The following is a 115,343-nucleotide window of genomic DNA, read 5'->3' on the forward strand; positions in this document are numbered from 1 at the left end:
GGTGGGCGCTTCTGTATCGAGCTGCACCCAAACAGCGGCAATGAGCTACTGCCTCACGGGCTGGAACAGGTGGAACTGCTGGTCAGCGCCAACCCAGGCCAACCCCTCAAAGGCCTGGCAAAGGTCGCCTCGGGGGGCGAATTGTCACGCATCAGCCTGGCCATCCAAGTCATCACCGCACAGACATCGCGCATCCCAACCCTGGTATTCGACGAGGTTGATGTCGGCATTGGCGGCCCAACCGCAGAAATAGTCGGCCAATTGCTACGCCGCCTGGGGGATCGTGGCCAGGTGCTGACGGTCACCCACCTTCCGCAGGTTGCCGCACAAGGACATCACCACTTGTTTGTGCATAAAGTTCGCGCCACCGATGCCACCCGCACCGCCGTCGCCAAACTGAGCAAGCAAGAGCGCGTGGAAGAAGTAGCGCGCATGCTGGGCGGTATCGACCTGACCAAGGAATCCCTTGCCCACGCGAAAAAAATGGTCATCACCGCTAAAATCTGACGCCAGCAACCGCCATAACGCATAAAGGCGACCCTTGGGTCGCCTTTATGCGTTATGCGCCAGAGTAGCGCTTACTTTTTCTTGCGCACGTACAACACGAGGTTGTGATCCACCATCTCAAAGCCATGCTCGGCAACGATCTCTTTCTGGCGCTTTTCGATCTCAACGTCGAAAAATTCGATCACTTCGCCGGAGTCCACATTGACCATATGATCGTGGTGACCGCCATCTGCCAGTTCAAAAACTGCATGACCGCCGTCGAAGTTGTGGCGCACCACCAAACCTGCAGCTTCGAATTGAGTCAGAACACGGTAAACCGTAGCCAGACCGACATCTTCACCCGCTTCCATCAATGCCTTGTAGACATCCTCGGCACTCATGTGACGCTGCTCGGTAGAGTCGAGCATCTGTAGAATTTTAACTCGAGGCAAGGTCACCTTGAGGCCGACTTTTCGTAATTCGCTATTTTCAACCATGGTCAGCTTTCTCGCCGATGCTGCTTCGCAGCTTCTCTTAATACGGGTATGATCGGGGTTTACGTTGTCCAGCCAAGATAGTGGAAGTCGCCCACCGATGCAAAACACCAAGCTCTTGCTAACCAGCCTCACCTTCGTGGGTCTGCTCGCACTCGCCGGTTGTTCCTTCCCCGGGGTTTACAAAATCGACATCCAGCAGGGCAATGTCGTCACGCAGGACATGATAGACCAATTACGCCCGGGAATGACCCGCCGGCAAGTGCGGTTTATCATGGGCAACCCGCTGTTGTCCGATACGTTCCATCCTAATCGCTGGGATTACCTGTACAGCCTGCAGCCTGGTGGCGGCCCACGCCAGCAGGAACGCATGAGCATCTTCTTTAATGATAGCGACCAATTGGCCGGCCTGTCGGGCGATTTCATGCCGGGCGTCAGTAAAGACCAAGCCATCCTGGGCGCAGAAGGCGACACTCACGTTGCCCCTCCTGTCGAAAGCAAGCCAGAACCGACCAAACCCGAGACGCCGCCCAAGCCTGGCTCACTGCTAGAGCAGATCCAGCGCGACGTCGACAAGGTCGAAGTAGTTCCTGTCCCGAGCCAGCAGCCGCTGGAAACGCAGTAACTCACGACCCCATAAAAAACCCGGCATGCCCGGGTTTTTTATTGTTCAGGATTTATCACCCCGCGCCTGCGCAGCCTTGGCTGCTCGTAATCGCCGCACCTCTTTTGGATCAGCCAGCAGAGGCCGATACAACTCGATTCGATCCCCCTGCTCTACCAAGCGAGTTTGAGCATCTGCGATCACCTTGCCAAACACGCCGACCTCACAAGCCTCCATGTCCCATTCAGGAAACTGCTCGGCAATCCCGCTCAGTCGAACCGCCTCACGGATAGATGTACCGGAAGGCACGGCAACCTGAAGCAACAATTGCCGCGCGGGCGTTGCGAACACCACCTCGATATTGATCAACGACTCAGCCATGCAGTTGCTTTGCCCGCTGACAGAACGCATCGACCAACGTATTGGCAGCCTGATTGAACAACGGCCCCAGCGTCGCTCGCACCAAGGGCCCAGCGTAGTCAAATGATAAGTCCAGGCTGATCTTGCAAGCCTTCTCGCCCAGCGACTTGAAAATCCACAGGCCATGGAGTTGATTGAAAGGCCCCTCCTCCAGATTCATCTCGATCGACTGGCCAGGCACAAGGGTGTTGCGCGTCACGAACTGCTGGCTGACACCTCCCTTGGCGACCTTGAGACTGGCACGCATGTTTTCCTCGCTGGCCTCAAGGACGGTCGCCGTCGCGCACCAGGGGAGAAACTCCGGGTAGCGCGCGACATCATTGACCAGGTCGTACAACGCCTTGGCGGGATAGGGCAGCAGGGCCGAACGTTGAATATGCGTTGTCATGCAGGCGTCATTTCCAAAGCTGGGCGGCAAACGTGACATGAATGCCGATGGGCGCCGATGGCGCATCGAAAAAGTGGGCGCATTGTCCGGTATTCATTCAACACGCTCAAGCATGCTGCAACACCGTAGCCGACAGAGCATCGACTGCCTATAATGCGGCCCCTATGGCCAAACAAAAGAAACACCCTACAGGGACCATCGCGCAAAATAAAAAAGCGCGACACGATTACTTCATCGAACACAAATTCGAGGCCGGTCTGGTCCTGGCCGGTTGGGAAGTAAAAAGTCTGCGTGCTGGCAAGGCGCATTTGATCGACAGCTACGTGGTGCTCAAGGATGGTGAGGCTTGGCTGATGGGCAGCCATATCACGCCACTGACAGCCGCCAGCACGCATGTCATCGCCGACCCGACACGCACCCGTAAACTGCTGCTCAACCACCGCGAGCTGGACCGACTCCATGCCGCTGTACAGCAAAAAGGCTACACCTGTGTCGCCTTGTCGATTTACTGGAGCCAGCACTTGATCAAGTGCGAAATTGCTCTGGGCAAAGGCAAGAAGGAATACGACAAGCGCCATACCGAGCGCGAGCGTGATTCCGATCGCGAATTGCAGCGTGCCGTGCGCAGTAAAGGCAAGGACGAGTAACACTCGCAGGTTTGTGCCGCTGCAGCCTCCCCGGCTGCAGCTTGCACGCCTGTTCCTATAACCCTTTGCGTCGCTCGGCCCGAGCCACTCGCTGCGCCTGCTGGCGCACCTCTTCCAGTACCTCCTGCACATACAGGATGTGCCGGCTCGATACTGCCCGCGCCTCCTCTGCACGCCCTTCGATAATCGCCAGGTATAACTCACGATGCTGGGCAATCAGCATGTCGCGGGTTTCCGCACGCTGCTTATACATGCCGCCGATGTTGGTCACGACATTGCGCTTGAGCAGGTCGAACAAGCCACGAATCGTGTGCAGCAGCACCGCATTGTGGCTCGCTTCGGCAATGGCCAGATGAAAGCTGGCATCGGCCTCCCCTTCTGCGGCTCGACCGGCTTCGTCGGCGCGCGAGTAACAATCTTGCAGCGCATTGAACGCGACCGTAAGACGCTCTCTATCCAGCTCCGTGGCGCGCTTTGCAGCGTAATACGCGCAAGAGGCCTCCAAAGTATGACGAAACTCGAGCAAGTCCCGCTGCGCCTCAGGGTTGTTCTCCAACAGCACCAGCAACGGATCGCTGAACGTGGAGCCCAATGACTCGACCACATAATTCCCACCACCCTGGCGGCTGACCAGTATTCCCTTGGCCACCAATTTCTGAATCGCCTCACGCAGGGACGGTCGCGAGACACCGAATTGCTCGGACAACGCGCGCTCAGCCGGTAAGCGTTCGCCGGCCTTCAGTGTTCCTTCAAGAATCATCCCCTCAAGCCGTTCGACGATATCGTCGGACAAACGGCGCTGGCGGACCTGATCGAAAACCATCACTCACTCTCCACATGCCCCGCGGCAATGGGGGCCCCCTATTCTCGCCTATTGCGCCCGCGCCGACACTCATCAGATTTGGCTTTTGCCTACAACTCAGGCGGACGAGCACTACGACCTGCGACGAAAGTTGTAGTGCTTGAAATTGACACAAACCCCACAAGGCTTTTAACCTAGCGCCACGGCATTGTAAATTGGTATTACCAATTATCCAATGCCGGCCTATCCAACAACAATTAGGGGCCACCCCATATGCAAGCCTGGCAACAACTCTATAGTCCGCTTGGTAGTCTTGGCCTGTCCGCCCTGGCGGCAGTCATCCCCATCGTGTTCTTCTTCCTGGCCCTGGCGGTGTTTCGCCTCAAAGGCCATGTCGCAGGAAGCATCACCTTGGCACTGTCGATCCTGGTGGCGATTTTTGCCTTCGGGATGCCCGCCGACATGGCCTTGGCCGCAGCTGGCTACGGATTTGCCTATGGTCTCTGGCCCATCGCCTGGATCATTGTCGCGGCGGTGTTTCTCTACAAATTGACGGTCAAGAGTGGTCAGTTCGAAGTGATCCGAAGCTCCGTACTGTCCATTACCGACGATCAACGCCTACAGGTGTTACTGATCGGCTTTTGCTTTGGTGCCTTCCTGGAAGGTGCTGCCGGTTTCGGTGCCCCTGTGGCGATTACTGCCGCGCTCCTGGTGGGCCTGGGCTTCAATCCACTGTACGCAGCCGGCCTGTGTCTGATTGCCAACACCGCTCCGGTGGCGTTCGGCGCGCTGGGCATCCCGATTATCGTGGCAGGCCAAGTGACCGGTATCGACGCCTTCAAGATCGGCGCAATGACCGGCCGCCAACTGCCTTTGCTGTCGATGTTCGTACCGTTCTGGCTGGTGTTCATGATGGACGGCCTGCGCGGCGTCAAGGAAACCTGGCCTGCCGCGCTGATAGCCGGTTTTAGTTTTGCCGTGACCCAGTACTTCACCTCCAACTTCATCGGCCCAGAACTGCCAGACATCACGTCGGCGCTGGCCAGCCTCATTTGCCTGACGCTGTTCCTGAAGGTCTGGCAACCCAAGCGCAACGTTGAAATGGTTGGCGCCAGCGTCGGCGCAGCAGCCGTGAAAAGTACCGGCGGTTTCGGCGCGCAACGCACCACCCAGGCTTCGCCCTACAGCCTGGGTGAGATTTTCAAAGCCTGGTCCCCGTTCCTGATTCTGACCGTGCTGGTGACCATTTGGACCTTGAAACCCTTCAAGGCCCTGTTTGCCTCGGGCGGCGCGATGTACAGCTGGGTGTTCAACTTCGCCATCCCGCACCTGGATCAGCTGGTGATCAAGACCGCTCCCATCGTTGTATCGCCAACGGCCATCCCGGCGGTATTCAAGCTGGACCCGATCTCCGCCACCGGCACCGCCATTTTCTTTTCCGCAGTCATCTCGATGCTGGTGCTGAAGATCAACTTCAAAACTGGTCTGACCACTTTTAAAGAAACGTTCTATGAGCTGCGCTGGCCGATTCTGTCGATTGGCATGGTGTTGGCGTTCGCGTTTGTCACCAACTACTCGGGCATGTCCTCGACCATGGCCCTGGTGCTCGCAGGAACGGGGGCGGCCTTCCCGTTCTTCTCGCCGTTTCTCGGCTGGCTGGGCGTATTTCTCACTGGCTCCGATACCTCCTCCAACGCACTGTTCAGCTCGCTACAGGCCACCACCGCCCACCAGATCGGCGTCAACGACACCTTGCTGGTGGCGGCCAATACCAGCGGTGGCGTGACCGGCAAGATGATCTCGCCACAATCCATTGCCGTGGCCTGCGCGGCAACCGGCCTGGTCGGCAAAGAGTCGGATCTGTTCCGCTTCACCCTCAAGCACAGCCTGTTCTTTGCAACTATCGTCGGTTTGATCACCTTGATTCAGGCCTATTGGCTGACCGGCATGCTGGTGCACTGATCAATTTGAACACCCCGTAAACCTTGCGGCCGACCCTCGGCCGCCCGTTGATCCACGCCCCGGCCTGCAAGGCTGCTGAAAGCTTCACCGACTATCTTCAGCAGCCTCGTCGGACGAATAACCGGGCCCACCCGGAGAAATGCCTGATGAGCGAGCTCTTTTACAACGCAGTGCCTAACGCCACACGCGTGGCGCCTCCCGTGCGCGAACCCCGTCAATATCCTCGTCAGAAACCGACCAGGGTGTATCTGTTCGGCACCTGCGTGGTTGACCTGTTTTATCCACAAGCGGGCATGGATGCGATCCACCTGCTCGAACGTGAAGGGATTCGTGTCGAGTACCCACAAGGGCAAAGCTGCTGCGGGCAACCGGCCTACACCAGCGGTTACACGGATCAGGCCCGGGAAGTGGCCAGGGCCCAGTTGGCATTGTTTGCCGAAGATTACCCGGTGGTCGTGCCGTCCGGCTCTTGTGCCGGCATGCTGCGCGAGCACTATGCCGATTTGTTCAAGGACGAGCCGGCCACGCTGAAAAAAGTCCAGGCACTGGCCGAGCGCACCTTTGAACTGGCGGAGTTTTTACTGAATGTGTGCCAGGTGCAGTTCAAGGACAGCGGCGAGCCGGTCAAGGTGGCGCTGCATACCTCCTGTTCAGCACGGCGGGAAATGAATACCCATCTGCACGGCCGTGCGCTGTTGGCGCAGCTGGGCAATGTTGAGCGGGTCGAACACAACCATGAGAGCGAATGCTGTGGCTTTGGTGGGACCTTCAGCGTCCGAATGCCGGATATTTCCGGCGCGATGGTCGCCGACAAGACCCGTGCACTGAAGGAGTCCGGTGCCCATCAAGTGATCAGCGCCGACTGCGGCTGCCTGATGAATATCAATGGCGCCTTTGAAAAACAGCAACAAGCGTTACGCGGCACGCACCTGGCAAGTTTTCTCTGGCAACGTACCGGGGGTGGACAATGAGCGCTCAAACGCTGATTCCCACGGTCCAGGTCGAAGAAGATTTCCGCACTCGAGCCCGTCACGCGCTGAGCGATGCGCAACTGCGAAACAATTTTCGCAGTGCCATGGACTCTCTGATGGCCAAGCGTGCCAATGCCTTCAGCGATGCGGGCGAACGCGAAGAACTACGCGCACTGGGTAACGCCATACGCGCACGTGCTTTATCCAAGCTGCCCGACCTGCTCGAGCAACTGGAACAGAACCTGACGCGCAACGGTGTGAATGTGCACTGGGCGCAAACGGTGGACGAGGCCAATGGCATCGTTCTTTCGATCATCCGTGCTCACGAGGCGCGGCAAGTGATCAAAGGCAAATCGATGGTCAGCGAAGAGATGGAAATGAACCATGTCCTCGAGGCCCAGGGCATTGAATGCCTGGAGTCGGACATGGGCGAGTTCATCGTCCAGCTGGACAACGAAAAGCCCTCTCACATTATTATGCCGGCGATCCACAAGAATGCCGGCCAGGTCGCATCCTTGTTCCACGACAAACTGGGCGTGGAGTACACCAAGGATGTCGACCAACTCATTCAGATCGGGCGCAAGGTTTTGCGCCAGAAGTTCTTTGAAGCGGACATCGGCGTATCCGGTGTCAACTTCGCCGTGGCTGAAACCGGCACCCTGCTGCTGGTGGAAAACGAAGGCAACGGGCGAATGTCCACCACCGTGCCGCCGGTGCACATTGCTGTTACCGGCATCGAAAAGGTGGTCGAGAACCTGCGCGACACCGTGCCGCTGTTGTCGTTGCTGACCCGCTCGGCGCTGGGCATTCCGATCACCACTTACGTCAACATGATCTCCGGCCCGCGCAAGGCCCACGAGCTCGACGGCCCGGATGAAGTACACCTGGTGCTGCTCGACAATGGCCGCAGCCAGGCCTTTGCCGACAGCGAACTTCGCCAGACGCTCAATTGCATCCGCTGTGGCGCCTGCATGAACCACTGCCCGGTCTACACCCGCGTCGGAGGGCATACCTATGGCGAGGTCTACCCCGGCCCGATCGGCAAGATCATCACCCCCCATATGGTCGGCCTGGCCAAGGTTCCCGATCATCCCAGCGCCTCGTCGTTGTGCGGCGCCTGCGGCGAGGTCTGCCCGGTCAAAATCCCGATCCCGGCCCTGTTGCGACGCTTGCGCGAAGAGAACGTCAAGGCACCCGACAGCCCTCATCAGGTCATGCGCGGCCAAGGCAGCAAGTACTCGCCCAAGGAGCGCTTGATCTGGAACGCGTGGGCTTTGCTCAATCGCTCCCCCCTGCTTTACCGCGCCTTTGGCTTCTTCGCCACGCGCCTGCGCAACCTGACCCCAAGCAAGATCGGCCCCTGGACGCAAAACCACAGCGCGCCAAAGCCAGCCGCCCGCTCGTTGCATGAAATGGCCCGCGAACATTTGGCCCAGCAGGAGGCTCGTCGATGAGCAGCAAACAGAACATTCTCGCCAAGCTGCGCAAGAGCCTGGAAGGCACCACCCCAATAGCCGACAACTTCGACGAAGCCTTGGTAACGACCCCGTGGAGCTACGCCCCCGAGCAGCGCATCGGGCAACTGCGCAAGTTGATGGAAGCGGTGCATACCGAAATCCACATGACGTGCGGCCAAGACTGGCCTGCCCTGCTGGCGAAGCTGGTGAGCGATCGCCAGCTACCTGACCTGTTGATTGCGCCCAGCACTGAACATGGCCAGCGGGTTACTGAATACTGGCAGCAACACCCTGGCCTGCCAGCGCTTAAAGCCTATGACCGGCCGGTGGAGGAATGGAAAACCGAGCTGTTCAATGACACCTCTGCCAGCCTGACCAGCACCCTGGGTGCGATCGCTGCCACCGGTAGCCTGATCGTCTGGCCAACCCGAGAAGAACCCCGCCTGATGAGCCTGGTACCGCCGGTGCATTTCGCCCTGCTCAAGGCCAGCCAGATTCACGACAACCTTTATCAAGTCCAGCAACGCCAGCAATGGGCAGCCGGCATGCCCACCAATGCGCTGCTGATTTCAGGCCCGTCAAAAACGGCAGACATCGAACAAGTACTGGCCTACGGCGCTCACGGTCCCAAGGACCTCGTGGTGTTGATCCTGGAGGACCAATGAGCCTGCCTGCTGCTTTTTTGACTGAAGTACAACGGCTGATTCCTGGAGAGCGCCGCTTCGACGACCCCACCTCGACCCTGGCCTTCGGCACCGATGCCAGCTTCTACCGGCTCATCCCCAAGCTTGTGGTGCGCGTCGAGTCAGAGGATGAAGTGGTCGGGCTGCTCAGGCTGGCCCACCAGCAGCGGGTGCCGGTAACCTTCCGCGCGGCCGGCACCAGCCTGTCGGGCCAGGCCATCAGCGATTCAGTGCTGATCGTTTTGGGCGACCACTGGAACGGCCGGGAAATCCGCGGCCAGGGTACTCAGATCCGATTGCAACCGGGCGTGATCGGCGCTCAGGCCAATGCGTGGCTCGCCCCTTTTGGTCGCAAGATCGGACCAGACCCCGCCTCGATCAACGCCTGTAAAATCGGCGGAATAGTCGCCAACAATGCCAGCGGGATGTGCTGCGGGACCGCGCAGAATACCTATCACACGCTGGCCGGCATGCGCCTGGTGCTGGCCGATAGTACATGCCTGGACACAGAAGAGGCGGCCAGTGTGGCCGCCTTCCGAGACAGCCATGGGATGCTGCTTGAGGAACTGACCAGGCTGGGGCAAGCGACCCGTGCCAACACTGAATTGGCCAGCAAGATCCGGCACAAGTACCGACTGAAAAACACCACCGGGCTTTCACTCAACGCGCTGGTCGACTTCGACGACCCGATCCAGATGCTCATCCATCTGCTGGTCGGCTCGGAGGGCACGCTTGGCTTTATCAGTGCGGTCACCTACGACACGGTCGTTGATCATCCCCACAAGGCCTCGGCCCTGATTGTGTTTCCCGATGTGCAGACCTGCTGCAACGCGGTCACCGCCCTGAAAAGCCAGCCGGTGTCCGCCGTCGAACTGCTGGACCGTCGTAGCCTGCGCTCGGTTCAAGATAAACCTGGCATGCCAGCATTTGTTCAGCAGCTATCCGATGGCGCCTGCGCTCTGCTGATCGAGTCTCGTGCGGCTTCGCAGTCGCTACTGCACGAGCAACTGACGCACATCATGGATTCACTGACCCGCTTCCCCGTGGAGAAGCAGGTCGACTTCACCGAAGACCCGCGCGAAAACGCACGCCTCTGGGCCATTCGCAAAGACACCTTCCCCGCCGTCGGCGCAGTGCGCAAGACGGGCACCACGGTTATCATCGAAGATGTCACCTTCCCGGTCGAACAACTGGCCGCGGGCGTCAATCGGCTGATTGCGCTGTTCGACAAGCACCACTACGACGAAGCGATCCTGTTCGGCCATGCGCTGGAAGGCAACCTGCACTTCGTCTTCACCCAGGGCTTCAACAACCCCGAAGAAGTCAGCCGCTACCAAGCCTTCATGGACGACGTAGCGCAACTGGTGGCCGTAGAGTTCGGCGGCTCGCTCAAGGCCGAACACGGCACCGGCCGCAACATGGCACCTTTTGTAGAACTGGAATGGGGTGCTGACGCCTATCAACTGATGTGGCAGTTGAAACGCCTGCTCGACCCCACCGGCATCCTCAACCCGGATGTGGTGTTGAGTGATGACCCGCAGATCCATCTCAAGCACCTCAAACCCCTGCCTGCAGCCGACGACATCGTCGACAAATGTATCGAGTGCGGCTTTTGCGAGCCGGTCTGCCCCTCCAAGGGCCTGACTCTGAGCCCGCGCCAGCGCATCGTGATGTGGCGCGATATCCAGGCCAGAAAACGTCGCGGTGAAGACACCGCGGCGCTGGAGCAGGACTTCCAGTACCAGGGCATCGATACCTGCGCAGCCACCGGGCTGTGCGCTCAACGCTGCCCGGTGGGTATCAACACGGGTGAATTGGTGAAGAAACTGCGCGCACGCAGCGCCGACCATACCCGAACCGCCGACTGGCTAGCCGAGCATTTCAGCGGCGCCCTCACCGGTGCGCGCCTGACACTGCGAGCGGCCAACGGTGTGCGCAAGCTGCTGGGTGCTCCGCGCCTGGCCAGGATTTCTGCTTCGTTGAGCAAGGTGTCGAACGGGCGCCTCCCGCAATGGACGCCGGCCATGCCACAACCGGAGCACCCGATCCGCTTCAGCCCACAGGTAACGGATGCGCGACCCCGCGTGGTGTATCTGGCGGCTTGCGTATCGCGGGTCATGGGCCCGTCTGCGAGTGATAGTGAGCAAACCTCCCTGCTGGATAAAACCCGCGGCCTGCTGGAAAAGGCTGGTTATCAAGTGGTGTTCCCGGACCATCAGCACAACCTCTGCTGCGGGCAGCCCTTTGCCTCCAAGGGCTATGCCGAACAAGCCGAGCTCAAACGCCAGGAGCTGATCGCCGCCCTCCTGCACGCCAGCCGTGGTGGCCTCGACCCGATCTACTGCGACACCAGCCCTTGCACCTTGCGACTGGTTCAAGACCTTGGCGACACCCGCCTGGACCTTTACGACCCGGTGCGATTCATCAGGACCCATTTGATGGACAAGCTGGTATTCACCCCGCAAGAAGCGCCGATTGCGGTTCACGTCACCTGCAGTACCCAACACCTTGGTGAAAGCCAGGCACTGATCGATCTGGCCCGTCGTTGCAGCAAAGAGGTGGTCGTACCCGAGGGCATTCATTGTTGCGGCTTTGCCGGCGACAAGGGCTTCACGACGCCAGAGCTCAATGCTCATTCGCTACGCACGCTCAAGAGCGCCGTGCAGTATTGCGATGAAGGGATCTCCACCAGCCGCACCTGCGAGATTGGTTTGTCGAATCATGGCGGCATCGACTATCACGGGCTGGTGTACCTCGTTGATCGGGTGACCCGGCCTCGGGCGCTGTAACGGCGGCATGGCAAATTACTGTTAGGCGTAGAACCCTTGTCATCCAGCGCAGTCCATCAAGATAAGTCCCAACACCTTGGGACCAACTTGCCCCGCCGAGTGTGTTTACGACGACGGGGTTACTTTCTGCAAAGGAGAGTCACATGATGCGTACCGCGATTTCTGGCTTGTTCATGGCTTGTGTGTTGTTGGCTTCCCCAGTGTTTGCCGCAGAGGACAACTGCGATGCCAAACTGCAAACCCTCAACGATGGTATTTCGCAGAACCCGCGAGTCGGCGCAGCAAAAACCGCAGAGCTCAAAGCACATCAAATGGAAGCCCAATCAGCCAAGGCCAAGGGCGACACCAGCACCTGCGTGATCGAGGCCGAAAAAGGCATTCGGATACTGCTCGACCATCAGAAAAGCAGGGGCTGATGCGCGCTTCAGATTGATGACCTGTAGCCGCTGCCGATAGGCTGCGATGCGGCCCGCCAGGGGCGCCAGATTTCTATATCCTGCGCCCGCTTCGCGGTCGATCGCAGCCTAACGGCAGCGGCTACAGCATTTTCAATCTGAAAAAAATCGAACCCTCACCTTGGCCGCGCAGTCCACCCTACAGGCCCTGGATAAACCAGGCCGGTGTCCAACCTTGGCAATGCCATGTCTACTTCCAGGAGTTATCCTATGAAGCGTCTGACGTTGACCGGTGTGTTCGCTGCCGCCGTATTGCTGGCGTCCCCGACCTTTGCCGCCGAGGATCTGTGTGCGGCCAACCTGACCAAAATCGATAACCAGATGGCCACGGCGGGCGCCAGCGCCAATGCCGATCCGATGTACAAAACGGTTGAGGAGGATAAAGCCAAGGCGATGTCCGCCCAGGCTTCCGGCGACACCAAGACGTGCATCGCCCTGACCACCAAAATCCTTGATGACATTGAAAAATCCACCAAGGGCGATGGCAACGGCGCAGGGCAGTAGCCCGATTCGACTTCGATTGCGAATCGGCATATACTCGACACCTGACCGCCAAAACGGTCAGGCTAGAGCAGAAAATGGGGCCGATTTGGATTCGACGCCGGTAACGAAACTCTAGGTGCATGCCGAGTTGGTAACAGAACTCGTAAATCCACTGTTGCAACTTTCTATAGTTGCCAATGACGAAACCTTCGAGGGTTACGCTCTCGCTGCGTAAGCAGCCGAGCCCGCCCTTCTGGTAGCTTCGGCTCCAGCAATCACTAGGGGATGCCTGTAAACCCGAAGTGATTGTCATACAGAACAGGATCGCCGTGCAGTACGTTGTGGACGAATCGGCTAAAACTTACACAACTCGCCCAAAGCACCCTGCCCCTCGGGCCGCTGCGGGTTAACTTAATAGAGAAGGCTACGCATGTAGTACCGACAGCGGAGTACTGGCGGACGGGGGTTCAAATCCCCCCGGCTCCACCAAATCCTCAAAAAAAGACGTCCACGGACGTCTTTTTTTGTGTCTGGAATTCGGTGAAATAGTGCGTTGGACGAAGCACACATCCAGCGCGCCTCCACGCTGATGGATGACTACCTCGCCGAGATTCAGCGCCTGACCGAACAGGAGCCGGTCAATAGCCGCCAGCTGAGCTATGCCGACTCACAAGCGCTCAAGGATTTGTTTGCCGGCGGCCACTTCGCCACGGCCAAAGCCCATGGCGATCGCTGGCGAGCGTTCGTGCGCTTGAGTCGATCAGAGGACGGCCCCGGTTACAACGATGCGCGCCAGATCAATAGACAGACGCTACAAGACTATGCCGCGTATCTGCGTCATCAGATCCAGCAAGGTGAACTCTGCATCGCCACCGCGCAGAACCGCCTGAGCAGCGTCAACCGCACCCTCGCTGCGCTGCGCGGTGATCAGGACGTGAGGATCGCCAGTCCGAGTCAGGCGTTAGGACAGAAGCGCTCGAGCGTACGCACCCGCGCGCCGGATGGCCAAGACCACCAACAGGTGCGGCGAGTACTCGAGGCGCTGGGCGAACAGCAACACGTGCGGGTGGCCGCGATTGTCCTGTTGGCCCGCGCAACCGGTATGCGCCTGCGCGAAGCAATCCTGGCTGACCTGCCACGCTTGCACCGCGAAGCCGAACACTTCGGCCGCATCAACATCCAGGACGGTACCAAAGGCGGCCGCTCAGGGGCATCAGCGCAGCGATGGGTCGTGGCAAATGAAGCGGTGAAGGCGGCGCTACAATTGGCTCGTCATGCGTCGCCGCCCTGCAGCCGCAACTTGCTGGCACGAGACGAAAGATACGTCGCGTTCCTGCAACAGACCGTGCTCCCCGCCCGCGAAACGCTGCATGAACAAGGACTGAAGGGTTTCCATGAACTGCGAGCGGCCTACGCCTGCGAACGTTACGAGCAGCTCACGGGCCACGCCGCACCGGTCAATGGTGGTTACTGCTATCGCATTGACCGTGAACTGGATCGACAGGCGCGGCAACAAATCAGCGTTGAACTCGGCATAACCGGATCGATGTGGTGTCGGCCTACATTGGAGGTCGAGCGTGACCAAGCCCTTCGATATGGCGCTGTTTCTGAGCGGCGTACTGACCGGCTCGAAGGCCACGCAACAACGCCACCTACGGCAAGCCCGAATCATGCAAGCGGCCATTCAACAGCGATGGCAGCGCGATAATCCCTGGACCTGGCAGTTCAAGCATGTGCACTGGTTTCTCACTCAGCACCTGAAAGGCCACTCCGACGCCACCCGGTATTACTATCGACTCACTGCTCTGAAAGTCTGGAAGCGATTAGGGCACGACCGGAAGTTGCTGATGGGTCGCTCGACTAGTCGTGGGTAGACAAGCAATCACTGCGTCCCAAACTTGGGACGCAGTTCAAGTCGCAGCGCTGCTGGTCTCAGAGAAGCTAACCAGTATTTCGACTTAGTTCTCCAGCGCACGAACTCGATTTTTTCGTTGCTGTTCCACTGATTGATCAGACTTCTGCAAGGTGAAGTCGAAGTCGATTTCGGCAAAACGACCGGACACACCATGGGCCGCCGCACGCTGCTGATCGTCGCTGAAGGTGATCTTGGCGATCAGTTCGTCACGGGTGGCATAGGCGAAATCGTCGTGCAGGTATTGATCGCCATCGAGATTGATCTGAGTGGTCAGGTGACGATGAGCCGGTGCTGAAATGAAGAAGTGCACGTGCGCCGGACGCTGGCCATGACGACCCAGTTGATCGAGCAGTTGCTGGGTCGGACCGTCCGGCGGGCAGCCATAACCCGACGGCACGATGCTGCGGAAACGGTAACGGCCTTCGGCATCGGTAATGATGCGGCGGCGCAGGTTGAATTCCGACTGAGTGGTATCGAAGTACGAGTAAGTGCCGCCGGTATTGGCGTGCCAGACATCCACCACGGCGCCGGCCAGCGGTTCACCTGCTGTATTGAACACACGGCCCTGCATGAACAGCGCCACGCCCGGATCGACGCCATCATCGAGACGCGCTTCAAAGTTCGACAGTGGCGCACCCGCAACGTACAGCGGCCCTTCGATGGTCCGCGGCGTGCCGCCGGACTTGCCAGCTTGCTCGTCTTCGGCGTCCATCAGCAGGTCGAGGTAATGCTCCAGACCGAGCCCGGCCACCACTAGACCCGCCTCCTGGCGCGCGCCCAACACGTTGAGGTAATTTACGGCCTTCCAGAATTCTTCCGGGGTCACGGCCAGGTCTTCGATGATGCTCATCGAATCACGAAGGATCCGGTGGATCAGCGTCTTGACCCGTGGGTTACCGGCGTTATTGGAGAGTCCGCAGGCCTCTTCAAGAAACTTCTGGACACTAACAGTGTGGGCAATCTTGACGTTCATGATTAATCCTCATTTTGTTTTTATTAGCGCATTGATAGAGAACACTTGGCGATCATCCTCGTGAAGGGAGGATGGGTGACGTCACAGAGCCTTAACATTACCTAATGGGTATCGGGCCCCGCGCCGTCGAACGTCTTTAAAAACCTAAGAACTGATCAAAAAGGGATCGTCAGCTTCACCCGGTACGCATTACCTTCTGCGCGGTTGCGAACCTGAGTCTCTTGCTCCCACTTGGCTGTTAAAAACCAGCCCTTATCGCTCGTGTATTTCACAGTAGGGCCGATCGCTATCGCCCTCCCTTTATTGTCTTCGACACGATCACCGTCTTGCCGGTCGTCTGTGGTCTGGTAGAGTATGTAACCGCCCACACCGACCACCCAGCCATTACCCAAACCCCAACCTACTGCGTAATCTGCGTGCAGTTCCTGGCCGGAACGGTAGTCGGTAGCGTTATTGCGCAGGTTGAAGTCATACATGGTTTTCACATCGACGTTGAGCCCGTTCGGGTCGATGTAGGACACCGCCACCACCGGTTCAACCACCCAGTAATTGCGCCCGATATTGGCCAGATCACCGCGATCGTATTCACCTGATGGCGCAATAAAATCCAGGGCGACAATGCTGTGCAGCTTTTCGCTGTGATGAAAGCCGAGCGCCGGCCCGAAGATAATGTCCCCCAATCCCTGTTTACTCTGCGACTGGCCGTTGAGCTCAACCTTGAGGTCCACCAGCGGCACGATGGCGTGGAAGGCTAGGTTTCCACCCAGCACCTGCTGCTCGGTGACCCAGATCAATCGTGGGGCTATGGCGTTTGCCCGAACCCTGAAGTCCACCGGCACTTTCTCGCCATGGTTGCCGCGCAGGGAATCGGCCTCGTAATGACTTACAAAGAACTGCGAATACAAGCCCGGTGGTGGCATAGCGCCGGACATGTAGTTTTCCGCCCCCATCGGGTAAGACGATCCACCGCCTTCGGTGGCATGAACACCGGCACTGGCAGCCGCCAGCAGGCTCAATCCGGCACGGCACAGATGACTTGCACGCATGGCTCGCGATACAGCTTTCATAAGGTGATGACCTTTTATTGTTTTTATAATCAGCCGACACCCTGCTGACCATCGGGAGGTCAGCAGCGTCTGGCGCTGTGTTGCGGTTGAACTCAGATGCGTTTGAACAGCGCCGACCGTGTGGTCTCAGTGGCGCCATCGGCGGCGCTATAGAAACGCTCCATGAAGATGTCGCGTTCGAACAGCCGCCCTTGCATCAGGCAAGTAATCGCCGAATCGATCATCACTGGCGGGCCACACAAGTAGGCTTTGCGGCTGCTGAAGCGACCGTCGAAATGCTGCTTCGCGGCGTCATGCACGTAGCCTTTGAAGCCAGTCCACTCGGTGTCCTCTACCGCTTGGCTGAGCGCGGGCACGTAGGTGAAGTTGACGTGGTCCCGCGCCAACGCCTCGAACAACTCGTGGTTGTAGAGTTCGGCCAGGTTGCGCGCGCCCTGGAACAACACGATCTGACGCGTATCGCCCACCTCCAGCAGGTCGAGAATCATCGATTGCGGGCTCGATAGCCCCGAGCCTCCAGCAATAAAAATCAGGTCGCCGCTTTGCGAAGTGCGCACGAAAAACTGCCCGTACGGCCCGGACAAATCCACTGCGTCACCGACCTTCAAGTCATCGTGAATCTTGCCAGTGGCCAGGCCGCCATCAACACGCCGCACGTGCAGTTCAACTTCATCGGCGCGACTCGGTGGATTGGCCAGCGAGAATGCCCGCGTGCCTTCAACCCCAGGCAGTTGCAGGTTAATGTATTGACCGGCCTGGAACGCCATTGGCCGATCAAGCTTGAGGTGTACGCCCTTGATGGTCGGCGACAGGTCCACCAGCGCGCTGACCACGGCGCGGTAGTCCTCGACGGGATGCCCGAGGAAATCTGGGTCTGCATCGATATCCGCCTCGATCACCATGTCGCTCTGCGGGATCGCACAGCACGCCAATACCTTGCCTTCATCGCGTTCCATATCCATCAAGGCAAAAGACGATGCCGCACCCAGGTCAGCTTCGCCTTCCAGCACCTGGACTTTACAGGTGGCGCAGGTGCCATGCCCGCAGGCAAATGGCAGCCAGACACCCTGGCGCAACGCTGCCTGGAGAATGGTCTGCCCCTCTTCCACTTCGATCTGCTCGCCAGTGGGTTCGATGGTTACTTGGTAGCTCATCGCCGTGTCCTCAGTTGAAGCTGCCGGCAATGCCGTTCAAGCCAGGTGTATTGAGGTGCAACAGGCTTTTGTGGTCGATGCCGTTGTCAATTAGGCTCAACCCGTTGTCCGGGGTGAACGGGAGATCGTTCAGGCGCCACAGCGCCTGGCTGAAATCGACCCGCTCAGCATCCGGGTGCGGGGAAATCGAGGGCTTGACTACCAGCTCGATAAAGTCGGCGAAGGGCATCGCCGGTGGCAGCGGAAAGGTAAACGGGGCGCAGAACATCAGGTGTTTTTCCCAGCACAGGTACACCAGTTGCAGTCCATGGAAATTTTCCTGGCGATCCAGGGGTTGGGCCTCATAGGCACCGATGGAAGTCACGGGCATGATCTTGTCCTTCTTGTAATGTGGTTTTTGAAGCGGACCCGCAGGCCCACTTCGTCGCACGCCTCAGGCGTCAACCGGTCTTGAGCAGGTCCGGGTCAACGGGCGTCGCGGGCGCACTGTTACGATCGTTTGGGTGCCAGTCTTGCCAGCGTCGGTGCTCGGTGGAGCCCAGGTATTCGAAGTTGTCCTGACCGGGGTTAATGTTGTAGTAATCGCGCACCACCGACTCGACATCACCACCACCACAATTGCCCTGCAAAATCTGGTGCACGGGGAGCCAGGCTTGGATGTACTTGGTAGGCTCGTATTCGAAAATGTCGCAGCAGCCCTGGGAGCAAAAGTGATAACGCTCGCCTTCGTGCTCGGCACTGCGATGGCTGAGGGTGGTTTGGTCATCTGGCTCGCCGAACGACAGCGGGATCTGGCAGATTTGGCACAGCATCGGCAGGGTCGGGTTGTAGAAACGCTCACCCTTCTCTTGCAGCGCACGCCAGTGTTCAAAGCGTGGGCGATAGATCTTGTCGAAGGTGTCCGGGTACTTTTCCGAGAGCCAGTCGAGTTCTTCGTCGGTCGGCATCCAGGTGTGGAAGTTGGTAGCCTGACTGTATTGGTAGAAGATCGACCAGGCCTGGTGGCTGACGTGATCCTTGGCGATATTGGCCTCTTCGACATGCTTGGGCGGACGGATCCCGTAGCGCTCCAGGTCCTTGAACAGCGCACCACCTGCCTCTTCGAAATACACACCCCAGGCCTCGGACCAAGACATGACTTTGTTGGGCAGCATGTAGTCCATCATCATGCCGACCAGCGTCAGCAGGCGGTAACCGCGCCAGAACCACTTGTCGATCCAGCGCTGGATAATTGGCACGTTGTCCTCATGTTGCTCCAGCAGAAACTTGATCACCTCAAGGCCCAGGGTCATGTGCCGGGCTTCGTCGGACTGCGCGGAAAAACCGAAGGTGACCGTGGCCATGTCGCCGTTGAACGCCGCACCGGACATAAACGGAACAAACAGCAAGTTGGTCAGCACGTACTCGAACGAAAACGAGATCGCCGTGAGGAACTCGAACGGACCCGCTGTGCGTGCATCTTCGAAGAACGATTTTGGCACCGATAGGAACCACACGCGGTCGTGCATGTGGGCAAAATCATGCAGGCCGTTGAAGTGCTTGTTGTAGTGACTCATCGCGTGAATTTGGGTCTGCACGTGGCGCAGTTCGTCGATGGCCTGCATCTGGCACGCGATGCGCGCACCGGCGCCGCTGAATTGCCGACCGACCCGGGCGAAGCCTTGATAGGCCTGGTATTCCAGTGGCGTGACGCCCGACAGGAACAGCTTCAATGCGTTGACGTAACGGGCATCCGACAGCGTGGTATGGCCATTGTTTTGCGAGAACGCATCGAAGATTGCGTAGAGCTTTTTCTCTTTTTCGGCCTGGTACTTCCAGTAGGTGTCCATGGTCAGGCGGAACGGATCTTCCCACTTGTCCCAATCGGTAATCTTGATCCCTTCAAATCGCTCATGCGGGTAGATGTCCTCGTGGGTCTGGTAGCTCGGCTCCCAGTCCAAGTCACGGGTCATGCAGCGATATTTTTCTTTGGCATTAAGGCGTTTTTTCACGGCCATGATGGCGCTCCCGAATTCTTGTTATGGATCAAACGCGGCTGGCGGTTGGTGATCAGCTGTTCCAGTACAGGGAGAAGCTGTCGTCCTCTTCCATAACGTTGCCGCCCAAGGTGATCACGTACATCAGCATTTCCTGGATATCCCACGAGCTGCCGGTCAATTGCTCGACGGTTTCGCGACGAATATCCAGTCGGCCCTTGGCCTCGATGCGGATCATCGACGGTTGATGCTGGATCTCGGCATGTGGGTTGTCCTGGACAATCGCGTCGACAATCGAGCGGGCGTAGTCGGTGTCTTGTAAGTTCATGTAAACGAGGGAAGTCATTCGCTGGCTCCTGTCAGGCCGATTTTCTTTAGGCGTGCGCTGAACTCGGCGCAGACGGCATCCAGAGCGGACGCGTCGAGACTCATCGCAGCTAGGGGCTGAAGTGCCTCGACGGAACGGGCACTCCAATGATCGATCCAGCCTTGCACCAGCGACTTGTTGGCGGGGCTTTCGTTGATCACGGTTTTGAGCAGCGCATCGACCCAGCGCTGGCTTTCGGCGAACCACAGGCGCATGAACTCGGTCAGCATGCCGACCTGGCCGGCACCGTTGGCCGACAATTGCTCGTCGAGTTTGTGGAACAGCAGCGGGTACAACAGGCCATCGCTGACCAGGTTTTGCGCCACGGTCAGTTCGAACCAGTCACGAACCACCAGTGTGTCTTCGACATAGCGACGCAGGCCCTGCCACGCCGGGTCGTTTAGCCACTGTTGTTTGGCCTGGGCCAGCAACTGGACATCTCCGTCATCAAGCATCAAACCGATACGTGACAGGTACTGCGCTATACCTAACCGGTCCATGGCCTGGAACATGTGCATTTGCGTGACGCTGGTGCCGAAGCCGTCGGCGGCAATGTTGCTGTTATTCATGTTGGCACCCATCTCGGCGTGCCGCAGCGGCAACAACAGCTTGCTGATCAGTTGGACGTTCCGGGTGGACAGGCTGGCGAGCATGTCGCGTTTTTCGCAGAACGCGTAATCGTGCTCGGCGTTTTCCTGCATCTTGGCCCGAGCCTGAACGTAGGCGCCGTAGTAGTACTGGCGCGGGTCAGTGACCGCGTACCAGTCGGCCATCACCACCGCGGTGCGGGTGGCGTCATTGAGCAATTTGTCTGGCTGCCACAGCGGCCGGTAATGGAAATTGGTCGCGGATTCTAGATCGAAACTCGCTTCCTGGTAGCGGCTGGCGACTTTGTCGCCAAACCGGCGACGCGTGTGGCTGAAAGTGTTGCGGATTGTCTCGACGGTGGTCGTCTTGATCTCGACGCTCATGGAGTGGACTCCTGTAGTTATTGTTGGGGGCTTATTCGGTGTCGCGGGTTTCGCCGTAGCGCCACTTCCGCGCATCGGCGTCGAGGGCATCGGACATCTGTACGTCCATGTGCTGCACGTGGTTGTTTTCGCAGAATTGCTGAAACGCCTGACGCGGCAGCACCAGCTCGACGAACAGGTCGGGATAGCCAATGGCGAAGTCGAATTCGACAAAGACATCGCCTGGCTGGCTGCGTACACGGACGTAGCGCGGCATTTGATCGAAGGCGTTGCCAGGTTGGCTCATGCTCGAGTACTCCTTTGTTGTTATGCAGAGGTACAGAGCAACAACAGTGCCAGCGCTGTATGCGCAATTGAATAAACATAATAAAAACAATTAGTTAAATAGTTTTTTACAACTCTATGCGAACGACCAATGCGGTACCTGGGCGAGATAAAACTCGACGAGTTGATCATTTGATCAACCTCAATCCGACTTGCTTGAGCAAATGGTCAATCAGAAATGAACAGGCCGGCGCCCGTTGTGGCGCCGCCCCGTAGCGACCGCAGTGAATCGCTGAATATCAATTTGACTTTCAGGAGCATTTCGGGGCGTCTATATAGACTTTCAGCGAAACCAAGTCGTCGCTAGAGTTCTGACACGGTGCCTCGATTACGCCCCAGCCTAGGCGTAAGGCCCAGGGTCATCCCCACAAACAAAAAGATATAGGGTGTGTTTGCATGACCATGAAATACCGAGCCGCTGAGCATTCCGCACTGCTCAAGGATCTGACCGATCGAATTCATTTCCTCGGCAGCGAAGGTAAGATCTGGCTTGATGAGCAACGCATGATGCTGATGCAGGTTTCGGCGATGGCATCATTTCGTCGGGAGCTGCTCGAGATGATTGGCGAAGAACGTGCAAAGGGCTTTTTCCTTCGCCTGGGCTACCAGTCCGGGCTGAAAGACGCGGAACTGGCGAGAAAACTACGACCCAACGGCAGTGATATGGATATGTTCCTGATAGGACCTCAGTTGCACTCGCTCAAGGGCATGGTCAACGTTCGTCCATTGAAGATGGACATTGATATCGAGGCTGGAATCTTTTACGCCGACATCGAATGGATTGACTCTTTTGAAGTAGAAAACCACCAGAGTGAACAACTGCATTCTGATCAGCCTATTTGCTGGATGCTGCTCGGCTACGCGATCAGCTATTCGTCGTTCTTCATTGGCCGACAGATCATTTACAAGGAAGTCAGTTGCCGCGGATGCGGAGACAAAATGTGTCGAATCATCGGCAAGCCCGCTGAGGAGTGGGAGGATGCCGATACGTTCATGCGCTATTTCCAAAGTGATTCAATCATCGACGAACTGCATACCCTGCAACTCCAAGTCGAGAATATGAACCAACGTCTCCAGCTAGGTGCAGGTCAGTTTTACGGCATCGGTCGTTCGGCGATATATCGCAAAACCTGTGAACTGATTGACAAGGTTGCCCCGGGTAAAGCATCTGTGTTGCTACTTGGTGAAACCGGTGTTGGCAAGGAAGTCATCGCTCGAAGTTTGCATCTGCGAAGCGAGCGCGCCGGAGGTTCTTTCATTGCCCTTAACTGCGCAGCCATTACGCCAGACCTGATTGAAGCTGAGCTGTTTGGAGTCGAAAAAGGCGCCTACACCGGTGCTCAACAATCTCGCATGGGTCGCTTCGAACGGGCGCATGGCGGCACGCTGTTTCTCGATGAAATCATCGAGCTGACGCCACGAGCTCAAGCCAGTTTGCTGCGCGTTTTGCAGGAAGGGGAACTTGAGCGAGTGGGTGATAGCCAGACCCGCAGTGTCGATGTACGCGTCATCGGTGCTACTCACGAAGACCTCGGCCAGGCAGTGAAAGAAGGACGTTTTCGCGCCGACCTTTACTACCGATTGAATGTCTATCCAGTCCGAATTCCCGCGCTGCGTGATCGTCGCGAAGACATCCCGCTGTTGATTGAGCATTTCCTTGAAAAGCTGCATTTAAGCTACCAGAAAAAAACCCTCGGCCTTTCGGATCGTGCCAGCGAGGCCTGCTTGCGCTACGACTGGCCTGGCAATATTCGCGAACTGGAAAACCTTATGGAACGCGGAGTAATTATTACCGATAGCAACCAAAGCATTTCGGTAGAGGCTCTGTTCCCACACCTGTCCGCCGAAGCTCATAGCATTGGTCTGTCGAGCGAAGGTAATTTGATCAGTCAGAAGTTAGAGCCAACACATGAGTGGGTGGATCGGTTGCTCGATTTAGGAGTTAGCCTGGATACGATGGAAGAACAACTCTTGCAAGGTGCTATGGAACGCTCTCGGCAAAATGTCTCAGAAGCCGCGCGTCTGCTAGGAATGACTCGCCCAGCACTTGCCTACAGGCTGAAGAAATTGCCAGATGCCCCAGGGTCACGCTAACGATTGCAAATGAAAAATGAAGGGCAAAGCGCGTGTAAAGTCGCGCCCGCTTCACACCAGAACAACGGGACCAGGCCCATCCCTCAATCCATCAACTTCGGGATCCGCGCACCCGTGCGATGCTGGGAAAATTGCATCGACGAGTCGATGAATTGCGTCGCATCTTTGTGACTAGTATTCGTGAAGGACATATCAGACATAGTAGATGTGGTCAGCCGAATTGCTCTATGCACATACTCACGCACCGCGTTGTCGATGCAGCCCAATCGACCGGGCGCGTTCCATGGCCGGAGAAAGCCTGCGTGCCTATGACCGCCACCTCAGCCTGCATCTGATGCTGCAGCCCTACCTGGCCAACCAGATTTTCAAAGACCCGGTGATCAATGGCCAAGGCATCCTGGGCCGTTGCCTGATCAGTTGGCCCGAGCGCCTGGCCGGCCAACGGCTCTACAAGGTGATCGACCTGACCCGAGATGCCAAAGTCCAGCACTACCAACAGCGGATCACCGCCCTGCTGCAAAAGCCCTGGTCGCTTCACAAGGATGGCTCACTCAATCCCGCCACGCTGGAGCTGACTCCCCGCGCCCGTCGGGCCTGGATCGATATTCACGACACCATCGAGTGCCAGTCTGGCGAGTTCGGCGAGCTAGCCGGCGTCCAGCCTGTCGCGAGCAAGGCCGCGGCGAATGTACTGCGTATCGCGGGCGGGCTGGCCATGGTTGAAGAAGCCAGTGCGTTGGACGAAGCACACATCCAGCGCGCCTCCACGCTGATGGATTACTACCTGGCCGAGATTCAGCGCCTGACCGAACAGGCGCCGGTCAATAGTCGACGCGAGGAAGAGGATCGGCTGCTGCGCTGGCTGGTGCAGAAAGGCTGGACCCACTTCACCGTCCGCGACGTCAATCGCAACGGTCCTCGTTTTGCCCGCAAGAGCGCTGACCATACGGCCTCTTTATTCGTCGGGCTGATCACTCATCGATGGCTGAGCTGTCACAACGGAAAAACTTTCGAGGCCCGCCATGTTTCGCCTCAATGACGCGGTGCGCCGCTACCAGGCGCAACATCCATCGCAACCTGAATCACGGCGTGTCGCCGCTTCTGTTGCCACTGTCGCCACACCACCCCTGGAGCTTACCAATCTCGCCCTGCTGATCAAGCAACTGCGTGAGGAAGGGGCACTGCTGCTGCACCACGAGGTCTCCTCAAGTAATTGGGAACCCCAGTAAGTTTAGATTTATCGGGGTTCCTGTGCTGGGCTGACCATCTCATTAGGGTCGGTGTTACTGCATGAGCGGAAAAATCTATAGGTTTGGCTTTAGTTTCTGAAGAGCTCGTAGCGCGCCTAAGAAGCTATCGGTTCATACAGCGCTCGTAGGCGGCCAGAACGGTGCGCTCCGACTGTACCAGATAGGCTTCGAGCATCTGGGTTGCCCCCTCTGGTCGCCCCTCTTCTATACAGCGCAGGATTGAAACGTTCATGTCGACGTAAGGCATATGCAGGAATTCGGGATCATCGAGTAGGCCGAAGGCCAACCGAAGCTCGGCAGATATCTGCCCATAGAACTCCACCAATCTCGGGCTGTCGGCTAGCTCGACGATAGCCTTGTGAAACATCATGTTAGCGGTGCCGACTGCCATCCAATCCTTGGCTTCACGCGCTCGCATGCCTACCTCCACCGCTTCACGCATATGCAGTGTTCCCGGGTGCAGCGGGTAACCCTGAGCAATGGCCTTGCATTCGATAAAGCGGCGTACACGATAGATGTCAATGATCGACGCCATATCAGGCTCCGCCACGGTCACCCCTCGATTGGGCTCATGCTTGAGCAACCCCTCACGGGTCAGGACCCTGAACGCTTCTCTCAAGGTGTTGCGTGAAATCTGCAGGCTTTCGGCCAGGGCCGCTTCGGACAGCCGCTGGCCCGGAACCAATTCACCTTCGACCAGCATTCTGCGGACCTTCTGGGTAATGGATTCTCCCAGCGAGCGAGGAAGTGAAGGTGAAAGGTCGTTCATGTTCGATCCAGAGTCAGAGAAAGTCATTTTGATGTCCCATCAGAGCTCAGCGCATGGCAGAAAGCAAGGGTGCCGTGTGCATCATAAAGTAACACGCAGGAGTGATAAGGTTACAAAGCAGCTCACATTGTCGATCAACAACCTGCGCATTGTTCAACAATCAAACGGCCATATATCAACACATCCGGCCCGATGATTGAGTCTTGGCACGCTCATTGCTCAATCAAACCATCTCCCACCGTAGGAATGATGCCGTGACACAGACAGCCGTGACACAGACCGCGCAAAATTTTACAAAGGCGCGACGCTCTTCCCTTATCGCCGCAATTTTCATGATGGCGACTTCTGCCATCGGCCCTGGATTCATCACCCAGACCGCCACGTTCACGGCCAAGATGGGTGCGGCATTTGCGTTCGGTATCCTGGCGTCGATTCTGATCGACTTCGTGGTTCAACTTAACGTCTGGCGTATCGTCTCCCTGACCCGAATGCGTGCCGCAGATCTGGCCAACAAAGCGATTCCAGGCAGTGGTTATCTGCTAGCGGTGCTGGTGATCTTCGGCGGGCTGGTGTTCAACGTCGGCAACATCGCCGGTGCCGGGCTGGGTCTGAACGCGCTGTTGGGGCTTGATTCAAAATGGGGCGGTAGTCTAAGCGCCCTGCTGGCCATCGGCATCTTCCTCTCCCACCGTGCCGGATTGGCCGTCGACCGGCTGATCGTCGTGCTGGGTTTGGTGATGATTGGCCTGACGCTGTTCGTGGCCTTTGCCTCTAACCCGCCACTGGGTGAAGCCCTCTACCAGACCGTACTTCCGGACCAGATCAACTTCGCCACCATTACCACCATTGTCGGAGGCACGGTCGGCGGTTACATCACATATGCGGGGGCTCACAAACTGCTGGATCGCGGTACTACCGGGGTAGAAAATCTCCAGGCAGTGACCAAAGCAGCCCTGAGCGGCATCATGGTCACCGGTCTCATGCGCTACATCCTGTTTCTCGCCATCCTCGGTGTTGTTGCCAGCGGCGTAGTCATCGACACCTCGGGTCAGGGTGCCAATCCGGCCGCACAAGCCTTCCAGGCAGCGGCCGGGCAGATCGGCCTGCGCGTCTTCGGTCTCATCCTCTGGGCCGCCAGTATCACCAGCGTGATCGGCGCCGCTTACACTTCCATTTCCTTTATCACCGTGTTCAAACCGAACATCACTGAGCAGGGTCGCAACCGCGCTACCACAGTGTTCATCGCCCTATCGCTGCTGATCTTTATCCTGATGGGTACTGCTCCTGCCGCACTGCTGCTCTTCGCGGGCGGTTTCAACGGCCTGATACTGCCAATCGGCCTGAGCCTCTTTATCTACGTCGGCTGGCGCCGGCCCGACCTCATGGACGGTTACCATTACCCACGCTGGCTGCTGGTGCTGGGCGCCCTGACCTGCCTGCTGACCTGGTACATGGCAATCAACTCCGTTGGGCCGATCTTTGCCTTCCTCAACGTCACCTGAGCCCGATAACGAACAAGGAGTCACGTTAATGCCAACGATAGATATCAACAGCGACCTGGGCGAAAGCTTTGGCGCCTGGAGCATGGGCGACGATGCCGCGATGCTCGATGTCGTGACCAGCGCCAATGTCGCCTGCGGTTTTCACGCCGGCGACCCGGCTGGCATCCTACTGACACTGAAAGCTGCAGCGGCAAAAAACGTCACCATTGGTGCCCATGTCGCTTACCCGGACAAAGTGGGCTTTGGCCGACGGAACATGGACGTGGCCAGCGATGAGCTGACTGCCGACGTGATCTACCAGATCGGCGCGCTGCAGGGCCTGGCCAAGGCCGCCGGCACCTCCGTGCGCTATGTGAAGCCCCATGGCGCCTTGTACAACACCATTGCTCACGATCGCCGTCAGGCGCTGGCCGTGATCGAAGCCATCCGCGCAATCGACTCCAACCTCATATTGGTTGCCTTGGCAGGCTCAAGCCTGATTGAACTGGCCCGTAACGAGGGTTTGCAGTGTATCGCCGAAGCGTTCGCTGACCGTGCCTATACGCCGCAGGGCACCCTCGTCTCTCGCCGCGAACCAGGCGCCGTGCTGCACGATCCCAAGCTCGTCGCCCAACGGATGCTGCGCCTCGTTGAAGACGGCACCATCGAAGCGATCGATGGCAGCCTGACCAAAATCCAGGCCGACTCGATCTGTGTCCATGGCGACAGCCCGGCAGCGGTGGAAATGGCCCGCGAGCTGCGCCGCGTGCTGGAACAGGCCGACATGTCCTTGCAACCCTTTGCCGGAGGTTGTCCATGAACGCCCTTGATCGCGCTCGTCAGGCGGCCATCGCCGCTGGCCGTGAAGCACGCTCCGCCTACCGTGGCGGTCTGGTCACCCCCACCGCCGGTATCGCACCGGGCATGACTCAAGCGAACCTGATTGCCTTGCCGCGTGACTGGGCCTATGACTTCCTGCTGTATGCCCAACGCAACCCAAAAGCTTGTCCGATCCTTGACGTCACTGATGCCGGAAGCCCAAGCACCCTACTGGCTGAAGGAGCTGATCTGCGAACTGATCTGCCCCTGTACCGCATCTGGCGTGACGGGAAGCTGGTGGAGGAAGTCAGCGACGCCACGAAAGCCTGGGCCGAACACGACGACATGGTGACCTTTCTGATCGGCTGCAGTTTTACCTTTGAAACGGCCCTGCAAGAGGCCGGCATTGAAGTGCGGCATATCGCCGATGGCTGCAACGTACCGATGTACCTGACCAACCGTGCCTGCCGTCCGGCCGGTCGTCTGAAGGGTGACATGGTGGTTTCCATGCGACCGATCCCCGCCGATCGCGTGGCCGAGGCCTCCGGTATCTCCGGGCGCTACCCCTCGGTCCATGGCGCCCCGGTGCACATCGGCGAGCCTGCTTTGCTTGGCATCCAGGACTTGGCTCGACCCGATTTCGGCGACGCCGTACGCATCGAGCCGGGAGAGATCCCGGTGTTCTGGGCTTGCGGAGTAACGCCTCAGGCGGCGGTCATGGCCTCGGGCGTACCCTTCGCAATCACCCATTCGCCCGGCCATATGTTCATCACCGATGTGCCTGACAGCACGTACCACGTCTAGGAGTCTCCTGTGCGTTTTTTACCGGTCAACCTGGACGCCCTGCTCGTCGAATTGAACGACCTGGACGAGACCCTGGCATTGTTCGACGCCCTGACGGCGGAGCCTATTGCGGGCGTGGAAGAAATCATTCCTGCCACACGAACCCTTCTGATCCAATTCCGCCCCAGCGCCATTGCGCAGCAGGCGCTCGTCAATCGTATCGCTGGCCAGGACCTGAGCCAGCGCCGCGCGATCGAGCATCGCCGGGTGGAAATTCCCGTTCATTACAATGGTGAAGACCTCGACGAGGTCGCCACGCTGCTGGGGATCAGCCGCGCAGAGGTGGTCCAACGCCACACCGCCCATGACTACAGCGTGGCCTTCTGCGGATTCGCTCCGGGCTTCGCCTACCTAACCGGCGGTGCGGGTTTCCAGGTGCCTCGCCGACAAACTCCCCGCACCCGCATACCCGCAGGTGCGGTTGCCTTGGCGGGGGAATTCAGTGGTGTTTATCCGCAAGCCAGCCCCGGTGGGTGGCAGATCATCGGTGTCACGCCTTTGCAGATGTGGGACCTGAACCGCGCTGAATCGGCCCTGCTGCGTCCCGGCTATAAAGTGCGTTTTACGGATGCCGGCCCGCTCCCGGCGGGCGGCCTGCCCGCCCCCACGGTGCCTGCAAGTGCCACCGCGCCCAGCGGTGCCTATCTGGAAATCATCACTCCCGGCTTGCACTGCGTTTTGCAGGATATGGGCCGTCCCGGCCAGACCGGCCAAGGCGTATCCCGCTCCGGCGCGCTGGACCTCGGCGCCCTGCGGGCGGCCAACCGCGCGGTCGGCAATCCTTCGGACATGGCATGTGTGGAAGCGGTACTCGGCGGCCTGAGCTTCGTCTGTCATGGCCGTGCGGTGATAGCAGTCACCGGCGCGCAAACCCCGGTCACCATCACCAACGCCAGTGGCCTGCAATGGCCTGCCGGCAACTACCAGCCCATCGAGCTGGAGGCCGGTGACAAGGTCAGCCTGGGTTCACCTTTGGCAGGGTTGCGCAGCTACTTGTCGATTCGCGGCGGCTTTGAGGTCGCTCCAGTGCTCGGCAGTCTGTCGACAGATACCCTCGCCCAGGTCGGCCCCCCTGCACTCGCGGCCGGGGACCAACTGGGTTTTACGGCGCTTACGACAGGCACCAGCGTATCGCTCAACGAAGCACCCGCCTTTGATCTACCCACTACGGCCAACATCGTGACCCTCGACGTGGTCATGGGGCCGCGCACTGACTGGTTTACCGAAGACGCCATCCAGCGTCTGAGCAGCCAGCTCTGGCGCGTCACCTCACAGTCCAATCGCGTCGGTATTCGTCTGGCCGGTGAAACGCCGCTGGAGCGCAGCAACCACCAAGAGTTGCCCAGCGAAGGCACTTGCGTCGGCGCCATTCAGGTTCCGGCCAGCGGCCAACCGGTTCTGTTTCTCGCCGATCACCCGTTGACCGGTGGCTATCCGGTGATCGCCGCAGTCGCCAGCTACCACCTCGATCTGGCTGGCCAGATACCTATCAATGCGCAGATTCGCTTCAACCCATTGGACGGCTTCAAAGAGATTCAACCCATTGCGCAAGCCTCTGCCTCAACTGCCGATGTGAAAAAACTTCCATGAAAAAATTACTGATTGCCAACCGTGGTGAAATTGCCGTCCGCATCGCCCGCGCCTGCCGCGACTATGGCGTGCAGTCTGTCGCGGTCTATGCCGACGCGGACATCGACGCCCTGCACGTGCGCCAAGCCGACGAAGCCTACTCACTGAATGGCCAGCGCCCGGCCGAGACCTACCTGGATATCGGCAAACTTATCGCCGTCGCCAAACGCAGCGGCGCCGATGCCGTGCACCCCGGCTATGGTTTTCTGGCTGAAAGGGCCGACTTCGCCCGGGCGGTGATCGAGGCCGGGCTGATCTGGGTCGGTCCCAACCCAGAGACCATCGACGTGCTCGGCGACAAGGTCGAGGCGCGAAAAATTGCCCAACTGGTCGGTGCGCCTCTGGTGGCCGGTACGCCTGGCCCGGTCGAAAGCGCCGCCGAAGTACTGACGTTTGCCGAACAGCACGGCCTGCCAATTGCCATCAAAGCTGCCTTTGGCGGCGGCGGACGCGGCATGAAAGTCGCCTGGCGTCTGGATGAAGTGGCTGAATTGTTCGCCTCCGCCGTACGCGAAGCGCAAGCGGCCTTTGGTCGTGGCGAATGCTACGTCGAACAGTTCCTCGACCGTCCTAGGCACATCGAAGCGCAGATCCTCGCCGACAAACACGGCAAGGTCGTCGTCGTCGGCACGCGTGACTGCTCCTTGCAGCGACGCAATCAGAAGCTGGTGGAGGAAGCGCCTGCACCCTTTATCAGCGACGAACAGCGCCAGCGTATTCATCAGTCTGCTCAGGATATTTGCGCCAAAGCCGGCTACGTCGGTGCCGGCACTGTGGAGTTCCTGCTCAGCCAGGATGGCACCCTGTCGTTCCTCGAGGTCAATACCCGCTTGCAGGTCGAGCACCCGGTGACCGAAGAGACCGCTGGGGTTGATCTGGTGATCGAACAACTGCGGATCGCCGACGGTTTCCCGTTGTCCTTCAGTGAGACGCCGACCCCGCGTGGCCACAGCTTCGAATTTCGCATCAACGCGGAAGACCCGGGCAAGGGCTTCCTGCCCACCCCCGGTCAGATCACCGATTTCCTGCCACCGTCTGGCCCGGGTGTGCGGCTGGACAGCGGCGTGATAAGCGGCTCGCGAGTTCCCAGCACCTTCGATTCGATGATGGCCAAACTGATCGTCACCGGCGCCACCCGCGAACAGGCTATCGTCCGCGCCCGGCGCGCCTTGGCTGAATTCAACATTGAGGGCATCGCCTCGGTACTGCCGTTCCACCGGGCCGTGATGGACCATGACGACTTCACCGGTGTCGATAAATTCGCCGTACACACGCGCTGGATCGAGACCGAATTCGCCGAACAGATTACTCTCGCCCCACGTGCGGCTGTATCGGCCGACCCTGGCATCCTGCGCACATTTGTCGAGATCAACGGCAAACGCCACGAACTGGGCCTTCCGGCTGCGCTGCTGCGAGGCGCCAGCCTGAATACAGCGGGCACCGCCAGCGAAAGCACGACCCCATCCAAGGCCACTGATCCGCAGGCGGTACTGACGCCCGTGGCGGGGAATCTGCATACCTGGGTCGTCGAAGACGGCGAGTCGGTGAGTGCCGGGCAAGTGATCGCGGTTGTAGAAGCCATGAAAATGGAAACCTCGGTCCTTGCACCTTGTGAAGGTCAGGTGCAGATCGCCAAACAGGCAGGCGACTATTTTGAAGCCGGCTCCGTGATTGGCCGCATCAAGACCCTTAATTGATTTAAACGCTTTTCTTTTTGCAGGTATTACGCGCAACGGGTTAACAACCCGGTTGCCGCGTGTTGCCCGCAGAAAATTGTAGATATAATTTTTCATGAAAAACAACAATAAAGCCTTATCATTAAATCTGCCGTTTATCTGGAGCATCAAGAGCATGTCGATCAACAAGGCTTTTGCTATTGCGGGTACCTGCGCGCTGGTTTTTCCATTAACAGCCTCTGCCGACTTTATTGCCGACAGCAAGGCCAGTGTGGAACTGCGCAACTTCTACTTCAATCGTGACTTTCGTAACGGCCCGCCCACGGCACAACGTGACGCTGCAGCAGAGTGGGCGCAAGGTGCGATATTGCGCGTCGAGTCGGGTTATACCGCGGGCACTATTGGCTTCGGCCTCGACGCCATCGGCATGCTCGGCATCAAGCTTGACGGCGGTGATGGGACCGGTGGCACTGGCCTGTTGCCGGCTGACCTCAGCTCGAAGAACGGCCGCGGTTCGCAAAACGAGTACTCCAAGCTGGGCCTGACGGCCAAGGCGAAGGTCTCTGCAACGGAACTAAAGGTCGGCTCACTGGCTTTCCGTACGCCCGTGGTGTCGAGCAATGACACGCGCCTATTGCCTTCCACCTTCGAAGGTGCACTGCTGACCTCAAAAGATATCGACAAATTGGCCCTGCAAGGGGGCAAACTGCAGCAAATAAAGTTTAACAGTTCTTCAAACTATCAGGACTTCACCGGTAACCGCATCGGCGGCGTCAGTGATGACTTCCGTTTTGCCGGTGGCACCTACAGTTTTAATAAAGCCCTAAGCACAAGCCTGTTTTACGGCAATCTGGAAAATATCTATCGCCAGTACTTTGGCGGTGTGATCTATGAAGTTCCCCTCGCCGCGCAACAGTCACTGAAGTTCGACCTGCGCTATTCGAAAAGTACCGATGACGGTAATTTCCGCCCTCTCGATAACCGGGCAGCGAACGGACAAGTCGCCTACACCCTGGGCTCCAGCGTATTCACCACCGCCTATCAGCGAATGAGCGGTGATGACCCGTTCCCGTACATCGCCAATAGCGACCCTTACCTGGTAAATTTCGTGCAGATCAACGACTTTGCCAACACTGAGGAGCGCTCATGGCAGGTGCGCTATGACTACAACTTCGCCGCGCTGGGTATTCCCGGGCTGACCTTCATGACTCGTTACGTCAACGGCGACAATGCGCAGGTAGCGGGCAGTAATTCGGGGAAAGAGTGGGAGCGCAATACCGATATCGGTTACATGGTCCAAAGCGGTTCGCTGAAGAATCTTGGGGTCAAAGTCCGAAATGCCACGGTCCGATCAAACTTCGGCAATGACCTGGATGAAACACGACTGATCCTAAGTTACACATTGGCATTATGGTAAAGCCGACGCGCTTCAACAACTTTCAAACATAGAGTTTGCTCATCCATGATCATAAGCCGAATAAAAGAATCGCCTTCGCTTACTACCGTTCATGGTTACGAAGCGCGCTGGTCAGATCGAATGCAAACGGGTGGTCACGTGGAGTGCAGTATTCCCTCTATATAAATCTTATAAATCAAAACCTTACTGAACGGATTCAAATTACCCCGGCCCACCACTTCATCATCTAAAGACGACCACGAACGTCTTTTTTGTGCCTGAAATCCAGTTAAATCAAGGGTTTAAGCGCTACTTGGCTCCGCGGAGGTTTTTTGAGTTCCAGCCACATTGGTATTCCCGGCTACCCAGCGCTAATCTTGGGAATACCAAAAGGTGACATGGAGTACTTCTCATGTGCGCTCAAACCGCCCGCCTCTCGGACCGTCAGCTCAAGGCTGTCAAACCCAAAGACAAGGACTACGTCCTCACCGATGGTGACGGGCTTCAGCTCCGCGTCAGGCAACCAACCCTTCTCGAACGATTTCAAAAAAGGTCGTCAAAATCCGCCGCGAGCTCTGCGCCCGGAGGCACACCAAGGTCTCGGTGAAGCACCGCTGACAGTCGCTGATCGGCAATCCGCGAAGCCGGGAATCAGAGCCCAACTCGGCCGCCGAGACCACACCGACGCCCATTCCGATTGCCACGGCTTCGCACGCTGCCTCACGCCCCTCCACTTCGATCACCTTGCGGATACGCAGGCCTGCCGCTGCCATCTCCTCTTCGAGGGATAGCCGCGTGACCGAGCCTTGTTCGCGCAAGATCAGCGGTGTGTTGTCCAGGTCAGCCAAGCAAATGGAGGTTCGTTGCGCCCAGGGATGGTCATGGGCGACGAAGGCGAGCATGGGATCACTGCGCAGGTGCAGCGACAGCAGACGATCGTCTTCGATGTGCCGCCCCAGCAGGGCAATGTCTGCCTGGTGCCCGAACAACCGCTGCAGGACCTCATCGGTATTGGCCGTTTCAATCTTCACGTCGACACCGGGGTAACGGCTGCAGAAGCGGGCGACATAGGGCAGTACGTGCACCGGCGCATCCACGGCGAGGTTCAGGGTCCCGGTCGACAGGGTGCGATAGTCCATCAGCATGTCGTGGGCATCGGCGCTGATATCGAACAGCCGTTGGGTCAGGCCGAACAATCGCTCGCCCACTTCAGTCAGGCGCACCAGACGCTTGTCGCGATAGAACACCATCACGCCGTAGTAATCCTCGAGCTTACGCACCTGGTCGGACACCGCTGGCTGGGACAGGCAGAGCTGCTCGGCTGCCCGGGTGAAGCTGCCATTCATGGCCACGGCGTGGAATGCCTTGAGTTGCGTATGGGAAATCGCCATTGGAGACCTTTCTATAGGTTCAACTTATTCATTCATACGATAAATCGATTTTATTTATGAAAGATGAACTGCAAGCATGGTTTTCGCAAGTCCTCTGACTGCTGTCTGAACAGCGACGCCGCTGGCATTGACCTGGAGTGCTCTATGGAAATTGAACGTTTCGCCGCGATAAAACGCCGTTCGGACATGGTCCGGTACGACAACCACCTCTACATCGGTGGCCAGGTTGCCACCGACCTCAGTGGCGATATCGAGGCGCAGACCCATGAAGTGCTCGCGGGTATCGAGCAGCTTTTGCTCAGTGTCGGCAGCGACCGCACGCGGGTGCTGTCGGTGCGCATTTTGCTCGCCCATCCCGAAGACTATGAAGGACTGAACAGGGTCTGGGATGAATTTTTTCCCGCAGGCCTTGCCCCCACGCGTGCGTGCACCCTCGCGCAGTTGATCGACCCCGGTTGGCGCGTGGAAATGATCGTGGTCGCCGCGTGCGCCTGATTGCGTCCTGACTCTTGCCTCGAACCGATCAACGGAGATGACCCCCATGCGACCCTACTGGCTCGACCAAGCCCTGAAAAACCAACCCGCCACGCCTTGTCCGCCGCTGCAGCAGGACACCCGCGCCGATGTCTGCATCGTCGGTGGCGGTTACACAGGCTTGTGGACCGCGATCATGATCAAGGAACAGAACCCCGAACTGGACGTGGTCATCGTCGAAGCCGACATCTGCGGCGCCGGTGCCAGCGGGCGCAACGGCGGCTGCGCACTGTCCTGGTCGGCCAAGTACTTCACCCTGGAGCGCTTATTCGGCGTCGAAGAGGCGGTACGCCTGGTCAAGGAATCGGAGCAGAGCATTTACGCCATCGGCAACTTTTGCGAAAAGTACGCGGTGGATGCCGATTACCGTCTCGACGGCACGCTCTACACGGCGACTAACCGCGCCCAAGTGGGTTCGACCGACGGGGTGATCGCGGCGCTGGAGCGCAATGGCATCAACTCTTTCTCCAAATACGCGGTCGCTGACGTGCAGCGTATGGCGGGTTCGACCCAGCACATTGAAGGCTGGTTTTCGCCAGCGGCTGCCAGTGTGCAGCCGGGGAAGCTGGTCCGCGGTCTGCGTCGGGTCGCGCTGGAACTTGGCGTGCGAATCTACGAAGGCTCGCCGATGACCAGCCTGGAACAAGGGCTGCCGGCCACCGTCAAGACGCCGCGCGGGCAAGTCGTCGCCAATCGCGTGGTGCTGGCGATCAACGCCTGGATGGCGCGGGCTTTTCCAGAGTTCGAGCGTTCAGTGGCCATCGTCTCCAGCGACATGATCATTACTGAGCCGCGACCTGATCTGCTCGAGCGCATCGGCCTGACCAGCGGGGTCACCGTACTCGACTCGCGGATCTTCGTGCACTACTACCACAACACCCCGGACGGCCGGATCATGCTCGGCAAAGGTGGCAACACCTTCGCCTACGGCGGACGCATGCTGCCGGTATTCGACCAGCCTTCACCCTACGCAGGGTTGTTGCGTAACACCCTGAATGAGTTTTTTCCGGACTTTGCCGATGTCGACATCGCCGCCACGTGGAATGGCCCGTCCGATCGCTCGGTCACCGGGCTGCCGTTCTTCGGCCGTATGGGCGCAAGGGGCAATATCTTCTATGGCTTCGGCTATTCCGGCAGCGGCGTCGGTCCCTGTCATATGGGGGGACAGATCCTCTCATCGTTGGTCTTGGGCCTGGACAACCCCTGGACACGCTCGCCGCTGCTGCAAGGCCCGCTCGGCCATTTCCCACCGGAGCCTATTCGCTACCTGGGTTCACTGATGGTGCGCAACGCCGTTCGCCGCAAGGAGCAAGCGGAGGACCACAACCGACGGCCAAGTCGACTGGATGTACGACTGGCAAAATTCGCCGCGGCTGCTGGCAAGGCGGACAAGGGATAACTGTAACGACTTGCATTTGAAAACGCCCCGACCTGCAATCAAGGCGCTTTTCGACCAGGATTAACTGCGACTGTCCGGTCCTGCAAACCAGCATTAATTGCGAATTAACCTGCTCTGATCCGCGCCGACCTGCATTCCATTGTTGCCAACCAGCATTAGGGCTTTATTCATGTGCCCTACTTGCCCGCATAAGCAACCCGCGTAGACCCTGGGCAACCTTCGATGGCACTGGAAACGCTGGTGAAAGGTTTGCGGATCAATACCCAACAGGATCTGGTGGCAAGCGCAGGCCAAGTCAGTTGAGGCAACGCTGTTGCTGATCCAAACAAAAGAGCGTCTAACAGCGCTTATAGCGCCGAGAAGGCGTAGCTGATAATCAGACGGTTCTCGTCGAACTCCAGGCTGCTGTAATCGCGACGCAATGTGCTGTTGCGCCATTTCAGCGACAGGTTTTTCAGGCTGCCACTCTGGATCACATAGGCCAACTCACTTTCCCTGCCCCACTCCTTGCCATCGCTCACAGTCGCGGTGTGCACGTCTTCACCGCTGATGTAACGATTCATCAGGGTCAGGCCAGGAATGCCGACACCGGCGAAGTTGAAGTCGTGACGCAACTGCCAGGACCGCTCCTTGGCGTTGTCGTAACTTGAGTTGTAGCTGTCGTTGGCCAGGGTGCCGCCGCTGGTGCCATTGACGCGCATCCATGCATTGTCGCCGCTGACTTTCTGCAAGCCCAAGTAAAAGGTGCTGCTGGCGTACTTGGCCGAGAGCATGGCGGAGGCGGTTTTGTTGTCCAGCTCCCCTGCCCGTTCGCTGCCGCTCTCCTTACCGATGAAGTAGCCAAGATTTGCGCCCAGCACCCAGCTACCCACCGCTTGGCTGTGCACCAGGTTGATGAATCGCTGGTTGTAGATGTCCTTGAGCTCGGCATTCCACAGGCCAATCATGGTTTGCTTGCCGTTGAAACTGTACTCGCCACCGGCAAAGTTGAAGCGGTCGGATGTAACGCCGCCGACACCGGTCATCGACATGTCGTCCATGCTCGCGTCGTTGCGCGGGCTGTTACCCCGGAACTGCCCGCCATACAGTGTCAAGCCGTCGATTTCCTGGGAGGTAACCTGGCCTCCCCGGAAGGTTTGCGGCAGGGAGCGCCCGTCATCGGAACGCAGGATCGGCAGTACCGGCATCCATTCGCCGACCTTCAGTTCAGTTTTTGACAGCCGAGCCTTCAACGCCACGCCCAGTCGCCCGAAATCATCAGCTGGACGGCCATCGTCATGCACTGGCAGCAACTGGGTGTTGGTGGTACCGCGACCACCATCGAGCTTGAGCGCATACAGCCCCAGCACGTCCACACCTAAACCCACGGTGCCCTGGGTGAAGCCGGACTTGGCGTCGAGGATAAAACTCTGGGTCCACTCCTCGGCCTTGCTCTGCGGATAAGCAGGATTGGTGAAGTTGCGGTTGATGTAAAAGTTGCGCGCCGTCAGGTTCGCCTTGGCCTCTTCGAGAAGACCCTCGGCGAAGGCCGGAAAGGCAGACGCGGCCAGCGCCAACCCGATGGCATGGGTGCTGACGACAGGTGCAAGCATGCGGATGGTTTTATTGCTGCAGTTCATTATTTTTATTCTCATGGTTAAAAAGCGCACAAAACCCTCCCTTCTGAGTTGGCAGACGAGGTGAGTAAAGGGCGGGGGCAAGCTGATAGTCAGTCGGTTAGAAGATACTGTGGTAGAGGGCTTCTACATCCTGCTCGGTCATGTCCTTGGGGTTGCTTCGATCAGACGACGAAGGTTCCCCTAAAGACTGCAACTATTTGATCACGATGGGGTTGACCGGAGCCCCGGTGCCGCCGACCACCTTCAGCGGTGCAGCGGTGTAAAGGAAGGTCCACTGATTGTCGACGGCGCAATCCGCCGCCAGCGGATCCAACTGTGCGATCTCGGTCAAGGTGACACCCAGGTTACGCATCAGCGCGTTGTGCAGCGGTAACGCCACACCCGAGACGGGATCCACAGTCACTTCATTGGCGATGGTGTCGGTGACCAGGTTGGGAATTTCCATTTCATGAAACCAATTGACCAGCTCAGGGCTATAGGTCAGGCCTGGCTCGATAAAGTCCTTATAAAACTCTTCGGGTTCGCGGTAGTAGAAAGAGCCGATCCAGCCGGTTCTGATGATCAGGATGTCGCGCTTCTGAATCGTCACTCCTTGAGCTTCGGCGGCCTTCATCAAGTCCACATGATTAAACGTCTCGCCAGGGTCAAGAACGTCCTTGCCGCGATACCGCGCGATGTCGATCAGAATGCCTCGCCCCACCACGCCTCGCTCCCCGATCGGTGCGACACTGGCCTTGGCCAATGAACCGATAGTGGTGTCTGCATCATAGCCATTCCAGATTTGATCGTCATACCAGACGTGACCCAAAGCATCGTATTGAGTCGATCCCTGAAGATGGAAAAACATCACATCATCAGCGAACTCATAAGAGCCAGGAAAGTGCGGGCCTTTGCCACAGTTGTAATGGCCTCGGTCCATGATGTTCATGCGCTTGGGCTGCGAACGCCCAGGCCAGATCGGATCGCCCTTGGGGTCGGCCATTCGCACCTGCAAGGTGAAGGTCTTGCCTTGTTTGACCTCGGCGATGCCTTTGAGCACTTCCACGCCAGTCAGATAGTTAAGAGCGCCTACCTCGTCGTCAGGGCCCCACTTGCCCCAGTTTTTAGGAGAGTCTTTAAGCAGCTCGTGAACATGAGGCACGGTTTTATCGTTCATTTTATCGATTTCACTTTGGGTATTTATAAGTCAGCGCGGCTGCCGCTTGTTGGAGCCGAGTCACCAAGCGCAGGACTTCGCATTTATCAGGCGCGAGCCGATGTGGTCAGCCTGTGCCAAACCATTAACGAGGCGCTCGTAGCTCAAGGGCGGGTGCATATTTCTGGCGTAGGCAGCCGATAAGGTCGCTTCAACCATCGTGTTGATTTGCGTCGTAGTGAACGGCACGTTTTGGCCCAGTTCAGCGAAGGTAATGGGCAGTTTCACGTCATGCAGCAAACGGGCAACCTTCTCGATCTCGTCAACAGGACGTTCCTCCACTGCCATCTGCACCAGCGTGCCGAAGGCAACCAACTCACCGTGAAGCATCGAGGCCATGGCTGGGATGGCGGTCAAGCCGCGTACCAGCGCATGGGACAACGACAACCCGCCGCTTTCAAAACCTACGCCACTGATCAACACGGTGCCCTCGACTACCCGTTCGACATCGTCATTGACCTCGTTACGACACACTGCCTGATAAGCCGAGACGCCGTATTCCATCAGCGTGTCAAACACCATATTGGTCAGCATCAACGCGGTATGCAGCGCCGGTGTTCCGAAGGAGTTATTGCCGCCTGAGCCATGGCATTGGTGGGCTTCGAATTTTTTACTGATAGCGTCACCGATGCCCGCGGCGAAGAACCGTGCTGGAGCCTGCGCGATGACATGGGTATCAACAATGACCGCTGAGGGGTTCATCTTCAGGTACTCCACCCCCACCACTTTGTGATCGTCATCGTAGAGCACGATCAGCCGACTGGTCGGCGCGTCACTCGAGGCAATGGTCGGACAGACGATGATGGGGACGTTGAGATTGACCGCCAGCCCCTTGGCCGTATCAATCGTCTTACCTCCGCCCAGCGCGATGATGGTGTCAGGCGAATGGGGCAAGGCTTGCTCAGATAACCGGGCAATGGCTGCGCGCGTGCATTCACCCGGAAATTCAATGTGCAAAGGCTCGAAACCATGCTCCAGCAAAGCATTGCCAACCTCCGGCCACAAATGCCTGGCGACGAACTCATCGCACAACACCAACGGACGAGACCGCCCCATGTCGGTCAGTACTCTGCCCAACTGTTTCAAAGCTCCAGGGCCTTGCTCGTACCGTCCTGGGAAACCCATCGCTTTGACCATGGCTGATGCCCTCCAAAAAAAGTGATTACTTTTCAGATCGGGTCATCAACTTCTGTTGATCGACCCGATCAAACTCATTCTTTTTGACCTTCGGTCGTTACCGCATCAACCAGCCGCCGGACACATCGACGACTTGGCCAGTAATAAAATCGCTTTCGTTCGATGTGAGGAAGCACGCCGCCCTGGCCACTTCAAGCGGCGTTCCCAGTCGCCGTAGTGGTGTCTCGTCGACAACCGCCTGGTTGGCCTGCGCCGAAACGGTTTTGAGCAACGGGGTTTCAATCCGCCCTGGCGCCAGTGCATTTGCCGTGATCCCAAACGGCCCCAACTCACCGGCCAAATGCCGGGTAAAACCAATGATGGCCGCCTTGGTGGCGCTGTAGTGAGCCGCCACGATTGGCAAAAATGCACTGCCCGCCACTGAAGACATGTTGACGATGCGGCCAAAGCCGCGCTCCACCATCCCAGGGGTCAAAACCCGGACCAGGTTGAATGAACCATTGAGGTTGATGTTGACAACCCGCTGCCATTCCTCGGGGTTCATTGTCCAGATCGGCGCAGGAGCGCCATCGTGCTTCGGCGAGATACCTGCGTTATTGATCAAGGTGTCTATAGGGCCCAGCTCCTGGCTCAACTGGTCACAGGCGTCAGCGCAATCTTGATAATCAGCCACATCGGCTTTGGCCCAACCGACCATAAACCCCGCATCTCGCAGGAGTTCAGCCTGCTGCCGAACCTTTACTGCATCGGCATCGACCAGGGCGACCGCCGCACCTTCCTGGCAATACAGCTGCGCAATGGCAGCGCCAATGCCACCACCGGCTCCAGTGACCAAAACGACGCGCCCGGAGTGTCTGGAATTTGTCATAGCCTGTTCTCATCTTTTGTTGCGGATTTAATAAGTGCGCAGCTACAGAAACCACGCCATCAGAGGCCCAGGTAGGCGCGCTTGACATGCGGGTTATCGAGAAGCTCCTGCCCCGTGCCGCTGAGCACCACTTCGCCGTTCTCGAGCACGTAGCCTCGATGGGCGATTCGCAGGGTATGGACGATGTTCTGCTCGACGATCAGTACGGTCGTGCCCAATTCCAGGATCTTGTTGATGATTTCGAAAACCTGTGAGACCAGCAGGGGGGATAAGCCCAGGGATGGCTCGTCGAACATCAACAGCTTGGGTTCGGCCATCAGGCCACGGGCGATGGCGACCATTTGCTGCTCGCCGCCCGAGAGCGTTCCGGCGTTCTGATCCAGGCGCTCGCGAACCTTGGGAAAGAGATCCAGAACATCGTCGAGACGCTTTTTGTAACCCGCGCGAGCGCTGCGTTTGTAGGCGCCCATCAACAGGTTGTCGCGCACGCTGATGAACGGAAACAACTGACGTCCTTCCGGTATAAGCGTCAGGCCGGCGTCGACAATCTGATCCGGACGATTGCCGTCGATGCGCTCTCCCTCAAACTCGATCGTGCCGTGGGAGGGGCTGACGATGCCGCACAAGCTGCGCAAGGTCGTGGTTTTACCCGCACCATTGGCACCGACGATGGTCACCACTTCACCGGCATTGACCTCGAAGGACACCCCACGAAGGATTTCAGTACCGCCATACCCGCTATGGACGTTGTTGAGTTTAAGCATGGCTGTACTCCTTACCGAGATAAGCTTCGATGACCTGGGGATCGTTGATCACATCGTTGGGTGCGCCCTGCATGAGAAGCGTGCCCGAGCTGATCACGATGATGCGGTCCGACAAGCTCATGGTGGCTTGCATCAGGTGCTCGATCATCAAAACGCTGACGCCTGAATCGCGAACTCTGCGGATAACCGCTATCGCCTTGACCACATCCGTTGGATTGAGTCCGGCCATCACTTCGTCCAGCAACAGGATCCTCGGACGGGTTGCCAAGGCACGGGCCATTTCAAGCCGCTTCATACCGCCAACGGTGAGGTTGCGTGCCCGAGTGTCCAGCAAATTGGTGAGTTCGGTCAGTTCAGCGACTTGCTCTGCAACCGCTCTCGCCTCCCTAGCATCAGCCGTGTGCATGAAGGCGCCGAGCATGATGTTCTCGCAGACACTCAGATCGGCGAATGGCTGGACAATCTGAAAGGTGCGTCCAATACCCGCTTTAGCGAACTCGGCCGGACTGCTCGGGGTCACCCATTCGCCATTGGGCAGGCGAACTTTGACCTGCCCTTTGGAAGGCAGCAGAAAACCGGAAAGCTGGTTGAATACGGTGGTTTTACCGGCGCCATTCGGGCCGATTACACCGACGATTTCGCCTTCGGCCAAGCTCAGCGACACATCGTTGGTCGCATGCAGCCCCCCAAAGAACTTGTGCAGGTTTTCAGCCACCAGAATGGGTTCGCCGCTCGTTTGCGATTGCCGCTCAGGCGCCGGGGATTTAACTGTCTTGACCGCAGTAGCGAGGGGCCGACGACCACCGGGCAATGCGTCGATCCAGCCGAACACGCGCGCACCAAATCGCCCCACCACACCCTGCGGAATCGTCAGCACCACCACGACCAGCACAATGCCGTAGACCAGGCCGTGAACACCGCTGCCCATGTCGCCAAGCCAGCCACGCGCGAGTTCCGCCAATGGCAACACCAACAACGTTCCGATCAATGGCCCCGAGACAGTGCCCAGGCCGCCGATGAGCGCGAACATGGCGATCTGAATCGACATCTCCAGCGAGAACATTGAGCCGGGCTCGATGAAGGTCAGGTACATCGCATGGAAACTCCCCACCAGGCTGGTGAGGAATGCCGATAAAACGACCGCGATCAGTTTGACTTTGACCGAGTTCACACCGACCGCATGCGCCGCGTCTTCACGCTCGCGAACTGCAATCAGGTAATAACCCAAACGTGAGTTCTTGATCTTCCAGGACACTGCCAAGGTGATGATCAGAAAACCAAAGGCAATCAGCAGATAAGGCCAGCGCGGGCGAAACAACATCCATTCGACGCCCAGCTTAAGCGGTACGCCCAAGCCTGCCGCACCACCGGTCACGTCATGTTGATTGATGGCCATCAGCCGTACGACTTCCAGTACCGCAATCGTCGCCAGGGCAAAAAACGGTCCGCGCAACCTGAAGCAAGGCCAGCTGATCAACACCGCCACCATGGATGACAGGATGGCGCCAACGAACATCCCGATCCATGGACTGATGCCCAGATTGATCATCAGCAGTGTGGTGGTATAAGCCCCCACACCGTAAAACACCGCATGGCCGAGGGAGAGTTGGCCGGCAAAGCCGCCGACAATATTCCAGGCGCTCGCGAGCGCTGCATAACTGCAAATCAAGATGAACAGGTGGTAAACGAAAGGAGAACCCGCCGTGAGCGGAATGACCAACAGCGATGCCAGGACCAACACGCTGACATAGACACGCGGATGCATAATATTCATGACCATTTTCCTTATTCTGACCCGCGACCGGCGCCAAACAGGCCTGTCGGACGGAACACCAGGATGCCCAGGAAGATCGAGAAATAAACGACCTCTTTCAGGTCTGGAGCGATGTAGTAACCCGCGAGGCTGTCCACAATTCCGATCAGCATCGAACCGACCAAGGCCCCTGAAAGACTTCCCAGACCGCCGAGCACGACAATTACAAACGCGGTCAAAACAAAGAACGTCCCTACGGTAGGGAAAACCGGGTACTGAGGCGCGATAAGGCCGGATGCGACACCGAGGCAGGCACAGCCCAAGCCAAACGCAAAGATGTAGATCTTCTTCACGTTGACGCCCATCAACTGCGCCGCGTTGCGATGTTGCGCGGTGGCCCGAACGGCCCGGCCCAGGAAGGTGTTTTGCAAAAACCAGTGCAACCCCGCGACCAGCACCAGCGACATCGCGAAAGTGATCAACTGCCCACTGCTTACGCGAAATGCGCCCATGCTGACAGTACTGGTGCCAAAGCTAATGTTCTGCACGGTCATGACGTCGGCACCGAAGATCAACAGCGCGCCATTCATCAAGGCGATCGAGACGCCTACCGTCGCAAAAATCTGGATGTGCCCTTCGGCGCTGAGCAATGGCTGGATGATGAACCGCTGCATCGCCGCGCCCGCGGCGAACAAAATGATCGTCGCGGGAATAATTGCCACGTAGGGATGAATCCCGAAGTGCGCATTAAGCAGATACACCGCATACAGACCGATCATCAAGAACTCGCCATGGGCGAAGTTGACCACCCTGACAATGCCAAAAATAAGGGTCAGGCCGATGCTGATAATGGCCAACGTGCCACCGAGCAATAAGCCGTTCAAAAGCAGCTGGATGAAAATTTCCAAGGTACGCCCTCCTTTTGAGCGAACGAATCCGTGAAGCTCACCTATCGAGCTTCAACCGGACTTTAGGCTTCAGGGGTGATCGGGAAAACGGGCTTGAGTCACGGCGGCGGCTTCGGGATAAACGGTTTTCAGCACCCCGTCTTGCCACTGCATGATCGCCGTACTGGCGCGCTGGTTTTGACCGTTCTCGGCGAATTTGACTCCCATACCGGCGGCCGTACCACCGACAGGAATATCTACGCTCGCAACCGAAGCCCGAATCGCATCAGCCTCCAGCGAATCGCTTTTTTCCATGGCATCAAGAAAGACTTTCGCACCGACATAGTTAATCAGGCTGTGACCTGAGCGCGGTTCGCTACCGAAACGCTCTTTGTAGGCTTTTGCGAAAGCGTTGATGCCTGGAGCGCCCTTTTCACTGGTTTGAAACTGAGGAAAATCCACGTCCAGAACACTTTCCATGTTTTGAGCGCCGACGACCTTTACGGTGTCCTGCATGGAATACCCACCACCGGCACCGATTACGGCTTTAGGTTTAAAACCGGCTTCGCGGATCTGACGGAAAAACAGTGTCGTATCATTCTGATAACTGGTCTGCAGTACCACGTCCGCTTGTGCACCTTTCAAGCGAAGAATCAGTGACGAGAGGTCCACGGCCTTGGCCGAATAAGGAAGCACCTCGACCACGTTCAGCCCTTGTTCCTGTGCCAGCTGCTTCTGGAACCCGGCGATGGTCGTACCGTACAACGCATCCTCATGGATGATGGCGATCTTGAGTTGCTTGGGGTCGACCTTTAACGAGGGCCCTACGATTTGCGTAATCGCGGTGATAGTCCCTTCAGCGAAATTCCTGGCGGTTGGATTGCTGCGCATGACGTACTTGAGGTCACGCTCAGTGATGTTGTCGGAGACCGCACCGAGCTCGAAATACGGCACACCGGCCATTTCCGTGACTTGCGTGGCAGCAAATGACAGCGCTGAGGAATAGCTGCCGAACACGGCGGTGACATTTTCAACAGACGTCAGTTTTCGGGCGGCACCTACAGCCTGGCCGGCATCAACCGCATCGGCTTTGAGCAGTTTGATCTGCTCACCTTTCAATCCTCCGGCAGCATTACGTTCTGCAACCGCTATTTCTAGGCCGCGATAGCTCTCATCGCCTAGCAGCGCCAGAGAGCCGCTGAGGGGATATAGGGCACCGATTTTGATATCCGCATATGCGGCAATTGAGGTAGACACGGATAGTATGACGCAGGCGGTTTTGACCCAGCTTTTTGTATTCATTGTTATCTCTCTGGTTGGGTGCCAGCGTACTGGGACACCAGTTGAACCGCTTCATTCGCATCGACGTTCATGCTCGTAATCACGCAGCTTGCTATGGAGGGTCCAAATTTATATTTATTATCGATCAGGAAAATTAGGAAGCGCTTCACATTCATGGTTAAAGTTGGCACGACTGAAACGATTCATCTTTTCTCTAACCAGCAGTTGCAAAACAATCGGTGCTTTACAACTGCAGATTACGACTCCACTGGATTAGATGGATATAGCTGGAAAATCACACCAGCTATGATCATTCGGCACAGGTCTATTGCATACCAGCGATCGGAGGCAGCGTGGAGTGCAGAACCCGACAATGTGTTCTTCACAAATCGTTAGGTTTCACAGCAAGCTCCTTCGAAAAGCGGCTGGCATTGGTGAATAACCTTTGGCATTGGCGCGCAATCCTGCCTGCTGCTCTTCAGTGAGGGGGCGAACGACTTTGGCGGGAGACCCTGCACCAATGAGCCATCAGGAATCACCATATTTTCCGTCACGAGCGCAAGCAGTTCGTATCGATTCGAGCGCCATTTAGTACGACTGCCTGAATGCCTATTAAGCTGCCGTCGCCGATGTGACAACCATGGGAGCATGGCTTGATGGCCTATGGTGACGTCCTTGCCCACCGTCAACGGGAATCTTGGATCGGAATGCAGAACGGCTCCGTCCTGTACATTGGTCCCTAGCCCAATCTAGATCTGCTCATTGTCGCCAGCGGTTTTGACGATCGACTTCGCGGCCGTTTCGGTGCCTGCTCTCACGACTGTTTATGTGCCTTCAACGGAAATTGGTATCAACAGTGCAAACAACATTGTCGCGATGATTGAAGGTCGCCCAATCGCCTGCTGTGAGCGGTACAAAATGACCTGGTCGTACGGCAAAGCACGGCGCCAGTTAAGGCTTAAGAGCGACGATTGCTACTCTGCTGGTAGTCGCTGCCTATGACTGGAGGTCAAAGCTGGTGTGAATAGGTAGCTATTTTCATCGCTGAGTCACTGCCATAACCTTTCAATCAGCCGAAATCAAGCGCACTCAACTCGCTGTGGTTTTGTGAAAAAAAACTGAGAGGCCTAAAAATGAATACCCCTGTCAAGCCTGATGAGCTAGCGATTCCGTACCAGTTGCCCCAAGTACCGTTCATGACTCCGGACATGGTTCACCCGGGTGTAATGACCCAATGGCTGGAAGATGATGAGCTGTGGGTTCCGGTAACCAAAACCGTTTCGTTCAAGCCTCTTCTGCTCAATACCAGTGGCGGGTACTACATTAATCTTCTACGTGTGCGGCAGGCCGGTGTGCTATCTCGTCACCGCCACAGCGGCGGCGTGCATGCGATCGTGCTCAAAGGTCGCTGGTATTACCTGGAGCATGATTGGGTTGCCGAAGAGGGCTCCTTTGCTTACGAGCCTCCAGGTGAAACGCACACCCTTTTCGTACCCGAAGACGTTGAAGAAATGATCACCTGGTTCCACGTACAAGGTGGTTATACCTACGTCGATCCTCAAGGGATTGCGGTAGGCTACGAAGACGTTTTCACCAAGCTTGAAACCGCCCGCGCTCATTACAAAACGCTGGGTTTGCCCGACGACTATATCGAGCAGTTCATTCGCTAACTTAACCCGTATATAAAAACGCGCTTCGGCGCGTTTTTTTATGGTCGTTCAGGGAACATGAGTCTGAATAATTTACGCTAGGATAGGGAATGGATAATTACTCACAGCTACTCGCGTTTATCTGGTCTACCGAGTGTGGAAGCTTCTCGGCTGCTGCTCGGGTCCATAAAATCACCCCGTCGGCAGTCAGCAAGTTGATCACGCGGCTGGAAAACAGGCTGCAGGTCCGGCTTTTTCAGAGGGGGTCACGCGTTCTCACCCTGACCGAGGAGGGGGCCGCTTACCTACGTAGTGCTAAGGCAGTCGTTGAAGCCATGAACGAGGCTGACTCCTTGGCTGAAGGTTTACCCTCCAGGGTCAGTGGAACGCTTCGAATTCATACCATGACCTCTTTTGCCAAGCACCAAATTGTGCCTTGGCTTCCTGAGTTCTTGGATTTGTATCCATCCCTGGATGTTGAAATTCAGTTGGGGGCGCAGTTTGTCGACCATTTTGAACAGGGGCTTGATATCGCTATTCACAGCGGAGTGCTGCCCAGTTCTTCACGTATTGCCAAGCGAGTTGGGGAGTGTGAGTGGCTGATTTGTGCCTCGCCCGATTACCTGGCTGAGCATGGTGTCCCCGCTACTCCGGCTGACCTTTTGAACCACCGGTGCTTCAATTTCAGCTTTGTGAGCCCGTGGAATAAGTGGACTTTTGTTCAGGACGGAGAGGGTGTTTCTGTACCCGTGACGCCCAGTGCGTCGTTCACTCAAGGGGACCTACTACGAGACATGGCGTTGTCGGGTGCGGGTGTCGTCAAGCTGGCCGATTTCCATATTGGGTTGGATGTAAAAGCAGGAGCACTGGTGCCACTGCTGGAGGAGTTCAAGTCGGGGATCATTGAGCCGGTTTATCTGTTGTATTCAGATAGAAAACACCTGAGCCCCCGCATTCGGGTATTTATTGAGTTCTTTCAGGAAAAATGGCGGCAGAATCCTTGGAAGGTTAGTTGAGCAAGTATTGGGTTGCCCAGATCACAACGACGGCGGCGGCACCGCGTGATTGGATTATCGCTTAATCTCTTTCTGTAGTTTTTCACCTGGGATGTGAATCGCCTCATCGCGTCGGCTTGAAGCTAGATCCTCGTAGAGATGTGAAGGACTCAAACATGGCATTAAGTCTGCGTCGGAAACCTGTGATCCCTCTTCTCACTTGCAGATAATGCTGGTTGGCGACGATGGAATGCAGGTCGGTGAGAATCAATTCAGGTTCATTCGCAGCTAACGCTGGTTTGCCGGGCCGGACAGTCGCAGTTAATTCTGGTCGAAAACGGCGCTGATTGCAGGTCGGAACGTTTCGTTTGCAGGTCGTTACAGATAACACCTCGATCACTCAGCGAAACTTCTACGCTTGCCCACAAAAAAACCGCCTGGCTATTCGCCGGGCGGTTTTTTTTTCAACACTGTCAGGTCAGTCGCTCGGAGTCTGCGGCCAACCGGCAGACAGATCGGGGCTGATTTACAGCGGCGATGAAACCTAACTCATAAGCTCAGCTTGTATTTGTAATGTGATAAATCGATTTCAGTTATTTCTGCGCAAATGTTTTTATCAATCCATGCATCACTCCTCACAAAAACAACACCGCCGGAGAAGATCATGACCACCGCTGAATTCCCGACCACCCAACCGCTGGCAACCCCTGCCTTGGGCGAGCCCTACCTGTTGACCCCAGGCCCACTGACCACCTCCAAAGCCACCAAGGAAGCCATGTTGCGCGATTGGGGCTCATGGGACGGTGCCTTCAACCAAGTCACTGCTGAAGTTCGCCAGAAATTGCTCAGCATGGCCGGCATACAGAACGACAGCTTCGTCTGCGTGCCATTGCAAGGTAGCGGCAGCTACTCAGTAGAGGCCGCTTTGGCTACCGCTATCCCACGTGACGGTAAAGCCCTGGTGCTAATGAACGGCGCCTACGGTCAGCGCGCCACCAAGACCTTGGAATACCTCGGTCGTGCCTTCATTACCTTGGACAAAGGCGATTACCTGCCTCCGCAGCCGGAGGAAGTGGATGCCCTGCTCAAGGCTAACCCGGACATCACCAATGTCTTCGTCGTCCATTGCGAAACCAGCTCCGGCATCCTCAACCCGCTGCGTGAAATCGCCGATGTCGTGAAGGCCCACGGCAAGAGCCTGATTATCGATGCCATGAGCTCCTTCGGCGCCGTGCCTTTGACGGTGAATGAAATAGCCTTTGACGTGGTGGTGTCCTCCGCTAACAAATGCATTGAGGGCATCCCGGGTTTCGGTTTCGTGATCATCCGCCGCTCCGTAATAGAAGCCGCCAAGGGTCGCGCCAACTCGCTGTCCCTCGATCTCTTCGAACAGTGGGCCTACATGGAGCGCACCGGTCAATGGCGCTTCACGCCGCCGACCCACAGTGTGGTGGCCTTCCACAAGGCGTTGGAACAGCACAGTGCCGAAGGCGGCGTGCATGGCCGGTTGGCGCGCTACACCCGCAACCGCGACGTGCTAGTTGCCGGCATGCGCGAACTGGGCTTCAAGACATTGCTGGAAGACCGTTGGCTGTCGCCGATCATCACCACGTTCTTCAGCCCTGAACATCCCAATTTTGATTTCACGCGCTTCTACGAAGAACTCAAGGCCCGTCAATTCATCATCTACCCGGGCAAGCTGACCGTTGCCGAGAGTTTCCGCATCGGCTGCATCGGCCAAATCGACGAATACATCGTCCACCAATTGCTGCGCGCCATCGCCGACAGCCTTCTGGCGATGAACGTCGACATGCTCAAGTCCGCAGCCTGATCGACCCCTTCAAGGTCTCTGCCGGTTCGAGCACAGGTGCAATGGGTAGCGCCTTTGGGCAGAGATTTTTTTTTAAACCAAGGATTCGGTGACGTATCGCTCGGCAGCGCCGGGCAGGAGTCAGCGACCGCAGTCATTTCTAACTTGAAGCCTGATGCCATTCTCACGGCCATCTGATCGATGTCGTGCGCCTGGACAGACTTGTGCACCGAAAACAAAAACAAAAACCGACATCATTTGCGCTGTCTGGCACCTCACACGGGATCAGAACACCATGAACAAGAACACCACGAGTCCTCTCGCAACCGGCTGGAAATCCCTCCAGCGTTGGCGCGTGCAAATTTTCCTCATCACTTGGGTGGCATACGCCGGCTTCTACTTCACCCGCAAAGCGTTCTCTGTCGCCAAACTGGGTATTGGCGAAGACCCGAACTTCATGCTCGAAAAGGCCATGATGGCCAACCTCGACGCCCTTTACCTGACGGCCTATGCCGTGGGCCAATTTCTGTGGGGCAACTTCTCTGACCGGTTCGGACCAAGGGTCGTGGTACTCAGTGGCCTCGTCATCTCGGCCCTGGCGGCGCTGCTCATGGGGACCTACGCCACCTTGCCGATTTTCGTCTCCTGCATGCTGGTACAGGGGCTTGCTCAGTCCACCGGCTGGTCAGGTCTATGCAAGAACGTCGGCAGTTTCTTCAGTACCGGAGTGCGTGGCCGTGTACTGGGTTACTGGAGCACCAGTTATGCCTTTGGCGGTCTGGTAGCCACGCCGTTTGCCGGTTGGTGGGCCTATAACGCGTACCACGACTGGCGCATGGCGTTCATCAGCAGCGCTGTCGTGGTGCTGGTGGTGGCGGTGTTGTTCTTTTTCCTGCAACGCAACCAACCGGAGGACGTGGGACTGCCTCCTGTCGAAATCGAGGTCGAACCCGTCAGCAACGTCGTAGTTCCGCGCGAAAGTATGTGGGCCGGCTTGCGCACCGTGATGAAAAATCGAACCGTACTGGTGCTTGGCCTTGCCTATTTCATGCTCAAGCCCGCGCGTTACGCCATCCTCCTATGGGGCCCAGTGATCATCTACGAACGGATGCCCGAGATAGGCAAGGTCGCATCCGCCATCGTCCCTACTTCTTTTGAACTGGCAGGTCTGTTAGGTCCAATCCTCATCGGTATCGCCTCGGACAAGTACTTTGGCGCTCGTCGTATACCGGCCTGCGTCCTTAGCCTAGTGGTCCTCACTGCCTGCCTGGGGTTGTTCGTTCCTGCCATGCAGAGCGGCAGTCTTTATATGGTGGTCGGCCTGTTATTCATGATGGGCCTGACGCTCTACGGGCCGGATTCAATGATCAGCGGCTCGGCTGCAGTCGACTTCGGCAGCAAGGATGGCGCTGCCTCCGCCGCAGGCTTCGTCAATGGCTGCGGTTCAGTAGGTGCGGTCCTCGGCGGCTTGCTACCAGGTTACTTCGACACCATCACCGTGTTCCTGGTCTTCACTGGCTCGGCACTCCTGGCCAGCTTGATGCTGGTGCCATTTTGGAACAGCCGACCGAAAACGCTGGAAAACCCGCAATGGGTATCGACCCCGGTACAACCAGTCCTTGCCGGCACTACCCCCTGAACTCGAATTCCCAACTTACCCATCACTGGAGCAATCACCATGCACTACAAACAACCTTCTCAACTGCAAGCCGTGGTTCTGGACTGGGCAGGCACCGTCGTTGACTTCGGTTCTTTCGCACCCACTCAAATTTTCGTCGAAGCGTTCGCCGAGTTTGGCGTTGCGGTTTCCCTGGCAGAAGCCCGCGGGCCGATGGGCATGGGCAAGTGGGATCACATCCGCACGCTGTGCAACGAGCCACAGATCGCCGCACGTTACCAGGCAGCCTTCGGCCGCCTGCCGACTGATGATGATGTCACTGCCCTCTATGAGCGCTTCATGCCATTGCAGATCGAAAAAATCGCCCTGCACTCGGCGCTGATTCCCGGCGCCCTCGATACGATCGATGCCTTGCGCGACAAGGGTCTGAAAATAGGTTCGTGCTCGGGCTATCCGGCGGTGGTGATGGAGAAAGTCGTCGAGCTGGCGCGCAAAAACGGCTACGTCGCCGACCACGTTGTAGCGACCGACGAAGTCCCCAATGGGCGCCCGCACCCGGCTCAGGCTCTGGCCAACGTGATTGCCTTGGGCATCAGCGACGTCGCCGCTTGCGTCAAGGTCGACGACACCTGGCCAGGCATCCTTGAAGGCCGCAGCGCGGGTATGTGGACGGTCGCATTGACCTGCTCCGGCAACGCACTGGGCCTGACCTACGCAGCATTCAAGGACCTGCCTTCGGATAAGTTGGCCGAAGAACGCGCCCGCATTACCAAGATGTTCGAAGCCTCACGCCCGCACTACCTGATCGACACCATCGTCGATTTGCCGGCCGTCATCGAAGACATCAATGCCCGTCTGGCACGTGGCGAAACCCCTCAGGGCTCCTGACCCTGTACGGCTTGTGAAACTGACAGTGGCCGTCCCACGGGCGGCCACGACCAAAAACAACAAGAGAACACCCTCATGAACTACGCCCACCCAGGCACTCCCGGTGCCATCGTTTCGTTCAAGTCCCGTTATGGCAACTACATCGGCGGTGAGTTCGTCGCGCCGGTCAAAGGTCAGTACTTCACGACGACTTCGCCCGTGAATGGCCAACCGATTGCCGAGTTCCCCCGCTCTACGGCCGAAGACATCGACAAGGCCCTGGACGCTGCCCATGCGGCGGCCGATGCCTGGGGCAAAACCTCGGTGCAGGACCGATCTTTGGCGCTGCTGAAAATCGCCGACCGCATCGAGCAAAACCTCGAACTGCTGGCCGTTACCGAAACCTGGGACAACGGCAAAGCCGTGCGCGAAACGCTGAACGCTGACATCCCACTGGCCGTGGACCACTTCCGCTACTACGCCGGTTGCATCCGCGCCCAGGAAGGCAGCTCGGCCGAAATCAACGAACACACAGCGGCCTATCACTTCCATGAGCCGCTGGGCGTGGTCGGGCAAATCATCCCGTGGAACTTCCCGATCCTGATGGCCGCCTGGAAACTCGCCCCGGCCCTGGCCGCCGGTAACTGCGTCGTGCTCAAGCCGGCCGAGCAAACCCCGCTGGGCATTACCGTACTGATCGAGCTGATTGGCGACCTGCTGCCACCCGGCGTGCTGAACATCGTGCAAGGTTTTGGCAAAGAAGCCGGCGAAGCCCTGGCGACCAGCAAGCGCATCGCCAAGATCGCCTTCACCGGCTCGACCCCGGTCGGCTCGCATATCATGAAATGCGCGGCGGAAAGTATCATTCCTTCTACCGTGGAGCTGGGCGGCAAGTCGCCGAACATCTTCTTTGAAGACATCATGCAGGCCGAACCGTCCTTCATCGAGAAAGCCGCTGAAGGTTTGGTACTGGCGTTCTTCAACCAGGGTGAAGTCTGCACCTGCCCTTCCCGGGCCCTGGTGCAAGAATCGATCTACGATGAATTCATGCAGGTAGTGATGAAGAAAGTCCTGCAGATCAAGCGTGGCGACCCGCTGGACACCGACACCATGGTCGGCGCCCAGGCGTCCGAACAGCAATTCGACAAAATTCTTTCGTACCTGGCCATCGCCAAGGGCGAAGGCGCCGAGCTGCTGACCGGCGGCAAGATGGAAAAACTCGAGGGCAACCTGGCGACCGGGTATTACATCCAGCCGACCTTGCTCAAGGGCACCAACAAGATGCGCGTGTTCCAGGAAGAAATCTTTGGCCCGGTGGTGAGCATCACCACCTTCAAGGACGAAGCCGAAGCCCTGGCCATCGCCAACGACACCGAGTTCGGCCTCGGCGCTGGCCTCTGGACCCGCGACATCAACCGCGCCTACCGCATGGGCCGCGCCATCAAGGCCGGCCGTGTGTGGACCAACTGCTACCACCTGTACCCGGCGCACGCCGCGTTCGGTGGTTACAAGAAGTCCGGCGTCGGCCGTGAAACCCACAAGATGATGCTCGACCACTATCAGCAGACCAAAAACCTGCTGGTGAGCTACGACATCAATCCGCTGGGTTTCTTCTAAGAGGCAGTCACGGCTGCGCGCGACGTCGCCGGGACTGCAAGATCCACTTCCTCAGTAACAGACCGAGTCAGGCATCCCGCCAGCAAGCCTTGCTGGCGGGATGCCTCGGACTCAGGTCGACGAATTGATTGCTAACGTCCCTGCGGCGGGCATCGGCCCCTTGGCCCATGGGGTGAGTCGAACAACGCCGAATGTTCAGGCTACAGAACAGATCACAAAAACAACTATTCCACCGAGGTAAGAAAGATGAGTGCAGCTTCCCTGTATCCCGTTCGTCCCGAGGTTCTGGCCAGTACGCTGACCGACGAAGCGACCTACAAGGCCCTGTACCAGCAGTCGGTCGTCAACCCGGACGGCTTCTGGCGCGAGCAAGCCAAGCGCCTCGACTGGATCAAGCCTTTTACCACGGTGAAGCAGGCGTCCTTCGACGATCAGCATGTCGATATCAAATGGTTCGCCGACGGCACCCTGAACGTTTCCTACAACTGCCTCGATCGTCATCTGGCCGAGCGTGGTGATCAAATCGCGATCATCTGGGAAGGCGATGACCCTTGCGAAAGCCGCCACATCACCTACCGCGAACTGCACGAGCAGGTCTGCAAGTTCGCCAACGCCCTGCGCGGTCAGGACGTACACCGCGGCGACGTGGTGACGATCTATATGCCGATGATCCCCGAAGCCGTGGTCGCCATGCTGGCGTGCACCCGGATCGGTGCGATTCACTCGGTGGTGTTCGGTGGTTTCTCCCCGGAAGCCCTGGCGGGCCGGATTATCGACTGCAAATCCAAAGTGCTGATCACCGCTGACGAAGGCCTGCGTGCCGGCAAAAAGATCCCGCTCAAGAGCAATGTCGATGACGCGCTGACCAACCCGGAAACCAGCAGCATCCAGAAAGTCATCGTGTGCCAGCGCACCGGTGGCGACATCAAGTGGAACCCGCATCGCGACATCTGGTTCGAGGACCTGATGAAAGTGGCCGGCACTGTTTGCGCGCCGAAAGAGATGGGCGCCGAAGAAGCGCTGTTCATCCTTTACACCTCCGGTTCCACCGGCAAGCCGAAGGGCGTGCAACACTCCACCGGCGGATATCTGCTGTACGCAGCGATGACTCACGAGCGCGTGTTCGACTACCGTCCGGGCGAAATCTACTGGTGCACCGCCGACGTCGGCTGGGTCACCGGTCACAGTTACATCGTCTATGGCCCGCTGGCCAATGGCGCGACCACGCTGCTGTTCGAAGGCGTGCCGAACTATCCGGACATCACCCGGGTGGCGAAGATCGTCGACAAGCACCAGGTCAACATCCTCTACACCGCGCCGACCGCTATTCGCGCGATGATGGCGGCGGGCACTGCCGCCGTTGAAGGCGCCGATGGCAGCAGCCTGCGTCTGCTGGGTTCGGTCGGTGAGCCGATCAACCCGCAAGCCTGGGACTGGTACTACAAGAACCTCGGCCAATCCCGTTGCCCGATCGTCGATACCTGGTGGCAGACCGAAACCGGCGGCAACATGATGAGCCCGCTGCCGGGCGCTCACGCCCTGAAGCCGGGTTCTGCCGCACGTCCGTTCTTCGGTGTGGTGCCGGCCCTGGTGGATAACCTGGGCAACATCATCGAAGGCGAGGCTGAAGGCAACCTGGTGATTCTCGATTCGTGGCCAGGCCAGGCGCGTACGCTGTATGGCGATCACGACCGCTTCGTCGACACCTACTTCACGACCTTCCGCGGCATGTACTTCACCGGTGACGGTGCGCGTCGTGACGAGGACGGTTACTACTGGATCACCGGTCGCGTGGACGACGTGCTCAACGTTTCCGGGCATCGCATGGGCACCGCCGAGATCGAAAGCGCGATGGTCGCTCACCCGAAAGTCGCCGAAGCGGCGGTGGTCGGTGTGCCGCACGACATCAAGGGTCAGGGCATTTATGTCTACGTCACCCTAATCGACGGCGAAGAGCCGAACGAGCAACTGCGCCTGGCATTGAAAAACTGGGTGCGCAAGGAGATCGGCCCGATTGCTTCGCCGGATGCTATCCAGTGGGCACCGGGCCTGCCGAAAACCCGCTCGGGCAAAATCATGCGGCGGATTCTGCGCAAGATTGCGACCGCTGAGTACGATGGGTTGGGGGATATCTCCACCCTGGCCGATCCGAGCGTAGTGCTGAAACTGATCGACACGCACCGGAGCATGAGTGCTGCCTAATAGATCAGGCCTCAACTAAGAGCCGCCCGGCACGATGGGGAGGGAACTATCCAGTTTATGGTTTGAATGCTGGATATCATCCGGTCGGCGCTAAGTCCTGCTGCAGAGTTGCATTATCAAATGAAGGTGACAGCATGAAAGAAAGGATCTTGTACGCTCTATCTCAGTCAGCGCTTGAAGGTAATGAAGTCACTCAGCTACAGGTATTTTCGCAGCAGGCTCAGGAGGCAATCACCTCGAGCGCTGAGTTTTTTAGAGGCGCCTTTCTAAATGTTCCCGTTGTTTTTTTAAGCAGAGGCGAATCTTCCGCTGAAGATTTCGTTTTGATTTACAAAGATTGACTTCCCACCCGCCTGTCCCCAATCGTCTGTACGTTCGCCGTGGTGTATACCCGCGGCTCTTTCAAGGTGGCACTGCGATTGAGCGAGCGCCCGCGTAGCAGGAAGTACGACAACGCCGGAATCAGGATCAACGCACCGAGCATGTTCCACAGGAACATGAAGGTCAGCAGGATGCCCATGTCAGCCTGGAACTTGATCGGCGACCAGGCCCAGCCGACCACGCCCACTGCCAGGGTGACGCCGACCAAACCGACCACGCGGCCGGTGAACGCCACCGCCCGACGATAGGATTCCGTCAACGACAGGCCCTGACGCTGGTATTGCAGCTGCACGCTGAGCAGGTATAGCGCGTAATCCACGCCAATCCCCACCCCCAGCGCGATCACCGGCAAGGTGGCAACTTTCACGCCGATGCCCATGTAGACCATCAATGCTTCACAGAGGATTGAGGTCAGCACCAGTGGCAATAGCGCCACCAGTGTTGCCCGCCAGCTGCGGAAGGTGATCAGGCAGAACAGGGTCACGGCCAGGTAGACGAAAATCAGCATGGTGCGGTTGGCTTCGCGCACCACGATGTTGGTCGCGGCTTCGATCCCGGCGCTGCCGGCGGCCAGCAGAAACTGGCGATCTTCGCTGCTGTTTTCGCGGGCGTATTTTTCCGCAATCGCGACCACGCCATCCAACGTCTCGGCCTTGTGGTCCTTGAGGAAAGCGATCACCGGCATCAGCGAACAGTCATTGTTGAACAGCTCCGGGGCATTCACCGATGCCTGCTGCGCGCCGTAGTTCAGCACGTTCTGGTTGCGCTGAATGCTGTTCATCTTCGGGTTACCCTCGAAGGAACCCGCGGTAATCTGGCGCACAGCGTTGACCAGCGAGGTGGTCGCCTGCACCCCCGTGATCCCGGCGAAATCGGTTATTTACCTCCTGGAAGATTCTGCTCGCGCAGCGGGGATCGAAGACTTTGGCCAGCGTATGGGCGAAACCCGCCAATTGGAAAACCTCGGCCCCCTGGCGATTGCCCTGCGTGAGGACCAGACGCTGCGTAAAGCCTGGCAATCGCTGATACGTCGTCTCGGGATAACTAACGGATCAATGGTGCACCGCGCGCCAGCCAACCTGGCGATGCACCAGCGCTTGTTTGGTTCATCGGTTCGGTTCAACCATGAATTCGACGGCATTGTGTTCGCCGCCGCCGATTTAGATGCAGCGATCCAATCGTATGACCCACTCATTGCGCGTCATGCGCGAAAATTCCTGGATGAAAAACTGGCTCAATCTGACGTTACGATGCCCGATAAAGTCAGGAAATTGGTCTTCGCAACATTGCCCACAGGCGAATGCGTAGCCGAAAAACTGGCGCATCAGCTTGGAGTGGACCGCAAGACCATGTACCGCCATCTCGCCCATCACAATCAGAGCTACTCCTCCATTGTCGATGCGGTTCGGGTTGATCTGGTGAACCGATATGTCGAGAACCGCGAGCGACCGCTTTCAGAAATAGCGATTCTTTTGGGCTTCTCTTCCTTGAGTGCCTTTTCGAGATGGTTCTCGGGTCGCTTTGGTTGCAGTGTGTCAACATGGCGTCGCGAGAAACAACGGTCATAGTCCCGATCAGCTTGCCTCCCGAAATTATTTCCTCAAGCCCCCAGTGACTGAGCGGATCATTAATATAGAGCAGCTGAAAATAATAATGAGTGGAACCCCAAAACGTGAAAATCCAGCCTCTTCCGCCGCTCAACAGCCTGCATGCGTTTGAGTCTGCGGCTCGCCATTTGAGTTTCACCCTTGCTGCCAAAGAACTGAACGTGACCCAAGGAGCGATCAGCCGTCAGGTTCGCCTGCTTGAAGACTACCTGGGCAAGGCACTGTTCATCCGCACCACCCGCACCATGACCCTCACCCCCACCGGCACGCAGTATTACGAAACGGTGCGTGAATGCATGCTGCACCTGGCCCGCTCGACCGGGGAGATACGCCAGTGGCAAGGCAACCAGCAAGTCACCGTGGCCACCAGTACAGCCATGGCGTCCCTCTGGTTGTTGCCCAAAGTGTCGGATTTTCAAAACGCCCATGAGGACATCGATCTGCGGATCATTGCCCATGATCATGTGAAGGACTATTCCAGGCTCGATAGCGATCTGGCGCTGTACTACTGCAACCCCCCGCCCAAGGACATGACCGTCACCCCGCTGTTCTCGGAAGAGATTTTCCTGGTGTGCAGCCCGGGCTATCTGGCCAGGCATCCGCAGTTGAGCAGCCTCGAAGGATTGTTGTCGTGCACCTGGTTGTGGCTCGAGGACTCCCAGCGCGACTGGGTGGGTTGGCCCGAGTGGTTCAAGCGCCTGGGTTATGAGCCCATGGCGCCCAAGCACCGGGTCAACATCAACAGCTACAGCATGCTGATCCAGTCGGCGATCAGTGGCCAGGGCGTGGCTCTGGCCTGGGGTAACCTGGTGGATGATGCGTTGAGCACCGGTGCACTGGTCAAACCCAACGATGTGGTGCTGCAGACGGACGCCAAGTTCTGCCTGCTGGAATCGCCCACCGAGCGGGGCCCGCGTCAAAGCGTGCGGCTGTTCCGGGACTGGTTGATGGCCCAGCCATCGGTGCAGAAATAATCACACCCATAGCAAAAAACCGACAGTCGATAACTGTCGGTTTTGTGCCTTGCCGAGGAGAGTGGATGACGGGTGTCAGCCAGCCTTTTTCGCTGTCAGCTCCCTATCCAGGCCCCCGCCCGTTAACGAACCACCCATCGGTGAGACGCCTTGCGGGAGAGCTTCCGGCATGGGCCTGCGCCCGCCCGAAGGGGTATCGGGCAGCCCGTCAGCCATCTCCTGGCGCAAGCTGCGCATCAGCGTGTAGCTGATCAGCAAGATGAACCCCGCAATTGGCAGCCCCGCCGCGATGCTCGCCATCTGGATAGCCTTGAGTCCGCCCGCCATCAGCAGGGCCGTTGCGATGGCGCCCTCCAGGATGCACCAGAGCAACCGGATACTCTGCGGCGGGTTGGCACTACCCATGGAGTTCAACGTACAGAGCACCTGGGTGCCAGAGTCGGCCGAGGTGATGAAGTAGGTCGCCAGCAGGATACAGACCAGCACGCTGAGCACCTTGCCCAGGGTGCCTCCATCGATCTTGTGCAGCAGCGTGAACATCGCGGCGGTGGTTTCCTGCTTGGTCGCAAGCAACACCGTGCCACCCTCAAACTTGGCTTTGTCGCCCTGCAGTTCACCACTGGCGACCAGTTGCTCGTGGTGCTGGCGATCAACCTGCTCGGTTTTAAGCGCAGCACCACCGAACACCGACATCCAGATGATGGTCACCAGGGTTGGTACCAATAGTGCGCCAGCAATCAGTTCGCGAATGGTGCGGCCCTTGGAGATCCGGGCGATGAACAGGCCAACGAACGGCCCCCAGGTCATCCACCACGGCCAGTAGAACGCCGTCCACCAGTTCTGCCAGCCGCTGTCTTTCTGGGTATCGCTCCAGAAGCTCAGGCCGACGATATGCTGGGCGTAGTCACCGGTGCTTTCAAGCATCAGGTTGAGGATGTAGCGGGTCGGCCCCAGGAGCAGGATCAGCACCACCAGCACCACCGACAGCAGCATGTTCCATTCCGACAGGCGCTTCATGCCACGCGACACACCTGCCATGACCGATACCGTGGTCACCATGGTAATGAGCACGATCAGTGTGATCTGCACCCCCAGGCTGATGGGCAGGTCGAACACCTTGCTCAGGCCGGTGTTCATCTGCACAACACCTAGGCCCAGCGACTGGGATACCCCGAACGCGGTGATCACCACGGCAAGGATGTCTACCACATGGCCGATCGGACCGTAGATGCGCTCACCGATCAGCGGGTAAAGGATCGACCGCATGCTCAGCGGCAGGCCCTTGCGGTAAGCAAAGTACGCTAGGCCCAGGCCGACGATGGTAAAGATTGCCCAGGGGTGCAGGCCCCAGTGAAACAGGGTGATGCGCATGGCGGTGGTGGCGGCTTCATCGGTGAGGCCGGTCGCGAACGGGTTACCCGCGTAATGCCACATGGGTTCTGCAACCGACCAGAAGATGAGCCCGATGCCCATGCCGCCACTGAACAACATGGCAATCCAGGAGCCGAAACTGAATTCGGGCCTGTCGTCGTCACGTCCAAGCTTGATGTGCCCGTACTTGCTGCACATCAGGTAAATCAGCAGCCCCAGCACAACGGTGACGGAGGTAAGGTAGAACCATTTGAAGTTCTGCAGGATGAAGTCGGAGGCGCTTTGAAAAGCAGCAGCTGCATGTTCGGCGAACAGGGCGCAAAACAGCACGAAGAGTACAACGGCCAGCAACGACCATATCGTCACGGTGGGATTGAGGCCTTTGAGCAGGCCAGATTCGGCACGCATTGGTTATCCCCTATTGTTTTTGTTCAAGGGTTTGAAATCACGGTTGGGTAGAGCCGCTGCCACAGGCAGGTGCCAAATCCCTGGCGGCGGTCTTCCCGCAGGCCCAAGGTGCGGCACGCTCCCTTGGGCCCTAACAAAATGGGAGAACTACCGGTGCTTCGACAAACTATTTCTTATCATAAATTAATTACCAAAAATCATTAATACGGAAAAATCAACAATACCATCATTTCCATGCCCTGCCTTTGCTACACCCGCACCCGCGAATAAATCATTAATGATAAAAACTAATAAATACAGCTGAAATAAATCGTTTGTCGAGCCCTCCTTCTCTTGCCGAAACTTGGCGTCAGGCATCAAGGCATTGCCTGCCGTGCATCTAACAAGAGAAAACAAAAAATGACCGTGACGACTGATTCCCGCCTTATCCCTGTGCATACCCTGGAAACCGTTCTGGCGCCAATCCATGAAGCCCATGGCCTGACCAACGAGTTCTATACCGACCAGCGCTATTTCGAGCTTGAGCGTGATCAGGTACTGGGGCGCAACTGGGCCTGCATCGGTTTTGCCAGCGACCTGCCGACCAACAGCTACGTAAAGCCTGTGGACTTCATGGGCCTGCCGCTGCTGATGATGCGCAACCGCGAAGGCCTGGTGCAGGTGTTCCATAACGTCTGCAGCCACCGCGGCGTGAAACTGGTGCAACAGGCGGGTGAAGTCCAGGGCGTGATTCGCTGCCCGTACCACTCCTGGACCTATGACCTGAATGGCGGCCTGAAAGGCACGCCGCACGTCGGTGGTATCAATCAGCACAAGGACGAGCGCTTCGCTTGCGAGAAGCACGGCCTGAAGTCACTGCGCACCACCATTTGGATGGACATGGTGTTTATCAACCTGTCTGGCGATGCCCCGGCCCTTGAAGAACAACTGAAACCGTTGACCGAGCGCTGGACCCAGTTCCTGGGCACCGACGGCATGAGCCTGCTGCGCCGTGAAGCGAATGGCGGCGCCATGAGCATCGAAGTCAACTGCAACTGGAAGCTGGCGGTCGAGAACTACTGCGAGGCCTACCACTTGCCGTGGGTACACCCGAGCCTGAACAGTTACTCGCGCCTGGAAGACCACTACAACATCATGTTCGAGGAATTTGCCGGCCAGGGCAGCCACGCCTACAACCTCTCGGCCGTTGCCGGTACCCATTTGCCAACCTTCCCGTCCTGGCCGCAGGACCGCCTGCGCACCGCCGAGTACGTGGCGTTCTTCCCCAACGTGCTGCTGGGCATCCAGGCCGACCACGCCTTCGCCATGATGCTGGAGCCGGTGGCGCCGGGTAAAACCATCGAGCACCTGCGCCTGTTCTATGTGGGTGACGAAGCGCTGGACAACCACTACGACGCCTCGCGCAAAGCGGTGATGGAGTCCTGGCGGGTGGTATTCGCCGAAGACATCGCCTCGGTCGAAGGCATGCAGAAAGGCCGCCACTCCCCTGGCTACAGCGGTGGAGCGTTCTCGCCTGAAATGGACCTGCCGACCCACTACTTCCACAAATGGGCTGCCCGCCAGCTGCTCGACTGCGCGCAACGCGCCTGAGGTGATGACCATGCATTCGATAGCACCGCACTGGCTGAACTTCATCGACGGCCAATGGGCCGACAGTGAGCAGCATCTGACCATCCACAACCCTGGCACCCGCGACGCCGTGGCGACCATCGCACAGGCCGGCGTGGCCGATGCCGAGCGTGCCCTCAAGGCCGCCCGGCGCTGCGCCGACAGCGCCGAGCTGACCCGTGTACGCCCTGCGCAGCGAGTCACTTGGCTGCTGGAAATTGCCGCACAGATTCGTGCAATAACCGAACAAGGCGCGTGGGTGCTGTGCCAGGAAAACGGCAAGAGCCTGCGTGATGCCCGTGACGAATTTGTCGAGGCGGCGCGTTACTTCGAGTACTACGCCGGCATGGCCGACAAGATCGAGGGCAAGTCCATTCCACTGGGCGACGGTTACATGGATTTCACCGTCTACGACCCCATGGGCGTATCGCTGCAGATCGTGCCGTGGAACTTCCCGGTGTCGATCTGCGCCCGCTCCCTGGCCCCTGCCTTGGCGGCAGGCAACGCGGTGGTCATCAAGTCGCCGGAGCTGTCGCCGCTGGGGCTGTGTGTCCTGATGCAGGCCATCGAACGTGCGGGCCTGCCAAAGGGCGCCGTCAACCTGATTTGTGGCCGTGGCCGTGAAGTGGGTGCCTACCTTGCTGGCCATCGCGACGTAGACCAGATCGTCTTCACAGGCTCTGTCGGTACCGGGCAGAGCATCCTGCGCACCGCCGCCGAACACGCGATTCCCAGTGTCATGGAGCTGGGCGGCAAGTCGGCCGCACTGGTGTTCCCGGATGCTGATCGCGAACAGCTACTGAACAGTGTGAAAAGCGGCATCTTCTTCAACGCAGGCCAGGTGTGCTCGGCCATGTCGCGCCTGCTGGTGCATCGTTCGATCTATGACGAAGTCGTCGCGAGCGTGGTGGCGATGGCCGAGGGGCTGACCGTTGGCCTTGGCCAGGACAACCCGGACCATACGCCGGTGATCTCTGCCGGCCAGCTTGAAGGCATCGAGACCCTGTGCCGACGCGCCCAGCAGGAAGGCGCGGTGGTCGCGACCGGTGGCGAGGCCATCAGTGGCCTGCGCGGACACTACATGGCACCGACCGTACTGCGCGATGTGACCCCGCAAATGGAAATCGCCCAGACCGAAGTCTTCGGCCCGGTACTGGCGGTGATCCCCTTCGACACCGAAGACGAGGCCATCGCCATTGCCAATGGCACCGTGTTCGGGCTGGTGGCGGGCGTGTTCACCCAGGACCTCAATCGCGCCCTGCGTTGCGCGCGGCGTCTGTGTGCCGGCCAGGTGTTCGTCAACGAATGGTATGCCGGTGGCATCGAAACGCCGTTTGGCGGCGTCGGGCTCTCCGGCTTCGGACGGGAAAAAGGCCAGGAAGCGCTCTACAGCTACGTCAGGACCAAAAACCTGGCCGTGCGTATCAAGGGCGAGTGAGGAGGTAGCGCGATGAAAACCTGGCTCTGCATCATCTGTGGCCTGATCTATGACGAGGCCAAAGGCTGGCCCGACGACGGCATTGCCCCCGGCACCCGCTGGGAGGATGTGCCCGAGGACTGGCTGTGTCCTGAGTGCAAGGTTGGTAAAGCCGACTTTGAAATGATCGAAATCAGCACCCCGGTGGCAGCCGTCGCCGCAGCCCCGATCATCCAGGCCCAGCCTGTGGTCGCTGCCCGCCCGGCACAACCTGTGGTCATCATCGGCAGTGGCCATGCCGGCTACGGCCTGGCACAAGCGCTGCGCAAAGCCGACCCGCAGCTGGAGATTCGCGTACTGACCCAGGAAGCGGGGCATATCTACTCCAAGCCTGCGCTGTCTATCGCGCTGGCTCAGGGGCGCACCGCCGCAGCCTTGGCCACCGAAAGCCCGCTGGCGATCGAACAGCGATTGGGCATTCGTATCTACACCGGGTGCCGGGTCGAACGCATCGATGCCAAGGCACGGCGCCTATACACCAGCCTCGGCGAAATGGATTACGGCCAACTAGTACTGGCCAGTGGTGCCTCTGCGGTGCGACTACCCATCGAGGGTTGCTCCGAGGCGCTGCTCAGCGTCAACAACCTGCAGGATTACCAGGCGTTCCGGCAACAGCTTGAAGGTGTGCGCAGCGTCGCGATTCTCGGCGACGGGCTGATTGGCTGCGAGTTCGCCAATGACCTGGCGAGCAATGGTTATCAGGTGCGGGTGATCGGCCTGGGCGCCTGGCCCATGGAGCGCTTGTTGCCCGAGGCTGCAGGCCTGCACTTGCAGCAGGCATTGTCGGCGCTGGGTGTGCAGTGGAACCTGCGTACCACCTTGCAGCGCATCGAACGCAACACAGATGGCTACCAACTGAGCCTGGCCGACGGTCAAACCGTTGAGGCCGATCTGGTGCTCAGTGCGGTGGGCCTGCGCCCCAACCTTGAGCTGGCCCTGGAAGCAGGCCTGGACTGCGGCCGCGGTATCAAGGTTGATGCCCGACTGCAGACCTCGCAACCGGGCATCTACGCCCTGGGCGATTGTGTCGAAATCGATGGCCAGTTACTGCCGTATCTTGCGCCGATCAACGAAGGCATTCGCGCGCTGGCCAAAACGTTGCTGGGCCAGCCGACCGCCGCGCACTACCCCTTGGCACCCGTGACGGTGAAAACCCCGGCCGCCCCGCTGTGCCTGCTGACCCCACCCAGTGACTGCGAGGGCCAGTGGCGTTGCGATACGACCAGCGATGGATTGAGCGCTGCGTTCCACGACCATTCTGGTGCCATGCGCGGCTTCGTCCTTCTCGGGCGTCAGGCACAACTGCAACGTCATTCCTGGCTGCAAAGCTGCCAGAACACCCAACTAGATGTGGCCTGAGGCCGAACAATGAACAGTATCGTCAATCTGCCTCACGATGATCGCAGCTGCGGCTGGTATGCCGCGCTGCCTGAACCTGCGCCGAGCAAGCGCCTGACCGGCGAACAGAACGCCGACTACGTGGTGATCGGTGCAGGCTTTGCCGGCCTTGCCGCAGCACGCCGCCTGGCCGAGCACCTGCCACAGTCACGCATCATTCTGGTGGATGCCCAGCGCATTGCCTACGGTGCCTCCGGGCGCAACTCGGGCTTTGTCATCGACCTGCCGCACAAGTTCGCGCTGGAACATCCCGATCCGCAGCACAAACAACGCCTGCTCGGCCTCAACCGGGCCGCCATCGATCAACTGCAAACACTGATCGGCCGCCACGGCATCGAGTGCCAGTGGTCCCATGCGGGCAAGTACCAAGGCGCCGTGGGAGCACGTGGCGAGGGCTATCTGGATCACTTCGAAAAGTTAATGGCCGATTTGGGTGAACCCTATCGCGTGGTCGGGCGCGACGAACTGGAAGGTGTACTCGGCAGCCGTTACTACAGCCGCGCCATCTACACCCCCGGTTGCTACCTGATGCAGCCCGCCGCCCTGGTGCGTGGCCTGGGCGACTCGTTGCCAGGCAACGTCGAGGTGCTTGAAGAGTCGCCGATCCGTACGCTGGAGAAAGACGCCAACGGCAAGTGGCTGCTGCGGGGTGACAACGGCCTGATCCGCACCCCGAAGGTGTTGCTGGGCACCAGCATCTTCACTCAAGAGTTCGGTTTCTTGCGTAACCGCCTCTTGCCGGTGATGACCTTCGCCAGCTGGACCCGGCCATTGAGCGACGCCGAGATGGCGGCCGTCGGCAGCCAGACCGACTGGGGGCTCACCCCTGCTGACCATGCCGGCACCACCGTACGGATGACCCAGGACCGGCGCCTGATTATCCGCAATACCTACAAGCACGTTCCCCGTTACGGCCGCAGCATCACCGATGCCACGCGCAACAGGATTCGCGAGGACCATCGCAAGGCCTTTGCGGCGCGCTACCCCCAGCTTGCCCAAGTGCCGTTCACGCACACCTGGGGCGGGGCATATGCAATTTCGCGCAACTTCACCAACTACTTTGGCCAGCTCGATCAGGGTATTTACGCAACGGCCTGTGACAACGGCGTTGGCGCGGCATGGGGCACCATCTCCGGCACGCTGCTGGCCGACATGGCAGTGGGCGCCGACTCCGGGCACCTGAGTGATATCCGCGCCGTGACCGGCATGCCGTCACGCAACCCGCCGGAGCCTTTTCTGGGCCTGGGCGTGCGCACACGGATCCGTTGGGCGGCATTCAACAGCAGGAGCGAAGTATGACTGGCGCAACGAGCGGCAAGGGCCCGGTGCTATTGGTCGATCACCGCGAGCTGGAGTTCATCCATCGCGCGGGTCCTCCCGGCAATGCGGGCGTGGCGCGCGCCATCAGCAATGAAGTGTCGCCAAACATGGGGGTCGGCTTTGCGCGTTGGGAAGGCGCCGAGGTGGCCTGGACGCTGCTTTATGACGAAGTGATTTTCGTCATAGAGGGCTGCTTTGAACTCAGGGCCAATGGCGAGGTGTATCGCGTGACGCCTGGCCAAGTGCTGTGGATTCCCGAAGGCACGGAGCTGGTGTACGCAGGTCACGCGCTGTTCGGTTATGTGGTTTATCCGGGCGACTGGAAACAGCGCCACGGCCTCGTCTGACTACCGACCAGCACTGGTCTGGGGAACCCGATTGATCGCACTTTCCAAAAGGTTCGGCACGATCTACGTCGCTACCTTGTTGATGCAGCTGGGCTCCAGCCTGCTCATGACCTACCTGGCCCTGCGCCTGGATGCATCAGGGGTGGCGCAGTTCTGGGGCGGTGCCCTGATGGCCGCCAACGCGCTGGGCATGGTGTTCGGTGGGCGCATGGGGTACGGCCTGATCGGCCTGGTCGGCCATGCACGCGCGTTTGTGGTGAGTGCCGGGGTGATCGTCACTGCGGTGCTCATGCATCAGCTCAGTGACGCCTTGGCGCTGTGGCTTGCGCTGCGGTTTATCGTTGGCGCGGCGATGATGTGCCAGTTGATGGTCATCGAGAGTTGGCTCAACGATTGCGCCCCTGCCACACGTCGAGGGGGCGCCATGTCGCTGTACATGATTGCAAGCTACGTCGGCATGATGCTGGGCCAACTGATGCTCAGCCTCGGGGATGGCCTGCACACCCTGGCCTTGACCGGCGTTGCCATTGCCTTTGCCATTGGCCTGATTCCCGTCGCCTTGCACAGTGGCTTGCAGCCGGGTTTCATCAGCCAGGCGCGAATCAAGCCGATGCTGTACGTGCGGCGCTTGCCTCAATCGTTGTTCACGATTCTGGCCTCGGGATTGTTGAATGGCTGTTTGTACGGGCTGGCGCCGATATTTGCTGCGCAACTGGGCTTTACCTCGGCGCAGGTCGGGCAGTTCATGGCCATCAGTATCGCGGCGGGGCTGCTAGCGCAGTTGCCTTTGGGACGATTGTCAGATCACTTTTCGCGCATCACCCTGATACGAGCGACTGCTGCGTTGCTGTGCGTGGCCTACCTACCGTTGGCCTTTGGGCTGGCAACAGGGCAACTGTGGATAATGCTGGCGGGCGCCGCCATTGGCTTTTTGCAGTTCTGCCTTTACCCGCTTGGCGTGGCCCATGCCAATGACAATCTGGAGCCCGAGCTGCGTGTATCGGTGGCCGGGGTGCTGCTGATGACCTTTGGCATCGGGGCGGCCATCGGGCCACTGGTGGCGGGGGCGATGATGGAGTATTCCGGTCCGCAGGCGCTGTATGTGTTCGGTCTTGGCGTGGCGGCGATGGTGACGTGTTTTACCCGGGAGAAACGCAGGATTGGCGCGTCGCTGGCTGGGGTGCCGTAACGGGAATCCAGTGTCCGCCTTGGTTTTTCCTTCGTTCTTGAGATCGAGCGCCGCCCGCGCGGCGCATCGCGGCTAAAGCCTGCTCCTACATTTGTTGCAACGCGCCATGGCCTGTGGGGTTGGGGTTGTTAGCCTTGGTGGTTCGGCTTTAGATCTATTGGGTTTCGGGGGAAATTGCGCAAGGCTGGCAACTCCTCTCTCACAGGCCATGGCACGTTGCAACAAATGTAGGAGCAGACCTTGGTCGCGATGCGCCGCGCGGGCGGCGCTCGATTCAGGCAACAGCACAAAACCCAAGGCAAGCACCTGGAAGCCTCGATACGCCCCCTTCATTCTCATGGTGAGCCCGTAAGGTACCTGCCAACAAATCGCATGAACCACATGAGGCCCAACACCAGGGTCTGAACTGGATCTATGCAGACGGCCACAAGCACCCGACCATGAACTTCTGAGGCAATTGCATCTCGTTAATTACAATCACAGAGAGTGCAAAATGAAGTTCAATTTTGTAGAAAACAGCAAGCTGAGCCGCCGCCGCGTCCTGCGCGACGGCATCACGTTGGCGCTGGCCGCTTCCCCCTTGGCGAACCTGGCCAACGCCGCCGCCGAAAACAATGCCATCGCCGATGCCGCCGAGGACGTCACCTTTGCCGCAGGCCCGCGCCCCTTGGTGCAGTACCCGCAAAAGCGCCCCTTGACCCTGGTCACCACGCGCCCGCCGCACCTTGAAACACCCTTCTCGGTGTTCGACGAAGGCCCCATCACGCCCAATGATGCGTTCTTCGTGCGTTATCACCTGGCCAATTTCCCGACCAGCATTGACCCGGACACTTATCGCCTGACCATCAAGGGTTCAGTGACCACGGAGCTTTCACTGTCCCTGGCAGACCTCAAGGCCCTTGGCGAACCGGTAGAAGTGGTCGCCGTCAATCAGTGCTCGGGTAACAGTCGCGGCTTTTCGATGCCGCGCGTGTTTGGGGCGCAATTGGGCAACGGCTCAATGGGCAACGCCCGCTGGGTGGGTGTACCGCTCAAGACGGTGCTGGAAAAAGCGGGGGTGAAAGCCGACGCCAAGCAAGTGACCTTCCGAGGCCTCGACAAGCCGGTGTTGCCGAGCACGCCAGAGTACATCAAGGCGCTGGACATCAGCCATGCCATGGATGGCGAACCGATGATCGCCTGGTCCATGAACGGCACCGACCTGCCGTTTCTCAACGGCTATCCGATCCGCCTGGTGGTGCCCGGCTATTTCGGCACTTACTGGCTCAAGCACCTGAGCGAGATAGAAGTCCTCGACCATACCTTCGACGGGTTCTTCATGGCCAAGGGTTATCGCCTTCCAGACAACGATTGCTACTGTGTCGCGCCGGGCACGGCGGCGGCGAAAACCCTGCCGATTTCCAAGCTGGCCATCCGTAGCTTCATCACCAGCGTCAAACACGGCGATGTGTTGCCGCGCAATAAAAGTGTAGTGCTCAAGGGCATCGCCTTCGACGGCGGTGATGGGGTCAACAAGGTGGAGCTGTCGATCGATGGCGGCAAACATTGGCAGCAAGCCCAGCTTGGCGAGGATCTGGGCCGCTTCTCCTTTCGCGAGTGGACATTGCCGATCACCTTTACCGACAAGGGCGCCACCCAGCTGATGGTGCGCGCCACTAACCGGGCGGGCGAGACGCAACCGTTTCGAGCCGACTGGAACCCCGCTGGCTATCGCCGCAACGTTGTGGAAACCAGCCACGTGACAGTCGCCTGAAGGAAGCTCGCATGAAACGCATGATCACCTTGTTGTGTGCCGCTCACCTGGGTTGGGCCGCCGCGGCTTACGCAGCACCGCTCTCGATCACCTTGCCGCCGGAAACCGCGGTGCTCAAACCCAACGCGCTGCCCGGCTATGCGTTGGCCCAGCAAAAATGCTCCACCTGCCACTCTGCGGATTACATCCAGTTCCAGCCGCCCGGCTTGACCCTGGCCCAGTGGACCGGCGAAGCCAGCAAGATGCAGCACGTCTACGGTGCACCGATCAGCGACCAGGATGTGAAAATGATTGGCGCTTACCTCGCGGTGGCCTACGGCAGTGCCAAGGAAAGTGATGCCGATGTGCAGGCGGCTTCCAGCCCGAAGGCGAGCGAGCCCCCGGCCGCGCCTTTGGCGAAAGTCGATGCCATGACGTTGCTCACCAACAACGCTTGCCTGTCCTGCCACGCGGTTGACCGTAAAGTCGTCGGCCCGGCCTATCACGAGGTGGCGGCCAAATATGCCAATGACCCGCAGGCGCTGGCGAAAGTGACGGCCAGCATTGAGCAGGGCGGAACCGGTAAATGGGGAAATATCCCGATGCCACCCTTCGCTCAGTTAAACGCCGACGACCTAAAGACCATGGCGACTTTCATTCTGCAGCAGTAAGGTCACTGTAGGAGCCAGCCTTGGCTGCGATGAACGCACCGCGGTACATCAGGCAAACCGCGGTGCGTTCATCGCGGCTGAAGCCGGCTCCTACACCAAAGGCATTTCAAAAAGCCCCGGCAGTGAACCCCAGATCAAGCTAGTGCCGGCGATCGCCATCAATACGAAGACCATCCAACGCACCGTGCGCATCGACAACTTCGGCGGATAACGGCGGACCAGCCAGCTGACCAGCAGCACCAACGGCAACGCTTCGGCACTCAATAACAACGTGGACGATTGCATCTGCCCTTGCGCTACGACCAGCCCAAGGCGAGCCGCCGCGTTGGCGGCAAATACCGTTATCAGGGTATTGCGGATAATTTCGTAGCCCAATGGCTGGCGATACAGGTGATACGCAATCGGCGGCCCGCCGCTGGAGAACAAGCCATTAAGCAGTCCACACAGGCCACCGGCCAGCCAGAATGAAGGTTGCCGGGACAGATGCGCTTTTGGTTTGTTTTGCACCACCAGCATAAGACTGGCCGCGACAATCAGTACACCGAGCAGAAGGCGAAGCCAGTTCAGTTGGCTACCACTCACCGCGCCGAGCCCCCACACGCCGAGGCTGACGCCCAGCAGACTGCTGATCAACACGGGCATCAGCACCGTGCGGTCCAACTGCGGCTTCGGCCCGCCCAGCGTACCCATGGCGTTACCCAGGGTGAGGATACTGATCACCACCGCGACCTCACTCAGCGGCACCATATGCAGGGATGCGACCAAGCCCATCAAGATCAAGCCGAAGGCAAAGCCGGTGAGGCTCTGGGCTACGGTTGCCAACGCCACACAACAGAGAAAAATCAGATGCACTTGCAGGCTCATTCCGCCTCCATTACTGGTTAAGCCAAAATGCCGCCGCACGGTCAACGTGTCGGCGGCAGTCTGGTGTTGAGGCGGGGGGCGATGCAAGTCACCCAGGAAGCTGGCTCATGCCAGCCATTTCACCGCAATTAGAATCAAAGCCGCGAGAAACACTGTTTCACTGACTAACAGGGTCGCCGGGCGCCAGCCCACTTCCAGCAGCGCCTTCAGTGAGGTTTTCATGCCCAGGGCGGCGATAGCGGTCACCAGGCACCAGCGCGACACATCGCCAGCAAACTCCTGCACCTGCGTCGAAGCGACGCCACTGCTGTTAATGGCGACAAACAGCACAAAGAAGATGATGAACAAAGGCAACGGCAGGGCCGCACGTGGGCCACCATCGCCGCGTTTGCGCAGCAGCAACGACAGACTGAAGACGATCGGCACCAGCATGGCCACGCGCAACAGTTTGACCACGGTCGCGGTATCGCCGGTTTCCTCCGACATGCTGTAGCCAGCACCGACCACCTGGGCCACATCGTGAATCGTGGCGCCGAGGAATATCCCGGCCTGATGGGCGTCCAGGCCGAGCCATTGGGCGATCGGCGGATAGGCGATCATCGCGATGGTGCTCAGCGCCGTCACGCTGATCACCGTGAAGATGATGTTGCGCTCACTGTCCTTGTCTTGCGGCAGTACCGCGGAAATTGCCAGCGCCGCCGAGGCGCCGCAGATGCCCACGCTACCGCCGCTGAGAATGCCGAAATCGCGAGACTGGCCCAGTAGCCGAGACAGGATGATGCCGAAAGTAATGGTCATGAAAACAGCACCGATCACCACCGCCATCAGCGTCCCCCCAAGCGAGAGAATCTGCTCGACAGTGATGCGCATGCCCAGCAGCGCCACGCCGCAACGCAGGATGGTGCTGGAGGTGAAGCGAATACCCGCGACCGCACGCCCCTCCTCGGAGAGAAAACCCAGAGCCATGCCCAGCAACAGGGCCATCAACATCACTGGCGCACCGTAATGCTCGGAAAGGAAAGAGGCACTGGCGGCGACCACCACCGAGGCAATGATACCCGGCAGTAATAGTTTGAGTTTCTGCTGACGGCTTACTAGCCAGGACACCGACGGCTGAGCCGTATCAAGCGACTGGCTGTGCACGGGGGGGATTGTGTGATGCTGTTTTATTGTCATGTGCTCAGCTACACCCTGTGGGTTTATGAAATCACTGAGTTGGATGCTAGAGAAAACGCCCCTCCCCCATTAGGACCACGTCAAAGCGGTCTTAGGGGCCAGCAGACACCTGCATCCTTGGACCCCGCGATGGTCACACCGGGGTTGCCTGATTTACCGCGGTGTAACCATCGCAGCCAAGGCTTGCTCCTACCCGCGATTCAACAGATACAGCGCGGTGACGCCATCACCCGGTAGGAGCCAAGTTTACTTGCGATGCAGGCACCGCGGTTTTACAGACACATCGCGGGCGAGCTCAAGGCTTGGCCCAGAACACAGCTGGCAGCTGGTGCTAATACACCTCGGCAGCAGCCCCTATAGTCATGCGCGCAGACCTTCGCAAATCGGAGAAATCACATGCCCCTGGATCACCAGCGTCTCGTCCAGCTCGCAGAGCACCTGCGTCAGCACTGGCCACAGCCGCATCCAGCGTTTGCCTCAGGTCTGGACGCGCGAAGCAGCGAGAACGCCCTGCTGTTGCAGTGCTATGGCAGCCTGGCCAAGGCCGCCAGCTTCGGCTGGCAAAACGCCGGCCGTACGCTGGTCGACAAGACTTACCTGCGCATTCTGAAGGACTGCTTCGGGCTGGATTTTCAGGGCTTTAGCGAGGATGAATTGGCCGCGCGCCTGGATGGCTTCATTCGCCAGGCGTTGGCTCCGCGCTGGCGGGAAATCGTCGCAAGTGGTGGCGCCGAAGGTCTGTCCTTGGCCACAGAGCTGCTCAAGGCGTGCAACCTGGCGTTGTTCGCCAGCGAACGCGTGCAACCGGCAACTGGGCAGCTGTTGTTCTATCTGTGCCCGCAGTTACCGCTACTACCGGGTCTGATCGATCCGCAACACAGTCTCGACAAACAGCGACAGATCTATCAGGACCTGCTCGCCACACTACCGGTATTACCGCGCCCACAGCAGTTCGCCGGTGACGCGCATCAGCAGGCGCTGATCCGCCAACTGATCGAAGGCAGTGACTGGTGGCGTCGACGGGTGTTGACCGCCTGGTAGAGGCGTCCATTATCCCAATCCCGTAGGAGCGACGGGGGCGCCTAGCCCTTGGTCGCGATGGCCGCACCGTGGTTTATTGCAAACTCCGCGGTGTGGCCATCGCGACCAAGGTCTGCTCCTACGGGGCCATTTCTGACCTAATTTTTCTGCCCTCAAGCCATCAGCATTTTCGGCAAAACCCAAGGCCAATCACCCAAGGCGCCTTTACCGCCGAGTCGGTTGGCAACACCTTTGTCGAAGGCCATAAAGTCAAATCCTGACCCAGAATATCTGGACCTCTTAAGTGAGCAGCATGGCGTCTCTTCGACGGGCTTTTATATGGTTTTCAAATTACTACATTCTGAAATGCGGAAATTTCCCACGTGATTAGTGAATTTTTCCGGCATTCATTCTTGCGCCCCTCTTGCTAGCTTGCTCGGCCAAACCGCTTGCTCTTGCCGTCATGGATTGAAGTTCGCGCGGTTGTCGTTCTCAGCTCAAGGATCAAGCTATGTTCGCGCCGGCCAATGTTGCTCATTTCGAACTGAACATCCCCACGGTTCGCAACGATTTCAAGGTACTGGCCTTTGACGGTACGGAAGCCATCAGCACCTTGTACGCGATCCACGTCGAGCTGGTCAGCGAGCGCCCCGACTTTGATCTGGAAAGCCTGCTCTGCCAGCCGGCGTTCCTCCAGTTCGGCCTCAATGGCGAAGGCATTCATGGTCATATCGAAGAGGTTTCCATGGGGGCGGTGGGTAAGCGCCTGACTCGCTATCACCTGACCCTGGTGCCGGTGCTGCACTATTTGCAGTTCAGCCACCAGCAACGGATTTTCCAGAGCCTGACCGTCCCGCAAATCATCACCCAGGTCCTCAAAGGCCATGGCATTCTGGCCGACGTGTTTACCTTCCACGTCACCCCCGGACCTGCGCGCGTCTACTGCACTCAATATGCGGAAAGCGACTACGAGTTCGTCCAAAGGTTATGCGCCGAGGAGGGCATTGCCTGGCACCACCAGCATTCACCCGACGACCATAGGCTGGTGTTTACCGACCATCAGAGCTTTTTCCCCAGGCTGGATGGTGCCACCCCTTATCACGCCGCCTGCGGCATGGTCGCGGAGTGCTCGGTGATCGATCGCTTTTCCATGCGCTTCAGCACCCGAACCCGCACGGCCACGCGCCGCGACTACGACTTCACCCACCCGATCCCGCCCCACCAAAGCCGCGTCACGACCGGGCATGGACCTGAACTCGAAGACTATCGCTACCCTGTGTTCATCGACAATGAAAAACACGGTAAACAGCTGGCCCGGCAAGCGCTGGAACGGCATCGCAGTGATTACCAACTGGCCACGGGCAGCAGCGATCAAGCGAACTTACGCAGTGGCCACTTCTTTGAACTGACCGAGCACCCGCGTCAACCGTACAACGATTTGTGGTTGTTGCTCAGTGTCCACCACGTTGGCAAACAACCCCAGGTGCTTGAAGAAGCACTCATCAGCGACGTTAAGTCAGAAGACGGCTTCACCCAGGGTTACCGCAACAGCTTCAGCGCGATTCCTTGGGACGTGTTCTATCGTCCGCCGCTGGTCACGCGCCAAACGGTGCTGGTCAGCCAGACCGCCCGTGTCACCGGGCCTGTGGGCGAAGAAATCTTTTGCGATGAATACGGGCGGGTCAAGGTCGAGTTCCATTGGGACCGCGCCAAGTTGGGCAGCGACAAGAGCAGTTGCTGGCTACGGGTTTCCTCCAACTGGGCAGGGGACGGTTTCGGCTCGGTGACCATTCCGCGCATCGGCATGGAAGTGGTGGTGACCTTCCTGGAGGGCAATCCGGATAATCCGTTGATTACCGGTTGCGTGCCCAACGAGATCACCCCCGTGCCGTACCCCTTGCCGGAGCACAAGACCAAAACCGTGCTGCGCAGCTGCAGCTCCCCCGCCAATGGCGGATACAACGAGCTGTCGATTGAAGATCGCGCCGGACGGGAGTTGATCTACCTGCGCGCCCAGCGCGACCTCGAACAGCTGATCCGCAACGACAGCGACACCAAGATCGGTAACGACCGCCGTGAGCAGATTGCTCAAAACAGCCACAGCCTGATTGGCAACGACCGTTTTGAACAGGTCGAGAACAACAGTGCCAGCCTGATCAAGGGCGACGAACTGCATACCACCCAAGGCCTGCGTCACACGCTGATCGGGGGTAGCGAGCAGATCAGCATTACCGGCAACAGCAGTACGACGGTCAGTGGCACGTTGGTGATTCAAGCCGGCCCCCAGGTCCATGTCACGGCCGCCCATGTGGTGATCGATGCCGGCATGAGCCTGACGCTCAAGGCCGGTGGCCACCACCTCGTGATCAACCCAGGGGGGATTTTCAGCAGTGTGCCCATCGTCGAAGGCGGTGCTCCGCTGGCGGGGGTACCGCCGATCCAGGCGTTGTCTGCTGAAGGATCGGCACCAGCGGCCCTTCAGGCGCCCTTGTTGGCCTCCACGCAGCGATCGGCCCTGATGGCCAAAAAGCCTATTTGCGCGGTATGCGAAGTCGTCAAACCGCAGAGTGAGGCAGCCCATGCTTGAGTTACCGCCATTACCCGATGATCTGCCCTGGTCGTTGCCGGCCTATCTGCTGTTGGACGGGGTCAGCGCCTCGAATCTGGCGCAGCGCCTGCACCGCTGGGATAACCCGGTTTATTGCCTGTACCAAGGCACACGCTGGCATGAGCTGGCGGACATCTCGCCCTGCTTGATCACCCTCAAGGGTGCCGGTGATTCACTGCTGGCGTACTTCCTGGAAAATGCCGCGCTGGAATGGGGCTATCTGCTGTTCAGCGAGGCCGACGCGCTAACGCTCTGCAAGCACTGGCGTCACCTGCTGAGCGTTAAACACCCGAGTGCGGGCGAGGTCATGCCGCGCATCGCCGATCCAGCGGTCATGCATCACCTGTTCGACCTGGCGCGGCAAGCCAACAGTGCACGCTGGTTTGGCCCTGTTCAGCACCTGTGCCTGCCTGATGGGTTGCAGGCGGCCTGGTTACAGCACACACGCCCCGAACAGCCTGCATTAGCGCCTACCGAAGCCTATCTGTTGACGGAGCAGGAGCTAACCGCCTTGGGCGAGGTGCAGTTTCATCATGCGGTCATCAGCCTCAACGATCACCTGCAGCGGTACTTTCCCAGCTTGATGGCGTCCTGCTCAGCCCAGGAGCGCCTGCGGTTTGCCGAACAAGTCGCCCAGCAGGCTATCCGGCAAGGCTTTACCTCGGAACAGGAAATCACGCTCTATGCCAACGTACTCGGCTATTTGGCCGGGCAGCCGTTGGCCAGCCACCCGGACATCGTCGAGACCCTGACGGCGTCGTCACCCTCCCCGTTGATCCGTGTCCAACGCGCTGCCGAGCTGGCGTATGCCCGCACGGCCACGCCAGCAGGAGACTTGCCATGACCGCCGAACCACCGCTCAAAGGCCCTGCCAACATCGCCGCCATGGCCAAGAGCGCCCAAGACATCCGTTCACCCCTGGGGCTGTGCCCTTTGATGAGCTCAAAAGTGCAGTTGCTGCCGGTGCGCTACGGCCTGGTCGAACACCTCGACCCCTCGGCCGAACTGAGCATGCCGCTCACCCTGACCAGCCAGCCCTTGGGTATCCGGCTGCTGCGTGACGGCTACCTGTACATCATCGATCACGGCACCGGCTACCTGCACGAATACCACGTCGAGCAAGGGCAGATCAGCAAACTGCTGTGGCAGGGCCGGGAAGTAGTTGGCGACACGCGTACCACGTCGGTGGGCGAACCTCATTTGATCTTCACCCGGCAACACCGGTTGTACGCCAGCTATTCGGAACTCCAGTGGACGGCCTACAAATGCGCGCAAGTGCTCAAGGACACCGCCGAGCGTGAACGCTTGATGCAACGCATTGATCTGGCGAGTGCTTGCCCGACCAATGGGGGAACCCACTTGTTGACCCAACGCCAGGCCCAGGCCTGGCTGGCGGAGGTCGTGCCACCCGCTGGTAAAGAGCAGATATTACCCGAAGGTGCCCACCCGCAAGAGCGCCAACCCTATAGCTGGGAAGCCACGCCTCTGTTCCAGGACACGGTGATCGAAGCGCTCACCAGTCGGGTGCTGGGCGCCTACCAGAACGATTATCTGTTTTTGGTCTTGCGCGACGATATTGGCGTGATGCGCGACCTGGCCAGCGCCCAACTGCAAGTGGCGGACTGGCTCAAGCAGTGGAGCGCCGACGAGGCTGCCCAACGCAAATACCTCACCGGCGCCTACATCCAGTCGTTGTATGAGGTGAGCCCGGCGGGTCTGGGGGCCTTGGCCAGCACAGATTCCGCTGTCCATGCCCTGAAGGCGGACCTCAACTCGGCACAGCAGACGGCTGTTCATGACTATCTGCGGGCCAAACGTGACCATGACGGACAGTCCATCTATGGCGACGAGCAGTCTTGGCGCGAAGCGGCGAAAAACAATCCTTACGCACGCGCCTTCGTCAGCCTGCTCGATGGCCTGGGCGAAGGGCTTTGGCAAAAACATCGAGACGCCATCGCCGGCCTCCACCTGCGCACCTGGGAGGCGTTAAACGGCAAGGCCATCGGGGAGCGTGGCATTGATCAGTTGGTCAACCGGGCGGAGATGCAAGCGTTCGTCCACCAGCAGCAAACGCTGCTCAGCCATTGGCAAAGGCGCCTTCAAGCCATTCGCGAAGACCGCCTGAACATGATTACCGGCGGCCACTTTCACCGTGCCGCCTGGTATTACGACTTCCGGTACGACGCGCAGATCCAGCATCGCCTGGAAACCGAATTCGTCTGCGTGGCGGCCCTGTGCGGCGATCGCGCGGCGATTGAAAAACTCGCCGCCTTCCTCGAGCAAAACCCGCTCACCGTCGTACCTGGGCTGGAAACCCTGACCCTCGCCGATCAGCTGGATGTGAGCAAGAAGCTCCTGGACCTGAGCAGCTTTTGGATCAAGGTCGTCACGGCCCCGGACAACCTGGCCGGCGTCAATGAACTGGCCAATCAATTCAACAGCCTGATGAGCGAACGGCTGCCCAACTATACGAATCTGAATACGCGGTTCAAGGGGCTGCAGAGCTTGTTGGATGGAGCGTATAACCCGGCCAGGCAACTCAGCATTGCGGACGAACTAGACACTGCCCATAACGCACTAAAGCAGCGACAGCACATCGATCCCAATAACTTCCTCCGTAACCTCGGCCAGCCAGCGCGCCTGCAACTGTTGCGCGAATTTTCCCGCAGCGGCTTGACCCTGCGGGCGGCGTCGGCTGCCGAAATCCAGGCCTTCAATAAGACCCGCGATGCCGCCTTCGATCTGCGCCGCCAGCTCAAGCGCACCTACACGCTGCGCCGTCAGGAGTTGTCGCGGCAAACCCACGGCTTGGCCACGCCGGGCAGCGAGCAGGTGCATAACCAGCGGATCCATGAGCTCAAGACCGCGCTGCTGCCGTTGGAGGACCGCCTCAGCCGGGCTTTGACAGTCGGCGGCGGCGGGTGGCGGCAGATCGGTACGGTGGTCGATGGCATGTCCTCGGAGCTGCAAAAAGAAATGCAGCGCACGGTGCGGGATTACCGCGCTACGGGGACGTTTGGCAAGCCAGTGAGTAGCGCCCTGAAATCCTGGGGGAACGGGATAGGGTTGTTGCTGTTTGTTTATCAGGGGCACAAGTTTGTTGAGGCGTTGAGTGCGTTTAATAAAAAACCTAAGACTTCTCTGTCTGATTTGTGGACGCTCTTTGAATCATTCGTAGTGATGTCGGCTGCGGGTTTTGCCGTAGTCCAGGGCTTGTCAATAACGATCTTGCAGGCACATATCGCACAAATGGACAGTGCCGCTGGCAAGCTCAATACCATGAGTCGCCTGGGGCGTTGGGCGGGCGTTACAGGTTTTGGAGCATTCTTTTTTGGTGGTCTGGCCGCCGGCATCGACTTAGGCTGGCATTCCCAGCAATGGGGCAAAGCGCTGGTCAAAGGCAATCACCAAGCCTTGGCGGCCACGACCCTGCAAATCGCTGGCGACGCTATTCTGGTGGGCACCAATACCTGGGGCGCCAAACACACGACAACGATCATCAGCCAGATCCTCAGAAAGCCCGCCGAACTGCGGGCCCTGGCCTGGGCCGAAGCCAGCCCGCGGCTGCTGAGCGTCGCCGTCAAAGCCACCCTGGTGGGGCTGATCGGCACGGCCCTGCAACTGGTCGGCGAAGGCTTGTACAGATATTTCAACCTGAGCGAACTGCAAAAATGGCTGCAAGCCAGCGCCTGGGGCACGGCCAACCTGCACCGCAGCCTGTCCGAGGACTGGAGCGCCTTGGCCCGGGTGGTACAACAACCGACCTGTGAGCTGGTCCGCGAAGGCAAGCGCACGTACCTGCAACTGCGACTGCCCGGTGTCCGCACCCGGGAAATGGACAGCCGTCAACTGCACCTGCAGGCCTTTCATCAAACCCGTGCTCGGCACATACCCCAGCCCTACAGTCGGCATGCACCGCCCCTCCACTGGCAGGCACACAGCGCGGCATGGGCCGCGGTGACCGTGGTTGCCAGCCAGGAAGACGAGGCGCTGACCCTTCACCTGCCGATCAGCGAAGCCCAGCAAACGACGGATTTCGCCCTGGCCTTCACCATCGGTTACCAACTGGAAGCCGAACGCGACTTGCTGCACCGCACCAGTTTTGTCCTGCGCGACCTGCGCATCGCGACGGTGCGGGGCGTACAGTTGCCGGCCCAGGGCCGGTTTATCCTCGACGCCGTGGAAACCTTGCCCAGCGGCATCGACCAAGCTCCGTTCTGGCGGTTCAAGCGAGAACAAATGGCGGCGCTCGATGATTAGCACACTGTTCAAGCGCAGAAAACCGCCGGAAACCACAGAGCCGACACCGGACATCCGCAGCCAGCGGCCCCGTGCCGGTGAACTGCGGGTCAGGGGGTTGAATGAAACCCTGTTCCTGGCGCCATTGCCGGTGTACACCGGGCAGATGCAGGTGTCGAGACGTAACTTTTCGGCGATGAACGAGACCTATCTGGAGTTGGGGGGGAGCAACTACGGGATGGTCGAGCAGGGGAAGATCCTGGCAACTGGAATCTGGATGGCGTTGGGTACAGCCTTTATTGTTCCTGTGCTTATTTGTCTATGGCTCGTTGCTTTTAGCCCCCCTGAAATCGACCGAAAGTTTTTCGACATTGTTGGGGATGCTGTGCAGGTATTCGCCACGGGCTCGCTGCTATCCATTATCCCCATCGGCGCCTACGTCTACGGCATGCTATCCAACGTCCGAACCCTGGCCAAAAGTTACCCGGTCCGCTTCAACCGCCAACGCCGCGAAGTCTGCTACATCGACGACACCACCCATCGAGTGCTGATCGTGCCGTGGGAGAGCGTGGTGGCCTGGGTCGCCCGCAGCCAGGGGGTGACCGGCTACGGCGCGATGCGTGATTACACCTTCGGCATGGGGCTGGAGGACGAAGAACTCGACACCGTGCAGTTTGTATTGTCGGCGCAACCCAGCGACGCGCATGCGCTGGCCATGTGGACGTCCATTCGCAACTACATGGAAGAAGGGGAGCTGGTGGACACCCCCAACCCCATGCTGGCCGCGCTGGGCATCACCCTGACGGAAGATGAACTCAAACCTTACGAAGGGCTGCACACCTTTGAAATCGAACGGCTCGATGCCAGGGCATTGGGTAGGCTGGACGACGGAGGAGGCCATCTGACTGCCGAAGAGCGCAAGCGTTGGGGATACTCCAAACGTTCCGCTTGGCCTCTGCGCTGGTGGTACGTCAGACGGGTGATCGTGTTCTGGAAAATGCCCTACCTGATCGCCGAGTGGGCCCACCGCAAGGGCCGCCCGACCCTGCCTGAACGTGTGCAAGCCTGGTCGCAACCGCTACCCCCCGAACAATGGGCCCAACCCAGCCCCGCCCTGCAAAAAGCCAACGCCTTGGTCAAGACCGCTATGGACAAAAAAGGCGCAAACTTCGTCGACGCCTGCAAGGCGGCGGGGCTGCATTGAATCCACCACTGCACGCCTTGCTGCAACGCCGCCCGCCCGCTGGCAGGCAGGTAAACAGCGCGGCATGGGCCGCGGTGACCGTGGTTGCCAGCCAGGAAGACGAGGCGCTGACCCTTCACCTGCCGATCAGCGAAGCCCAGCAAACGACGGATTTCGCCCTGGCCTTCACCATCGGTTACCAACTGGAAGCCGAACGCGACTTGCTGCACCGCACCAGTTTTGTCCTGCGCGACCTGCGCATCGCGACGGTGCGGGGCGTGCAGTTGCCGGCCCAGGGCCGGTTCATCCTCGACGCCGTGGAAACCTTGCCCAGCGGCATCGACCAAGCTCCGTTCTGGCGGTTCAAGCGAGAACAAATGGCGGCGCTCGATGATTAGCACACTGTTCAAGCGCAGAAAACCGCCGGAAACCCCAGAGCCGACACCGGACGTTCGCAGCCAGCGGCCCCGTGCCGGTGAACTGCGGGTCAGGGGGTTGAATGAAACCTTGTTTCTGGCGCCGTTGCCGGTGTACACCGGGCAGATGCAAGTGTCACGGCGTAACTTCTCGGCGATGAATGAAACCTACCTGGAGTTGGGGGGGAGCAACTACGGGATGGTCGAGCAGGGGAAGATCCTGGCAACTGGAATCTGGATGGCCTTGTTTACAGCATTTATCGCTCCCAGTTTTGTAATCCTTTATGGGGTGCTTTTATATCCAGAAAACTTTCCGACCCCATTCAAGGATCTCATCGATGCTATCAGAGTGTTCTCCAGTTATGCGCTGCTATCCATTATCCCCATTGGCGCCTACGTCTACGGCATGCTCTCCAACGTCCGAACCCTGGCCAAAAGCTACCCGGTCCGCTTCAATCGCCAACGCCGCGAAGTCTGCTACATCGACGACACCACCCATCGGGTGCTGATCGTGCCGTGGGAGAGCGTGGTGGCCTGGGTCGCCCGCAGCCAGGGGGTGACCAGCTACGGCGCGATGCGCGATTACACCTTCGGCATGGGGCTGGAGGACGAAGAGCACGATACCGTGCAGTTTATATTGTCGGCGCAACCCAGCGATGCGCATGCGCTGGGCATGTGGACGTCCATTCGCAACTACATGGAGGAAGGGGAGCTGGTGGATACGCCTAACCCCATGCTTGTCATTTTGGGGCTTACACCCACCGAAGACGAACTCAAGCCCTACGAGGGCCTGCACACCTTTGAGATCGAACGCAAGGGCGCACGCTTCATGGGCTCTTTAGACGATGACGGCGCGGATCTGACTGCCGAACAGCGACACCAATACGGATACGGCAAGCGAACCCCATGGCCTCTGCGCTGGTGGTACGTCAGACGGGTGATCGTGTTCTGGAAAATGCCCTACCTGATCGCCGAGTGGGCCCACCGCAAGGGCCGCCCGACCCTGCCTGAAAGTGTGCATGCCTGGTCGCAACCGCCGCCCCCCGAACAATGGGCCCAGCCCAGCCCCGCCCTGCAAAAAGCCAACGCATTGGTCAAGATCGCCATGGACAAAAAAGGCGTGAACTTCGTTGACGCCTGCAAGGCGGCGGGGCTGCATTGAGCCCGCCCGAAATTCAGGAACGCTTGCGCGCCAATGCGCATCTGTGGGCCGTCCGGCCCGGTAAACGGCCAGAGAAAAAGCCACGAAAGAAGCGCACCCGTTTCCGCGAGACAAATGAGTGATACACCCCACAGATACTTCAGTCGGACAACTGCTGCAGGCGCTGGCGCGTTTCAGGGCTGTATTGCACGGCGGCCACTGGAATCCGGTCGTCAATAGCAATGCGGATCTGCTCGACTTCGGCCTCGGTGAAAGCGCCGCACAGCTCGATCAATTGCACATGCCGGGTCAATAACTCTTGCGCGACAATCACTGCTTCATCGGCGTTCGCAACGCCGCACATTGTTGCGGCGAAGGTTTCCGATTCCAGGCGCCCGTTGTGGGTGAGGAACTGCATGCCGGGCGCCTTGAAGATAAAGCCATAACGTTCTACAGCCATCGTGGTTCTCCTTGTTCTTGGGAATGCTTAGCCACTGGCCTGCAAGCGGCTGCGCGACTGCCGATGATAATCGATAAAAATGGAGGACAGCGCACACGACGCCAGGCGCGCTTCCAACGGGTCGGCACGCGAGGTAAGGATGATCGGCACGCGCGCGCCCAGTACCAGGCCTGCGGCCGTGGCACTCATGAAATACACCATCTGTTTGAACAGAAAATTACCGGCTTCCAGGTTCGGCACCAACAGAATATCGGCATTGCCCGCGACCTCGCCGCTAATGCCTTTGATCCGCGCCGCTTCCAGCGACACCGCGTTGTCGAAGGCCAGCGGACCCTCGACGCAGGCATCCCCCAGCACACCGATCGCCGCCAGTTTGGCAAGCTCTGCAGCATCCTGGCTGGATGGCATGCTGCGCGTTACTTCCTCGGTACCGGACAGCACTGCCATGCGTGGCTTTTCATAGCCCAAGGCGTGCATCAGGTCGATGGCGTTGCGAGCAATATAAATCTTGTCGATGATCGTAGGCTGAACATTGATCACCGCATCGGTGATCGATAAAGCTTTGTCGCTGCCCGGCAGCGTCATATGAAACACGTGACTGAGACGGCCGGCGGTACGCAGTCCGTGTTCACGCTTGAGGACTGCTCGCAGCAGGGTATCCGTGTGTAGATGCCCCTTCATGATCGCGGCTGCGTTACCGCTCCCCGCCTGCATGCAGGCGATTTCGGCACACTGTGCATCGTCACTGGCGTGCAGCACGCGCAGGTCATGCAGGTCCCAGTCGAGTTCTTCGGCCAGGGCACGGATCTGCACCTGGTCACCGACCAACACCGGCTCGATAAGCCCTTCATCGCACGCCCGCTTGGCACTGCTCAAGCTCAGCAGATTGACCGGATTGACCACCGCCGTGACCACGCGCGGCAGGGCCTTGGCCCGGTCAAGCAAGAACGTCGGGCATTTCGGTGGAATAGTGCTCAACATGCTTGGACTCCTGTTTGTTCACCGTAGAAGCTGCAACAACGCCCGAAGGCGCTGTTGCAGTGTTGCGGGTGACTTAGACGTAGTCTCTGTACTTCTCGAGGAAGCGCACTGGCTTGGACAGCGCATCACGGCGGAACGGGTCGCCCAGCTCACGAGTACACATGATCTCGATCACTGTGGTCTTGCCGGCCTTTTGTGCCTCGCAAGCGGCCATCAGCGCAGGGCCAACGTCCTCCAGACGGTCAACGGTGACGCCTTCAGCACCCATCGAGCGAGCAATGCCAGCGAAGCTCTGGTTTTCCAGTTCGCCTGCAACGAAGCGACGGTTGTAGAAGTCCACTTGGTTCTTCTTCTCCGCGCCCCACTGACGGTTATGGAACACGATCGAGGTGACCGGGATGTTCTCACGCACGCAGGTCATGATTTCCATCATCGACATACCCCAGGCGCCGTCACCGGCGTAAGAGATGGCGGTGCGGTGCGGTGCAGCGACCTTGGCACCAATGATGGTTGGCAGCGCGTAACCGCAGTTGCCAAAGCTCATGGCGGCGAAGAACGAACGTGGCTTCTCGAAGCGCAGGTAGCTGTTGGAGACCGAGTTGATGTTACCGATGTCGGTGGAGACCATGGCGTCGGCCGGCATGGCTTTTTCCAGCTCACGCAGCACTTGGCGTGGGTGCAGGTAGTTGCCGTCTTCGCCGCTCTGCTCCTTGATCATTTCCAGCGAGTATTCGTCTTTCTCGTGGATCCAGCCGGTCAATTCAGCTTCCCAAGCGGCTTTTTCGTTGGCGATTTCCTCGGCACGCGCGCCCTTGTTTTCCAGGCACAGTACGTCGAGATTCTCCAGACGACCGAGCAGGTTGGTCGCCGCGGCCTTGGCGTCGCCACAGATACCGACGGTGATTTTCTTCACCAGGCCCAGCATCTTCGAGTCGCAGTCGATCTGGATGACTTTGGCCTGCTTCGGCCAGTAATCCAGGCCGTGTTGTGGCAGGGTACCGAATGGGCCCAGTCGAGTGCCCAGGGCCAGGACCACGTCAGCACGCGACAGCAGCTTCATGGACGCCTTGGAGCCTTGGTAACCCAGCGGGCCGCACCACAGTGGGTGGCTGGCCGGGAAGGAGTCGTTGTGCAGATAGCTGTTGACCACCGGTGCGCCGAGGTATTCGGCCAGCGCCTGGCAGGCTTCAACGGCGTCGCCCATGACCACGCCGCCACCGGAAATGATCACCGGGTTCTTGGCCGACGCCAGCAGCTCGGCGGCTTGGGCCAGGCTCTGCTCGCCACCGGCGCTGCGCTCGATACGAATCGGGGTCGGAATCTCGACGTTGATATCGCCGTAGAAGAAGTCACGCGGGATATTCAGCTGGGTCGGACCGTTTTCTTGCATCGCCCGATCGAAGCAACGAGCAGTCAGTTCGGCCATCCGCGCAGGGTTCGGCACATGCGCCTGGTACTTGGTGATGGTCTCGAAGAACGGCAGTTGCTGGGCTTCCTGGAAACCACCCAGGCCTTGGCTCATCGAGCCGGTTTCAGGCGTGATCACAACCACTGGGCTGTGTGCCCAATAGGCAGCGGCGATGGCGGTGACGAAGTTGGTGATGCCTGGGCCGTTCTGCGCGATGCACACACCGTGACGACCACTGACCCGCGAGAAACCGTCGGCCATGTGACCGGCACCCTGCTCGTGGACCACCGGGATAAAACGGATGCCGGCCGGAGCGAAGATATCCATCGCATCCATAAAGGCCGAACCCATGATCCCAAAGACGTCAGTGACGCCGTTGGCTACCAGTGTTTCTACCATTGCTTCGCTGGGGGTCATGCGTGGCATATCGATCTTCCTCTCGTTACTTAAGGTTTGGCGGCTGCTACGCCAATGAGTCGGGCTCTGCCTTGAAGCGGCATGGGTGCGCCGATCTCTCCCGTTGTTGTTGTGATGAATTTTTTGGGCCAGTTGAGCGAGCCGTCTCTCGTTTACCTTGAAGCGAGAACTGACTGCCTTGGAGCTAGAGTAGGAGCAGCGAGGAAGGGGCAGATAGATCCAGTTGTGGACCAGTTGTTAAGCCAGCTGGAGCCAGATGTGCCAGCCAGCACAAACGGCCTTGGCAGTCAGGCAAAAACGCGGGGAATGGGCAGCACTGCCCCAGGGTTGCTGCGCCGAAGTGCTCGACGCGGTAACCCAGGGAGAGGTGGTTTTCGAGGGGCTGTTAGCTGATTTGCTGGATGAGCTCAGCCAGCAGTTTGATCCCAGGACGGATACGTTCGGCGGGAATCGACGAGTATCCCAGACGGAAGTAATTGAGCGGCGGTTGCTCGCTGCAGAAATGAATATCCCCGGGCTCGATCAAAATACCGTGCTCGGCGGCCTCCTTCTGCAGACGTCGCGCATCCAGGCTGTCGGGCCCCTTGACCCAATAGCAGGAGCCACCAAAGCTCGGCTCCTGGGAGGATTCGGGCAAGTACTCACGCAGGGCGTCGCCCATCTGCTGATGACGCTCCTCGTAAGCCCGTACCAGGCTCATGATCAACGCATCGTGGTAACCGCGCTCCAGGAACAACGCCACCGAGCGCTGATTGTTCGCCGCCGGATGACGCACCATCAACCGACGCAACGCCCGCGCCTCGCGGATCAAGGCTTCAGGCCCCACCAGATAGCCAACCCGAAGGCCCGGTGCCAGCGTCTTGGACAGGCTACCGACGTAAATCACCCGATCATTTTTATCCAGGCTCTTGAGCGCCGGAATCGGGTTGGCCTTGAAGTTGGACTCGCTTTCGTAGTCGTCCTCAATGATCAGGAAATCGTGTTCATTGGCTCGCTGCAACAGTTCGTAGCGGCGCTCCAGGGGCATGGTCACGGTGGTCGGGCACTGGTGGCTGGGCGTGGTGTAGATCAGATCGCAATCGTTGAGCTCATCGCTCAGGATCAAACCATGGTTATCCACCGCCAGCGGCTGAATGCGCGAGGGGTTGAGCGTGGCGATATTGCGGATGTCGACGTAGCCCGGCTCTTCAATGCCCATCAGGCTGTCGGGGCGCAACAACAGACGCGCCAGCATATACAGCGCGTGCTGCGCGCCGACCGTCACCAGGATCTGCTCAGGCGAAGCCCAGACACCACGACGTGGCAATAGGCGCGTCCTGATCTGCTCCATCAACAGGGGGTCGTCGTTGTCGAAGCGATCCGAGGCCCAATCACGAATCGCCGGGATGCTGACCGCATCGCGGCAGCATTCACGCCAGTTGGCGGTCGGAAACAGGGCCGGGTCGAACTGCCCGTAGATAAAGGGGTATTTATAATTCTGCCAGTCCCGTGGCTTGCTCATGTTGCGTTGCTGCGAGGGTTGCAGCACGAGACGTTGCGACCAATCCAGCTTGGTAGTATCGGCCTCTTCCTGGCCTGCACGTGGCGCTTCGACTTTGCGAGCCAAAATGTCCGGATTGATATAGTAGCCACTGCGCTCACGGGCCACCAGGTAGCCGTCGTCGAGCAGGTGTTCGTAAGCCAGGACCACTGTGTTGCGCGCAATATTCAGCTGTTTGGCCAGCTTACGACTAGAAGGCAACGGGCTATCGAGCGGGATGTTGCCGTTGAGAATGACTTGGGCGATTTGCTCGCGCAGTTGCTGTTGCAGATTGGTGGATTTTTCGGCGGACAGATGGAACAACTGGAACATAGCGGCCTCGACTGAACGAACGACAAGTGCTGGCCCCGCACACCACTCGGCCAGTCACTTCAAAATGCTCTTGCCACCGCTGACGCGGCGATTGCCCCGGCAGACTAGCAACAACACTATCCAGCGCGCGACATATAACGCCGCAGAAACACAAAAACCGGTCCCTCAACCACGTTGAGGGACCGGTCTGATCAGGGCTGGAAAGCCTTATAGGTTAGGCGCAAGGCGGCCAATGGCGCTGTCCACCGCGGCGATGATTGCATCCAGATCCTCTTTTGTGGCGATCAACGCCGGGCTGAAGCACAGGGTATTGTTGAACTGCTCAAAGCTTCGGTTAGTACGCCCGATCATCACCCCTTGGCGCATGCAGTCAGCGGCGATGGCAATCGGCAGGCTCTCCGGCACCGGCTCCTTGGTCTGGCGGTCCTTGACCAGCTCCAGGCCACAGAACAGGCCCTTGCCGCGCACATCACCAATCACGGAGTACTTGTCCTTAAGCTCATTCAGGCGACCCATGAAGTACTCGCCCATATGGGTGACGTTCTCCAGCAAGCCCTCGTCCTCGATGATGCGCATATTTTCCAGCGCCGCCGCCGGGCCTGCAGCGCAGCCGCCGAAGGTGCTGATGTCACGGAAGTAGCCCATCCGGTCATCGGCCTCACCCTTGAACGCCTCGAAGACTTCTTCGGTGGTCACGGTGCAGGAGATCGCCGCGTAACCACTGGCCACACCCTTGGCCATGGTGACGATGTCCGGCTTGATGCCGTAGTGCTGGTAGCCAAACCACTTGCCGGTACGACCCAGGCCGCACACTACTTCGTCAATGTGCAGGAGGATGTCGTACTTCTTGCAGATCGCCTGGATGGTCTCCCAGTAACCCGCCGGCGGAGTGATGACGCCACCGCCTGCGGTGATCGGCTCGAGCACCACGGCACCCACGGTGTCCGGCCCTTCGGCGAGGATGACTTTTTCCATCTCCAGGGCGGCGCGCACGCCATAGTCGGCTACGTCACCAAACTGTGAACGGTATTCGCAGCAATGTGGAAACTCGACGAAACCTGGGGTGAAAGGACCGTACTGGTTCTTGCGCTCGAACTGGCCGGTCGAGCTCAGTGCAGTGATGGTCGTGCCGTGGTAGTCACGCTCACGGAACAGAATCTTGTGCTTTTTGCCGCCGTACTTCTTGTGCGCAATCTGCCGCACAATCTTGTAGGCCTTCTCGTTGGCCTCGGAACCGGAGTTGGAGTAGTACACCCGGCTCAGGCCAGGCATTTTCTCGATCAGTTTCTTGGCGAACAGCGCGCCAGGAATGTTGCCGGCGGAGTTGGCGAAATAGTTCATCTTCACCAACTGATCGCGCACCGCGTTAGCAATACTTTCGCGGCCGTAACCCACGTTGACGGTCCACACACCGCCAGAGACCGCATCCAGGTACTCGTTGCCCTTGATGTCCCAGAACTTCATGCCCTTGCCTTCGACGACCATCAGCGGATCGTTCTGCTCCAGCGGTTTGTGCTGGGTCAGGTGATGCCAGACGTGAGCGCGGTCACTGGCCAACACACCGACTGAATCGTACTCGTGATCTGTAGTTTTCATGCCTACCTCGGACTTGAGCATTTTTATTATGGGCCGCCGGGCAACCGATAAGCGCCAGGCACCGAACACGGGAGGAGCAGTACTGGACATCGCGATGTAGCACCCACCCTTGAAGACGAAACTAAGAACAACCAGCGCGCGCAGTTAGAACCAGTTATTGCCCACGCATGATGCCAGCCGCCGATCACCGCGCTGGACTAGCGCCGCAACCGCGACTGGCTCTTTAAGCGCTGCGCCACCCGCCTCACCCTGCGAGCACGAATAGTGGTCAGCGACAGGAGAACCTGAGTGATTGAAATACAGATCAATGGGGTGGCCCAACGGTTGCCGGTGGGTATCAATCTGGCGCAGTTGCTCAACCAACTACAGCTGCAAGAGCGGCGCCTGGCCATTGAACACAACCTTGAGGTGGTCCCGCGCAGCCAGTACGCCGAGCTACGCCTGCAGCAGGGCGACCGCCTGGAGATCGTGCACGCCATCGGCGGCGGCTGATCGCTGCCGACAGAGCCATAGCCCTATCCCCTACCCGGAGCCTCTATGACAATCGCAATCACCACCCCCGACCCGCTGATCATTGCCGGCCAGGCCTACGCCTCACGCCTGCTGGTGGGTACCGGGCACTACGCCGACCTGATCGAGACTGGCGCGGCCATCGAGACCAGCTCGGCGCAGATCGTCACCTTTGCGGTGCGCCGCAGCAACCTCGGCCAGGATGCCGATCAGCCCAATCTGCTTGAGGTCATCAAGCCTGAGCGCTACACCCTGCTGCCCAATACCGCCGGCTGCTACACGGCCAAGGATGCGGTGCGCACCTGCCTGCTGGCGCGTGAACTGCTGGACGGCCACGACCTGGTCAAACTGGAAGTGCTCGGTGACAGCCAGACCCTCTACCCGGACATCGGCGAGACCCTGATTGCCGCCCAGCAATTGGTCGGCCTGGGCTTCAAGGTGATGGTCTACACCAGCGACGACCCGCTGGTGGCCCGACGCCTGGAAGAACTGGGCTGCGTGGCGGTGATGCCCTTGGGCGCGCCGATCGGGTCTGGGCTGGGCATCCGCAATCCTTACAACATCCGTTTGATCGTGGAAAACGCCCAGGTCCCGGTGATCGTCGATGCCGGTGTCGGCACCGCGTCCGATGCCGCCATCGCCATGGAACTGGGCTGCGACGGGGTGCTGATGAACACCGCTATTGCCCGTGCCCGCGAGCCGATCCGCATGGCCTCGGCGATGCGCAAAGCAGTCGAGGCCGGCCGCGAAGCGTACCTCGCCGGGCGCATGCCGCGCCGGCTCATCGGGGATGCCTCCTCGCCGTTGAGCGGCCTGTTCCTGTAAAACGCTGAACGCACCGCGGTTTGCCTGATACACCGCGGTGCGGCCATCGCACGTAGGAGCCGGCTTTAGCCGCGATGAACGCGCCGCGGTCTTCCTGATACACCGCAGTGAGGCCATCGCAGCCAAGGCTGGCTCCTACAAGCCGCGATGAACGCACCGCGGTTTGCCTGATACACCGCGGTGCGGCCATCGCGGCTAAAGCCGGCTCCTACCCTGGGACGCTAATGGATTCCGGTGCGAAGGAAAGCGCCAGTTGCGCGGCCGCAGCCTGCAATTGGGGAATGTTTTCGATCAAGTCGTTAAGGCTTTTGCGGGCCGTGGGCGCATGGCAGGCTAGCGCCGCCAGGCAATGACCCTCGGCATTTCTGATGGGCACGGCGACGGCCACCATGCCCCGGACGAACTCCTCACTGTCGATCCCTACTCCGCGTGCGCGGATACGCTCAAGTTCCGTTTCCAACAGGTCGACGTCGGTAATGCTGCGATCGGTCTGAGGCGCCAGCTCCAGGTGCTTGAGCACCTCTGTGCGCCGGTGCGCTGGCATCTGGGCGAGAAACAACTTGCCACTGGCGGTGCAATGCAGCGGCACATGGGTGCCAGGCTCGACGTGCAGGCGCAAGGGCTCGCGGGTTTCCACGCGGTCGATGTAAATCACGCTATCGCCATCCAATGCCGTCAGGTTGCAGGTTTCACCCAACTGTCGCACCAGCGTCTGCAAGATAAGGCGACTTCGCTGCAGCACGACTTCGTTACGCAGCAGCGACAACCCCAGGCGACTGGCGCGAGGGCCGAGCAGGTAGGTCTTCTCGTCCACTTCGCGCAGCAGAAAACCAAGCCGCTCCAGCGCGACCAGCATGCGCAGCAGAGTGGCCTTGGGCGTCTCAAGCCGATCGCACAGCTGTGCAAGCGACAGCGGGGCATCCGCGCTGGCAACGGCTTCCAACAACAGCAGCGCGCGCAAGCTGCGATCCGGGTTTTCTCCGGTCATCGGCTCTAGCACACCATCCCCGCCTTTCGGTTCGATTCGTACCATTATTGAAAATCCGACAAAAAGACAATTTGTAACTAACCCATTCATTATTAATGAATTAGTGATCGCTTTAGCAAAGTGGACTTACAAACACTCCAATTCTGGCCCCATCAAAGTGAAATGGGCTGTTCTACTTTGTATCTGAAATTCGGGTTCACAACTATAAAAAAGAGGATTTCGGATGTCACAAGCCTATGACTTCGTCATTGTCGGTGCCGGTTCCGCCGGTTGTGTGCTGGCCAATCGACTCAGCGAGAACGGACGCTACAGCGTTTGCCTACTGGAGGCGGGGCCTGCGGATCGGTATCCGTGGATCCATATCCCGATAGGCTACGCCAAGACCATGTTCCACCCGGTCTACAACTGGGGCTTCTACACCGATCCAGATCCCGGCATGAATGACCGGCGCATCTACTGGCCGCGCGGCAAGGTGTTCGGTGGCTGCAGTTCCATCAACGGGCTGATCTTCATCCGTGGCCAGCGCGCCGATTACGATGCCTGGGCCAGCGCCGGTAACGCCGGTTGGGGTTGGGACGATGTATTACCTTACTTTCGTCGCGCCGAGTGCAACGACCTTGGGCCTGGCCCCACTCGCGGCACCGACGGGCCATTGTCGGCGTCCAGCATCAAGGCGCGGCATCCCCTCACCGAAAGCTTCATCGGGGCGGCAAAAGCGCTGGGTGTACCCCACGTCCAGGATTTCAACAGCGGTGACCAGGAAGGCGTCGGCTATTACCAACTGACCACCCGCAAGGGGTTGCGCTGCAGCACGGCGGTGGCCTACCTGAACCCAGCCAAGCGTCGCCCGAACCTGACCATCGAGGCGCTTGCCCAAGCCGAAAAAGTCCTGTTCGAAGGCACCCGTGCAGTCGGCGTCCAGTACCGCAAGAACGGTCAGTCGCTGACCGTAAAAGCCAAGCGCGAAGTGATTCTCAGCGCCGGTGCGTTGCAATCACCGCAGTTACTGCAACTCTCTGGCGTCGGCCCTTCGCAGTTGCTGAAAAAATTCAATATTGAGCCGGTGCATGTGTTGCCTGGCGTGGGTGAAAACCTGCAGGACCATCTGCAGATTCGCATGATCTACGAATGCACCCAACCGATCACCACCAACGATGACCTGCGCTCGCCCCTGCGTAAATTGCGCATGGGCCTGCAATGGCTGCTGACCCGCGGCGGGCCGTTGGCCATCGGCATCAACCAGGGCGGGCTGTTCACCCGCGTGATGGAACAAAGCGACACGCCGGACATTCAGTACCACTTCGGCACGCTCAGCGCCGACGCTGCCGGCGGCAGTGTGCACCCCTTCTCGGGCTTCACGATGTCAGTTTGCCAATTGCGTCCCGAAAGCCGCGGCTATGTGCGCATCACCTCGACCGACCCTATGCAACCGCCGTCGATGCAGCCCAATTACCTGTCGACCGAACTGGACCGCAAAACGGTGATTGCAGCGGTGCGCTACACCCGCAAGCTGGCTGAGACCGGCCCGCTCAAGCAGTTAATTCGCCGCGAGCACCGGCCTGGCAACGAGGCCCAGAGCGACGAGCAGATTCTCGAGTTCTGCCGTCAGTACGGGGCGACCATCTTTCACCCCTCCGGCACCTGCAAGATGGGCAGCGATCCACTCGCCGTGGTAGATGCGCGCCTACGCGTACACGGCGTGCAGGGATTGCGAGTGGTCGACTGCTCGATCATGCCGACACTGGTCTCCGGCAACACCAACGTCCCCGTGGTGATGATCGCCGAAAAGGCCTCGACGATGATCCTCGAAGACTGCCTTCAACCCAGCGCCCGCACTCCGCACGCCATGGCGGCAGCGGCGCCTGGACTGAACACAGTCGCCTCTTGATGGAACATGAAAGGTAGCGTGCCGATCGCGCTCACCCTCCACATAAAGACAACAATAGGAACACTCACATGTCCACGCCCAGCCCCGTGCGCAAGGTGGTTATCGCAAGTGTTATAGGCGCAACCATTGAATGGTATGACTTCTTCCTCTACGGCGTCGTCGCCGGCATTGTATTCAACCAACTGTACTTTCCGAGCGATGACCCCCTGGTCTCCACCATGCTGGCCTACGGCACCTTCGCCGTTGGCTTTCTCAGCCGACCGATCGGCGGTGTGATTTTCGGCCACTTCGGCGACAAGATTGGTCGAAAAAGCATGCTGATCATGACCATGATGATCATGGGGGTGGCCACGTTTCTCATTGGCCTGGTGCCGAGCTACGACAGCATCGGTATCTGGGCCCCCATTCTTCTTCTGTTGCTGCGCGTCGTCCAGGGCATCGGCCTGGGGGGCGAATGGGGTGGCGCCGTGCTGATGGCCTTCGAGTACGCGCCCAAACATCAGCGCGGTTTCTACGCCAGCCTGCCGCAGATCGGTTTGGCGATCGGCTTGTGCCTGGCCTCAGGCGTAGTCGCACTGCTGTCCTTTGTGCTGACGGACGCACAGTTTCTCGAGTGGGGCTGGCGCATCGCCTTTCTGCTCAGCGCAGCCCTGGTGTTCGTCGGTACCTGGATTCGTCTGAACGTGATGGAAAGCCCCGAATTTGCCAAGGTCAAGGCGGACAACGCAGAAGCGGCCATTCCGTTCGTGGACATGATGAAGCGTTACCCCAAGAACGTGCTGGCCGGTATGGGCGCGCGCTACATCGACGGGGTGTTCTTCAACGTGTTCGGCGTATTCTCGCTGAGCTACCTGACCCAGACCCTCAACCTGCCGCGCTCCGATGCCTTGATCGGGGTGATGGTGGCGGCGGTGGTGATGTGCTTCACCATCCCGATGTTCGGCGCCTTGTCCGATCGTATCGGCCGCACCCGGGTGTACTTCTGGGGGTCTCTGATCACTGCCCTCTGCGCCTTTCCGGCCTTCTGGCTGATGATGACCAGCAATGGCGACATGTTCATGATCTGGATGGCCATCGTGATCCCATTCGGTATTTTCTACGCGGCGATCTACGGCCCTGAGGCGGCCATGTTCTGTGAGCTTTTCGACGCTAAAGTGCGCTACACCGGCATCTCTTTCGTCTATCAGTTCTCCGGCATCTTCGCCAGCGGCCTGACCCCGGTGATCGCCACCGCGTTGATGCGCAGCAGTGGTGGGCAGCCCTGGACAACCTGTCTCTACGTGCTGTTTGCGGGTGCCGTCAGTGCCTACTGCGCCTGGTGGATTGGCAAGCGCAAAGGCGAACAGATGACCAACGAGTTCAGCACGGCCCCAGGCGTCACGTCCTCATAGCCGCCTGACCGCTGAACCCAACGCAAATGAACATCTGTAGCCGCTGCCGTAAGGCTGCGATCGACCGCGAAGCGGGCGCCGGGATCTTCAAATCCGCATTAGCGCCCCTGACGGGCCGCATCGCAGCCTTCGGCAGCGGCTACAACGGACCTTGTCATTTACCGAGGCTTAGGGCAGGGTCGATCACATTAGTATTTCTGCCACAGGAGTCCTACATGTCAAAGCTATATCCCAGTATCGATCCCGAAGGGCTGGTCGAGTACTCGGTGGTCTACACCGACCGCTCGCTCAACCATATGTCGAAGTCGTTCCAAGGGGTGATGAACGACATTTCCAGCACCCTGAAAAAGGTCTACAACGCGCAGGCCGTTGCGGTGGTCCCCGGCAGCGGCACCTTCGGCATGGAAGCGGTGGCGCGCCAATTTGCCGGCGGCCAACAGTGCCTGGTGATACGCAACGGCTGGTTCAGTTATCGCTGGAGCCAGATCCTTGAGATGGGCAACATCCCGGCGGCGACCACTGTACTGAAAGCCCGACCGGTTGAAGCCGGCCGCCAAGCCGCCTTCGCCCCACCACCCTTGGACGAAGTGCTGGCAGCCATTGCGGCGCAGAAGCCGCAGATTGTCTTCGCCCCCCACGTCGAAACCTCATCGGGGATGATCCTGCCCGATGACTATCTACGCGCCGTCGGCGACGCCGTGCATGCGGTGGGTGGCCTGTTCGTGCTGGACTGCATCGCCTCGGGCGCGCTGTGGGTCGATATGCAAAAGTGCGCTGTCGACCTGCTGATCAGTGCCCCGCAAAAAGGCTGGAGCGCGTCCCCTTGCTGCGCCTTGGTGATGTTCAGCCCCCTGGCCCTCAAGCGCATCGAGCACACCCAGAGCAGCAGCTTCGCCTGCGACCTGAAGAAATGGCTGCAGATCATGCAGGCCTACGAACAGGGCGGGCATGCTTACCACGCGACCATGCCAAGCGATGCCCTGGCGCGTTTTCGCGATGTGATGAAAGAGACCCAGGACTACGGCTTCGACAAAGTCCGCGGCGAACAGCAAGCACTCGGCGACCGGGTGCGCGCGCTGTTAACAGGCAAGGGTTTCAAGAGTGTGGCCGCAGCCGGCTTTGAGGCGCCCGGCGTGGTGGTCAGCTATACCGACGATGCCGAGGTCAAGAACGGCAGCAAATTTGCCGCGCACGGCCTGCAGATCGCCGCCGGCGTGCCGTTGCAATGCGACGAGCCGGCCGACTTCCAGACCTTTCGCATCGGTCTGTTCGGGCTCGACAAGCTGCACAATATCGAGCGCACGGTCAGCACGCTCGAACAGGCGCTGATTGAGGTCATTGGCGACTAAGCCACCCACCTTCGCTAAGGCTCGCGGAAGATCAAACTCCCCGCGAGCCCAGTGCCTTGGAAAATTGAACTGAGTGAACCTCAGGCACTGACCTGTTCGGCCTGGGGCATCAGGCTGGCCATTTTGCGGCCAAACAGTTGAGCCATCACCTCGGGGTCACCCGCCGCTTCGTCCAATGCCTCGACGACGGCCTGCAGGGTCGGCCGGGTCTTGGCCAGCAACTCGTCGATGTAATATTCCGGGGCGACCTGCGTATGCGCCTCGTAGCGGCGAAAGAGTGCGAGCAGCTCTGGGTCCAGCTTGATCGTCAGCGTATCGGTGGACATCTGATTGACCTCTCAAGGTTGTTTGGCGGCAATCGCCATGCGTGTAACGACTGAGGTCATCCTTAGCCGCCACCGCCTTAGGCCATAGAGCCAGTTTGAGCCTGGGCATGGCGCCAGCCGCCCACTGGCCCATCGAGTGCCGGTAACTGGCACCTCCAAGGGGCCAGTCGCGTCCCTAGAATCAAGACTTCTATTCCCGACCGTAAGGCGACCCTCATGACCGACCTGAACATCGAACCTGCCAGCCGCCTTGTCTCTGCGCGGGAATTGTTCGGTATCGACTCCAACATGCGCGTGCCGGTGCTCCTCACCCCCAGCGAGCAAGTACCGGAGGTTGATCCAGCCTATCGCTTCAACCCGGAAGTCACCCTGGCAATTCTCGCAGGCTTTACCTGCAACCGCCGGGTGATGCTGCAAGGCCTTCACGGCAGCGGCAAGTCGACCCATATCGAACAAGTCGCCGCAAAGCTCAACTGGCCTTGCACACGCGTCAACCTGGACGGTCATATCAGCCGCCTGGACCTGATCGGCAAAGACGGCATCGTCCTGCGCGAGGGTAAACAGGTCACCGAATTCCAGGAAGGCATTCTGCCCTGGGCACTGCGCCGCCCCATGGCGCTGATCTTCGACGAATACGATGCCGGCCGCCCAGATGTCATGTTCGTGATCCAGCGCATCCTCGAACGTGACGGCAAGCTCAACCTGCTCGACCAGAACCAAGTGATCCATCCGCACCCCTCGTTCCGTCTGTTCGCCACAGCCAACACCGTGGGCCTGGGCAACCTGAACGGGCTGTACAACGGCACCCAGGTGCTCAACCAAGCACAGTTGGATCGCTGGAACATCGTCGCCACGCTGAATTACCTGCCTCAAGCCGAAGAAGTCGCGATCGTCGCCTCGCGGGTGCCGCGTCTGCATGCCCGACATGGCGAGCGCTTGCTGACGCAAATGGTGGCGGTGGCCGACCTGACTCGCCAAGGCTTCGCCAGCGGCGATCTGTCGACACTGATGTCGCCGCGCTGTGTGATTTCCTGGGCAGAAAACATGGAGATTTTCAGCGACCCGGCGCTGGCCTTCCGCTTGTCGTTTCTCAACAAGTGCGACGAAGCAGAGCGGCCTATCGTCGCCGAATACTACCAACGCTGTTTCGACCAGGAGCTGGCCGAGTCGGCGTTCCCGCTGCTGGCTCTGGCTTGACCCTCGCACAGGAAGACCACCATGAACCCGCCGCCACGCCGCGAGAAACGCCAGCAACAACTTGAGGAACTTTGCGCCGCGACACTGCGGGCGCTGTCCGGTGAACGGCGCGTGCGCTACCGCGGGGGCCGCCTGGAAGTGCAGGAGCGGTATTTCCCGGTGCGCGCGCCGCACCTGCACCCGGACCCCGAGCACGATGAGAGCCAAGCCTGGCGCGGGGTGGCAGATAGCCTGGCGCTGCGCTTGAAACACAGCGATCAGGCGCTGGTCAGCCAAGCCCTCCCGACGCAGCCCATCGCACGCCTGGTGTTCGAATTGCTCGAGCAACTGCGCGTCGAGTCGCTGGTGTCCGACGCTCACCCCGGCGTGCGGCGCAACCTGTTGCAGCGCTTCGAGCAATGGAGCCAGCAGTTTCTCGACGCCGGACACACCGAGGGACACCTCGGCCTGCTGCTCTTCACCCTGGCGCAGATGAGCTGGATTTTGCTGTGCGGGGGGCGCGCAGGCGAACAGACCGAGATGCTCATTGAAGCGCCACGGCTGAGCCTGCTCGGCCATTTCGGCGCGTCCTTCGGCCTGTTGCGACGCTGTCGCCATGACCAAGAGGCATTTGCCGGGCATGCCCTGCTGATTGCCGCCAAGGCACAGGAATTGATCGAGCAACTGAATGCCGAATTGCCCGATGACGATGAAGGCACATCGGAAGTGACTGTAAAGATGCACCTGGCCTTCGCCCTCTTACTGGACCCAAGCCAGGATGGCGAGGGTGAAGGCAACAGCAGCGGCGCTGGCCAAGGTAATTCGCGAGGCAGTCACAATGCCTTTACTTATCAGGTGTTCAGCCGCGACTACGACAGTGAGCGCAACGCCGGCAGCCTGGTGCGGCCCGAAACGTTGCGTGAACTGCGCCAGCGCCTGGACCGTCGCCTGGCCGGTCAGGGCCTCAATCTGCCACGCCTGGCCAAGCGTTTGGGCGCCCTGTTGGCAGCGCCTCGTCGAGATGGCTGGGCCTTTGCCCAAACTGACGGGCAAATTGACGCCGGTCGCCTCAGTCGCCTGATCATCAGCCCCGAACAACGCGAGATTTTTCGCCACGAGCGCGAGCGCCCGCACAGTGATTGCCTGGTCACTCTATTGATCGACAACTCCGGCTCCATGCGCAACCACATCGAGAGCGTCGCCTTGTTGGCTGACGCTTTCAGTCGTGCCCTGGAACTGGCCGGTGCACGCAGTGAAATCCTCGGTTTCACGACCGGCCAATGGAACGGCGGGCGCCCTTTGAAGCGCTGGCGCGGCCTGGGCAAGCCCGCTAATCCTGGAAGGCTCAACGAGCTTAGCCATCTGGTCTACAAGGATGCCGAAACGTCCTGGCGCCGCGCCCGGCCGAACATTGCCGCGATGCTCAAGTCCGACCTGTTTCGCGAAGGCATCGACGGTGAGGCGCTCCTCTGGGCGCGTCAGCGGATGCTGCAGCGCGACGCACGACGGCGCATCCTGATCGTCATCTCCGACGGCTGCCCGATGGACAGCGCCACCCACCAGACCAACCAGCAGGACATCCTCGACCTGCACCTCAAACAAGTGACGCAGCAGATCGAGCGGGAGGGCAACATCGAGTTGTACGCCCTCGGCGTCGGTCTGGACCTGAGCCCCTATTATCGCCACAGCCTGGAGCTTGACCTGTCGCGCAGCTTGGACAATGCCGTATTCGACGAAGTCCTGCGCCTGCTCACCACCCGCCACTGATCCCCAAAACCCGGCTCCTATACCCCACCGTACTCGCGCGTAAGGTGTAGGAGCCTGCGGTTCGGCGCTCCGACTTGCCTGCGATAAAGGCACCGCCGTGTATCAGGAAAGACCGTGTCGTCTTCATCGCGGGTAAACCCGGCTCCTACACCCCCGCCGTATGCGCGCGGAAGGTGTAATTACATGGACTCGCCCCAACCGAGGCGTCTATGCGCCACGGTGGCATCTATAAAGAAGCCAACGACAGCGAGGGCGAGCCCATGAAAAAGCATACGACCAACAATCACTCTTTGTCTTCAGCCGACCTAGCAACCTGTTCGACCGTCTCGGTAGATCTTGCCAAGAGGGTCTTCCAGGTGGCCGGGGAAAACGCCCTGGGCCAAGTGGTGTACGAGGACCGAATCAAATCGCGCGAAGCCTTCCAGGCGTTTCTTCGCCAACTGCCCATGAGCGTCATGGTGCTGATGGAAACAGGCCCAGGCGCTCAGGCATGGGCGCGGTTGCTGCAGGCCCAAGGCAACCCGGTGCGGATCCTGCCTGCGCAGCATGTGGCCGATCATCGCAGCGGGCCGAAGAATGATCGCAACGATGCACATGCGATCTTGCGGGCGGGTCGAGATAGTCGGATTGTCTCAGTGCCGGTCAAAAGTGCCGCGGCGCTGGCCATGCAGGCACTGCATCGCGCCCGCCAGGGCTATGTGCGGCGGCGCACGGCCATGGGTAATCAGATGCGTGGCTTGCTGCTCGAGCATGGCGTGGCCTTGGCGCAAGGTGAGGCGGCGATCAGCCGGGTGGTGCCGCGGATACTCAAGGATGCCACCCAGCCGCTGCCGGATCTGCTGCGCGAGCTGATTGCTGAGCTGCTCGGCGAATGGAGCCAGTTGGGCGAGCGCGTCAGCGTGTTGACCGGCCGACTGGAAACGGCCGCACAGCAGGATGAGACGGCGAAAAGGTTGATGACGGTGCGTGGCATCGGTCCGATCATCGCCACCGCGCTGCTGGCCAAGCAGGTCGAGCCTGAGCGCTTCGCCAACGCACGCCAGTTTGCCGCCTACTTTGGTTTGGTGCCCACTCAGCACAGCAGCGGACAGAAAATCCGGCTGGGCAAGATGAGCAAGCAGGGCGACGCCTACCTACGCAGCCTGGCGATCCAGGGCGCGCATGCGGTCTTGAGACAGGTGCGGCCTGATTCGGAACAACCCGATGACCGGCGCTTGCTGCGCTGGCTGTGTCGCTTGGGTCGCAAGGAAACGGCCGTCCGATTGGCCAACCGTACCCTACGCATCGTCTGGGTATTACTGAAAACCGAGCAGACCTATCGTCGCCACATGGGCAATGTCCAGGAGGCGACGATGAGTCACTGATCCACAGAGTTCTGCCACCGGGGCGTTAAAGCGCTCCAACCCTTGCTAAAGAACATTGACCCCAGGTCAGACCGTCGCGGATTGATGCCTGTGCTCCTACTGGCCCTTGAGGCCTTAACGTAATTGGCATACCGCGAGCTTATTGAATGTTGGCCAGAAGCCGATCAGGCTTCCTCGAGTAGGCCTTATACATAGATGCAGCCGGGTAGCAGTGTTCAAAAGCGGGTTGATAGTGGGGGCGAGTCCATACATAGGAGCAAGGCTTGCCTGCGATAAAGACACCGCCGTGTGTCAGGAAAGACCGTGTCGTCTTCATCGCGGGCGAGCCCGGCTCCTACTGCATGAACGACAAAGGGTTGGGTGATTCGTCGTGCCAGAGCACCGCGAATCACCCAACCCTTCATTCCTGCCTACGTGAAGACCGATGAAACCGGCCGCAACGGCTAACTGCTGACCGTTGCCACTTCCGGCAGGCCCTTGATCCGCCGCCAGATAGTGCGACTGATGAACGCCAAGAGCAGAATCGCCAAGCTAGCGACGCCCAGTGCCAGCGGCATGCGTTGCTCTGGTATGAAGGCCATGCCGGTGACGATGCCGAGCATGCCAATGATGGCGACGTAGGTCAGGTAGGGATAGCACCACATCCGCACCTTGAGTTTCTCCGGCGACTCGCGTTCCAACTTCGCACGCAAGCGCAGCTGGGACAGCGCGATCAGCACATAGACGAAGATCGCCACGGTGCCATATGAGTTGACCAGAAAGGCGAAGATGGTCTCTGGCGATAGGTACGACATCACCACCGATAGATAGCCAAACACCGTACCGAACAGGATCGCACGGCGCGGTACGCCATTGGAGGACACCTTGGCCAGGCTGCGGGGTGCATCGCCGCGTCTGGTCAGTGCGAACAGCATGCGCGAAGACGCATAAATGCCCGAATTGAGGCAAGACAGCACTGCGGTCAGCACGATGGCGTTCATCACATGGGCGGCCCAGTCAAAGCCCATGGCTGCCAAAGCACTGGAGTAAGGCGTGAGCATGGCGGGCGAGTCCCAAGGGACCAGGGTGACCACCAGCAGGATCGAGCCGACATAGAAGAACAGGACGCGAGTGATCACCGAGTTGGTTGCCCGCGCAATCGAGCGCTCAGGATCTTTAGATTCTGCGGCCGCCACGGTGACGATCTCCGCGCCGAAATAGAATCCGGTTGCAGCCACCGCACCCGTCAGCACTGGCCCGATGCCGTTGGGCATGAAACCGCCGTGGCTGAGCATCGTACCCAGCCCGTGCTGTGTTTCGGTCGGCCACATGCCGAGCAGATACAACCCGCCCAGAAGCAGGAAAACCAGAATCGCCGCAACCTTGATCGAGGAGAACCAGAACTCGAACTCACCGAAGGAAGCAACCGAGCCCAAGTTGGTGAAGGTCAGAATGATCATCAGCGTCAGACTGATGGCCCAGGCCGGTACGTCCGGCAACCAGAACTGAATCAGCGAAGCGCCGGCCACGGCCTCCACGGCGACGACGATCACCCAAAAGTACCAATACATCCAGCCGGTGAGAAAGCCTGCCAGATTGCTGGTTTGCGGATGATCGGCCCAGGCCATGCGGGCATATTCGTAGAAGGATCCGACTGTCGGCAGGGCGCAGGCCATTTCGCCGAGCATGCGCATGATCAGGATGACCAGTGCGCCGGTGACCAGAAAGGACAACAGGGCGGCGGGCCCCGCCGACTGAATGACCACGCCGCTGCCGACGAACAACCCGGCACCGATGACACCACCCAGGGCGATCATGGTCATGTGACGTGGCTTAAGCCCTGTTTGCAGGCCGCCTTGGGATTGCCCTGATCGGGTTTGTTGAGGTACGGACATGCTGCTCACCCCATTTCGTTATTTTTTTTGTTGAAAAGGCAGTACAGAGGCAGTCGGTCATCGATCCTTTATGGTCGGGGAGCGAATCTGACTGTCTGGGGATTGTCTTGCTGGAGTGCAGAACTGTTTAGAACCAATTGCGGCGCATGGCTGGAGCCAAATCGGCTACGCCTTGCGCACATCCCTTCACATTATTTTTTAACGCCCTTTTCACCGGCTGTTGACGTTCAGCCCGCTACCGTGGGCGCCATGAAAAACCTTCGATTTATCATTGCAGTACTCGCCATCGCATTGTCCGTTGCACTGTTGATGGGCATCGGTGTTATCCCGCGCATGATAAAAAGCGCACCCGAGGCTCAAGAGGCACTCACAGCCGCTTGGCAGTCAGGTGAGGCCGTTGTTCTAATCCGCCACGCGGAACGCTGTGACCGATCCGAAGCTACCTGCCTGGGGCCAGCAGATGGCATCACGATACCCGGCAAGGAAATGTCGAACCGAGTGGGCGTGTTTTTCGAAGATCTTGGCCTTGAAAAAACCGATATTTACAACAGCCCCATGACGCGAACATCACAAACGGCTCACTTCCTGTTTGGCGGGCAAGCGACCAATCAGCAATGGCTGGCAGAATGTGATGCGATGTCCATCCAGGAGGTGCTGGCCCATAAACAAAAAGGCCGGAACTTGGTCGTCGTTACCCACAATGGTTGTATGAACCAGGTGCTCGAATCGCTGAACCTGTACGTTCATGGCGGACCTGATTATGGGTCATCGCTCATGGTTCGCTATAACGAACCGAGCGGCCAAACGCAGTTCCTGGGGTATTTGAAGGCACGTGATTGGGGCCGGGAAATATAGCCCCATCGTTTTGCAGCCCGCGCAGATGCACCCTGACCTCCGTCATTGCATATTTTGCTCAAAAAGCGTTTCAGCTCTCGCCCCCGCCGCCGATACAGCCAGTCTGAAGCACCGCTGGCCTCCAAGAACAACAACTGTCACCAGCGCATCAATCAAGACACTCAAGGTTCCTGGAGGGATTGTATGAACGCCTGGTTTGGCAATATCAGCGTTAATTTAAAACTTGGCCTGGGCTTCGGCCTGGTCCTGCTGCTCACACTGCTGCTGGCTATCACCGGCTGGACCAGCCTGGGCAGCCTGATCGACCGCAGCAACTGGATGACCGACATCACCCAGCTCAATTCGGCCTTGAGCAACCTGCGTATCAGCCGCCTGCAATATATGCTGGCCGATGGCGACGACACTGCTGGCGCCAAGGTCCAGGATCAACTGGACGCGTTCAGTCAGCAACAGCAGCGCTTGATGGGGAGTTTCAAAAGCCCGGAAAACCTCAAGCTGCTCAAAGAGGAAGGCGAGTTGATCGCGCAATACCAGCGTTCGCTGGACAAGATGCGCAGCGCCTACAAGACGGCCGCAGCCGCACGGCTGGAGATGGGACGCCACGCCGCCACCGCCTTCGCGTTGATCGAACAGATCAATCAGGCTGTGCAGGCCTTGCCGGAAAGCGACCCTCGCCGTTTTGAGCAGTTCCAAGCCATTACCCACGCCAAGGAACAACTGATTCTGCTGCGCTTTGAGGTACGTGGCTATGTCACTAATGTCAGCAACCAGAGCGAACAGGTGGCCCTGCGCCAACTCGATACAGCGCTCAACGTCACTCGCGCCCTGAACCATCAAGTGCCCGGCGAGCAAGCGCGCATCGAACGCTTCGAAGCGGCCCTGCTCAACTATAGCCAAGCCGTGCGCACCTTCACCCAGGCCAACAGCCAAGCCGTGCTGGCGCGCCAGGAGATGACTCAAGAGAATGTCGAGATCGTCAAGCGCAGCGACGAGCTGTACCAGATCCAACTGACCCGCCGCGATAATGAAAGCGCGCAGGCCCGCACGCTGCAGGTCGTCAGCACCCTGCTGGCGCTACTTTTTGGTGTCCTGTCAGCCTGGCTGATCACCCGGCAGATCACAGGCCCCCTGCGTGACACGCTGCAAGAGGTCGAGCGCATTGCCGCGGGCGATCTGTCTCGGGATATCCGCGTCACGCGCCGCGACGAGCTGGGTGTTCTGCAGCAAGGCATCCAGCGCATGGGCGCAACCTTGCGCGATCTGATCGGCGGCATTCGCGATGGCGTGACCCAGATCGCCAGCGCAGCCGAAGAACTGTCGGCGGTCACCGAACAAACCAGCGTCGGCGTCAACAGCCAGAAAGTCGAAACCGATCAGGTCGCCACGGCGATGCACGAAATGGCCGCCACCGTGCAAGAGGTGGCGCGCAATGCCGAGCAGGCCTCCCGGGCGGCCACCGATGCCGACACTCAGGCCCGCGATGGCGACAAGGTGGTCGCCCAGGCGATTGGCCAGATCGAGCGATTGGCCGAAGAAGTGCGCCGCTCCTCCGACGCCATGAACCACTTGCAGAAGGAAAGCGACAAGATCGGCAGCGTCATGGACGTGATCAAGTCGGTGGCCGAGCAAACCAATTTGCTGGCACTCAATGCAGCCATCGAAGCCGCCCGCGCCGGTGAAGCGGGACGCGGTTTTGCGGTGGTGGCCGACGAAGTGCGCGGCCTGGCCCTGCGCACCCAAAAATCCACCGAAGAGATCGAAGGTTTGGTGGCCGGTCTGCAAGCGGGCACCCAACAGGTTGCCAACGTGATGCTCAACAGCCAAAGCCTGACTGACAGCAGCGTTGAACTGACACGTCAGGCCGGAGGCTCACTGGAGAACATCACGCGCACGGTGTCGAACATCCAGTCGATGAACCAGCAAATCGCCGCGGCTGCCGAACAGCAGAGCGCCGTGGCCGAGCAGATCAGCCGCAGCATCCTGAATGTTCGCGATGTGTCCGAACAGACCGCGGCGGCCAGTGACGAAACAGCCGCGTCCAGCGTGGAGCTGGCGCGGCTGGGTAATCAGTTGCAGATGATGGTCAGCCATTTCAAGATTTGAAGCGGCCTGCAAACAAATGAGGGAGGGCCCAGAGTGCAATACCCTGGGCTCCCCTTATTTCACGACTTTCCCCACCCCGCGCCCACGTGGATCTGACGCCGTTTCAAGCGATGTCCCGTTCACCCGGATGGCCTGGATATCGCCCATCTCCCAGCCCTGGTCTTCCAGGGTGTAGCCCATGGCCTTGAGCTCGTCAGCCACCTTGCCGGTCAGCGGCGCATAGGCGTCGTAGTAGATCGTGTCCTTGGGCAGCAACTGGTGATGCACGCGCTGCGCAGCCACGGCTTTTTCCAGCGGCAGGTTGTAGTCATAGACGTTGTTCAGCACCTGGAAGATCGAGGTGAATATCCGCGAGCCGCCCGGTGTACCCAACACCAAGGTCACTTGTCCATCGCGGGTCACCAGGCTTGGGCTCATGGACGACAGCATGCGCTTGCCCGGTGCGATGGCATTGGCGTCGCCACCCACCACACCAAAGGCGTTGGCCACACCCGGCTTGGCACTGAAGTCATCCATTTCGTCGTTCAGCAGAAAGCCTGCGCCCTTGACCACCACGCCACTGCCGTAGTCCCAATTGAGGGTGTAGGTGTTGCTGACCGCGTTACCCTGGGAATCGACAATGGAGAAATGCGTGGTTTGATGCGGTTCCAGCCCAGGCCGGACATTCTCGGTCGGTGAAATCGCCGTCGGGTTGATCTCCTTGGCACGCTTGACGATGTAATCCTGGGCGGTCAGTTCGGCCACTGGCACCTTGGAGAACGCCGGGTCACCCAGATAGTCGGCCCGATCGGCAAACACCCGTTTCTCGATTTCCGCCAGCAAATGGATGTAGCGCGCCGAGTTCAGTTCTACCCCTTTGAAATCGGCGGCGCGTTGCTCCTTGATACCCAGCAGTTGAGCCAAGGCAATGCCGCCCGAGCTTGGCAGCGGCGCGGAGTACAGCGAATTGCCGCGCCAGTCGATGCGCATCGGCTCACGCCAGACCACTTTGTAATCGAGCAGATCCTGCTTGGAGATCAAGCCCTTGTCCTGCTCCATCTGCTTGACCAAAAGGTCGGCGGTCTTGCCCTCGTAGAACTCTTTCGCCCCTTGGTCGGCAATCCGTTCCAAGGTCTGGGCCAGCTCTGGCTGACGCAAGGTCTCGCCGACCTTCATGCTGCCGAAATAGTCGTTGAAGTTGGTCTTGTCGCTGAACAGCTTTTGCGCATCCTGGCGGTACTGGAATTGCTTCTCGGCCACCTTGAAGCCGTTCTTGGCATAGCCCACGGCAGGCGTCAGCAGCTCGGCCCATGGCAGCTTGCCGAATTTCTTGTGGGCTTCCCACAGCCCCATCACCGTACCCGGCACACCGGCAGCCCGGGCGCCGACCAGGCTCAAGTTTTCGATGACCTCGCCTTTTTCGTCCAGGTACATAGTGCGCGTGGCCGCCTTGGGCGCGGTTTCGCGATAGTCAATGAAGTACGGTTTGCCGTCCATGAACACGGTCATGAAACCGCCGCCGCCGATATTGCCGGCCTCAGGATAGGTCACGGCCAAGGTGAAGGCGGTCGCAACCGCAGCATCCACGGCGTTACCGCCTTTTTTCAGGATTTGCTCGGCCACCTGTGCGCCATATTGATCGGGCGCCGCCACGGCACCGCCCTCAAGGGTCACAGCCAAGGCAGAAGAACTGGCGAGGATCGCGGCACTCAGTGCCAGGGAACGGAACAACACCACGTGCATGGGACTTCCTTACTGTTGTTTTCGTTGAACAGTGAGTAAGGCCCACGAAGGAAGAGTTTTCAAATATCAGCAGAAAAAATCCGGTAGGAGCCAGCCTTGCAGGCTGTGTGAAAACTCAAAATTTGGTTGATTTAGGGGGTACTTGACCCCCTCCCGACTAGTCGATCGTCGCGTGTACGCGATTACAGGAGGTCGTTTTTTGAGTGGGTCGACTTTTGTCGGAGTTTTCACACAGCCTGCTTGGCTGCGATGAACGCTCCGCGGTGCATCAGGCATACCGCGGAGCGTTCATCGCAGCCAAGGCTGGCTCCTACAGTCATTCCAAAGCGCGAATGTGGAGTTTTGCATCAGCATGAGGCGTAGGCCGCCAGTTTCTGCTGGATGAAATCCAGGAAGCATTGAATCCGCAGGGCCAGTTGCGAGTTGCGGTAATACACCGCGTTGATCGGCTGGCGATAACCGCTATTGGCCTCGACCAATACCCGCCGCAGTCGGCCAGCCTGGATGTCATGGGCGGTCATGAAGTCCGACAGGCACACGATGCCCTGGCCTTCGATGGCCAATTGACGAAGGGTTTCGCCACTGGAGGCCGACAACTGCGGTTTGATGTGCCAGCGATCGCCTTCGGCGTGGCGAAGTGGCCAGTGGTTGAGGCTTTCGGTTTGGGTGAACCCCAGCAACACATGCCCGGACAATTCATGCACTGTGCGGGGCGTGCCATGGCGGGCCAGGTAATCGGGGCTGGCAAGAATATTGAGCGGGCTGCAGCCCAGCGAGCGGGCATGCAGAGTCGAGTCGGTCAGCGGGCCGATCCTGATGGCGACGTCAGTGCTCTGCTCCAACAGGTCGATGATCAGATCGTTGGTGTTGAGCTCCAACAGAATGTCCGGATACAACCGGCGAAACTCATCCACGTAAGGCACGATGGCGTGCAGCATGAACGGCGACGCCGCATTGATGCGAAGGCGCCCCGAAGGCGTCTGGTGGCGCAACGACAGGCGCTCCTCCAACTCCTCCATCTGCTCCAGGATCTGCTTGGCCCGCTCGAGGAAAAACTTGCCTTCCTCGGTCAGATCCATGCGCCGGGTGGTGCGATTGATCAGCGTGGTGTCGAGCTTGGCTTCAAGGCGCGACAAGGTCCGACTGATGGCCGAAGGTGTCTGGCCGATCTGTTCGGCTGCGGCGCTGATGGAGCCGCACTCGATCACCGAGACAAACACCTGCAACTCATCGGATCTGGCTTTCACGTCACGTTATTCCTGAAGATTCAGGCGTTGATAGTAGCGGCCCGGGCAACAATTGAAAGCCTGCCGTTCAAGCGCCAAGGCCGAGCACTGAGGCCAGATGCTGCTCATAGCGAGCGACGTCGGCGTGCACGTCCGGGCGCTTCATCACATCCACGCTCAGGAAGGTCGGCAAGGCGCTCATGCCCAGGAACTGGTTGGCCTTGTGGAATGGAAAGTAGACCGCATCCACACCCTTGGCTTCGAAGAAGTCAGTGGGGTCGTCGAAGGCTTGCTGGGGGGCATTCCAGGTCGCCGAAATCATGTACTGCTTGCCAGGGATGAGCCCGCCGCTGCCGTATTTCTGCGAAGCGTCGGAGCGGGTCCGGCCGTCGTTGGCATACAGGCTGCCATGGCCTTCGGTGAAGACTTCGTCGATGTACTTTTTCACGGTCCAGGGCGCGCCCATCCACCAGCCTGGCATCTGATAGATGACCACATCGGCCCAGAGGTATTTTTGCACCTCTTCTTGAATGTCGTAGCCGCCGTCGATAACAGTGGATTTCACATCAAGGCCGGCGCGGTCCAGAAAGGCTATCGCAGCGTCATGCAATGTTTCGTTGTAACGGCCATCGGAGTGCGCGAATTGTTTGCCACCGTTGAGCAAGAGAACCTTTTTCATGCTGTGCCTCGTCGTTTCAAGTCCCTGGGCTGCTGGCCGCTGGACTGGTGCAATGGGAATGGCGGCCAGTCTAGAGATCGACGCAGCGGGAAAACACCGTCACCAGGGCAAAATACATTTGCCCTGAACGCACGAATCGGTCACTTATTATTGCCTTAAAATGGCGACACCCTTTCCCTGGAGACACCCATGAGCGAACAGTTTGGATTCATCCTCAAAGCCAAGACCCGCCCTGAAAAAGCCGAAGCTTTTGAAGCCCTGTTTCGCAGCTACGTCGAGCCCAGCCGCGCAGAAGCCGGTTGCGTCGAGTACCACATGCTGCGCGACCAGAAAGACCCCAGCCTGTTCATGTTCTTTGAGATCTGGCGCAGCAAGGCCGATTTCGATCTGCACGTTGCCTTGCCGCACATGCAGCAATTCCACGAGCAACGCATGGACTACCTGGAGCACGACTTCGACATCCAGCCGATCGACATGCTCAGCCCTTCCTCGGCTAGCCGTTAGCGGGAATGGATAACGGTAGGTCGAGAACAGACAATCCAGCCGGCGCCAAGGCCGTTAGGGTGCAGGCTTGTTTGTTCACTTGCCAGGAGTTGTCATGTCCAAACCGATCGTTGTCCTTCGCGATACTCACCCGCTGCCAGTACTGGATGCCTGCAAATGGGAAAAGCTGGAAGGTGACCCGCACACCGTCAACCTCAATGCCTACACCAGCGAAGACGGCAGCAAGATCATGGGCACCTGGATCTGCACGCCAGGCAAGTGGCGTGTGAATTACGAGAAGTGGGAGTACTGCCATTTCCAGGAAGGCTATTGCGTGATCACCCCAGACGGCCAGGCACCGATCCACCTGCGCGCTGGCGACATCTTCGTGGTCGAGCCGGGGATGCGCGGTACGTGGGAAGTGGTGGAAACCGTGCGCAAGTATTTCGTCTTCGCCTGATACATCGCCCTGTAGGAGCAGAGCTTGTCGGGGCGCCGAACCGTCGCGATGGCCTCACCGCAATACATCAGGCAGACCGCGGCGCGTTCATCGCGAGCAAGCTCTGCTCCTACAGCGATGAACGCGCCGCGGTCTTCCTGATGCACCGCGGTGCGTTCATCGCAGGCAAGCCTAGCTCCTACAGAGGTAGCTCTCGACGATAGCGGAGAAGTCTTTACCTCCATCGCCACGCAAGCTCATCGCTTGATACAACTGCTGCGCCACCGCGCCCAGGATCACAGGCTGGTGTGCCTGTTTTGCTGCCTCAGTGGCCAGCCCCAGGTCCTTGAGCATCAGCTCTGCACCGAAGCCACCGGTATAGCCGCGTGACGCGGGTGCCGTCTCGATGATACCCGGCCATGGGTTATAGGTATCAGAACTCCAACACCGCCCGGTCGAGCTGTTGATGACGCCGGCCAGCACTTGGGTATCGATACCCAGCGCGTTGCCCAGGGCCATGGCTTCGGACACGCCGATCATGGAGATCCCGAGGATCAGGTTGTTGCAGATTTTGGCGATCTGCCCGGTGCCGATTTCACCGCAATGGACGATATTGCGCCCCATCTGCGCCAACACCGGCTGCAAGGTGGCAAACAGCTCGGCCGTGGCCCCCACCATGAACGTCAAGGTACCAGCCTGCGCCCCACCGGTGCCCCCAGACACAGGCGCATCCGCCAGGGCAACGCCTTGGCGAGCCGCCGCCTGGAAGACGTCACGCGCCGTCTGCGGGTCGATGGTGCTGCAGTCGACCGCTGGCGTGCCGGCGCGAATGCCGGCCAGCACGCCATCTTCATTGAGATAAACACTGCGCACATGGGGAGCAGCCGGAAGCATGGTGATCACCAGCTCGCTCTCCTGCGCAGCCTCGCGAGGTGAGTGGCTGATGGTGCCGCCCAATTGCGCCAGTTCCGCCAGCACAGCCTGATTGAGGTCAAACAGGTTCAGTTGGTGGCCAGCCTTGATCAGGTTGCGCGCCATGGGCGCGCCCATATGGCCCAGACCGATGAATGCGATACGCATGGCTTAGTCTCCTCAGCGCAAGTGAATGGTGGTGTTCACGCCATCATTGACCGTGTCATCGTCGAACCAGCGGCTAGTGACGGTCTTGGTCTGGGTGTAGAACTGCACCACCTGTTTGCCGTACGGGCCCAGGTCGCCCAGCTTGGAGCCACGCGAACCAGTAAAGCTGAAGAATGGAACCGGCACGGGGATCGGAATGTTGATGCCCACCTGGCCCACATCGATTTCGGTTTGGAACTTGCGAGCGGCGGCGCCACTTTGGGTGAACAGGCCAGTGCCGTTGCCGAAGGGGTTGCGGTTGACCAGGGCGATGGCCTCATCGAGGGTGTCGACTTCCAGCACCACCAGCACGGGGCCGAAAATTTCCTGGGTGTAGATCTGCATGTCGGTGGTCACCCCGGAAAATAGGGTTGGCCCGATAAAGTTGCCTTCTTCGAACCCTGGCACCTTGATACCACGGCCATCGAGCTCGAGCTTGGCGCCTTCCTTGACACCGCTTTCGATCAAGCCCAGCACACGCTCCTTGGCGCGCTTGGAAACCAGCGGCCCGACATCAGTGCCTGGCTCGCTGCCCGCGTTGACTTTGAGCTTGGAAGCCAGCTCCTTCAGGTCTGGCAGCCATTGGCGCGCCGCCCCGACCAGCACCACCACCGAGGTAGCCATGCAACGTTGCCCGGCCGCACCGAAACCGGCACCCACCAGCGCGTTGAGCGCCTGAACCCGATTGGCATCGGGCAGCACCACTGCATGGTTCTTGGCGCCCATCATCGACTGCACGCGCTTGCCGTGCTGGCCAGCCAGGTTATACACATGCGTGCCGACTTCGGTGGAGCCGACAAACGAAATGGCCTTGATATCCGGGTGGGTGCAGATCGCATCGACCACCTCTTTACCGCCATGCACCACGTTCAGCACACCGGCGGGCACCCCAGCTTCCAGTGCCAACTCAACCAGCATCATGGTCGACAGCGGGTCCTGCTCGGAAGGCTTGAGGACGAAGGTGTTGCCGCAGGTAATCGCCATGGGGAACATCCACAGCGGAATCATCGCCGGGAAGTTGAACGGGGTGATACCGGCACAAACACCGATGGGCTGGCGCAGCGTGTAGGTATCAACGCCACCCGCGACGTTTTCGGCATGTTCGCCCATCTGCAAGCTGCCGATGGAACAGGCATGCTCGACCACTTCCAGGCCGCGGAAAATATCGCCTTCGGCATCGGCAATGGTCTTGCCTTGTTCAGCGCTCAAGGTCACGGCAATGCGCTTGGAGTGTTCGCGAATCAGTGCCTGCAGCTTGAGCATGATGCGCATGCGAGCGCCGATGGGCGTATCGCGCCAGGTGACGAAGGCTCGTTGGGCCGCGGCCACGGCGGCATCGACTTCCTCGCGGGTCGCGAAGGGGACTTTGGCCAGTACCTGCTGGGTTGCCGGGTTGACGATATCGCGCCATTCCGTAGTACGAGACTCGACCCATTGGCCGTCGATCAACAACTTGACCTGCTCGACCTTGGTACCCGGTGTGATGGAAGCGTTCATGAAGGATCTCCTGATTATTGTTGTGGAGAAATCAACGCTGGCGAAACCATCGGCTCAGCGCACTTGGTGCTAGGGACTGATTTGAAGTATAGATGTGCAAAGATCCAATAAGAACGCACATAAAAACCGGTCCAACATGCAAAAAAACATCACTTCCCTAGGCTCGTTGAACTGGGACGACCTCAAGTTTTTTCTTGAAGTCGCCCGTACCCGCAAGGCCAGCAGCGCCGCCAAGCGCCTGGGCGTGGACTACACCACCGTGTCACGGCGAATCAGCTCGCTGGAGCTGGCACTGGGCACCTTGCTGTTTGAAAAGTCCCGCACCAGTGGCTTTGTACTGACCGCCGAAGGCCAGCGCCTGTTGAGCTATGCCGAATCCATCGAAAGCACATTGCACATGGCGTGCGAGCAGGTATCCGGCTCTGGCGTGGCGCTGTCTGGCCATGTGCGCATGGGCTGCACCGAAGGCTTTGGCAGTTTTTTCATCACTCCCCAGCTTAGCCACTTCGTCGATGCCTACCCGGCCATCTCGGTGGATATCCTGCCGTTGCCGCACTTCATCAGCCTGTCCAAGCGTGAAGCCGATATCGTCATCGCGCTGGAACGCCCCGAGCACGGGCCGTATGTGTGCTGCAAGCTCTGCGACTATCGCTTGCAGCTGTACGCCACCCAGGAGTACCTGGACCGCCACGACCCCATCACCCGCCCGGCCGACCTGGCCCGGCATCAATTCATCAGCTATGTGGACGATCTGGCCTTCAGTTCAGAATTGCTCTACCTGGCCAACCTGCTGCCGGCCGCCAACGCGAGCCTGCGCAGCACCAGCGTGATTGCGCAGTACGTGGCGGCACAACAAGGCCGCGGCCTGGCCATCTTGCCGTGCTTTCTCGCCGCGCAAGACGCCCGGCTGCTGCCGGTGTTGCCAGAGGAAGTGGATATCACCCGGCAGTTCTGGATGTACTGCCGGGAGGATTTGAGGAAGCTGAA

The 115,343-nt window shown here is 59.1% G+C and carries 97 protein-coding genes, 1 other RNA gene and 7 pseudogenes (2 of these 105 cut by a window edge); 64 read left to right on the forward strand and 41 right to left on the reverse strand.

The features are described 5' to 3' along the window. Nucleotides 1–507 carry the end of a DNA repair protein RecN gene (gene recN / locus AC3IX4_RS25040; protein WP_489258015.1) on the forward strand. It extends 1,167 nt beyond the left edge of the window, so 507 of the gene's 1,674 nt are visible here — the last part of the coding sequence; the start codon falls outside the window, past its left edge; it ends in the stop codon at nt 505–507. Nucleotides 508–578: 71 nt separating this feature from the next. On the opposite strand, the gene fur is transcribed toward recN, so the two are convergent. Further along, nucleotides 579–983: a ferric iron uptake transcriptional regulator gene (gene fur / locus AC3IX4_RS25045; RefSeq protein WP_489258016.1), complete on the reverse strand. Its 405-nt coding sequence runs from the start codon at nt 981–983 to the stop codon at nt 579–581. A gap of 97 nt (nt 984–1,080) precedes the next feature. Here fur and AC3IX4_RS25050 point away from each other — a divergent pair, with 97 nt between their 5' ends. Further along, on the forward strand, nt 1,081–1,605 hold the full coding sequence (locus AC3IX4_RS25050) for an outer membrane protein assembly factor BamE (RefSeq protein ID WP_489258017.1): 525 nt from the start codon (nt 1,081–1,083) through the stop codon (nt 1,603–1,605). A gap of 45 nt (nt 1,606–1,650) precedes the next feature. Here the strand turns inward: AC3IX4_RS25050 and AC3IX4_RS25055 are convergent, their stop codons facing one another. Continuing rightward, a complete protein-coding gene (locus AC3IX4_RS25055) occupies nt 1,651–1,965 on the reverse strand; it encodes an RnfH family protein (protein ID WP_489258018.1) in 315 nt (104 codons plus the stop codon). Next, nucleotides 1,958–2,392: a type II toxin-antitoxin system RatA family toxin gene (locus AC3IX4_RS25060; protein ID WP_489258019.1), complete on the reverse strand. Its 435-nt coding sequence runs from the start codon at nt 2,390–2,392 to the stop codon at nt 1,958–1,960. The genes AC3IX4_RS25055 and AC3IX4_RS25060 overlap by 8 nt, the downstream gene beginning before the upstream one ends. Before the next feature lie 164 nt (nt 2,393–2,556). On the opposite strand from AC3IX4_RS25060, the gene smpB reads away from it, so the two are divergent. Then, a complete protein-coding gene (smpB, locus tag AC3IX4_RS25065; RefSeq protein WP_489261361.1) occupies nt 2,557–3,039 on the forward strand; it encodes an SsrA-binding protein SmpB in 483 nt (160 codons plus the stop codon). Between the two features lie 55 nt (nt 3,040–3,094). On the opposite strand, the gene AC3IX4_RS25070 is transcribed toward smpB, so the two are convergent. Beyond that, on the reverse strand, nt 3,095–3,862 hold the full coding sequence (locus AC3IX4_RS25070; protein ID WP_489258020.1) for a GntR family transcriptional regulator: 768 nt from the start codon (nt 3,860–3,862) through the stop codon (nt 3,095–3,097). A gap of 252 nt (nt 3,863–4,114) precedes the next feature. Here AC3IX4_RS25070 and AC3IX4_RS25075 point away from each other — a divergent pair, with 252 nt between their 5' ends. The 10 genes and pseudogenes from AC3IX4_RS25075 (at nt 4,115) to AC3IX4_RS25120 (ending at nt 14,515) form a co-directional block, all read left to right on the forward strand. After that, the gene (locus AC3IX4_RS25075; RefSeq protein ID WP_489258021.1) at nt 4,115–5,803 is read left to right on the forward strand and encodes a lactate permease LctP family transporter; all 1,689 of its coding nucleotides are present in this window, start codon (nt 4,115–4,117) and stop codon (nt 5,801–5,803) included. A gap of 146 nt (nt 5,804–5,949) precedes the next feature. Continuing rightward, nucleotides 5,950–6,774, forward strand: coding sequence for a (Fe-S)-binding protein (locus AC3IX4_RS25080; RefSeq protein ID WP_489258022.1), 825 nt, complete (start codon nt 5,950–5,952; stop codon nt 6,772–6,774). Continuing rightward, nucleotides 6,771–8,228, forward strand: a complete 1,458-nt coding sequence (locus AC3IX4_RS25085; RefSeq protein WP_489258023.1) for a LutB/LldF family L-lactate oxidation iron-sulfur protein — start codon at nt 6,771–6,773, stop codon at nt 8,226–8,228. The genes AC3IX4_RS25080 and AC3IX4_RS25085 overlap by 4 nt, the downstream gene beginning before the upstream one ends. Continuing rightward, a complete protein-coding gene (locus tag AC3IX4_RS25090; protein ID WP_489258024.1) occupies nt 8,225–8,896 on the forward strand; it encodes a LutC/YkgG family protein in 672 nt (223 codons plus the stop codon). The genes AC3IX4_RS25085 and AC3IX4_RS25090 overlap by 4 nt, the downstream gene beginning before the upstream one ends. After that, a complete protein-coding gene (locus AC3IX4_RS25095; RefSeq protein WP_489258025.1) occupies nt 8,893–11,703 on the forward strand; it encodes an FAD-binding and (Fe-S)-binding domain-containing protein in 2,811 nt (936 codons plus the stop codon). The genes AC3IX4_RS25090 and AC3IX4_RS25095 overlap by 4 nt, the downstream gene beginning before the upstream one ends. Nucleotides 11,704–11,846: 143 nt before the next feature. Further along, complete coding sequence (locus AC3IX4_RS25100) at nt 11,847–12,119, forward strand: hypothetical protein (protein ID WP_489258026.1); 273 nt, start codon at nt 11,847–11,849, stop codon at nt 12,117–12,119. 249 nt (nt 12,120–12,368) lie between these two features. Then, the gene (locus AC3IX4_RS25105; RefSeq protein ID WP_489258027.1) at nt 12,369–12,662 is read left to right on the forward strand and encodes a hypothetical protein; all 294 of its coding nucleotides are present in this window, start codon (nt 12,369–12,371) and stop codon (nt 12,660–12,662) included. Nucleotides 12,663–12,738: 76 nt separating this feature from the next. Further along, nucleotides 12,739–13,130: a transfer-messenger RNA gene (gene ssrA, locus AC3IX4_RS25110) on the forward strand. A 163-nt stretch (nt 13,131–13,293) separates the two neighbouring features. Then, nucleotides 13,294–14,222, forward strand: a pseudogene (locus AC3IX4_RS25115) (integrase domain-containing protein). Continuing rightward, on the forward strand, nt 14,219–14,515 hold the full coding sequence (locus tag AC3IX4_RS25120; RefSeq protein ID WP_489258028.1) for a hypothetical protein: 297 nt from the start codon (nt 14,219–14,221) through the stop codon (nt 14,513–14,515). The pseudogene AC3IX4_RS25115 and the gene AC3IX4_RS25120 overlap by 4 nt, the downstream one beginning before the upstream one ends. Nucleotides 14,516–14,599: 84 nt before the next feature. Here AC3IX4_RS25120 and catA read toward each other — a convergent pair whose 3' ends face one another. The 8 genes from catA to AC3IX4_RS25160 form a co-directional block, all read right to left on the reverse strand. Then, nucleotides 14,600–15,529 (reverse strand): catechol 1,2-dioxygenase, encoded by a 930-nt coding sequence (gene catA, locus AC3IX4_RS25125; RefSeq protein WP_489258029.1) that lies wholly within the window; start codon nt 15,527–15,529, stop codon nt 14,600–14,602. A 155-nt stretch (nt 15,530–15,684) separates the two neighbouring features. Continuing rightward, nucleotides 15,685–16,596 (reverse strand): SphA family protein, encoded by a 912-nt coding sequence (locus AC3IX4_RS25130; RefSeq protein WP_489258030.1) that lies wholly within the window; start codon nt 16,594–16,596, stop codon nt 15,685–15,687. A 92-nt stretch (nt 16,597–16,688) separates the two neighbouring features. Beyond that, a complete protein-coding gene (locus AC3IX4_RS25135; RefSeq protein ID WP_489258031.1) occupies nt 16,689–17,750 on the reverse strand; it encodes an NADH:ubiquinone reductase (Na(+)-transporting) subunit F in 1,062 nt (353 codons plus the stop codon). 10 nt (nt 17,751–17,760) lie between these two features. Continuing rightward, nucleotides 17,761–18,120: a phenol hydroxylase subunit P4 gene (locus AC3IX4_RS25140; protein WP_489258032.1), complete on the reverse strand. Its 360-nt coding sequence runs from the start codon at nt 18,118–18,120 to the stop codon at nt 17,761–17,763. 70 nt (nt 18,121–18,190) lie between these two features. Then, complete coding sequence (locus AC3IX4_RS25145; protein WP_489258033.1) at nt 18,191–19,747, reverse strand: aromatic/alkene/methane monooxygenase hydroxylase/oxygenase subunit alpha; 1,557 nt, start codon at nt 19,745–19,747, stop codon at nt 18,191–18,193. A gap of 52 nt (nt 19,748–19,799) precedes the next feature. Further along, a complete protein-coding gene (locus AC3IX4_RS25150) occupies nt 19,800–20,072 on the reverse strand; it encodes an MmoB/DmpM family protein (RefSeq protein ID WP_489258034.1) in 273 nt (90 codons plus the stop codon). After that, nucleotides 20,069–21,064, reverse strand: a complete 996-nt coding sequence (locus AC3IX4_RS25155; RefSeq protein WP_489258035.1) for an aromatic/alkene monooxygenase hydroxylase subunit beta — start codon at nt 21,062–21,064, stop codon at nt 20,069–20,071. Before AC3IX4_RS25155 ends, AC3IX4_RS25150 begins: the two co-directional genes overlap by 4 nt. Before the next feature lie 31 nt (nt 21,065–21,095). Continuing rightward, entirely contained in the window at nt 21,096–21,350 is a 255-nt protein-coding gene (locus AC3IX4_RS25160) for a phenol hydroxylase subunit (RefSeq protein WP_489258036.1), read from the reverse strand. 434 nt (nt 21,351–21,784) lie between these two features. Between AC3IX4_RS25160 and AC3IX4_RS25165 the strand changes: the two genes are divergently transcribed. From AC3IX4_RS25165 to AC3IX4_RS25175, 3 genes and pseudogenes are all read left to right on the forward strand, one after another. Next, nucleotides 21,785–23,482, forward strand: coding sequence for a sigma 54-interacting transcriptional regulator (locus tag AC3IX4_RS25165; RefSeq protein ID WP_489258037.1), 1,698 nt, complete (start codon nt 21,785–21,787; stop codon nt 23,480–23,482). A gap of 259 nt (nt 23,483–23,741) precedes the next feature. After that, nucleotides 23,742–24,521 (forward strand): annotated as a pseudogene (locus tag AC3IX4_RS25170) (DUF3987 domain-containing protein); the annotation flags it as partial. Next, nucleotides 24,505–24,711 (forward strand): hypothetical protein, encoded by a 207-nt coding sequence (locus AC3IX4_RS25175; protein WP_489258038.1) that lies wholly within the window; start codon nt 24,505–24,507, stop codon nt 24,709–24,711. The pseudogene AC3IX4_RS25170 and the gene AC3IX4_RS25175, both read left to right, overlap by 17 nt. 124 nt (nt 24,712–24,835) lie before the next feature. Here AC3IX4_RS25175 and AC3IX4_RS25180 read toward each other — a convergent pair whose 3' ends face one another. Further along, on the reverse strand, nt 24,836–25,501 hold the full coding sequence (locus tag AC3IX4_RS25180; protein ID WP_489258039.1) for a GntR family transcriptional regulator: 666 nt from the start codon (nt 25,499–25,501) through the stop codon (nt 24,836–24,838). Between the two features lie 269 nt (nt 25,502–25,770). Here AC3IX4_RS25180 and AC3IX4_RS25185 point away from each other — a divergent pair, with 269 nt between their 5' ends. From AC3IX4_RS25185 to AC3IX4_RS25210, 6 genes are all read left to right on the forward strand, one after another. Further along, nucleotides 25,771–27,003, forward strand: coding sequence for an NRAMP family divalent metal transporter (locus tag AC3IX4_RS25185; protein WP_489261362.1), 1,233 nt, complete (start codon nt 25,771–25,773; stop codon nt 27,001–27,003). Nucleotides 27,004–27,031: 28 nt separating this feature from the next. Then, nucleotides 27,032–27,802 carry a LamB/YcsF family protein gene (locus AC3IX4_RS25190; protein ID WP_489258040.1) on the forward strand — a complete coding sequence of 257 codons (771 nt, stop codon included), beginning with the start codon at nt 27,032–27,034 and terminating at the stop codon, nt 27,800–27,802. Further along, nucleotides 27,799–28,605, forward strand: a complete 807-nt coding sequence (locus AC3IX4_RS25195; protein ID WP_489258041.1) for a putative hydro-lyase — start codon at nt 27,799–27,801, stop codon at nt 28,603–28,605. Before AC3IX4_RS25190 ends, AC3IX4_RS25195 begins: the two co-directional genes overlap by 4 nt. A 9-nt stretch (nt 28,606–28,614) precedes the next feature. Continuing rightward, nucleotides 28,615–30,234 (forward strand): 5-oxoprolinase subunit B/C family protein, encoded by a 1,620-nt coding sequence (locus tag AC3IX4_RS25200; RefSeq protein ID WP_489258042.1) that lies wholly within the window; start codon nt 28,615–28,617, stop codon nt 30,232–30,234. Further along, entirely contained in the window at nt 30,231–31,970 is a 1,740-nt protein-coding gene (locus AC3IX4_RS25205) for an acetyl/propionyl/methylcrotonyl-CoA carboxylase subunit alpha (protein ID WP_489258043.1), read from the forward strand. Before AC3IX4_RS25200 ends, AC3IX4_RS25205 begins: the two co-directional genes overlap by 4 nt. 154 nt (nt 31,971–32,124) lie before the next feature. Next, nucleotides 32,125–33,366 carry an OprD family porin gene (locus AC3IX4_RS25210; protein WP_489261363.1) on the forward strand — a complete coding sequence of 414 codons (1,242 nt, stop codon included), beginning with the start codon at nt 32,125–32,127 and terminating at the stop codon, nt 33,364–33,366. A 494-nt stretch (nt 33,367–33,860) separates the two neighbouring features. Here AC3IX4_RS25210 and AC3IX4_RS25215 read toward each other — a convergent pair whose 3' ends face one another. Then, nucleotides 33,861–34,736: a LysR substrate-binding domain-containing protein gene (locus tag AC3IX4_RS25215; protein WP_489258044.1), complete on the reverse strand. Its 876-nt coding sequence runs from the start codon at nt 34,734–34,736 to the stop codon at nt 33,861–33,863. 144 nt (nt 34,737–34,880) lie between these two features. On the opposite strand from AC3IX4_RS25215, the gene AC3IX4_RS25220 reads away from it, so the two are divergent. Beyond that, nucleotides 34,881–35,231, forward strand: coding sequence for a RidA family protein (locus AC3IX4_RS25220; protein ID WP_489258045.1), 351 nt, complete (start codon nt 34,881–34,883; stop codon nt 35,229–35,231). A 46-nt stretch (nt 35,232–35,277) separates the two neighbouring features. Then, nucleotides 35,278–36,669: an FAD-dependent oxidoreductase gene (locus AC3IX4_RS25225; protein WP_489258046.1), complete on the forward strand. Its 1,392-nt coding sequence runs from the start codon at nt 35,278–35,280 to the stop codon at nt 36,667–36,669. 347 nt (nt 36,670–37,016) lie between these two features. On the opposite strand, the gene AC3IX4_RS25230 is transcribed toward AC3IX4_RS25225, so the two are convergent. From AC3IX4_RS25230 to AC3IX4_RS25270, 9 genes and pseudogenes are all read right to left on the reverse strand, one after another. Continuing rightward, entirely contained in the window at nt 37,017–38,261 is a 1,245-nt protein-coding gene (locus tag AC3IX4_RS25230; RefSeq protein WP_489261364.1) for an OprD family porin, read from the reverse strand. 220 nt (nt 38,262–38,481) lie between these two features. Beyond that, the gene (locus tag AC3IX4_RS25235; RefSeq protein ID WP_489258047.1) at nt 38,482–39,444 is read right to left on the reverse strand and encodes a cyclase family protein; all 963 of its coding nucleotides are present in this window, start codon (nt 39,442–39,444) and stop codon (nt 38,482–38,484) included. Nucleotides 39,445–39,504: 60 nt separating this feature from the next. Then, nucleotides 39,505–40,620, reverse strand: coding sequence for a glycerol dehydrogenase (locus tag AC3IX4_RS25240; protein ID WP_489258048.1), 1,116 nt, complete (start codon nt 40,618–40,620; stop codon nt 39,505–39,507). A gap of 97 nt (nt 40,621–40,717) precedes the next feature. Continuing rightward, nucleotides 40,718–41,488, reverse strand: coding sequence for an SDR family oxidoreductase (locus tag AC3IX4_RS25245; RefSeq protein ID WP_489258049.1), 771 nt, complete (start codon nt 41,486–41,488; stop codon nt 40,718–40,720). A 59-nt stretch (nt 41,489–41,547) separates the two neighbouring features. After that, complete coding sequence (locus tag AC3IX4_RS25250; RefSeq protein ID WP_489258050.1) at nt 41,548–42,252, reverse strand: ABC transporter ATP-binding protein; 705 nt, start codon at nt 42,250–42,252, stop codon at nt 41,548–41,550. Continuing rightward, a complete protein-coding gene (locus AC3IX4_RS25255) occupies nt 42,245–44,026 on the reverse strand; it encodes a branched-chain amino acid ABC transporter ATP-binding protein/permease (RefSeq protein ID WP_489258051.1) in 1,782 nt (593 codons plus the stop codon). Before AC3IX4_RS25255 ends, AC3IX4_RS25250 begins: the two co-directional genes overlap by 8 nt. 11 nt (nt 44,027–44,037) lie before the next feature. Beyond that, entirely contained in the window at nt 44,038–44,913 is an 876-nt protein-coding gene (locus tag AC3IX4_RS25260) for a branched-chain amino acid ABC transporter permease (protein WP_489258052.1), read from the reverse strand. A 69-nt stretch (nt 44,914–44,982) separates the two neighbouring features. Continuing rightward, on the reverse strand, nt 44,983–46,194 hold the full coding sequence (locus AC3IX4_RS25265) for an ABC transporter substrate-binding protein (protein WP_489258053.1): 1,212 nt from the start codon (nt 46,192–46,194) through the stop codon (nt 44,983–44,985). A 361-nt stretch (nt 46,195–46,555) separates the two neighbouring features. Beyond that, nucleotides 46,556–46,943 (reverse strand): annotated as a pseudogene (locus AC3IX4_RS25270) (gamma carbonic anhydrase family protein); the annotation flags it as partial. Nucleotides 46,944–47,306: 363 nt separating this feature from the next. Here AC3IX4_RS25270 and AC3IX4_RS25275 point away from each other — a divergent pair. The 8 genes from AC3IX4_RS25275 (at nt 47,307) to AC3IX4_RS25310 (ending at nt 57,272) form a co-directional block, all read left to right on the forward strand. Next, nucleotides 47,307–47,843 carry a 2,4'-dihydroxyacetophenone dioxygenase family protein gene (locus AC3IX4_RS25275; protein ID WP_489258054.1) on the forward strand — a complete coding sequence of 179 codons (537 nt, stop codon included), beginning with the start codon at nt 47,307–47,309 and terminating at the stop codon, nt 47,841–47,843. 89 nt (nt 47,844–47,932) lie between these two features. Further along, nucleotides 47,933–48,838 carry a LysR family transcriptional regulator gene (locus AC3IX4_RS25280; RefSeq protein ID WP_489258055.1) on the forward strand — a complete coding sequence of 302 codons (906 nt, stop codon included), beginning with the start codon at nt 47,933–47,935 and terminating at the stop codon, nt 48,836–48,838. 643 nt (nt 48,839–49,481) lie between these two features. Then, nucleotides 49,482–50,648 (forward strand): 2-aminoethylphosphonate--pyruvate transaminase, encoded by a 1,167-nt coding sequence (locus AC3IX4_RS25285; RefSeq protein WP_489258056.1) that lies wholly within the window; start codon nt 49,482–49,484, stop codon nt 50,646–50,648. A 274-nt stretch (nt 50,649–50,922) separates the two neighbouring features. Beyond that, nucleotides 50,923–52,266 (forward strand): MFS transporter, encoded by a 1,344-nt coding sequence (locus tag AC3IX4_RS25290; RefSeq protein ID WP_489258057.1) that lies wholly within the window; start codon nt 50,923–50,925, stop codon nt 52,264–52,266. Between the two features lie 39 nt (nt 52,267–52,305). Continuing rightward, nucleotides 52,306–53,133 (forward strand): phosphonoacetaldehyde hydrolase, encoded by an 828-nt coding sequence (gene phnX, locus AC3IX4_RS25295; RefSeq protein ID WP_489258058.1) that lies wholly within the window; start codon nt 52,306–52,308, stop codon nt 53,131–53,133. 75 nt (nt 53,134–53,208) lie between these two features. Continuing rightward, nucleotides 53,209–54,729: an acetaldehyde dehydrogenase ExaC gene (exaC, locus tag AC3IX4_RS25300; RefSeq protein ID WP_489258059.1), complete on the forward strand. Its 1,521-nt coding sequence runs from the start codon at nt 53,209–53,211 to the stop codon at nt 54,727–54,729. A gap of 246 nt (nt 54,730–54,975) precedes the next feature. Then, the gene (gene acs / locus AC3IX4_RS25305) at nt 54,976–56,931 is read left to right on the forward strand and encodes an acetate--CoA ligase (RefSeq protein WP_489258060.1); all 1,956 of its coding nucleotides are present in this window, start codon (nt 54,976–54,978) and stop codon (nt 56,929–56,931) included. Between the two features lie 134 nt (nt 56,932–57,065). Next, nucleotides 57,066–57,272, forward strand: a complete 207-nt coding sequence (locus AC3IX4_RS25310) for a hypothetical protein (RefSeq protein WP_489258061.1) — start codon at nt 57,066–57,068, stop codon at nt 57,270–57,272. Here AC3IX4_RS25310 and AC3IX4_RS25315 read toward each other — a convergent pair. Continuing rightward, a pseudogene (locus AC3IX4_RS25315) lies at nt 57,260–58,168 on the reverse strand (efflux RND transporter permease subunit); the annotation flags it as partial. The gene AC3IX4_RS25310 and the pseudogene AC3IX4_RS25315 overlap by 13 nt on opposite strands. Between AC3IX4_RS25315 and AC3IX4_RS25320 the strand changes: the two are divergent. Together AC3IX4_RS25320 and AC3IX4_RS25325 are read left to right on the forward strand one after the other, a co-directional pair. Continuing rightward, nucleotides 58,083–58,880 carry an AraC family transcriptional regulator gene (locus AC3IX4_RS25320; protein WP_489258062.1) on the forward strand — a complete coding sequence of 266 codons (798 nt, stop codon included), beginning with the start codon at nt 58,083–58,085 and terminating at the stop codon, nt 58,878–58,880. The pseudogene AC3IX4_RS25315 and the gene AC3IX4_RS25320 sit on opposite strands and share 86 nt — an antisense overlap. A gap of 104 nt (nt 58,881–58,984) precedes the next feature. Next, nucleotides 58,985–59,893, forward strand: coding sequence for a LysR substrate-binding domain-containing protein (locus tag AC3IX4_RS25325; protein WP_489258063.1), 909 nt, complete (start codon nt 58,985–58,987; stop codon nt 59,891–59,893). Between the two features lie 75 nt (nt 59,894–59,968). On the opposite strand, the gene AC3IX4_RS25330 is transcribed toward AC3IX4_RS25325, so the two are convergent. Together AC3IX4_RS25330 and AC3IX4_RS25335 are read right to left on the reverse strand one after the other, a co-directional pair. Next, nucleotides 59,969–61,672 (reverse strand): BCCT family transporter, encoded by a 1,704-nt coding sequence (locus AC3IX4_RS25330; RefSeq protein ID WP_489258064.1) that lies wholly within the window; start codon nt 61,670–61,672, stop codon nt 59,969–59,971. Between the two features lie 183 nt (nt 61,673–61,855). Further along, complete coding sequence (locus AC3IX4_RS25335) at nt 61,856–62,029, reverse strand: hypothetical protein (protein WP_489258065.1); 174 nt, start codon at nt 62,027–62,029, stop codon at nt 61,856–61,858. Nucleotides 62,030–62,071: 42 nt separating this feature from the next. Between AC3IX4_RS25335 and AC3IX4_RS25340 the strand changes: the two genes are divergently transcribed. From AC3IX4_RS25340 to sorB, 9 genes and pseudogenes are all read left to right on the forward strand, one after another. Beyond that, on the forward strand, nt 62,072–63,262 hold the full coding sequence (locus AC3IX4_RS25340; RefSeq protein WP_489258066.1) for an aromatic ring-hydroxylating oxygenase subunit alpha: 1,191 nt from the start codon (nt 62,072–62,074) through the stop codon (nt 63,260–63,262). A 10-nt stretch (nt 63,263–63,272) separates the two neighbouring features. Beyond that, entirely contained in the window at nt 63,273–64,718 is a 1,446-nt protein-coding gene (locus AC3IX4_RS25345; protein WP_489258067.1) for an aldehyde dehydrogenase family protein, read from the forward strand. 12 nt (nt 64,719–64,730) lie between these two features. Continuing rightward, a pseudogene (locus AC3IX4_RS25350) lies at nt 64,731–64,892 on the forward strand (rubredoxin); the annotation flags it as partial. Beyond that, nucleotides 64,881–66,116 (forward strand): FAD-dependent oxidoreductase, encoded by a 1,236-nt coding sequence (locus AC3IX4_RS25355; RefSeq protein WP_489261365.1) that lies wholly within the window; start codon nt 64,881–64,883, stop codon nt 66,114–66,116. The pseudogene AC3IX4_RS25350 and the gene AC3IX4_RS25355, both read left to right, overlap by 12 nt. A gap of 9 nt (nt 66,117–66,125) precedes the next feature. Beyond that, nucleotides 66,126–67,454, forward strand: coding sequence for an NAD(P)/FAD-dependent oxidoreductase (locus tag AC3IX4_RS25360; RefSeq protein WP_489258068.1), 1,329 nt, complete (start codon nt 66,126–66,128; stop codon nt 67,452–67,454). Continuing rightward, nucleotides 67,451–67,822 carry an ethanolamine utilization protein EutQ gene (locus AC3IX4_RS25365; RefSeq protein ID WP_489258069.1) on the forward strand — a complete coding sequence of 124 codons (372 nt, stop codon included), beginning with the start codon at nt 67,451–67,453 and terminating at the stop codon, nt 67,820–67,822. The genes AC3IX4_RS25360 and AC3IX4_RS25365 overlap by 4 nt, the downstream gene beginning before the upstream one ends. 31 nt (nt 67,823–67,853) lie before the next feature. Then, entirely contained in the window at nt 67,854–69,011 is a 1,158-nt protein-coding gene (locus tag AC3IX4_RS25370; RefSeq protein WP_489258070.1) for an MFS transporter, read from the forward strand. Nucleotides 69,012–69,504: 493 nt separating this feature from the next. After that, nucleotides 69,505–70,764 (forward strand): SorA family sulfite dehydrogenase catalytic subunit, encoded by a 1,260-nt coding sequence (gene sorA / locus AC3IX4_RS25375; protein ID WP_489258071.1) that lies wholly within the window; start codon nt 69,505–69,507, stop codon nt 70,762–70,764. 11 nt (nt 70,765–70,775) lie between these two features. After that, the gene (gene sorB, locus AC3IX4_RS25380) at nt 70,776–71,414 is read left to right on the forward strand and encodes a SorB family sulfite dehydrogenase c-type cytochrome subunit (protein ID WP_489258072.1); all 639 of its coding nucleotides are present in this window, start codon (nt 70,776–70,778) and stop codon (nt 71,412–71,414) included. Nucleotides 71,415–71,504: 90 nt separating this feature from the next. Here sorB and AC3IX4_RS25385 read toward each other — a convergent pair whose 3' ends face one another. Both AC3IX4_RS25385 and AC3IX4_RS25390 read right to left on the reverse strand, forming a co-directional pair. Next, entirely contained in the window at nt 71,505–72,278 is a 774-nt protein-coding gene (locus AC3IX4_RS25385; protein WP_489258073.1) for a TSUP family transporter, read from the reverse strand. Between the two features lie 105 nt (nt 72,279–72,383). Then, a complete protein-coding gene (locus AC3IX4_RS25390; RefSeq protein WP_489258074.1) occupies nt 72,384–73,385 on the reverse strand; it encodes a YeiH family protein in 1,002 nt (333 codons plus the stop codon). A 465-nt stretch (nt 73,386–73,850) separates the two neighbouring features. On the opposite strand from AC3IX4_RS25390, the gene AC3IX4_RS25395 reads away from it, so the two are divergent. The 7 genes from AC3IX4_RS25395 (at nt 73,851) to AC3IX4_RS25425 (ending at nt 84,082) form a co-directional block, all read left to right on the forward strand. Then, nucleotides 73,851–74,495, forward strand: coding sequence for a hypothetical protein (locus AC3IX4_RS25395; protein WP_489258075.1), 645 nt, complete (start codon nt 73,851–73,853; stop codon nt 74,493–74,495). 490 nt (nt 74,496–74,985) lie between these two features. Further along, entirely contained in the window at nt 74,986–77,061 is a 2,076-nt protein-coding gene (gene tssI, locus AC3IX4_RS25400; protein WP_489258076.1) for a type VI secretion system tip protein TssI/VgrG, read from the forward strand. Further along, the gene (locus AC3IX4_RS25405; RefSeq protein WP_489256953.1) at nt 77,054–77,926 is read left to right on the forward strand and encodes a DUF4123 domain-containing protein; all 873 of its coding nucleotides are present in this window, start codon (nt 77,054–77,056) and stop codon (nt 77,924–77,926) included. The genes tssI and AC3IX4_RS25405 overlap by 8 nt, the downstream gene beginning before the upstream one ends. Beyond that, nucleotides 77,923–81,342, forward strand: a complete 3,420-nt coding sequence (locus tag AC3IX4_RS25410) for a toxin VasX (protein WP_489258077.1) — start codon at nt 77,923–77,925, stop codon at nt 81,340–81,342. Before AC3IX4_RS25405 ends, AC3IX4_RS25410 begins: the two co-directional genes overlap by 4 nt. Further along, a complete protein-coding gene (locus AC3IX4_RS25415; RefSeq protein WP_489258078.1) occupies nt 81,335–82,525 on the forward strand; it encodes a DUF6708 domain-containing protein in 1,191 nt (396 codons plus the stop codon). Before AC3IX4_RS25410 ends, AC3IX4_RS25415 begins: the two co-directional genes overlap by 8 nt. After that, nucleotides 82,522–82,902 carry a hypothetical protein gene (locus AC3IX4_RS25420; protein ID WP_489258079.1) on the forward strand — a complete coding sequence of 127 codons (381 nt, stop codon included), beginning with the start codon at nt 82,522–82,524 and terminating at the stop codon, nt 82,900–82,902. The genes AC3IX4_RS25415 and AC3IX4_RS25420 overlap by 4 nt, the downstream gene beginning before the upstream one ends. After that, a complete protein-coding gene (locus tag AC3IX4_RS25425) occupies nt 82,895–84,082 on the forward strand; it encodes a hypothetical protein (protein WP_489258080.1) in 1,188 nt (395 codons plus the stop codon). Before AC3IX4_RS25420 ends, AC3IX4_RS25425 begins: the two co-directional genes overlap by 8 nt. 139 nt (nt 84,083–84,221) lie before the next feature. On the opposite strand, the gene AC3IX4_RS25430 is transcribed toward AC3IX4_RS25425, so the two are convergent. From AC3IX4_RS25430 to AC3IX4_RS25450, 5 genes are all read right to left on the reverse strand, one after another. After that, nucleotides 84,222–84,521 (reverse strand): DUF6506 family protein, encoded by a 300-nt coding sequence (locus AC3IX4_RS25430; protein ID WP_489258081.1) that lies wholly within the window; start codon nt 84,519–84,521, stop codon nt 84,222–84,224. A 27-nt stretch (nt 84,522–84,548) separates the two neighbouring features. Continuing rightward, nucleotides 84,549–85,502, reverse strand: a complete 954-nt coding sequence (locus AC3IX4_RS25435) for a bifunctional enoyl-CoA hydratase/phosphate acetyltransferase (protein WP_489258082.1) — start codon at nt 85,500–85,502, stop codon at nt 84,549–84,551. Nucleotides 85,503–85,575: 73 nt separating this feature from the next. Continuing rightward, on the reverse strand, nt 85,576–87,336 hold the full coding sequence (xsc, locus tag AC3IX4_RS25440; RefSeq protein WP_489258083.1) for a sulfoacetaldehyde acetyltransferase: 1,761 nt from the start codon (nt 87,334–87,336) through the stop codon (nt 85,576–85,578). A gap of 376 nt (nt 87,337–87,712) precedes the next feature. Further along, nucleotides 87,713–89,179 (reverse strand): MocR-like pyridoxine biosynthesis transcription factor PdxR, encoded by a 1,467-nt coding sequence (gene pdxR, locus AC3IX4_RS25445; RefSeq protein WP_489258084.1) that lies wholly within the window; start codon nt 89,177–89,179, stop codon nt 87,713–87,715. 207 nt (nt 89,180–89,386) lie between these two features. Next, complete coding sequence (locus AC3IX4_RS25450; protein WP_489258085.1) at nt 89,387–90,775, reverse strand: aminotransferase family protein; 1,389 nt, start codon at nt 90,773–90,775, stop codon at nt 89,387–89,389. Between the two features lie 291 nt (nt 90,776–91,066). Between AC3IX4_RS25450 and thiS the strand changes: the two genes are divergently transcribed. Then, nucleotides 91,067–91,267: a sulfur carrier protein ThiS gene (gene thiS, locus AC3IX4_RS25455; RefSeq protein ID WP_489261366.1), complete on the forward strand. Its 201-nt coding sequence runs from the start codon at nt 91,067–91,069 to the stop codon at nt 91,265–91,267. Nucleotides 91,268–91,312: 45 nt separating this feature from the next. Beyond that, on the forward strand, nt 91,313–92,110 hold the full coding sequence (locus tag AC3IX4_RS25460; protein ID WP_489258086.1) for a thiazole synthase: 798 nt from the start codon (nt 91,313–91,315) through the stop codon (nt 92,108–92,110). 208 nt (nt 92,111–92,318) lie between these two features. On the opposite strand, the gene AC3IX4_RS25465 is transcribed toward AC3IX4_RS25460, so the two are convergent. Next, nucleotides 92,319–93,143, reverse strand: a complete 825-nt coding sequence (locus AC3IX4_RS25465; RefSeq protein WP_489258087.1) for an IclR family transcriptional regulator — start codon at nt 93,141–93,143, stop codon at nt 92,319–92,321. Between the two features lie 178 nt (nt 93,144–93,321). Here AC3IX4_RS25465 and AC3IX4_RS25470 point away from each other — a divergent pair, with 178 nt between their 5' ends. From AC3IX4_RS25470 to AC3IX4_RS25480, 3 genes are all read left to right on the forward strand, one after another. Continuing rightward, the gene (locus tag AC3IX4_RS25470; protein ID WP_489258088.1) at nt 93,322–94,986 is read left to right on the forward strand and encodes a GMC family oxidoreductase; all 1,665 of its coding nucleotides are present in this window, start codon (nt 93,322–93,324) and stop codon (nt 94,984–94,986) included. Between the two features lie 68 nt (nt 94,987–95,054). Further along, on the forward strand, nt 95,055–96,377 hold the full coding sequence (locus AC3IX4_RS25475) for an MFS transporter (protein WP_489258089.1): 1,323 nt from the start codon (nt 95,055–95,057) through the stop codon (nt 96,375–96,377). A 215-nt stretch (nt 96,378–96,592) separates the two neighbouring features. Continuing rightward, complete coding sequence (locus AC3IX4_RS25480; protein WP_489258090.1) at nt 96,593–97,726, forward strand: aminotransferase class V-fold PLP-dependent enzyme; 1,134 nt, start codon at nt 96,593–96,595, stop codon at nt 97,724–97,726. An 80-nt stretch (nt 97,727–97,806) separates the two neighbouring features. Here AC3IX4_RS25480 and AC3IX4_RS25485 read toward each other — a convergent pair whose 3' ends face one another. Next, nucleotides 97,807–98,052: a hypothetical protein gene (locus AC3IX4_RS25485; protein ID WP_489258091.1), complete on the reverse strand. Its 246-nt coding sequence runs from the start codon at nt 98,050–98,052 to the stop codon at nt 97,807–97,809. A 216-nt stretch (nt 98,053–98,268) separates the two neighbouring features. On the opposite strand from AC3IX4_RS25485, the gene AC3IX4_RS25490 reads away from it, so the two are divergent. The 3 genes from AC3IX4_RS25490 to AC3IX4_RS25500 all read left to right on the forward strand — a co-directional run bounded on the left by AC3IX4_RS25490 (nt 98,269) and on the right by AC3IX4_RS25500 (nt 102,359). Beyond that, nucleotides 98,269–99,249: an AAA family ATPase gene (locus AC3IX4_RS25490; protein ID WP_489258092.1), complete on the forward strand. Its 981-nt coding sequence runs from the start codon at nt 98,269–98,271 to the stop codon at nt 99,247–99,249. Nucleotides 99,250–99,270: 21 nt separating this feature from the next. Continuing rightward, nucleotides 99,271–100,995 (forward strand): cobaltochelatase CobT-related protein, encoded by a 1,725-nt coding sequence (locus AC3IX4_RS25495; RefSeq protein ID WP_489258093.1) that lies wholly within the window; start codon nt 99,271–99,273, stop codon nt 100,993–100,995. Between the two features lie 260 nt (nt 100,996–101,255). Beyond that, complete coding sequence (locus AC3IX4_RS25500; protein WP_489261367.1) at nt 101,256–102,359, forward strand: IS110 family RNA-guided transposase; 1,104 nt, start codon at nt 101,256–101,258, stop codon at nt 102,357–102,359. A 443-nt stretch (nt 102,360–102,802) separates the two neighbouring features. Here AC3IX4_RS25500 and AC3IX4_RS25505 read toward each other — a convergent pair whose 3' ends face one another. Beyond that, nucleotides 102,803–104,233 (reverse strand): amino acid permease, encoded by a 1,431-nt coding sequence (locus AC3IX4_RS25505; RefSeq protein WP_489258094.1) that lies wholly within the window; start codon nt 104,231–104,233, stop codon nt 102,803–102,805. 249 nt (nt 104,234–104,482) lie between these two features. Here AC3IX4_RS25505 and pmrG point away from each other — a divergent pair, with 249 nt between their 5' ends. The 3 genes and pseudogenes from pmrG to AC3IX4_RS25520 form a co-directional block, all read left to right on the forward strand. Continuing rightward, nucleotides 104,483–105,088 carry a lipopolysaccharide core heptose(II)-phosphate phosphatase PmrG gene (pmrG, locus tag AC3IX4_RS25510; protein WP_489258095.1) on the forward strand — a complete coding sequence of 202 codons (606 nt, stop codon included), beginning with the start codon at nt 104,483–104,485 and terminating at the stop codon, nt 105,086–105,088. Nucleotides 105,089–105,271: 183 nt separating this feature from the next. After that, nucleotides 105,272–106,069, forward strand: a pseudogene (locus tag AC3IX4_RS25515) (methyl-accepting chemotaxis protein); the annotation flags it as partial. Nucleotides 106,070–106,594: 525 nt separating this feature from the next. Beyond that, nucleotides 106,595–107,191 (forward strand): annotated as a pseudogene (locus AC3IX4_RS25520) (methyl-accepting chemotaxis protein); the annotation flags it as partial. A 54-nt stretch (nt 107,192–107,245) separates the two neighbouring features. Here the strand turns inward: AC3IX4_RS25520 and ggt are convergent. From ggt to mdaB, 3 genes are all read right to left on the reverse strand, one after another. Beyond that, nucleotides 107,246–108,913 (reverse strand): gamma-glutamyltransferase, encoded by a 1,668-nt coding sequence (ggt, locus tag AC3IX4_RS25525; RefSeq protein WP_489258096.1) that lies wholly within the window; start codon nt 108,911–108,913, stop codon nt 107,246–107,248. A gap of 347 nt (nt 108,914–109,260) precedes the next feature. Further along, nucleotides 109,261–110,160: a LysR substrate-binding domain-containing protein gene (locus AC3IX4_RS25530; protein WP_489258097.1), complete on the reverse strand. Its 900-nt coding sequence runs from the start codon at nt 110,158–110,160 to the stop codon at nt 109,261–109,263. Between the two features lie 67 nt (nt 110,161–110,227). After that, nucleotides 110,228–110,818, reverse strand: coding sequence for an NADPH:quinone oxidoreductase MdaB (mdaB, locus tag AC3IX4_RS25535; RefSeq protein ID WP_489258098.1), 591 nt, complete (start codon nt 110,816–110,818; stop codon nt 110,228–110,230). A 189-nt stretch (nt 110,819–111,007) separates the two neighbouring features. Between mdaB and AC3IX4_RS25540 the strand changes: the two genes are divergently transcribed. Together AC3IX4_RS25540 and AC3IX4_RS25545 are read left to right on the forward strand one after the other, a co-directional pair. Beyond that, nucleotides 111,008–111,322, forward strand: a complete 315-nt coding sequence (locus AC3IX4_RS25540) for a putative quinol monooxygenase (protein WP_489258099.1) — start codon at nt 111,008–111,010, stop codon at nt 111,320–111,322. A 94-nt stretch (nt 111,323–111,416) separates the two neighbouring features. Continuing rightward, a complete protein-coding gene (locus AC3IX4_RS25545; RefSeq protein ID WP_489258100.1) occupies nt 111,417–111,761 on the forward strand; it encodes a cupin domain-containing protein in 345 nt (114 codons plus the stop codon). 171 nt (nt 111,762–111,932) lie between these two features. On the opposite strand, the gene mmsB is transcribed toward AC3IX4_RS25545, so the two are convergent. Further along, nucleotides 111,933–112,820: a 3-hydroxyisobutyrate dehydrogenase gene (gene mmsB / locus AC3IX4_RS25550; protein WP_489258101.1), complete on the reverse strand. Its 888-nt coding sequence runs from the start codon at nt 112,818–112,820 to the stop codon at nt 111,933–111,935. A gap of 12 nt (nt 112,821–112,832) precedes the next feature. After that, nucleotides 112,833–114,356, reverse strand: coding sequence for a CoA-acylating methylmalonate-semialdehyde dehydrogenase (locus AC3IX4_RS25555; protein ID WP_489258102.1), 1,524 nt, complete (start codon nt 114,354–114,356; stop codon nt 112,833–112,835). A gap of 136 nt (nt 114,357–114,492) precedes the next feature. On the opposite strand from AC3IX4_RS25555, the gene AC3IX4_RS25560 reads away from it, so the two are divergent. Next, nucleotides 114,493–115,343, forward strand: the 5' portion of a protein-coding gene (locus AC3IX4_RS25560; RefSeq protein WP_489258103.1) for a LysR family transcriptional regulator. The gene runs 97 nt beyond the window's last position; only the first 851 of its 948 coding nucleotides appear in the window; it begins with the start codon at nt 114,493–114,495; its stop codon lies beyond the right edge, outside the window.

This window comes from Pseudomonas sp. KH_021 (genome assembly GCF_057838865.1).

What these genes read in the sequence shown, in the direction of transcription:
- fur (WP_489258016.1), bottom strand. Translation starts at nt 983, where the DNA reads ATGGTTGAAAATAGCGAATTACGAAAAGTCGGCCTCAAGGTGACCTTG.
- AC3IX4_RS25050 (WP_489258017.1), top strand. Translation starts at nt 1,081, where the DNA reads ATGCAAAACACCAAGCTCTTGCTAACCAGCCTCACCTTCGTGGGTCTG.
- AC3IX4_RS25055 (WP_489258018.1), bottom strand. Translation starts at nt 1,965, where the DNA reads ATGGCTGAGTCGTTGATCAATATCGAGGTGGTGTTCGCAACGCCCGCG.
- AC3IX4_RS25060 (WP_489258019.1), bottom strand. Translation starts at nt 2,392, where the DNA reads ATGACAACGCATATTCAACGTTCGGCCCTGCTGCCCTATCCCGCCAAG.
- smpB (WP_489261361.1), top strand. Translation starts at nt 2,557, where the DNA reads ATGGCCAAACAAAAGAAACACCCTACAGGGACCATCGCGCAAAATAAA.
- AC3IX4_RS25070 (WP_489258020.1), bottom strand. Translation starts at nt 3,862, where the DNA reads ATGGTTTTCGATCAGGTCCGCCAGCGCCGTTTGTCCGACGATATCGTC.
- AC3IX4_RS25075 (WP_489258021.1), top strand. Translation starts at nt 4,115, where the DNA reads ATGCAAGCCTGGCAACAACTCTATAGTCCGCTTGGTAGTCTTGGCCTG.
- AC3IX4_RS25080 (WP_489258022.1), top strand. Translation starts at nt 5,950, where the DNA reads ATGAGCGAGCTCTTTTACAACGCAGTGCCTAACGCCACACGCGTGGCG.
- AC3IX4_RS25085 (WP_489258023.1), top strand. Translation starts at nt 6,771, where the DNA reads ATGAGCGCTCAAACGCTGATTCCCACGGTCCAGGTCGAAGAAGATTTC.
- AC3IX4_RS25090 (WP_489258024.1), top strand. Translation starts at nt 8,225, where the DNA reads ATGAGCAGCAAACAGAACATTCTCGCCAAGCTGCGCAAGAGCCTGGAA.
- AC3IX4_RS25095 (WP_489258025.1), top strand. Translation starts at nt 8,893, where the DNA reads ATGAGCCTGCCTGCTGCTTTTTTGACTGAAGTACAACGGCTGATTCCT.
- AC3IX4_RS25100 (WP_489258026.1), top strand. Translation starts at nt 11,847, where the DNA reads ATGATGCGTACCGCGATTTCTGGCTTGTTCATGGCTTGTGTGTTGTTG.
- AC3IX4_RS25105 (WP_489258027.1), top strand. Translation starts at nt 12,369, where the DNA reads ATGAAGCGTCTGACGTTGACCGGTGTGTTCGCTGCCGCCGTATTGCTG.
- catA (WP_489258029.1), bottom strand. Translation starts at nt 15,529, where the DNA reads ATGAACGTCAAGATTGCCCACACTGTTAGTGTCCAGAAGTTTCTTGAA.
- AC3IX4_RS25130 (WP_489258030.1), bottom strand. Translation starts at nt 16,596, where the DNA reads ATGAAAGCTGTATCGCGAGCCATGCGTGCAAGTCATCTGTGCCGTGCC.
- AC3IX4_RS25135 (WP_489258031.1), bottom strand. Translation starts at nt 17,750, where the DNA reads ATGAGCTACCAAGTAACCATCGAACCCACTGGCGAGCAGATCGAAGTG.
- AC3IX4_RS25140 (WP_489258032.1), bottom strand. Translation starts at nt 18,120, where the DNA reads ATGCCCGTGACTTCCATCGGTGCCTATGAGGCCCAACCCCTGGATCGC.
- AC3IX4_RS25145 (WP_489258033.1), bottom strand. Translation starts at nt 19,747, where the DNA reads ATGGCCGTGAAAAAACGCCTTAATGCCAAAGAAAAATATCGCTGCATG.
- AC3IX4_RS25150 (WP_489258034.1), bottom strand. Translation starts at nt 20,072, where the DNA reads ATGACTTCCCTCGTTTACATGAACTTACAAGACACCGACTACGCCCGC.
- AC3IX4_RS25155 (WP_489258035.1), bottom strand. Translation starts at nt 21,064, where the DNA reads ATGAGCGTCGAGATCAAGACGACCACCGTCGAGACAATCCGCAACACT.
- AC3IX4_RS25160 (WP_489258036.1), bottom strand. Translation starts at nt 21,350, where the DNA reads ATGAGCCAACCTGGCAACGCCTTCGATCAAATGCCGCGCTACGTCCGT.
- AC3IX4_RS25165 (WP_489258037.1), top strand. Translation starts at nt 21,785, where the DNA reads ATGACCATGAAATACCGAGCCGCTGAGCATTCCGCACTGCTCAAGGAT.
- AC3IX4_RS25175 (WP_489258038.1), top strand. Translation starts at nt 24,505, where the DNA reads ATGTTTCGCCTCAATGACGCGGTGCGCCGCTACCAGGCGCAACATCCA.
- AC3IX4_RS25180 (WP_489258039.1), bottom strand. Translation starts at nt 25,501, where the DNA reads ATGAACGACCTTTCACCTTCACTTCCTCGCTCGCTGGGAGAATCCATT.
- AC3IX4_RS25190 (WP_489258040.1), top strand. Translation starts at nt 27,032, where the DNA reads ATGCCAACGATAGATATCAACAGCGACCTGGGCGAAAGCTTTGGCGCC.
- AC3IX4_RS25195 (WP_489258041.1), top strand. Translation starts at nt 27,799, where the DNA reads ATGAACGCCCTTGATCGCGCTCGTCAGGCGGCCATCGCCGCTGGCCGT.
- AC3IX4_RS25205 (WP_489258043.1), top strand. Translation starts at nt 30,231, where the DNA reads ATGAAAAAATTACTGATTGCCAACCGTGGTGAAATTGCCGTCCGCATC.
- AC3IX4_RS25210 (WP_489261363.1), top strand. Translation starts at nt 32,125, where the DNA reads ATGTCGATCAACAAGGCTTTTGCTATTGCGGGTACCTGCGCGCTGGTT.
- AC3IX4_RS25215 (WP_489258044.1), bottom strand. Translation starts at nt 34,736, where the DNA reads ATGGCGATTTCCCATACGCAACTCAAGGCATTCCACGCCGTGGCCATG.
- AC3IX4_RS25220 (WP_489258045.1), top strand. Translation starts at nt 34,881, where the DNA reads ATGGAAATTGAACGTTTCGCCGCGATAAAACGCCGTTCGGACATGGTC.
- AC3IX4_RS25225 (WP_489258046.1), top strand. Translation starts at nt 35,278, where the DNA reads ATGCGACCCTACTGGCTCGACCAAGCCCTGAAAAACCAACCCGCCACG.
- AC3IX4_RS25230 (WP_489261364.1), bottom strand. Translation starts at nt 38,261, where the DNA reads ATGCTTGCACCTGTCGTCAGCACCCATGCCATCGGGTTGGCGCTGGCC.
- AC3IX4_RS25235 (WP_489258047.1), bottom strand. Translation starts at nt 39,444, where the DNA reads ATGAACGATAAAACCGTGCCTCATGTTCACGAGCTGCTTAAAGACTCT.
- AC3IX4_RS25240 (WP_489258048.1), bottom strand. Translation starts at nt 40,620, where the DNA reads ATGGTCAAAGCGATGGGTTTCCCAGGACGGTACGAGCAAGGCCCTGGA.
- AC3IX4_RS25245 (WP_489258049.1), bottom strand. Translation starts at nt 41,488, where the DNA reads ATGACAAATTCCAGACACTCCGGGCGCGTCGTTTTGGTCACTGGAGCC.
- AC3IX4_RS25250 (WP_489258050.1), bottom strand. Translation starts at nt 42,252, where the DNA reads ATGCTTAAACTCAACAACGTCCATAGCGGGTATGGCGGTACTGAAATC.
- AC3IX4_RS25255 (WP_489258051.1), bottom strand. Translation starts at nt 44,026, where the DNA reads ATGAATATTATGCATCCGCGTGTCTATGTCAGCGTGTTGGTCCTGGCA.
- AC3IX4_RS25265 (WP_489258053.1), bottom strand. Translation starts at nt 46,194, where the DNA reads ATGAATACAAAAAGCTGGGTCAAAACCGCCTGCGTCATACTATCCGTG.
- AC3IX4_RS25275 (WP_489258054.1), top strand. Translation starts at nt 47,307, where the DNA reads ATGAATACCCCTGTCAAGCCTGATGAGCTAGCGATTCCGTACCAGTTG.
- AC3IX4_RS25280 (WP_489258055.1), top strand. Translation starts at nt 47,933, where the DNA reads ATGGATAATTACTCACAGCTACTCGCGTTTATCTGGTCTACCGAGTGT.
- AC3IX4_RS25285 (WP_489258056.1), top strand. Translation starts at nt 49,482, where the DNA reads ATGACCACCGCTGAATTCCCGACCACCCAACCGCTGGCAACCCCTGCC.
- AC3IX4_RS25290 (WP_489258057.1), top strand. Translation starts at nt 50,923, where the DNA reads ATGAACAAGAACACCACGAGTCCTCTCGCAACCGGCTGGAAATCCCTC.
- phnX (WP_489258058.1), top strand. Translation starts at nt 52,306, where the DNA reads ATGCACTACAAACAACCTTCTCAACTGCAAGCCGTGGTTCTGGACTGG.
- exaC (WP_489258059.1), top strand. Translation starts at nt 53,209, where the DNA reads ATGAACTACGCCCACCCAGGCACTCCCGGTGCCATCGTTTCGTTCAAG.
- acs (WP_489258060.1), top strand. Translation starts at nt 54,976, where the DNA reads ATGAGTGCAGCTTCCCTGTATCCCGTTCGTCCCGAGGTTCTGGCCAGT.
- AC3IX4_RS25310 (WP_489258061.1), top strand. Translation starts at nt 57,066, where the DNA reads ATGAAAGAAAGGATCTTGTACGCTCTATCTCAGTCAGCGCTTGAAGGT.
- AC3IX4_RS25320 (WP_489258062.1), top strand. Translation starts at nt 58,083, where the DNA reads ATGCTGTTCATCTTCGGGTTACCCTCGAAGGAACCCGCGGTAATCTGG.
- AC3IX4_RS25330 (WP_489258064.1), bottom strand. Translation starts at nt 61,672, where the DNA reads ATGCGTGCCGAATCTGGCCTGCTCAAAGGCCTCAATCCCACCGTGACG.
- AC3IX4_RS25335 (WP_489258065.1), bottom strand. Translation starts at nt 62,029, where the DNA reads ATGCCTGACGCCAAGTTTCGGCAAGAGAAGGAGGGCTCGACAAACGAT.
- AC3IX4_RS25340 (WP_489258066.1), top strand. Translation starts at nt 62,072, where the DNA reads ATGACCGTGACGACTGATTCCCGCCTTATCCCTGTGCATACCCTGGAA.
- AC3IX4_RS25345 (WP_489258067.1), top strand. Translation starts at nt 63,273, where the DNA reads ATGCATTCGATAGCACCGCACTGGCTGAACTTCATCGACGGCCAATGG.
- AC3IX4_RS25355 (WP_489261365.1), top strand. Translation starts at nt 64,881, where the DNA reads ATGATCGAAATCAGCACCCCGGTGGCAGCCGTCGCCGCAGCCCCGATC.
- AC3IX4_RS25360 (WP_489258068.1), top strand. Translation starts at nt 66,126, where the DNA reads ATGAACAGTATCGTCAATCTGCCTCACGATGATCGCAGCTGCGGCTGG.
- AC3IX4_RS25365 (WP_489258069.1), top strand. Translation starts at nt 67,451, where the DNA reads ATGACTGGCGCAACGAGCGGCAAGGGCCCGGTGCTATTGGTCGATCAC.
- sorA (WP_489258071.1), top strand. Translation starts at nt 69,505, where the DNA reads ATGAAGTTCAATTTTGTAGAAAACAGCAAGCTGAGCCGCCGCCGCGTC.
- sorB (WP_489258072.1), top strand. Translation starts at nt 70,776, where the DNA reads ATGAAACGCATGATCACCTTGTTGTGTGCCGCTCACCTGGGTTGGGCC.
- AC3IX4_RS25385 (WP_489258073.1), bottom strand. Translation starts at nt 72,278, where the DNA reads ATGAGCCTGCAAGTGCATCTGATTTTTCTCTGTTGTGTGGCGTTGGCA.
- AC3IX4_RS25395 (WP_489258075.1), top strand. Translation starts at nt 73,851, where the DNA reads ATGCCCCTGGATCACCAGCGTCTCGTCCAGCTCGCAGAGCACCTGCGT.
- tssI (WP_489258076.1), top strand. Translation starts at nt 74,986, where the DNA reads ATGTTCGCGCCGGCCAATGTTGCTCATTTCGAACTGAACATCCCCACG.
- AC3IX4_RS25405 (WP_489256953.1), top strand. Translation starts at nt 77,054, where the DNA reads ATGCTTGAGTTACCGCCATTACCCGATGATCTGCCCTGGTCGTTGCCG.
- AC3IX4_RS25410 (WP_489258077.1), top strand. Translation starts at nt 77,923, where the DNA reads ATGACCGCCGAACCACCGCTCAAAGGCCCTGCCAACATCGCCGCCATG.
- AC3IX4_RS25415 (WP_489258078.1), top strand. Translation starts at nt 81,335, where the DNA reads ATGATTAGCACACTGTTCAAGCGCAGAAAACCGCCGGAAACCACAGAG.
- AC3IX4_RS25425 (WP_489258080.1), top strand. Translation starts at nt 82,895, where the DNA reads ATGATTAGCACACTGTTCAAGCGCAGAAAACCGCCGGAAACCCCAGAG.
- AC3IX4_RS25430 (WP_489258081.1), bottom strand. Translation starts at nt 84,521, where the DNA reads ATGGCTGTAGAACGTTATGGCTTTATCTTCAAGGCGCCCGGCATGCAG.
- AC3IX4_RS25435 (WP_489258082.1), bottom strand. Translation starts at nt 85,502, where the DNA reads ATGTTGAGCACTATTCCACCGAAATGCCCGACGTTCTTGCTTGACCGG.
- xsc (WP_489258083.1), bottom strand. Translation starts at nt 87,336, where the DNA reads ATGCCACGCATGACCCCCAGCGAAGCAATGGTAGAAACACTGGTAGCC.
- pdxR (WP_489258084.1), bottom strand. Translation starts at nt 89,179, where the DNA reads ATGTTCCAGTTGTTCCATCTGTCCGCCGAAAAATCCACCAATCTGCAA.
- AC3IX4_RS25450 (WP_489258085.1), bottom strand. Translation starts at nt 90,775, where the DNA reads ATGAAAACTACAGATCACGAGTACGATTCAGTCGGTGTGTTGGCCAGT.
- AC3IX4_RS25460 (WP_489258086.1), top strand. Translation starts at nt 91,313, where the DNA reads ATGACAATCGCAATCACCACCCCCGACCCGCTGATCATTGCCGGCCAG.
- AC3IX4_RS25465 (WP_489258087.1), bottom strand. Translation starts at nt 93,143, where the DNA reads ATGGTACGAATCGAACCGAAAGGCGGGGATGGTGTGCTAGAGCCGATG.
- AC3IX4_RS25470 (WP_489258088.1), top strand. Translation starts at nt 93,322, where the DNA reads ATGTCACAAGCCTATGACTTCGTCATTGTCGGTGCCGGTTCCGCCGGT.
- AC3IX4_RS25475 (WP_489258089.1), top strand. Translation starts at nt 95,055, where the DNA reads ATGTCCACGCCCAGCCCCGTGCGCAAGGTGGTTATCGCAAGTGTTATA.
- AC3IX4_RS25480 (WP_489258090.1), top strand. Translation starts at nt 96,593, where the DNA reads ATGTCAAAGCTATATCCCAGTATCGATCCCGAAGGGCTGGTCGAGTAC.
- AC3IX4_RS25485 (WP_489258091.1), bottom strand. Translation starts at nt 98,052, where the DNA reads ATGTCCACCGATACGCTGACGATCAAGCTGGACCCAGAGCTGCTCGCA.
- AC3IX4_RS25490 (WP_489258092.1), top strand. Translation starts at nt 98,269, where the DNA reads ATGACCGACCTGAACATCGAACCTGCCAGCCGCCTTGTCTCTGCGCGG.
- AC3IX4_RS25495 (WP_489258093.1), top strand. Translation starts at nt 99,271, where the DNA reads ATGAACCCGCCGCCACGCCGCGAGAAACGCCAGCAACAACTTGAGGAA.
- AC3IX4_RS25500 (WP_489261367.1), top strand. Translation starts at nt 101,256, where the DNA reads ATGAAAAAGCATACGACCAACAATCACTCTTTGTCTTCAGCCGACCTA.
- AC3IX4_RS25505 (WP_489258094.1), bottom strand. Translation starts at nt 104,233, where the DNA reads ATGTCCGTACCTCAACAAACCCGATCAGGGCAATCCCAAGGCGGCCTG.
- pmrG (WP_489258095.1), top strand. Translation starts at nt 104,483, where the DNA reads ATGAAAAACCTTCGATTTATCATTGCAGTACTCGCCATCGCATTGTCC.
- ggt (WP_489258096.1), bottom strand. Translation starts at nt 108,913, where the DNA reads ATGCACGTGGTGTTGTTCCGTTCCCTGGCACTGAGTGCCGCGATCCTC.
- mdaB (WP_489258098.1), bottom strand. Translation starts at nt 110,818, where the DNA reads ATGAAAAAGGTTCTCTTGCTCAACGGTGGCAAACAATTCGCGCACTCC.
- AC3IX4_RS25540 (WP_489258099.1), top strand. Translation starts at nt 111,008, where the DNA reads ATGAGCGAACAGTTTGGATTCATCCTCAAAGCCAAGACCCGCCCTGAA.
- AC3IX4_RS25545 (WP_489258100.1), top strand. Translation starts at nt 111,417, where the DNA reads ATGTCCAAACCGATCGTTGTCCTTCGCGATACTCACCCGCTGCCAGTA.
- mmsB (WP_489258101.1), bottom strand. Translation starts at nt 112,820, where the DNA reads ATGCGTATCGCATTCATCGGTCTGGGCCATATGGGCGCGCCCATGGCG.
- AC3IX4_RS25555 (WP_489258102.1), bottom strand. Translation starts at nt 114,356, where the DNA reads ATGAACGCTTCCATCACACCGGGTACCAAGGTCGAGCAGGTCAAGTTG.